Origin of the sequence: Austwickia chelonae NBRC 105200 (genome assembly GCF_000298175.1) — a bacterium.
GTDB lineage: Bacteria > Actinomycetota > Actinomycetes > Actinomycetales > Dermatophilaceae > Austwickia > Austwickia chelonae.
In genome coordinates this window covers 1-115,343 of record NZ_BAGZ01000016.1, presented here as the reverse complement: position 1 = coordinate 115,343, position 115,343 = coordinate 1, and the positions used below count along the sequence as shown (strand labels likewise).

General features: G+C 67.6%; 100 protein-coding genes, 1 tRNA gene and 1 other RNA gene (1 of these 102 running past the window's edge). 37 read left to right on the top strand and 65 right to left on the bottom strand.

The features are described 5' to 3' along the window. From AUCHE_RS11315 to AUCHE_RS11305, 3 genes are all read right to left on the bottom strand, one after another. Positions 1–562, bottom strand: the 5' end (the start) of a protein-coding gene (locus AUCHE_RS11315) for an MFS transporter (protein WP_006503441.1). 656 nt of this gene lie to the left of the window's left edge; the window shows 562 of its 1,218 coding nt (coding positions 1–562); the start codon lies at positions 560–562; its stop codon lies off the left edge, out of view. 32 nt (positions 563–594) lie between these two features. Then, entirely contained in the window at positions 595–1,605 is a 1,011-nt protein-coding gene (locus tag AUCHE_RS11310; RefSeq protein WP_006503440.1) for an alpha/beta hydrolase, read from the bottom strand. Positions 1,606–1,687: 82 nt separating this feature from the next. Continuing rightward, a complete protein-coding gene (locus AUCHE_RS11305; RefSeq protein ID WP_006503439.1) occupies positions 1,688–2,350 on the bottom strand; it encodes a DUF4352 domain-containing protein in 663 nt (220 codons plus the stop codon). A 352-nt stretch (positions 2,351–2,702) separates the two neighbouring features. Here AUCHE_RS11305 and AUCHE_RS11300 point away from each other — a divergent pair, with 352 nt between their 5' ends. Further along, positions 2,703–4,079, top strand: coding sequence for a hemolysin family protein (locus AUCHE_RS11300; RefSeq protein WP_006503438.1), 1,377 nt, complete (start codon positions 2,703–2,705; stop codon positions 4,077–4,079). Then, positions 4,076–5,155, top strand: coding sequence for a hemolysin family protein (locus AUCHE_RS11295; protein ID WP_006503437.1), 1,080 nt, complete (start codon positions 4,076–4,078; stop codon positions 5,153–5,155). The genes AUCHE_RS11300 and AUCHE_RS11295 overlap by 4 nt, the downstream gene beginning before the upstream one ends. Positions 5,156–5,223: 68 nt before the next feature. On the opposite strand, the gene AUCHE_RS11290 is transcribed toward AUCHE_RS11295, so the two are convergent. The 5 genes from AUCHE_RS11290 to AUCHE_RS11270 form a co-directional block, all read right to left on the bottom strand. Further along, positions 5,224–7,674 carry an ABC transporter permease gene (locus tag AUCHE_RS11290; RefSeq protein ID WP_006503436.1) on the bottom strand — a complete coding sequence of 817 codons (2,451 nt, stop codon included), beginning with the start codon at positions 7,672–7,674 and terminating at the stop codon, positions 5,224–5,226. A gap of 4 nt (positions 7,675–7,678) precedes the next feature. Continuing rightward, on the bottom strand, positions 7,679–8,419 hold the full coding sequence (locus tag AUCHE_RS11285) for an ABC transporter ATP-binding protein (protein ID WP_040322275.1): 741 nt from the start codon (positions 8,417–8,419) through the stop codon (positions 7,679–7,681). Between the two features lie 142 nt (positions 8,420–8,561). Then, positions 8,562–9,242 (bottom strand): response regulator transcription factor, encoded by a 681-nt coding sequence (locus tag AUCHE_RS11280; protein ID WP_006503434.1) that lies wholly within the window; start codon positions 9,240–9,242, stop codon positions 8,562–8,564. 10 nt (positions 9,243–9,252) lie between these two features. Next, positions 9,253–10,500: a DUF7134 domain-containing protein gene (locus AUCHE_RS11275; RefSeq protein WP_006503433.1), complete on the bottom strand. Its 1,248-nt coding sequence runs from the start codon at positions 10,498–10,500 to the stop codon at positions 9,253–9,255. Positions 10,501–10,558: 58 nt separating this feature from the next. Continuing rightward, complete coding sequence (locus tag AUCHE_RS11270) at positions 10,559–11,287, bottom strand: response regulator (RefSeq protein ID WP_006503432.1); 729 nt, start codon at positions 11,285–11,287, stop codon at positions 10,559–10,561. 181 nt (positions 11,288–11,468) lie between these two features. On the opposite strand from AUCHE_RS11270, the gene AUCHE_RS15815 reads away from it, so the two are divergent. Beyond that, complete coding sequence (locus AUCHE_RS15815) at positions 11,469–12,647, top strand: sensor histidine kinase (RefSeq protein WP_006503431.1); 1,179 nt, start codon at positions 11,469–11,471, stop codon at positions 12,645–12,647. A gap of 342 nt (positions 12,648–12,989) precedes the next feature. On the opposite strand, the gene AUCHE_RS11260 is transcribed toward AUCHE_RS15815, so the two are convergent. The 3 genes from AUCHE_RS11260 to AUCHE_RS11250 all read right to left on the bottom strand — a co-directional run bounded on the left by AUCHE_RS11260 (position 12,990) and on the right by AUCHE_RS11250 (position 14,634). After that, entirely contained in the window at positions 12,990–13,310 is a 321-nt protein-coding gene (locus tag AUCHE_RS11260; protein ID WP_006503430.1) for a hypothetical protein, read from the bottom strand. Positions 13,311–13,704: 394 nt separating this feature from the next. Next, a complete protein-coding gene (locus AUCHE_RS11255; protein ID WP_006503429.1) occupies positions 13,705–14,103 on the bottom strand; it encodes a hypothetical protein in 399 nt (132 codons plus the stop codon). A 213-nt stretch (positions 14,104–14,316) separates the two neighbouring features. Then, positions 14,317–14,634: a hypothetical protein gene (locus AUCHE_RS11250; protein WP_040322274.1), complete on the bottom strand. Its 318-nt coding sequence runs from the start codon at positions 14,632–14,634 to the stop codon at positions 14,317–14,319. 325 nt (positions 14,635–14,959) lie between these two features. Between AUCHE_RS11250 and AUCHE_RS11245 the strand changes: the two genes are divergently transcribed. Both AUCHE_RS11245 and AUCHE_RS11240 read left to right on the top strand, forming a co-directional pair. Beyond that, positions 14,960–15,901: a GDSL-type esterase/lipase family protein gene (locus tag AUCHE_RS11245; RefSeq protein WP_006503427.1), complete on the top strand. Its 942-nt coding sequence runs from the start codon at positions 14,960–14,962 to the stop codon at positions 15,899–15,901. Positions 15,902–15,991: 90 nt separating this feature from the next. Beyond that, positions 15,992–19,492, top strand: coding sequence for a proline dehydrogenase family protein (locus AUCHE_RS11240; RefSeq protein WP_006503426.1), 3,501 nt, complete (start codon positions 15,992–15,994; stop codon positions 19,490–19,492). A 111-nt stretch (positions 19,493–19,603) separates the two neighbouring features. Here AUCHE_RS11240 and AUCHE_RS11235 read toward each other — a convergent pair whose 3' ends face one another. From AUCHE_RS11235 to AUCHE_RS11225, 3 genes are read right to left on the bottom strand one after another with little or no spacing between them, the layout of a single operon-like run. Continuing rightward, positions 19,604–20,302 carry a VOC family protein gene (locus tag AUCHE_RS11235; protein ID WP_006503425.1) on the bottom strand — a complete coding sequence of 233 codons (699 nt, stop codon included), beginning with the start codon at positions 20,300–20,302 and terminating at the stop codon, positions 19,604–19,606. Next, complete coding sequence (locus tag AUCHE_RS11230; protein ID WP_006503424.1) at positions 20,302–20,925, bottom strand: SAM-dependent methyltransferase; 624 nt, start codon at positions 20,923–20,925, stop codon at positions 20,302–20,304. The genes AUCHE_RS11235 and AUCHE_RS11230 overlap by 1 nt, the downstream gene beginning before the upstream one ends. Continuing rightward, positions 20,918–21,988 (bottom strand): enoyl-CoA hydratase/isomerase family protein, encoded by a 1,071-nt coding sequence (locus AUCHE_RS11225; protein ID WP_006503423.1) that lies wholly within the window; start codon positions 21,986–21,988, stop codon positions 20,918–20,920. Before AUCHE_RS11225 ends, AUCHE_RS11230 begins: the two co-directional genes overlap by 8 nt. Positions 21,989–22,123: 135 nt before the next feature. Between AUCHE_RS11225 and AUCHE_RS11220 the strand changes: the two genes are divergently transcribed. Then, complete coding sequence (locus AUCHE_RS11220) at positions 22,124–22,612, top strand: ATP-binding protein (RefSeq protein WP_006503422.1); 489 nt, start codon at positions 22,124–22,126, stop codon at positions 22,610–22,612. A gap of 50 nt (positions 22,613–22,662) precedes the next feature. Then, on the top strand, positions 22,663–23,565 hold the full coding sequence (locus AUCHE_RS11215; protein ID WP_006503421.1) for a DUF5926 family protein: 903 nt from the start codon (positions 22,663–22,665) through the stop codon (positions 23,563–23,565). 28 nt (positions 23,566–23,593) lie between these two features. Here the strand turns inward: AUCHE_RS11215 and AUCHE_RS15810 are convergent, their stop codons facing one another. Further along, entirely contained in the window at positions 23,594–24,340 is a 747-nt protein-coding gene (locus AUCHE_RS15810; RefSeq protein WP_162137252.1) for a Crp/Fnr family transcriptional regulator, read from the bottom strand. Between the two features lie 173 nt (positions 24,341–24,513). Between AUCHE_RS15810 and hcp the strand changes: the two genes are divergently transcribed. The 4 genes from hcp to AUCHE_RS16710 all read left to right on the top strand — a co-directional run bounded on the left by hcp (position 24,514) and on the right by AUCHE_RS16710 (position 29,688). Further along, entirely contained in the window at positions 24,514–26,127 is a 1,614-nt protein-coding gene (hcp, locus tag AUCHE_RS11205; protein WP_006503419.1) for a hydroxylamine reductase, read from the top strand. Between the two features lie 299 nt (positions 26,128–26,426). Further along, a complete protein-coding gene (locus AUCHE_RS16720; protein ID WP_155889057.1) occupies positions 26,427–26,576 on the top strand; it encodes a hypothetical protein in 150 nt (49 codons plus the stop codon). A 1,211-nt stretch (positions 26,577–27,787) separates the two neighbouring features. Continuing rightward, positions 27,788–28,630 carry a hypothetical protein gene (locus AUCHE_RS16715; protein ID WP_143115152.1) on the top strand — a complete coding sequence of 281 codons (843 nt, stop codon included), beginning with the start codon at positions 27,788–27,790 and terminating at the stop codon, positions 28,628–28,630. Positions 28,631–28,836: 206 nt separating this feature from the next. Further along, on the top strand, positions 28,837–29,688 hold the full coding sequence (locus AUCHE_RS16710) for a hypothetical protein (RefSeq protein ID WP_006503417.1): 852 nt from the start codon (positions 28,837–28,839) through the stop codon (positions 29,686–29,688). 308 nt (positions 29,689–29,996) lie between these two features. Here the strand turns inward: AUCHE_RS16710 and AUCHE_RS11190 are convergent, their stop codons facing one another. The 3 genes from AUCHE_RS11190 to AUCHE_RS16995 form a co-directional block, all read right to left on the bottom strand. Beyond that, complete coding sequence (locus AUCHE_RS11190) at positions 29,997–30,773, bottom strand: phosphatase PAP2 family protein (protein WP_052024895.1); 777 nt, start codon at positions 30,771–30,773, stop codon at positions 29,997–29,999. After that, positions 30,770–31,870 carry a diacylglycerol/lipid kinase family protein gene (locus AUCHE_RS11185; protein ID WP_006503415.1) on the bottom strand — a complete coding sequence of 367 codons (1,101 nt, stop codon included), beginning with the start codon at positions 31,868–31,870 and terminating at the stop codon, positions 30,770–30,772. Before AUCHE_RS11185 ends, AUCHE_RS11190 begins: the two co-directional genes overlap by 4 nt. Positions 31,871–31,934: 64 nt before the next feature. Beyond that, positions 31,935–32,789, bottom strand: coding sequence for a hypothetical protein (locus tag AUCHE_RS16995; RefSeq protein ID WP_006503414.1), 855 nt, complete (start codon positions 32,787–32,789; stop codon positions 31,935–31,937). Positions 32,790–32,922: 133 nt separating this feature from the next. Here AUCHE_RS16995 and AUCHE_RS16990 point away from each other — a divergent pair, with 133 nt between their 5' ends. Then, entirely contained in the window at positions 32,923–33,771 is an 849-nt protein-coding gene (locus tag AUCHE_RS16990; RefSeq protein ID WP_006503413.1) for a siderophore-interacting protein, read from the top strand. A gap of 104 nt (positions 33,772–33,875) precedes the next feature. On the opposite strand, the gene AUCHE_RS11170 is transcribed toward AUCHE_RS16990, so the two are convergent. Next, positions 33,876–34,763 carry a matrixin family metalloprotease gene (locus tag AUCHE_RS11170; protein WP_006503412.1) on the bottom strand — a complete coding sequence of 296 codons (888 nt, stop codon included), beginning with the start codon at positions 34,761–34,763 and terminating at the stop codon, positions 33,876–33,878. A 372-nt stretch (positions 34,764–35,135) separates the two neighbouring features. Here AUCHE_RS11170 and serS point away from each other — a divergent pair, with 372 nt between their 5' ends. The 8 genes from serS to AUCHE_RS11130 all read left to right on the top strand — a co-directional run bounded on the left by serS (position 35,136) and on the right by AUCHE_RS11130 (position 42,929). Continuing rightward, complete coding sequence (gene serS / locus AUCHE_RS11165; protein ID WP_006503411.1) at positions 35,136–36,467, top strand: serine--tRNA ligase; 1,332 nt, start codon at positions 35,136–35,138, stop codon at positions 36,465–36,467. A gap of 117 nt (positions 36,468–36,584) precedes the next feature. Continuing rightward, the gene (locus tag AUCHE_RS11160; protein ID WP_006503410.1) at positions 36,585–37,580 is read left to right on the top strand and encodes a hypothetical protein; all 996 of its coding nucleotides are present in this window, start codon (positions 36,585–36,587) and stop codon (positions 37,578–37,580) included. A gap of 136 nt (positions 37,581–37,716) precedes the next feature. Next, entirely contained in the window at positions 37,717–38,673 is a 957-nt protein-coding gene (locus tag AUCHE_RS11155) for a serine hydrolase (RefSeq protein ID WP_006503409.1), read from the top strand. Positions 38,674–38,914: 241 nt separating this feature from the next. Further along, entirely contained in the window at positions 38,915–39,805 is an 891-nt protein-coding gene (locus AUCHE_RS11150) for an HAD family hydrolase (protein WP_006503408.1), read from the top strand. 278 nt (positions 39,806–40,083) lie between these two features. Then, entirely contained in the window at positions 40,084–40,347 is a 264-nt protein-coding gene (locus tag AUCHE_RS11145; protein ID WP_006503407.1) for a hypothetical protein, read from the top strand. A 146-nt stretch (positions 40,348–40,493) separates the two neighbouring features. Continuing rightward, the gene (locus tag AUCHE_RS11140) at positions 40,494–41,312 is read left to right on the top strand and encodes a TrmH family RNA methyltransferase (protein WP_006503406.1); all 819 of its coding nucleotides are present in this window, start codon (positions 40,494–40,496) and stop codon (positions 41,310–41,312) included. Between the two features lie 37 nt (positions 41,313–41,349). After that, positions 41,350–41,991, top strand: a complete 642-nt coding sequence (locus tag AUCHE_RS11135) for a VOC family protein (protein WP_006503405.1) — start codon at positions 41,350–41,352, stop codon at positions 41,989–41,991. Positions 41,992–42,209: 218 nt separating this feature from the next. After that, positions 42,210–42,929 carry a GmrSD restriction endonuclease domain-containing protein gene (locus AUCHE_RS11130; protein WP_162137251.1) on the top strand — a complete coding sequence of 240 codons (720 nt, stop codon included), beginning with the start codon at positions 42,210–42,212 and terminating at the stop codon, positions 42,927–42,929. 72 nt (positions 42,930–43,001) lie between these two features. Here AUCHE_RS11130 and AUCHE_RS11125 read toward each other — a convergent pair whose 3' ends face one another. Genes AUCHE_RS11125 through purB form a run of 3 tightly spaced genes read right to left on the bottom strand, consistent with a single transcriptional unit; the run spans position 43,002 to position 45,412 of the window. Beyond that, a complete protein-coding gene (locus AUCHE_RS11125) occupies positions 43,002–43,517 on the bottom strand; it encodes a guanyl-specific ribonuclease (protein WP_006503403.1) in 516 nt (171 codons plus the stop codon). Continuing rightward, positions 43,514–43,990 carry a barstar family protein gene (locus AUCHE_RS15805; protein ID WP_006503402.1) on the bottom strand — a complete coding sequence of 159 codons (477 nt, stop codon included), beginning with the start codon at positions 43,988–43,990 and terminating at the stop codon, positions 43,514–43,516. The genes AUCHE_RS11125 and AUCHE_RS15805 overlap by 4 nt, the downstream gene beginning before the upstream one ends. A gap of 12 nt (positions 43,991–44,002) precedes the next feature. After that, complete coding sequence (gene purB / locus AUCHE_RS11115) at positions 44,003–45,412, bottom strand: adenylosuccinate lyase (RefSeq protein WP_006503401.1); 1,410 nt, start codon at positions 45,410–45,412, stop codon at positions 44,003–44,005. Between purB and AUCHE_RS16700 the strand changes: the two genes are divergently transcribed. Beyond that, entirely contained in the window at positions 45,413–45,736 is a 324-nt protein-coding gene (locus AUCHE_RS16700; RefSeq protein ID WP_143115147.1) for a hypothetical protein, read from the top strand. A 188-nt stretch (positions 45,737–45,924) separates the two neighbouring features. Here the strand turns inward: AUCHE_RS16700 and AUCHE_RS11105 are convergent, their stop codons facing one another. Further along, positions 45,925–46,155: a hypothetical protein gene (locus AUCHE_RS11105; RefSeq protein ID WP_006503399.1), complete on the bottom strand. Its 231-nt coding sequence runs from the start codon at positions 46,153–46,155 to the stop codon at positions 45,925–45,927. Between the two features lie 196 nt (positions 46,156–46,351). Here AUCHE_RS11105 and AUCHE_RS11100 point away from each other — a divergent pair, with 196 nt between their 5' ends. After that, positions 46,352–46,912: a GNAT family N-acetyltransferase gene (locus AUCHE_RS11100; RefSeq protein WP_006503398.1), complete on the top strand. Its 561-nt coding sequence runs from the start codon at positions 46,352–46,354 to the stop codon at positions 46,910–46,912. Positions 46,913–46,951: 39 nt separating this feature from the next. Here AUCHE_RS11100 and AUCHE_RS11095 read toward each other — a convergent pair whose 3' ends face one another. The 7 genes from AUCHE_RS11095 to AUCHE_RS11065 form a co-directional block, all read right to left on the bottom strand. Beyond that, entirely contained in the window at positions 46,952–47,467 is a 516-nt protein-coding gene (locus AUCHE_RS11095) for a low molecular weight protein-tyrosine-phosphatase (protein WP_006503397.1), read from the bottom strand. Beyond that, the gene (locus AUCHE_RS16695) at positions 47,464–48,504 is read right to left on the bottom strand and encodes a DUF4282 domain-containing protein (RefSeq protein WP_143115146.1); all 1,041 of its coding nucleotides are present in this window, start codon (positions 48,502–48,504) and stop codon (positions 47,464–47,466) included. Before AUCHE_RS16695 ends, AUCHE_RS11095 begins: the two co-directional genes overlap by 4 nt. A 94-nt stretch (positions 48,505–48,598) precedes the next feature. Beyond that, the gene (locus tag AUCHE_RS11085) at positions 48,599–49,348 is read right to left on the bottom strand and encodes a nucleotidyltransferase domain-containing protein (protein WP_162137250.1); all 750 of its coding nucleotides are present in this window, start codon (positions 49,346–49,348) and stop codon (positions 48,599–48,601) included. 103 nt (positions 49,349–49,451) lie between these two features. After that, complete coding sequence (gene cydC, locus AUCHE_RS11080; protein ID WP_006503394.1) at positions 49,452–51,188, bottom strand: thiol reductant ABC exporter subunit CydC; 1,737 nt, start codon at positions 51,186–51,188, stop codon at positions 49,452–49,454. Further along, positions 51,185–52,804, bottom strand: coding sequence for a thiol reductant ABC exporter subunit CydD (gene cydD / locus AUCHE_RS11075; RefSeq protein WP_006503393.1), 1,620 nt, complete (start codon positions 52,802–52,804; stop codon positions 51,185–51,187). Before cydD ends, cydC begins: the two co-directional genes overlap by 4 nt. 173 nt (positions 52,805–52,977) lie before the next feature. Beyond that, complete coding sequence (gene cydB, locus AUCHE_RS11070; RefSeq protein ID WP_245706859.1) at positions 52,978–54,009, bottom strand: cytochrome d ubiquinol oxidase subunit II; 1,032 nt, start codon at positions 54,007–54,009, stop codon at positions 52,978–52,980. Between the two features lie 21 nt (positions 54,010–54,030). Continuing rightward, positions 54,031–55,476, bottom strand: a complete 1,446-nt coding sequence (locus AUCHE_RS11065; RefSeq protein WP_006503390.1) for a cytochrome ubiquinol oxidase subunit I — start codon at positions 55,474–55,476, stop codon at positions 54,031–54,033. Between the two features lie 567 nt (positions 55,477–56,043). Between AUCHE_RS11065 and AUCHE_RS11060 the strand changes: the two genes are divergently transcribed. Then, positions 56,044–56,700: a class I SAM-dependent methyltransferase gene (locus AUCHE_RS11060; RefSeq protein ID WP_006503389.1), complete on the top strand. Its 657-nt coding sequence runs from the start codon at positions 56,044–56,046 to the stop codon at positions 56,698–56,700. A gap of 6 nt (positions 56,701–56,706) precedes the next feature. Here the strand turns inward: AUCHE_RS11060 and AUCHE_RS17565 are convergent, their stop codons facing one another. The 9 genes from AUCHE_RS17565 to AUCHE_RS11010 form a co-directional block, all read right to left on the bottom strand. After that, positions 56,707–58,173, bottom strand: coding sequence for an FHA domain-containing protein (locus AUCHE_RS17565; RefSeq protein WP_006503388.1), 1,467 nt, complete (start codon positions 58,171–58,173; stop codon positions 56,707–56,709). Between the two features lie 104 nt (positions 58,174–58,277). Continuing rightward, positions 58,278–59,555, bottom strand: coding sequence for a VWA domain-containing protein (locus AUCHE_RS11050; RefSeq protein WP_006503387.1), 1,278 nt, complete (start codon positions 59,553–59,555; stop codon positions 58,278–58,280). Between the two features lie 3 nt (positions 59,556–59,558). Then, positions 59,559–61,106, bottom strand: coding sequence for a protein phosphatase 2C domain-containing protein (locus AUCHE_RS11045; RefSeq protein ID WP_006503386.1), 1,548 nt, complete (start codon positions 61,104–61,106; stop codon positions 59,559–59,561). Beyond that, positions 61,103–63,397 (bottom strand): serine/threonine-protein kinase, encoded by a 2,295-nt coding sequence (locus AUCHE_RS11035; RefSeq protein WP_006503385.1) that lies wholly within the window; start codon positions 63,395–63,397, stop codon positions 61,103–61,105. The genes AUCHE_RS11045 and AUCHE_RS11035 overlap by 4 nt, the downstream gene beginning before the upstream one ends. Next, positions 63,394–64,542 (bottom strand): hypothetical protein, encoded by a 1,149-nt coding sequence (locus AUCHE_RS11030; RefSeq protein WP_006503384.1) that lies wholly within the window; start codon positions 64,540–64,542, stop codon positions 63,394–63,396. The genes AUCHE_RS11035 and AUCHE_RS11030 overlap by 4 nt, the downstream gene beginning before the upstream one ends. After that, positions 64,539–65,864: a hypothetical protein gene (locus AUCHE_RS16690; protein ID WP_006503383.1), complete on the bottom strand. Its 1,326-nt coding sequence runs from the start codon at positions 65,862–65,864 to the stop codon at positions 64,539–64,541. Before AUCHE_RS16690 ends, AUCHE_RS11030 begins: the two co-directional genes overlap by 4 nt. After that, positions 65,861–67,414: an AAA family ATPase gene (locus AUCHE_RS16685; protein ID WP_006503382.1), complete on the bottom strand. Its 1,554-nt coding sequence runs from the start codon at positions 67,412–67,414 to the stop codon at positions 65,861–65,863. Before AUCHE_RS16685 ends, AUCHE_RS16690 begins: the two co-directional genes overlap by 4 nt. A gap of 21 nt (positions 67,415–67,435) precedes the next feature. Continuing rightward, positions 67,436–68,218 (bottom strand): hypothetical protein, encoded by a 783-nt coding sequence (locus AUCHE_RS17170; RefSeq protein ID WP_006503381.1) that lies wholly within the window; start codon positions 68,216–68,218, stop codon positions 67,436–67,438. An 8-nt stretch (positions 68,219–68,226) separates the two neighbouring features. Further along, positions 68,227–69,459: a toxic anion resistance protein gene (locus tag AUCHE_RS11010; protein ID WP_006503380.1), complete on the bottom strand. Its 1,233-nt coding sequence runs from the start codon at positions 69,457–69,459 to the stop codon at positions 68,227–68,229. A gap of 234 nt (positions 69,460–69,693) precedes the next feature. On the opposite strand from AUCHE_RS11010, the gene AUCHE_RS16680 reads away from it, so the two are divergent. The 6 genes from AUCHE_RS16680 to AUCHE_RS10975 all read left to right on the top strand — a co-directional run bounded on the left by AUCHE_RS16680 (position 69,694) and on the right by AUCHE_RS10975 (position 75,734). Next, the gene (locus tag AUCHE_RS16680) at positions 69,694–69,984 is read left to right on the top strand and encodes a hypothetical protein (protein ID WP_143115144.1); all 291 of its coding nucleotides are present in this window, start codon (positions 69,694–69,696) and stop codon (positions 69,982–69,984) included. Next, positions 69,981–71,213 (top strand): alpha/beta hydrolase family protein, encoded by a 1,233-nt coding sequence (locus AUCHE_RS15800; protein ID WP_006503378.1) that lies wholly within the window; start codon positions 69,981–69,983, stop codon positions 71,211–71,213. Before AUCHE_RS16680 ends, AUCHE_RS15800 begins: the two co-directional genes overlap by 4 nt. A 161-nt stretch (positions 71,214–71,374) precedes the next feature. Beyond that, positions 71,375–71,932 carry a hypothetical protein gene (locus AUCHE_RS16675; protein ID WP_143115143.1) on the top strand — a complete coding sequence of 186 codons (558 nt, stop codon included), beginning with the start codon at positions 71,375–71,377 and terminating at the stop codon, positions 71,930–71,932. A gap of 99 nt (positions 71,933–72,031) precedes the next feature. After that, positions 72,032–73,405 (top strand): AI-2E family transporter, encoded by a 1,374-nt coding sequence (locus AUCHE_RS10985; RefSeq protein ID WP_006503376.1) that lies wholly within the window; start codon positions 72,032–72,034, stop codon positions 73,403–73,405. Positions 73,406–73,516: 111 nt separating this feature from the next. After that, a complete protein-coding gene (locus tag AUCHE_RS10980) occupies positions 73,517–73,933 on the top strand; it encodes a hypothetical protein (protein ID WP_006503375.1) in 417 nt (138 codons plus the stop codon). 304 nt (positions 73,934–74,237) lie between these two features. After that, positions 74,238–75,734 carry a uracil-xanthine permease family protein gene (locus tag AUCHE_RS10975; protein ID WP_006503374.1) on the top strand — a complete coding sequence of 499 codons (1,497 nt, stop codon included), beginning with the start codon at positions 74,238–74,240 and terminating at the stop codon, positions 75,732–75,734. Here the strand turns inward: AUCHE_RS10975 and AUCHE_RS15795 are convergent. From AUCHE_RS15795 to AUCHE_RS10960, 3 genes are all read right to left on the bottom strand, one after another. Beyond that, on the bottom strand, positions 75,731–77,224 hold the full coding sequence (locus tag AUCHE_RS15795) for a polysaccharide deacetylase family protein (RefSeq protein ID WP_006503373.1): 1,494 nt from the start codon (positions 77,222–77,224) through the stop codon (positions 75,731–75,733). The genes AUCHE_RS10975 and AUCHE_RS15795 overlap by 4 nt on opposite strands. Positions 77,225–77,441: 217 nt before the next feature. Beyond that, positions 77,442–78,047 carry a CBS domain-containing protein gene (locus tag AUCHE_RS10965; protein WP_006503372.1) on the bottom strand — a complete coding sequence of 202 codons (606 nt, stop codon included), beginning with the start codon at positions 78,045–78,047 and terminating at the stop codon, positions 77,442–77,444. Positions 78,048–78,171: 124 nt separating this feature from the next. After that, on the bottom strand, positions 78,172–78,936 hold the full coding sequence (locus AUCHE_RS10960) for a helix-turn-helix transcriptional regulator (RefSeq protein WP_006503371.1): 765 nt from the start codon (positions 78,934–78,936) through the stop codon (positions 78,172–78,174). 140 nt (positions 78,937–79,076) lie between these two features. Here AUCHE_RS10960 and AUCHE_RS10955 point away from each other — a divergent pair, with 140 nt between their 5' ends. Beyond that, complete coding sequence (locus tag AUCHE_RS10955) at positions 79,077–79,439, top strand: DUF2249 domain-containing protein (RefSeq protein WP_006503370.1); 363 nt, start codon at positions 79,077–79,079, stop codon at positions 79,437–79,439. A gap of 38 nt (positions 79,440–79,477) precedes the next feature. Here the strand turns inward: AUCHE_RS10955 and AUCHE_RS10950 are convergent, their stop codons facing one another. The 3 genes from AUCHE_RS10950 to AUCHE_RS17785 are packed head-to-tail and all read right to left on the bottom strand — an operon-like array spanning position 79,478 to position 83,458. Beyond that, a complete protein-coding gene (locus tag AUCHE_RS10950; protein WP_006503369.1) occupies positions 79,478–80,101 on the bottom strand; it encodes a response regulator in 624 nt (207 codons plus the stop codon). Then, positions 80,101–81,390 carry a sensor histidine kinase gene (locus tag AUCHE_RS10945; protein ID WP_006503368.1) on the bottom strand — a complete coding sequence of 430 codons (1,290 nt, stop codon included), beginning with the start codon at positions 81,388–81,390 and terminating at the stop codon, positions 80,101–80,103. Before AUCHE_RS10945 ends, AUCHE_RS10950 begins: the two co-directional genes overlap by 1 nt. Positions 81,391–81,394: 4 nt before the next feature. Then, positions 81,395–83,458, bottom strand: coding sequence for an MMPL family transporter (locus tag AUCHE_RS17785; RefSeq protein ID WP_006503367.1), 2,064 nt, complete (start codon positions 83,456–83,458; stop codon positions 81,395–81,397). A gap of 165 nt (positions 83,459–83,623) precedes the next feature. Here AUCHE_RS17785 and AUCHE_RS10935 point away from each other — a divergent pair, with 165 nt between their 5' ends. Together AUCHE_RS10935 and AUCHE_RS10925 are read left to right on the top strand one after the other, a co-directional pair. Continuing rightward, on the top strand, positions 83,624–84,850 hold the full coding sequence (locus AUCHE_RS10935) for a LysR family transcriptional regulator (RefSeq protein ID WP_006503366.1): 1,227 nt from the start codon (positions 83,624–83,626) through the stop codon (positions 84,848–84,850). A gap of 1,006 nt (positions 84,851–85,856) precedes the next feature. Next, complete coding sequence (locus AUCHE_RS10925) at positions 85,857–87,344, top strand: alanine/glycine:cation symporter family protein (RefSeq protein ID WP_006503365.1); 1,488 nt, start codon at positions 85,857–85,859, stop codon at positions 87,342–87,344. A 107-nt stretch (positions 87,345–87,451) separates the two neighbouring features. On the opposite strand, the gene AUCHE_RS15790 is transcribed toward AUCHE_RS10925, so the two are convergent. The 15 genes from AUCHE_RS15790 to AUCHE_RS10850 form a co-directional block, all read right to left on the bottom strand. Then, positions 87,452–88,189 (bottom strand): aminotransferase class IV, encoded by a 738-nt coding sequence (locus AUCHE_RS15790; RefSeq protein ID WP_052024889.1) that lies wholly within the window; start codon positions 88,187–88,189, stop codon positions 87,452–87,454. Continuing rightward, positions 88,183–90,255 carry an aminodeoxychorismate synthase component I gene (gene pabB / locus AUCHE_RS10915; RefSeq protein WP_006503363.1) on the bottom strand — a complete coding sequence of 691 codons (2,073 nt, stop codon included), beginning with the start codon at positions 90,253–90,255 and terminating at the stop codon, positions 88,183–88,185. The genes AUCHE_RS15790 and pabB overlap by 7 nt, the downstream gene beginning before the upstream one ends. Positions 90,256–90,411: 156 nt before the next feature. After that, on the bottom strand, positions 90,412–90,804 hold the full coding sequence (rbsD, locus tag AUCHE_RS10910; RefSeq protein WP_006503362.1) for a D-ribose pyranase: 393 nt from the start codon (positions 90,802–90,804) through the stop codon (positions 90,412–90,414). Positions 90,805–90,862: 58 nt separating this feature from the next. Further along, a complete protein-coding gene (locus tag AUCHE_RS10905) occupies positions 90,863–91,882 on the bottom strand; it encodes a ribokinase (protein ID WP_245706858.1) in 1,020 nt (339 codons plus the stop codon). Next, positions 91,879–92,826: a D-ribose ABC transporter substrate-binding protein gene (locus tag AUCHE_RS10900; protein ID WP_006503360.1), complete on the bottom strand. Its 948-nt coding sequence runs from the start codon at positions 92,824–92,826 to the stop codon at positions 91,879–91,881. The genes AUCHE_RS10905 and AUCHE_RS10900 overlap by 4 nt, the downstream gene beginning before the upstream one ends. A gap of 96 nt (positions 92,827–92,922) precedes the next feature. Beyond that, positions 92,923–93,933 (bottom strand): ABC transporter permease, encoded by a 1,011-nt coding sequence (locus tag AUCHE_RS10895; RefSeq protein ID WP_006503359.1) that lies wholly within the window; start codon positions 93,931–93,933, stop codon positions 92,923–92,925. Then, on the bottom strand, positions 93,923–95,425 hold the full coding sequence (locus AUCHE_RS10890) for a sugar ABC transporter ATP-binding protein (protein ID WP_006503358.1): 1,503 nt from the start codon (positions 95,423–95,425) through the stop codon (positions 93,923–93,925). The genes AUCHE_RS10895 and AUCHE_RS10890 overlap by 11 nt, the downstream gene beginning before the upstream one ends. Next, positions 95,422–96,444, bottom strand: a complete 1,023-nt coding sequence (locus tag AUCHE_RS10885; RefSeq protein ID WP_006503357.1) for a LacI family DNA-binding transcriptional regulator — start codon at positions 96,442–96,444, stop codon at positions 95,422–95,424. The genes AUCHE_RS10890 and AUCHE_RS10885 overlap by 4 nt, the downstream gene beginning before the upstream one ends. A 229-nt stretch (positions 96,445–96,673) precedes the next feature. Further along, positions 96,674–98,083 (bottom strand): hypothetical protein, encoded by a 1,410-nt coding sequence (locus tag AUCHE_RS10880; protein ID WP_040322267.1) that lies wholly within the window; start codon positions 98,081–98,083, stop codon positions 96,674–96,676. Between the two features lie 120 nt (positions 98,084–98,203). Beyond that, positions 98,204–99,727 (bottom strand): triphosphoribosyl-dephospho-CoA synthase, encoded by a 1,524-nt coding sequence (locus tag AUCHE_RS15785; RefSeq protein ID WP_006503355.1) that lies wholly within the window; start codon positions 99,725–99,727, stop codon positions 98,204–98,206. Continuing rightward, positions 99,724–101,289, bottom strand: coding sequence for a citrate lyase subunit alpha (gene citF / locus AUCHE_RS10870; protein WP_006503354.1), 1,566 nt, complete (start codon positions 101,287–101,289; stop codon positions 99,724–99,726). Before citF ends, AUCHE_RS15785 begins: the two co-directional genes overlap by 4 nt. Positions 101,290–101,294: 5 nt before the next feature. Then, entirely contained in the window at positions 101,295–102,263 is a 969-nt protein-coding gene (locus AUCHE_RS10865) for an aldolase/citrate lyase family protein (protein ID WP_006503353.1), read from the bottom strand. Further along, positions 102,260–102,565 carry a citrate lyase acyl carrier protein gene (gene citD, locus AUCHE_RS10860; protein WP_006503352.1) on the bottom strand — a complete coding sequence of 102 codons (306 nt, stop codon included), beginning with the start codon at positions 102,563–102,565 and terminating at the stop codon, positions 102,260–102,262. Before citD ends, AUCHE_RS10865 begins: the two co-directional genes overlap by 4 nt. A 94-nt stretch (positions 102,566–102,659) precedes the next feature. Beyond that, entirely contained in the window at positions 102,660–103,817 is a 1,158-nt protein-coding gene (citC, locus tag AUCHE_RS10855) for a [citrate (pro-3S)-lyase] ligase (RefSeq protein ID WP_006503351.1), read from the bottom strand. Between the two features lie 137 nt (positions 103,818–103,954). After that, complete coding sequence (locus AUCHE_RS10850) at positions 103,955–105,403, bottom strand: purine-cytosine permease family protein (protein WP_006503350.1); 1,449 nt, start codon at positions 105,401–105,403, stop codon at positions 103,955–103,957. Between the two features lie 390 nt (positions 105,404–105,793). On the opposite strand from AUCHE_RS10850, the gene AUCHE_RS10845 reads away from it, so the two are divergent. Continuing rightward, positions 105,794–106,744, top strand: coding sequence for a PfkB family carbohydrate kinase (locus AUCHE_RS10845; protein ID WP_006503349.1), 951 nt, complete (start codon positions 105,794–105,796; stop codon positions 106,742–106,744). A gap of 37 nt (positions 106,745–106,781) precedes the next feature. On the opposite strand, the gene AUCHE_RS15780 is transcribed toward AUCHE_RS10845, so the two are convergent. Next, entirely contained in the window at positions 106,782–107,351 is a 570-nt protein-coding gene (locus tag AUCHE_RS15780) for a LytR C-terminal domain-containing protein (protein ID WP_006503348.1), read from the bottom strand. A gap of 575 nt (positions 107,352–107,926) precedes the next feature. Between AUCHE_RS15780 and AUCHE_RS15775 the strand changes: the two genes are divergently transcribed. Further along, the gene (locus AUCHE_RS15775) at positions 107,927–108,886 is read left to right on the top strand and encodes a hypothetical protein (protein WP_006503347.1); all 960 of its coding nucleotides are present in this window, start codon (positions 107,927–107,929) and stop codon (positions 108,884–108,886) included. Between the two features lie 68 nt (positions 108,887–108,954). Here the strand turns inward: AUCHE_RS15775 and AUCHE_RS10830 are convergent. Continuing rightward, a tRNA-Ser gene (locus AUCHE_RS10830) sits at positions 108,955–109,044 on the bottom strand. 158 nt (positions 109,045–109,202) lie between these two features. On the opposite strand from AUCHE_RS10830, the gene ffs reads away from it, so the two are divergent. Next, an RNA gene (gene ffs / locus AUCHE_RS16285) (signal recognition particle sRNA small type) lies at positions 109,203–109,299 on the top strand. 29 nt (positions 109,300–109,328) lie between these two features. On the opposite strand, the gene AUCHE_RS10825 is transcribed toward ffs, so the two are convergent. Both AUCHE_RS10825 and AUCHE_RS10820 read right to left on the bottom strand, forming a co-directional pair. Beyond that, on the bottom strand, positions 109,329–110,732 hold the full coding sequence (locus tag AUCHE_RS10825) for a GntP family permease (RefSeq protein ID WP_006503346.1): 1,404 nt from the start codon (positions 110,730–110,732) through the stop codon (positions 109,329–109,331). Positions 110,733–110,780: 48 nt separating this feature from the next. Continuing rightward, positions 110,781–111,296, bottom strand: coding sequence for a gluconokinase (locus AUCHE_RS10820; protein ID WP_006503345.1), 516 nt, complete (start codon positions 111,294–111,296; stop codon positions 110,781–110,783). Between the two features lie 127 nt (positions 111,297–111,423). Between AUCHE_RS10820 and AUCHE_RS10815 the strand changes: the two genes are divergently transcribed. Continuing rightward, positions 111,424–112,182: a FadR/GntR family transcriptional regulator gene (locus AUCHE_RS10815; RefSeq protein ID WP_006503344.1), complete on the top strand. Its 759-nt coding sequence runs from the start codon at positions 111,424–111,426 to the stop codon at positions 112,180–112,182. Between the two features lie 87 nt (positions 112,183–112,269). On the opposite strand, the gene AUCHE_RS15770 is transcribed toward AUCHE_RS10815, so the two are convergent. Next, complete coding sequence (locus AUCHE_RS15770) at positions 112,270–113,172, bottom strand: CPBP family intramembrane glutamic endopeptidase (RefSeq protein WP_052024888.1); 903 nt, start codon at positions 113,170–113,172, stop codon at positions 112,270–112,272. Positions 113,173–113,448: 276 nt separating this feature from the next. Between AUCHE_RS15770 and AUCHE_RS10805 the strand changes: the two genes are divergently transcribed. Continuing rightward, positions 113,449–115,343 (top strand): DNA polymerase III subunit gamma and tau (locus AUCHE_RS10805; RefSeq protein ID WP_006503342.1); only part of this gene is annotated, 1,895 nt, incomplete at its 3' end.

Genomic DNA, 115,343 nt, shown 5'->3' with positions numbered 1-115,343 from the left:
TCATCACCCCGGCGCAGAGCGCAGCCACCGACGATGTCGCGAACAAAGCCCACGACCACGAGGTCACATCCAGGGCCATCGCCGGGATCAACCGTCCGGACAACCCGCCGACCGTCGTCCCCGCCACATACAGGCCCATCACCCAGGACAGGTCATCCGCGTGGATCTCCTCACTCAGCCACGCCATCGCCGTCGCCGGAACCCCCGCCAGCAGAAGACCCTGCACCGCCCGCCCGGCGACCAACCACCAGATCGTCGGAGCCCAGGGCAGAACCAGGCCGAGCACCGCGGCCGCGATCGCCGACAGGATGATCACCCGGCCCCGGCCGAAACGCTCCGAGAGCACCGACGCCGGCAGGATCGCCGCCGCCATCACACCGGTCGTCGCACTCACCGCCAACGACGCCCGCGCCGGATCAGCCCCCAGGTCGGCGGTCAGCGCCGGCATCAACGCCTGCGTGCAGTACAACGCATTGAACGAACCCAACCCGGCACAGACCACCGCCACCACGGCCCGGGTGAACCCTGCTGACCCACGTGACAAGCCCTGGGGAAGTTCCACGAACTGCCTCCTCGACGCGGACGAACTGCAGTTCAGGAACCTACTCCCGCCCTCCCGTCCGGATTCAGGGGGGTCGCCCCGGCCTGTTCGTCCAACCAGGCCAACACGTCACGGACCACCCGGTCCCGACAGCGATCGTTCAGGATCTCGTGCCTCGCCCCTCGATACAGCTGGGAACGGACGTCCCGCACCCCCGAGTCTCGGAGGAGCTGCTTGGTCTGCAGGACGCCCCGCCAGGCATCGCCCACCGGGTCGTCGGAACCGGCGATCAGGAGGATCGGCAGCCACGGCGGCATCCCCGACACCCGTGCCCGGTCGTGCACCGGCCCGATCCCGGCCAACAGATCCGCGTAGAACTGCGTCGTGCACACGAAACCGCACCACGGATCGGCCACATAGGCGGACACCTCCCGGGACAAGGTCGAGAGCCACTCGAAACCGGTGACCTGCTCCGGAGGAAGGCCCTGCTCGAAGGGACGGTTGAACGACCCGAACAACAACCGGTCCAGGGTCGACGAGCGGGCCTGACGGCCCCGTAACGCAGCCTCGGAGCGGGCCAGCGCCAACCCGGCCCACCTGCTCGGTCCCGGGTCGCCGGCCGTGCCGCACAACACCGCCCCGGCCAGGTCGTCGCCATGGGTCTGCAGATAGGCCCGGACCACGAGACTGCCCATGCTGTGTCCGAACAGGAAGACCGGTCGTCCCGGATGGCGCGCGGACGCGGTGCGTACCACCTCGTCCAGATCGGCGAGCAGCAGTGGCCAGCCCGCCCGGTCGGCCAGATGGCCCAAGGGCCGCCCGTTGGCCACCGCGGTACGCCCGTGGCCACGCTGGTCGTAGGCATAGGTCGCGAACCCTGCCGCAGCCAGTTCCTCGGCGAAGGAGGCGTATCGGCGGCAGCGCTCCGCCATCCCGTGCACGATCACCACCACCGCACGGGACGGGTCCGTGTCCGGCGCGTCAGCCGGAGCCGCGGGTGACCAGGAACAGCCGTGCAGAGAGAGATCGTCGACGGCGGCGGCGACGAATTCGGTGCATCCCATGGGCGCAGACTAATGCGGCGCACGAGAACCGGAGGGTGCCCTGCCACCGGATATCGGACGACCGGTCACCCTCCGGCCGGAATCAGAGTTTGACGGTCACTCCTCCGGAGAACATCGAATCGTGCAATTTCACTTTCTCCAGTTTCTGCCCGGCGGGGATGTCGAACAGGAGAGGAACCTGCATCTGGTTTCCGGGGTTGATCTCCTTGATCCAATTGCTCGAGTCGAGTTTCTTCTCGAGGGCATAATCGAACATGGCCTTGGACGACGGGCTGAACTGGGTCTCGCCGATATACGCCTTCTGGTTGCTGTCACTGAATGTCTGCGGCTTGTCGCCGATATTCTTGACGGTGATGTCGATGACGCAGAACTGTCCTTGCGCTTTCGACTTCATGTACTCGGTGCCCACCGAGGTAATCCCGCAGGTGGCTTTGTTCGCGGTGAACTCGAACTTGCCGTCCCGGGCCGGAGTACCGACTGCTGCGCCTTCCGGGGCAGCCTTCGGTTGACCGGCCGGAGATTCAGCAGCCTTCTCCTGCTTCGTTGTTCCTGTGCTTCCGTTGACAGCGGTCCAGCCGATCAGCGCTGCCAGGAGGCCGAGCGGAATCAGGAAACGTTTCTTCTTGTACAACGGGACTTTCGGCGGTGGCGGCGGTGGCGGCGCCCACTGTCCTTGAGGCGGAGGCATGCCATAGGGCTGCTGTGGATAGTGCTGGTGTGGTTCACCGCCAGGTTCGTTGTTCATCGTGTCGCCCTCCTGTGGACGGCTTTCGGAATGATGAGATTTTTTGCGTGTTGACGCGGCAGGAACTCCTCCCTGCGGTACTTGCCCTATGAATTTTGCGCTTTTTGTAGAATTTTTTGGGGATGTCGGGGTTGTTTCTTGGAGAAAAGCAGGAGATCGCCCGGGCTAAGCCCGTTGAACAGGAAGAACACCCGGAGACCGGCGTCGTGGAAAACAGCGACGCATCCAGCCGGCGTTCATCGGACACACTGGTGCCCATCGGAGGTGCTGCATAAAATAGGCCTTTCACCTCATCGTCAAGATGAGCCCCGGGCGGCACATCCACCCCCGGGACCAGCCACGAAGCGGAGAAATGACCGAGCTCGCGCTCCTTCTGTTGTCCCTGATCCTCGTCGCTGCCTGTGGCCTGTTCGTGGCCGCAGAATTCGCCTTCCTGACCGTAGACCGGAACCACGTCGAAAGTCGGGCAGCCGAAGGCGACCCCGGCGCCCGTGGAGTGCTCGCCGCACTACGCACCCTCTCCACCCAGCTGTCCGGCGCACAACTCGGGATCACCATCACCAATCTCGCCATCGGATTCCTCTCCGAACCCGCGCTGGCCGCCCTCATCGCACCCGGACTGAGCCGCCTCGGACTGGACGGCGCCGGATCACGTGCCGTCTCCCTGACCCTGGCGATGCTGCTCTCCACCACCCTCACCATGGTCTTCGGGGAACTCGTCCCCAAGAACCTCGCCATCGCCCTGCCCGAACGCACCGCGCGAGCCGTACAAGCCCCCATGCGCGGATTCACCATCGCGACCAAACCGATGATCACCCTGCTCAACGGATCGGCCAACCGAGCCCTGCGACGCATGGGCATCGAACCCACCGAGGAACTCGCCAGCGCCCGCAGCCCCGAAGAACTCCACTTCCTCGTCGCCCGCTCGGCACGCGAAGGGACACTCCCCGAAGACACCGCCGAACTCGTGCAACGCAGCATCGAATTCGGCGAACGCCGCGCCAGCGACGTGATGACCCCGCGCACCCGGGTCGACTTCGTCCACATCGGAGACAGCGTCGCCGACGTCGTCGGACACGTCCACGAGACCGGACACGCCCGCTTCCCCGTCCTCGACGCCGAGACCGACCGCGTCGTCGGCGTCATCACCACCCGACAGGTACTGCGGGTACCGGCAGCCGACCGCTCCCGCGTCGCCGTCACCGACGTCATGGACACCCCGGTCCTCGTCCCCGGATCCATCGACCTGGACTCCCTCCTGGGAGACCTCCGCGACGGATCGCAGCAGATCGCCGTCGTCATCGACGAATACGGCGGCGTCGACGGCATCGTCACCCTCGAAGACCTCATCGAGGAGATCACCGGCGAACTCGAGGACGAACACGACACCCCCGTCACCGCCCGACAGACCAGACCCGGCACCTGGGAGGTCTCCGGGCTGCTCCGCCCCGACGAGGTCGAGGAGATCACCGGGGTACTCCTGCCCGAGGACGCCGAATACGAAACCCTCGCCGGGCTCATCGTCGACCGCCTCAACCGCCTCGCCGAACGAGGAGACGTCGTCGACGTCACCGGCGAGGACGAAGAACACCGCCGCTACCCGGTATCCCTGACCGTCACCGGCCTCGACGCGCTACGGGTCGACCGGGTCCGCATCGACGTGGGAGAAGCCCTGCCCGACGACGACAACACCGCCACCACCGCCCCGACCACGGACGACCGCCGATGACCAACTGGATCATGCTCCTCGTCGCCACGCTCCTCCTCCTGCTCAACGCCTTCTTCGTCGGAGCCGAATTCGCCGTGATCTCCGCACGTCGTAGCGCCATCGAACCCCAAGCCCACGCCGGATCGGCCCCCGCACGAGTCGTCCTCGGCGCCATGGAACGCGTCTCGCTCATGCTGGCCACCGCCCAACTGGGCATCACCCTGGCCTCCCTCGGACTGGGCGCCGTCGCCGAACCGGCCCTCGCCCACCTGATCGAAGCACCCTTCCTGGCACTGGGGGTCGACACCCACCTCGTCCACCCGGTGGCCTTCGTCCTCGCCCTGCTGATCGTGGTCTACCTGCACGTCGTCCTCGGCGAGATGATCCCCAAGAACATCGCCCTGGCCGGACCGGACAAGGCCGCGCTCTGGCTGGTCCCCCCACTCGTGGTCGTCACCAAGATCCTCGGCCCCTTCGTGATCGCCCTCAACGCCCTCGCCAACGGGATCCTGCGCCTCGTCCGAGTCACCCCCAAGGACGAGGTCGCCAGCGCCTTCACCCGCGAACAGGTCCAGGCCATGGTCGACGAAGCCGCCGAGGAAGGACTGCTCGACGACAAGGAGAAAGCCCTGCTGGCCGGAGCCCTGCACTTCGACGAGGACACCGTCACCGCAGCGCTCATCCCCGCAGACCGGGTCGCCAGCGCCCGCCTCGGACAGAGCTGCGCCGACATCGAGACCATCGCCGCCGACACCGGATACTCACGTCTCCCGGTGCTCTCCCCGGACGGCGCCGGCTACATCGGCTACATCCACCTGAAGGACGTCATCACCGCCGACCCGGAGTCCCTCGACAAGACCCTCGTCGCCGACGTGGTCCGCCCGCTGCCCGCCGTCGAACAGAACGCCAGCCTGCGCACCCTCCTGGAAGCGATGAAGAGCTCCCAGGTGCACATCGCCCAGGTCCGCAGCGTCGACCTCGCCCCCGACGAAACCCCCGGCCAGGTCGACCCCGACCGCGGCGAACTACGAGGGATCGTGACCCTGGAAGACGTCCTGGGACGACTCGTCGGACACATCCGCGCCGAACGAGGCTGACCCGCACCCGGACGACGAAGGGGGGGAGGACACCGACCGTGTCCTCCCCCCTCCAACAGACCGGAGACCTACTCCGCGGCCAGCGCCGCGCTCGGCGGAACCTTCGCCGCCCGCCTCCCCGGAAGGACGGAAGCCGCCCACCCGGCGAGAAGAGCCACCACCGTCACCCCCAGGAGAGTGCCCCACGGCAGATTCAACGGGACGTCCACCTTGTCACCCACCGCCGCCTGAAGCAGCGAGAACCCGTAGAAGGTCCCCAGGACCAGACCCAGGACGACCCCGACCGAGGCCAGAAGCACAGCCTCCACCCCCAACATGCGCCGGAGCTGGCGCCGGGTGATGCCCAGCGCGCGCAGCAGACCGGACTCCTGGGTGCGTTCCAGCACGGACAGACTCAAGGTGTTGCTGATCCCCACCAGGGCGATCAACACGGACACCCCCAGCATCCCGGTAGCCAACGCGAGCAGCATCTGCACCACCGTGTCGAACTGGGCGCGCAAGGCGGCCGCGCCACCGATCTGCACCGCGGGCACCCCCTTGAGGGCCTCGCTGATCCGTTCCTGGGCGACCGCGGTGTCGGTCCCGTCGGCATACCGGGCCCAGAGCACGTTCTGCGCCTTGGGGGTCAGCTGACGCAGCGTGCTCTCCGTGACGATCGCCAGGTCGCCGCTGCGGGGTCGGACTAGCGTCGTCAAGGAGACCGACCGGCCGTCCGGGCCCTTCACGGAGATGGTGGAACCGTCCTTGAAGCCGTCCTCCGACGGCAGGATGACGACCCCGTCCTTCAGGTCGGAGAACACCTCGGCAGCGCGGGAGGCCTTGCCGTTCTCCGCGGAGACCCCGAACAGTTCGCGGTCGGTGCTGGTCTCCACGCCCTTCGCGTTCTTGCCCTGGAGTTTCACCTGCGCCATGAGCGGCGAGCTCACCGTGGTGACACCGGATACGTTGCGGACCTTGTCCGCCGCGGAGGCCGGGATATTCCCCCCTGCCGAGGTGACGATGACGTCGACCGGAGTCACCTTGTCGAGTTCCTGTTCGATGATCTGCTGCGCGCTGGTGATGCTCACCGTCAACAGGGTGATCAGGGTGACCCCGACCAGGAGCGCACTGGAGGTCGCCGCGGACCGGGACGGATTCCGGCGGGCATTGTCGACCGCCAACTGCCCCGGGATCCCTCCGAAGCGGCTCGGGAGCACACCGATCAGGCCGGCCATCGCAGGCACGACGAGCGCGCCCAGCATGATCACGCCGATCAGGGAGAGCGCAGCACCCCCGCCGGCCCAGGCCGCCTCCCCGGCGGAGGCGCCTCCGGCCACCATGGCGAATCCGCCCAGGGCGAAGAGCACGCCCACGGAGATCCGGATCTTCCCGCTGCGGGACTTCTTCAACGGTTCGATCTGCGGGCGCAGGGCGGCCATCGGTGCCACCTTGGTCGCCTGACGGGCCGGGAGAACCGCGGACAGCGTCGTCACCGTCACCCCGACGAACAGCGGGACGAGCAGATCGGTCGCGGAGAAATGGATGCCGTGGAACTCGACGCCCATCTCCTGGGAGAGCAAGGACACCAGTCCGACGGCGCCGAAGCCGAGCAGGATGCCCACGAGCGAGGCCACGGTGGAGAGCGCCACGGCCTCCTTGAGCACCGACCCGAAGACCTGGCGGCGGGTGGCGCCGATGCACCGCAGCAGCGCGAGTTCCCGGATCCGCTGTGCGATCAGGATGGAGAAGGTGTTCGCGATGACGATGGAGCTGACCAGGACGGAGATCGCCGCGAAGCCCAGGAGCAGACCGGTCACGATCTTGCCCGCCGACGACAGGACCTTCATGCGTTCCTTGATCTCCTCCTGGCCGGTCCTGATCTGCAAGGAGGATGCGCCGGAGAGTTTCTTCACCTGGTCGCGGAGCGTCGCCTGGTCCACCGAGGGCGCCATGACGTAGGCGTTCTGGAAACGGTCCTTGCCGCTCCACGTGGCCAGGTCGGCGTCACTCGCGTACACGGAGGCGTAGAGCTTCTCCGCGCCCTGCCGTTCGGCGAAGATCCCGACGACGCGGACCTTGGCGGGCTGCTGGGTCTCCCCGAAGAGGGTGATCTCCTGGCCCAGTTTCACCTGGCGGCTCTTGGCCAGACTGTGGCTGACCACGACCTCACCGGTAGCGGACGGCAGACGGCCCGAGGAGAGGGTGGCGTCCTCGCCGTCGCGGGGGAGGCTGCGTCCGGTGGTGGTGCCCTCGCGGCCGTCCAGTTCCTGCTGGAGGTCGACCTCCATCTTGGCCCGGACCGAATCGACCCCGGGGACCTTCTTGAGCTGTTCGACGAAGTCCTTGGAGATGCCTGAGGTGGCCGGGTCCTCACCCGGTTTGGCGGAGACGACGACCGTCGAGTCGCCGACGTCCTTCGCCGCCACCTTGTGGAAGGACGCCTGGAAGGTGCTGCCCAGGATCAGGGCGGCCGCGACGAAGGCGACCCCCAGGACGATCGCGATGCCCGCCGATATCAGGCGGCGTGGTTGTGCGAACACGGGTTCAGGCCGTCCAGAGTCCGAGTTCGGACAGTTGTCCGTTGGTGGGCTGTTGGTGGACGTCCGAGCGGATCCGGCCGTCGGCCAGGGTGATCACCCGGTCGGTGTACGACGCGGCGTGCGCGTCGTGGGTGACCATCACGATGGTCTGTCCCAGCTCGTAGACGCTGCGGGCCAGGAACTCCAGGAGGGCGTTGCCCGATGCCGAGTCCAGGGCGCCGGTCGGTTCGTCGGCGAAGATCACCTGGGGTTGGGCGACCAGTACCCGGGCGACGGCGACCCGCTGCTGCTGCCCGCCGGACATCTGGGAAGGACGGTGGCCCAGGCGGCCGTCGATGCCCAGGACCGACACGACCTGGTCGAAGAGCTCCTGGTCGACCTTGCGGCCGGCCAGTTTGAGCGGGAGGAGGATGTTGGCGCGGGCGTCCAGGGTGGGCATCAGGTTGAACGCCTGGAAGATGAAGCCGACCCGGTCGCGGCGCAGCCGGGTCAGGTCGTCGTCGGAGAGCCCGGTGATCTCGGTGTCCCCGATCCACGACCGGCCGGACGTGGCCTCGTCGAGCCCTGCTGCCACGTGCATCAGGGTGGACTTGCCCGACCCGGAAGGACCCATGATGGCGGTGAAGGCTCCGGATTCGATCTCGACGCTGACGTGGTCGAGGGCGGTGACGGCGTTCTCCCCGGAACCGTAACGTTTCATCAGGTTCTCGGTGCGGACCGCCATCGGGCGGTGGGATATCGGCATGGTTTCTCCGTGGCGTCTGACGAGCATGGTGGTGCCCGGTCGACGCTATAGAGGACGCACCCGCCACCGGATCAACCGTGGGCGCGAACTGTGGCCTACGACTGTGGTCGTAGACGGCGGCGCCCGGAGGTGGACCGGGGGATCAACAGGCGGGTCGGACCAGCCCTGTGTCGTAGGCGAGGACGACCATCTGGACCCGGTCGCGCAGGGAGAGCTTCGCGAGGATCCGTCCGATGTGGGATTTCACGGTGGCTTCGGTGACGAAGAGGGCCGCGGAGATCTCGGCATTGGACAGGCCTCTGCCGACGGCGGTGAGCACTTCCCGTTCACGTTCGGTGAGCAGGGCGAGACGTTCGTCGGGGGAACGCATCTCCTCGACGGTGATGGGCAGGCCGGGCACGACCCTGGCGAGCAGTCGTCGGGTCGCGCTGGGGGCGACGACGGCGTCTCCGGAGTGGACGGCGCGGACCGCGGTGAGGAGTTCTTCCGGCCCGGCGTCCTTGAGGAGGAAACCGGAGGCGCCGGCCTTCAGCCCGGCGTAGACATATTCGTCGAGATCGAAGGTGGTCAGGACGAGCACTCTGACCTGCGAGGACGCGGTGATCAACCGGGTGGCTTCGACGCCGTCCATCACGGGCATCCGGATGTCCATCAGCACGATGTCGATGGACGGGGCGTTCTCGTCGGCGGACAGGACCGCGTCCACGGCTTCTCGACCGTTGCCGACCTCACCGACGATCTCCATGTCCGACTGGGCGTCCAGCACCATGCGGAAACCTGCCCGGACGAGGGCTTGGTCGTCGGCGATCAGCAGCCGAATCATGGTGTTCTCCTCATGTCCTCGTGCGTCCGTCCGTGGGGATCGTGGCGACGACCTCGAAACCGCCGCTGAGCCGGTCACGGGCCAGGATCTTCCCGCCGTATGAGGTGATCCGTTCGGTCATACCGATCAGGCCGTGTCCCTGGCCGTCGGTGTCCGCGCCGCTTTGCGATCCGAGGCCATTGTCCCGCACGGTGAGCATGACTCCTCTCTCCTGATGGCTGACGGTCACGGCGACCTCGATCTCCGGGCCGCCGTGTTTCATCGCATTGGTCAGTGCTTCCTGGATGACCCGGTAGGCGGCCATTTCGGCGCCGGCGGACAGCGGCGGGTGCGACTCGGGGTCGCCCTCGATGAGGTAGGTGGTGCTGATGCCGGCGCTGCGGAGCCGTTCGACCAGTTCCTCGACCTGGGCGAGGGTGGCCTGCGGGGTGTATTCCGTCTCGTCGTCGTCCCGGCGGAGGACGCCGACGAGACGTCTGGTCTCCGAGAGGGCTTCTCGTGCTGTCTCCGCGATGGTCCGTAAGGCGCTCACGGCCACTTCGGTCTGTTTCTCCGGGGCGGACCCGTGGCTGGCCGCATAGGTACCGCCGTCGGCTTGGACGACGATCACGGACAGGCTGTGGGCCACGACGTCGTGCATCTCCCGGGCGATGCGGGCCCGTTCATCCTGGGCGGCGAGTCTGGCGCGTTGGTCCCGTTCGCGTTCGAGGTATTCGGCTCGTTCCCGGAGTGCCTGGATGTTCTCCATCCGGTGGCGGGACAGTTCGCCCATGACCCAGAAGGTGCCGACGACGGCCATCACGGTGAGGGCGGTGATCAGCCAGATCTTGAGGTCCGACATCTCGGAGTGGTCGCCCTGGTATTCGTGGTGGAAGGCCCAGTCGTAGGTCTCGGCGGCGATGACGGGCATGGCGGCGAGGAGCCACCATCGGTAGTGGGGGCTCTTGCTGTAGGCGGCCAGGGAGTAGACGCAGGTGAGGATCAGCAGGTTGAGGATGCTGGGCCCGTTCATCACCGCCATCTGGACCAGGTGGGCGAGGATGGCGCCCATCGCCAGGAGTTCGGGGAAGCGGCGTCGCCACAACATGGGGACGAGGATCAGCGCGCACCAGAAGGGGACCCACCATCGTTCGCGGCTCGGTCCGCCCAGTTCGCTGAGGGTGCCGAGCAGGACCACCGGCGCGTACAGGGCCATCCAGCAGGCGTCGCCGGCCATCGGGTGGCGTGTCAGCCATGCGGAGAGGTCATGTCGGGTCACGGTCGGACACCTCGTGGGTCTTCGGCCGGGGGTGAGGTCTTCGCGGGGATCGTCTCGTTCACGTCCTGGGTGGGCGGGAAGTTCCCCGGACATGTCCTTCCGTCCGGCGTAGACGCGGTTGTACGAGGCCGAGTTCGCAGGCGTGGACGAGGATCTGCACCCGGCTGGAGACGCCCAGCTTCTGGGCGAGGGTGCCCAGGCGGGATTTCACTGCGGCTTCGCTGATGTACAGCTCGGCGGAGATCTCGGCATTGGACATCCCCTCGGCGAGCAGGTCGAGGGCTTCGCGTTCGCGGGGGGTGAGCATCGCGGCCGGGCTGTCGGGGGCGATCCGGGCGGGCAGGTGACGGCGGGGGTCGGGGGAGTGTCTGAGGGAGTCGACCAGTGCGGCGGTGATGGCGGGGGACAGGGCGTTGTGCCCGGCGATGACCTCGCGGATGGACCGGACGAGGAGTTCGGGTTCGCTGTCCTTCAGCAGATATCCGCTGGCTCCGGCGCACAGGGCGGGCACGATCGCTTCGGGGCCGGCGAAGGTGGTGACGGCGATGACTTTGATGCGGGGTTGTTCGGCGAGGATGCGGCGGGTGGCGTCGACGCCGTTGAGCAGCGGCATGTGCAGGTCCATGAGGACGACGTCGGGGCGTAGTTCCCGGCAGCGTTCCACGGCTTCGACGCCGTTGCGGGCATCGCCCACGACCGTCATGTCCTCGGCCTGGCCGACGAAGACCTTCAAAGCCTGCAGCATCAGCTCTTGGTCGTCGACGATGAGTACCTGAGTCGTTGTCATGTGCCTTCCTGGGGGCGAGTGCGCGGGGTCGTGACTGTTCGTCGTGGTCGTTCTGTGCGTCGGCGGACGTGTCTGCCCCATGATCTCTGCTTGTCAGCACTACCTGGCTGGACTAGCCTCCTGTGGGGTCACCGCGCGCCGCCATGGTCGGTAGTTTCCCATTGCCCTGAGGAGCCCACGGATGCGCCTACCCTTCGGTTTCGCTGGGGCACCGCGGGGTCGGTCGCACTGGACGGGCCCGGTCGTCATCGCTTTCGCCGCTCTGTCGTTCCTGGACGATACCCGTCGGGTGCTCACCGGTTCGTTGCCGTTGACCGGGCAGCTGGGAGTGATCGGTTGTTCGTTGTTGATCTCGGCGGCGATCGTCGGGGTGGTCCTGCGCTGTCATTGGTTCAATCTGTGCTGCCTGGTGGTTGCGGCCCTGGTGCACATGTCGTCCTTGGCGATGCCGATGCTGTCGGTGCCTTCTCAGACCTGTCTGACGGTGACCGGTGCGTTGGCGATCGCGGATGCGGCTTTCCGGGGTGAGCGCAATCTCGTCCTGGTGGGGGTGGCGATCTATCTTCCGTTGCGGATCATCACGGTGGTGGCGAATCCGTCGGGGACGGGGATGGTGCTCTTCGCGGAGTTCCCTGCGGTGGCGATCACGGCGGGGGTCGGCGGATATGTGGGGGCGACGGTGCGCTGTCGTTGGGCTGCTGAGGAGAAGGCGGCTTTGTTGTCGACGGCGCGACAACGGGAGCGCGCGTTGCTGGCTCGGGAACTGCATGATGTGGTGGCGCACGAGTTGACGATCATCGCGATGCAGGCTTCGGTGATGCGGTTGGCGCAGGATCAGGAGTCGGTCGAGTCGGCGCGGGATTCGATCGAGCGGACGTCTCGGGCGGCCTTGGACGAGTTGAAGCGTCTGTTGCAGGTGCTGCGGTCCAGCGAGGCGGTTTCCGAGGTGTCCTGTGCGGAGGACCTGTCTTTGCAGGAGGTCGTCGACGGGGTGGTGGAGCATCTGCGGAGGTTGGGGCATCCGGTCGAGGTCGATGTCGTGGCGGGTGAGCTGCCGCGGAGTGTGGAGTTGGCGGCGGAGCAGGTGTTGCGGGAGTCCTCGACGAATGTGTTGAAGCATTCTCCGGCGGGTTCGTCGGTCACGCTGTCGGTGCGTCGGGATGAGGGTACGTTGTCGGTGCGGGTCACCAATGACGGTTTCGGTCAGGATCCGGAGCAGGCTTTTCCGTCGACCAGGTTGGGTCTGTCGGGCTTGGAGGAGAGGCTGTCGCTGCTGGGCGGGGAGCTCACGGCCGGTCCGGAGCAGGGGCGGTGGGTGGTGGTGGCCAAGCTGCCGATCGCTCCGCCTGAAACTGCCTGATTAACAGCGATTTTCGTTCTCCTAGACTTTCGTCTAGATCCCTCGTCCAAGGCGCCGTCGAAGAGTTGAATCTCCCGCGGTTCACTGGCCGGGACAGGCGTCCTGCCTGGACACTGGTTCCGCCGGGTGACAGGGAATCCGGCGGGCGACCTTCCGGTCGTTATCAGGCCCGCGACGGGGGACGGGCACCGAACGGGCTCGGATGGCCAGAGGCTGCTCCTCCTGGCCATCCGAGCCCGTTCGAGGCATGTCGACGAAGAGATGTCCCCCGACTTCCCCCGTCGTGGATGTGGATCTTCCGTGCTGTCGAGGCGGTCGAACGCGGACTCACCGTCGCCGGTCTCAGAGTGCTTGCTCGAGACGGTCCAACCCGTTCAACTGGTTGACGATGGTGTCGATGGCCGTCATCAGACCGTATTCGATCGAGGCGTCCCCGCAGGTGGGGCAGGTCTGAGCCGTGACACCGGGGTGGGTGCTGCCGGGCAGGGCGTCCAATGCTGGAGTGGTCGCGGCCAGACAGGTGGGGCAGGTGGAGGCGGGCATGCTCTCCAGCGCGTTCACCGCGAGCTGCTGGTTCTGGGTCGTGTTCTGACGGCAGGTGGTCGCTGCGGTGCGGCGGCGGTGGGTGCTCCGGCTGAGTGTCGCGCTGGCGTTGGCGTCCATGGTGTTCCCCTGGTGTTGGTCGGTGCGTTCGTTCCTGACGCCATCCCAGTCGGCCCAGGGGTACCGCGGGTGAGCTGCGACGATGGGTCTTTAAGAAGACTTGAACTTATTTACTTTCTCGAGGCAAACACCTGGACAAGACCTGGGCTGCAGAATGCAAAGCCCCAGGTGGGAGGCTCTTTACGCCCCTCCGACGAGAGACTTGACCTTCTGTTGACCTTCCGGTGCATTCTGCGTCCCCGAGAACCGGCACCCGCCCCGGCAGCGACCCGCACCCCGGACATGATGAAGGCCCCGGAACCGACCCGGGGCCTTCATCGCACATCGGCGAGCAGCGGGGGTCACCCCCGTTCCCACCACGTGCCTCCTGACGCAGTCGCGTCGGACGCCACTCTCAAGGGGCGAACCAGACCGCGGCGTCGAGCACATCCCACCGCTCGGCCTCGTCGACCAGTTCCTCGATCGCCATCGACAGGGCGTAGTCCACCGACGGGACCTCGCAGTCCGGACACAACCGAGGCTCCACCCCGGGGAATTCCACTGCGGGACGAAGATCGGCGTCGCCCCCGCTGGGCACCAGACAGGTCGGGCACAGGTGGACCTCGGGTGCGCCGTCCTGCGCCTCGACCGCAGGGTCGACCTCGACCAGCTCCGGATCCTGGATCGACGGAAGGGACTCATGATCTCGGCACGGTGTCAGCACATCGAGCCCGGCGGGCTGCGCAGCCTCGAAGCCCACGCACTCGGGCGCAGCGACGGCTGGGATGCGGTCTGAACCTGGTGCAACGGTCATGGTCGTCCTCCTGACGTTCGGGCTGAAATCCTGGGAGACACCGTCGGCCGTTCGAGGTCCACCCGTCCTCCGCGGCGCGGAGACGGGATGCCTGAGGGTGTGAACGGCGGTGTACCGGTGACATAGGTCCCATCGCCTTCCCCGCCGCGGGACCAAGCAGTCAGCTGCGATGTTTACTAAGTCTTGAAGGTCTCTGACCAGGTCGGACGCCCGTCATTCCTCACCGAAGACCGCCGCGTCCAATGCCTCCCAGCGGCGCCAACGATCGAGGATCCCGTGGGCCTCGGCCGCCAGATCCCACTCCACGGAAGCCAGCCCGCATGTCGGGCACACCGGGCGTCCCGGAGCGGCGACCCGCTCGTCGGCCTCGGCGGTGGGATCGTTCCACCCCAGACAGGTGGGGCAGGCCCCGAGGTAGTCGCGCAAGATGTCCTCGCCTCGCATCGTCAGCTGCGCAGGGTGGTGATGCCCGCCGGAAACATCCGCCGGGCGGATCGGTGCGGCATCGGTCATGGCCTCGAAGGCGTCCATCGTCGTTCTCTCCCCATCGTGAATGTCGCCGGCGAAGTCGCCGCCGGTTCCCCTGGATGTCGCGCCCGCCTTCCCCTGACGGGCGCCGTACCCCCTATCGACCACGTGGACCCCTGTCTGAGTCATCCGTCCAAAACAGTCGAACAACACTGACGCAGAGGCGCACCGGCGAGGTGTCCCCGGTGATCGGCAGCCCGGGACGAACCGTTGGGCCGCCTGACCCCTGGCCCGGCCGATTCCCCCGTGTGTCCTTTTCGCCCCTTTCGACAGGAATGTGCTTATCGTCGAAGGACGAGCCGCCCCGTGGACGCTCAGGAGCCGCACGATGAAGACACTGAGGACACGTACGACGGCCCTCACCGTCGTCCTCTCGCTCTGCCTGGGAACTGCCGCAGCCGTGACCGGCAGCCACCTCCTCCGCAGCGACCAGGCCGATGCCATCACCCCCGCCACCGGGCCGCGCTCAGTCGGCCCCACCACGGTCACCTCCGCCTCGGGCAGCAAGGTCTCGGCGTCCACCCTCCTGTCCGGCGACGGGCGCGCACCCAGCTATGGCACCGAACAACCTCGCCCGCCCTCGACCGGTACGAACCCCCACCGACCCCCCGACGGCGACCCCGACGCCGTGATCATCCGACACCCCGAACACGACTACGGCAGCGGATTCCACAGCGACTACGGAAAATTCACCCGTGAGGTCTCGCCCGCCGAAGACTTCCGCCGCGCCGTGTCCGATCCCACCGGCTGCCTCGTCATCGGCGACTCCATCGCCACCTTCGTCATCCGCGACCTCGTCGACCACCTACGCCAGGACAACATCGGCTCCTGCGTCCACGACACCTGGCCCGGACGGGCCACCGAAGGCACCGCCAACGCACTCCTCGACCTGAAACACCGCTACGGCCTGCCCCCACGGATCATCGTCATGTCCGGGACCAACGACATCTTCAACCCGCCGCTGTTCGAACCGCAGATGGAACGGATCATCGAAGCCATCGGACCGGAACGACGCATCTTCTGGGTCAGCACCTTCGACTCCCGGCGCCCGTCCAGCCCCCGCTCCGCCGCCGACGAACGCAATACCGAATGGATCAACCAGGTCCTCACTCGACGAGCCGCCCGCACCCCCCACCTGACGATCATCCCCTGGGACGGACTCTTCCGCGGGCGGGCGGACAACGTCGACATCCTGCTCCCCGACGGCGTCCACCCCAATGCCGCCGGAGTCGAAGCCATGATCGGACTCGTCCGAGGCTCATGGTCCTGACCCCCTCTACCGCGAAAAAGATCAAGAACACTTAAATTCACCCCCTCATTCGGCGGACACGACAGGCCGACGGTCACGATACTTGCGGGCATGACGCACCCTTCCGTTTCTGTGGCCCAGTCCGGTCCGCAGGCCCTCGCGCCATATGTCGAGGAGTCTGTTGCTCTCGCGAAACGGTGGTACGCCGCCACGGAGGAAGGACAAACTCCCGCGGAGCGCGCCACCACCACCCAACTGGCCTCCCTCGTCCGCGACGAGACCGGCCTCGACCTGGCCGTCACCTTCGTCGACCGAGTCGCCCGCCCCGAAGACCCCTATGTCGCAGCCCGCGACCTCTCCCGCATCTCCCCGAAGGACGCCGCCGGATTCCTGGGCAAGGTCGACCTCGGCCTGCTCGCCATGGGCACCGTCGCCGCGCCCCTGGCACCGCCGCTGGTCGTCCCGGTCGCCCGATGGCGACTCCGCCAGATCATCGGCCACCTCGTCGTCGACGCCCGCGACCCCCAACTCGGCGAACACCTCGCAGCCCAACGAGCCCAAGGTTTCCGACAGAACATCAACCTGCTCGGCGAAGCCGTCCTCGGTGAGAACGAAGCCGCCGGACGCACCCGCCGCACCACCGACCTGCTCCGCAGGGAGGACATCGACTACGTCTCCATCAAGATCAGCTCCCTGGTCTCCCAGATCTCCACCTGGGACACCGAAGGCACCGTCGAACGCTGCATCGAACGGCTACGCCCCCTCTACCGGGTCGCCAACTCCAAGATCCCCGCCTCCTTCGTCAACCTCGACATGGAGGAGTACCGCGACCTCGACCTGACCATCGAACTGTTCACCCGACTGCTCGACGAGGACGAATTCCTCGACCTCGAAGCCGGGATCGTGCTCCAGGCCTACCTGCCCGATGCACTCCCCGCGATGGAACGGCTCATCGCCTGGTCCCGTCAACGGCGTGCCCGCGGCGGCGCACCCATCAAGATCCGCCTCGTCAAAGGCGCCAACCTGGCCATGGAACAGGTCGAAGCGCTCATCCACGGCTGGAAACAGGCCCCGTACACCACGAAGGCCGATGTGGACGCCAACTACCTGCGGTGCATCGAACGGGCACTGCGCCCGGACGTCGTCGACGCCGTCCGGCTCGGCGTCGCCAGCCACAACCTCTTCGACGTCGCCCTCGCACACCTGCTCGCCACCGACCGCGGCGTCGGACACGCCCTCGACGTCGAGATGCTCCAGGGCATGGCCCCGGCCCAGTCCCGCGCCGTGAAAGCCGACGTCGGCACCGTCCTGCTCTACACCCCCGTCGTCGCCCCCGAGGACTTCGACGTCGCCGTCAGCTACCTGATCCGGCGCCTCGAGGAGAACGCCACCGAGGAGAACTTCCTGCACGCCCTGTTCTCCGTGCCCGGCCACAACGGCGGCGAACGGCCGATGGACGACCAGGAAAGACGCTTCCGCGAATCGGTCGAACTCGCCCTGGACGTCCACACCGGCGCCCGCCGCACCCCCGAACGTCCTGAGATCACCGACGGATTCGAGAACACCCCCGACTCCGACCCCTCGCTGCCCGCGACCCGGTCATGGGCGCGAGCAGTCCTGGACGACACCCCGCCGCCACTGACCAGCCGGGTGCTGGGATCCACCGACGACGTGGCGGAGACGATCTCCCGGGCAGTGTCCGCCCAGACCGCCTGGGGTGCCCGGAGCGCCGGCGACCGGGCCGCCGTGCTGCGCGAAGCGGCCCGCCGGTTGGAGAGCCGCCGCGGTCGACTGGTCACCGTGATGGCCGCCGAAGGCGGCAAGACCGTCGCCGAAGCCGACCCGGAAGTCTCCGAAGCCATCGACTTCGCCCGTTACTACGCCGACCGGGCCCTGGACCTGGAAGCGGGAGCGGCCGTCGACGGCGCCTCCTTCACCCCGGGGAAGGTCGTCCTGGTCACCCCGCCGTGGAACTTCCCGGTGGCGATCCCGTTGGGCGGCGTACTGGCCGGGCTGGCCGCCGGATCCGCAGTGGTCATCAAACCGGCTCATCCCACGGTCGGCTGCGTGGAGGTCGGCGTCGAAGCCCTCTACGAGGCCGGCGTCCCACGGGACGCCCTGCAGGTGGTCCGCGCCGCAGACCGCGCCGTGGGCCGCACACTGATCTCCCACCCCGACGTGGAGACGGTCATCCTGACCGGATCCAGCGAGACCGGGCAGATGTTCACCTCCTGGCGGACCGAACTCCCGGCAGGACCGCGGGTCTACGGGGAGACCTCCGGGAAGAACGCCCTGGTGGTCACTCCGGCAGCTGATCTCGACCTGGCAGTGGCCGACCTGGTCCGTTCGGCCTTCGGGCACGCCGGGCAGAAATGCTCCGCCGCCTCCTTGGCGATCCTGGTGGGCTCGGTAGCGACCTCCGAACGTTTCCGCCGGCAGCTGATCGACGCGGTCTCCTCGCTGCGGGTGGGCTACCCGCAGGACCTGAGCACCACGATGGGACCGGTCATCGAACCGCCCGAGGGCAAACTGCTGCGCGCGCTGACCACCTTGGAACCGGGTGAAAGCTGGCTGGTGGAGCCTCGCCGCCTGGACGACAGCGGACGCCTGTGGTCGCCCGGTCTGAAAGAAGGGGTGCGTCCGGGGTCCTTCTTCCACCTGACCGAGGTCTTCGGTCCGGTGCTGGGCCTGATGACGGCCCGCGATCTCGACGAGGCCATCGAGCTGCAGAATGCGACCTCCTTCGGTCTGACCGGTGGGTTGCACAGCCTCGACGAGAAGGAGATCGACCGGTGGACCGAGCGGGTCGACGTGGGCAACGCCTATGTCAACCGGCATATCACCGGCGCGATCGTCCGCCGACAGAGCTTCGGCGGGTGGAAGCAGTCGGTGATGGGGCCGGGCGCCAAGGCCGGCGGACCCAACTATGTCGCCCAGTTGGGCACCTGGCATCCCACCGGTACCCCGCAACGGTTGGCCGATCCGAGCCTGGCGGTGCGCACTCGGACCCACAGTCTGCTTCCTCTGCTGACCGAGCGGGCCGATCGCACCTGGTTGCGGGCGGCGATCGGTTCGGACGCCTACGCCGTGGAGACCGAGTTCGGGCGGGAGGTCGACGACTCGGCGCTGGTGGTCGAGACCAATGTCTTCCGTTACCGGCCCTACCCGCTGGTGTGGGTACGGACGACCCCCGGATGCAAGGTCGTGGAACTGTTGCGCGTGGTCCTCGGGGGTATCGCCATCGGCACCCGGGTGCGGATCAGTTTCGACCCGCAGACCTCCTCGGCGTTGAAAGCCCTGGACGGCAAGGACGTCGAGACGAGTGCGGCGCTGCGGGTGTTGAACGAGTACGTGGACCGGGCCGAGACGGACGCGCAGTTCCGGGCGCGGGTCGCGGACGGCCGGGTCGAGGGCCGGGTGCGTCTGATCGGTGAGGCCCCGGATCTGGTGCGTGATCTTTCCGGCGAACAGGTCACCTTGTTCACCGGTCCGGTGTTGGCCACGGGTCGACGCGAACTGCTGGTGATGCTGCGCGAGCAGGCGATCAGCCGCACCATGCACCGGTTCGGGCACGTGCCGGGGACGAAGGCCGGAGGCAATCCGGTCGGATGACCGAGGTGACGCGGGCGTCGGTGGCTCCGGGCCGTCGGCGCCCGCGTCCTTGCCCTGCCTCTGCCGGGCGGGCCGTCGGAGGGGGAGCGGGTCGCCGTCGAGGGGCGGAGCTCACTCGTCGTCCGGGCGGACCACCAGTTCGGTCTCCTCGATGAAGAACTCGTTGCCGCAGGGGTCGGTGAGCAGGATTTCGCCGTCGCGGGCGACGGGCATGCGGGTGGCGCCGCGGGAGAAGAGGGCGCCGAGGTCGTGGGTGGCCAGCCGCGGCCGTAACTTGCGGGAGGACACTGGGCAGGGGACTTCCTGGCGGGCGTACACGATCGACTGGAAGGGCGCCCCCGGGACGGGCTCCACCCAGGCGTAGTCGCCGTCCTCGGAGGCGTGGTACCCCGTGCCGAGCACGTCCCCCCACCATTGGGCGGCGACCACCGGGTCGGGGGTGTCCATCACCAGGTCGATGATGTGATGACTCGACCCGGGCTCCTGCGGGAAGGCGCAGATCTCCGCCTCCTCGGGGCCGCGCAACACCACCCACGGGAAGGAGGAGGCATCGACGACCTCCGCACCGAGATCCAGGAAGGTATTGATCTGCCGGGTGGAGACATCCACGTGCACACAGCATTCGGTGGCCTCAGGGCCCACCGGGCGGATCCACAGCGCATCCCAGGCGTGATCCCCGGACAGACGCACCGCGCCGTCCTCGGTGGCCCGGGAGGACATCCCCAGGACGGAGGCCCAGAACCTCCCCACGACGGCCACGTCATGGGCGTCCAACCACAGGTCGAGGAAACGCGCGACCGGCCCGGACATCAACGACCGACCTGTTCCGGCAGCGACCTGGACCAGACGGCCACGAGGAATTCCTCATCGGTGTGGGTGACGACCCGGGACCAACCTCGACCCGTCAACGCCTCACCGAGCTCACGGTGCGCCTGCACGCCCGGCACCTGGTAGGCCTCGTCCTGCGGCCACCAGTGCACTCCGACGACATCCCCGTCCGGTGCGGCGACCCGGTCGACCATGTCGTAGGTGGCCCGCCGGTCGTCCCCGTCCAGGTAGTAGAGGACCTCGGAGAGCACGATCAGGTCCGGCGCCCTCTCGAACCCAGGACACTCGGGCAGGACGGAGACCCCGCAACCGACCCGTGGCATGTCCTCCGTACGGGCCGCGGCCAATGCGGCGGCGACCGGCGAGGCGTCGGTGGCACTCACCTGCTCGCACCGGTCGGCCAGCCGGGCCGCCAGATGACCGGTGCCACAGCCGGCGTCCCACGCCTGCCGGTAACGGGCACGCCGCAGACAGGCCAGGACGACATCGATCTTGCGCTGCTCGTACCAGCTGCTACCGACCTCCCACGGGTCGGAGTCGCCGGTGTACAGGGCGTCGAAGTCGAGACGGTCGACCGGTGCCACCGCCGTCGACCGGTCATTCATCTCGGGGCCTCTCACCGTGGAGGACCTGCTGCACATGTGCCGGGTCGACGTCGCTCACATGAGTATCCTGCCAGCGCGGACGACGATCCTTGTCGACCAACTGGGCGCGCACACCTTCGTGGAAGTCCGGTTCGTGCACGATCGCACGGGCGATGGCCAGATCGGACTCGAGCACCTCGTCGATCCCGGACATGCCCTCGGCCTGCCGCACGGAAGCCAAGGCGAGAGCGACCGCGAAGGGCGAACGCTCGACGATCGTCCCCGCCGCGGCCCGGGCAGCTTCGTCGTCGTGGCCGGCCAACCGCTCGAGCACCGCAACCGGGTCGTCCCCCGCATAACACTCGTCCACCCACCCCCGCCCATCGACCAGCGCACTCGCCGGGGCGACATCGCCCAGTTCGGCCGGCGAAGGCTCCTCCCCGGCCGCATAGGCCGCCAGGACGGCAGGGAAGTCGGCGGCGGCGACGACCGCATCGGCCAACCCCAGCCGCACCGCGTCGGCACCGCGCACCGTACACCCGGTCATCGCCAGATGGGCGCCCAACTGCCCCGGGCACCGGGCCAGGAGATGACGGGCACCCACATCGGGGAAGAAACCGATGATGGTCTCCGGCATGGCGATCCGCGATTCAGGGTCGACCAGCCGAACATTGCCCTGACAGGCCAGACCGACACCACCACCCATCGTGACGCCTTCGATCAGCGACACGAACGGCTTCGGGAAATGCGCGATCAGCCGATTCACCTCGTACTCGACCGCGAAGAAATCCACCGCCTCGACAGCGGCGTCACCCCCGGCGAGCACCCCGGCACGGACGGCGACCACGTCACCCCCGGCGCACAGACCGCGCTCGCCGGCACCGGTGAGCGCCACCGCCCGTATCCGCTCGTCCTGGGCCCAGGCGGTGAGCTGGGCGCGCATCGAGCGGACCATGTCCACGGTGAGGGAGTTGATGGCGCGGGGCCGGTCCAGGACGACCAGCCCGAGGTGGCCCTGCCTCCCGTAGGCCATGTGCGGGCTGGGGAGTTCTCCGGGGTGCAGTTGCCACGAGGCGAGATCCATGACACCAGCCTAGGCCTGGCGATCGGTGCGGGGGCGGGCCGCCGCCCCCGGTGAACCGGCGTGCATCGTCCGGGTGCCTTCGCTAGCGTGAGGACAGATGGTACGAACAGGTCAAGGATGATCAGGAGGTTCACGGTGAGCGACGAACCCGGAGCAGTGGCTGTCGAAACAGACCCGGATGCGGACGAGGGCACGACGTCGGGAGGCCTGCAGACCGAGGGGCAACGCAGCGTCCGCATCGTGCACGGTGTGGAGTCGGTCCCCCAGATCCGTCAGATCCTGCACGAGGACCTGACCGCCCGCGGCGTCGACGTCGAGATCATCGGCGAGGTCGAGACGGTCGCCTCCGAGCTGGTCGCCAACGCGGTCAAACATGCCAAACCCTTGGGCGACGGGTGCGTGCGCATCCGCTGGAAGGTCAAGGGGGGCACCGTCGAGGTGGAGGTCAGCGACGGCGGCGCCGCCACCACGATCCGCCCGGTCCCGCCCTCGCCGTGGGCGAACAGCGGGCGCGGGTTGAGGATCGTCCGCAGCCTCGCCCACGAATGGGGGGTGCAGGACGACAAGAACGGACGCACGGTGTGGGCCTCCCTGGGCGGGCCTTCCCGCCGGCGTCGACTCTGACCCGGACGGACGGACCCGGACGGACGCCCCGGGCTGGTTAGGCTGTCCGCATGGGCAAGGCATCGCGGAAGAAACGTCAGGAAGCCGAGAGAAACGGTCGGGCGGTGAAGGCCGCCCCGGCCCCGTACGTGGCCAGGCCTTTCGCCGGGTTGCCCGGGGAAGCCGACTGGGTGGCCCTGCGGGAGATCGTCCCCTCGGCCACTGCGACCGTCGCGCTCGCGGCGGGTGCGCCGGGCGTCCCGGACGGTGCGCCCCGGCAGGTGACCGTGTGCACGATCCTTCCGATGGCCTGTCCGGCGTTGCGGCGCACCGACGGTGAGGTCTTCCTGGCTCTGCAGACGGTGAACGCCAGCGGGGATGCTTCGCGTGACCTGGCGCAGGCGTTGCTGGCTGCGGTGGCGTCGGAGCCGGGCAGTGCGGTGGAGAATCTCCCGTCGGCGACGGCGGACACTCCGCGCCTGCAGGATCTGTTGGACCTGTCCGTGCCTTTCGAGGTCACGGTGCGGGACGACTTCGACTTCTGGGTGGCGCCGGATGCGGATCTCCCGGCGGACGGGCGGGCCTCTCTCGCCGAGGCGAAGGAGGCGATCATCCCGACCCGTCGTCTGTCCGGGGTCGACGCGGCCTATTGGTGCCGGGTCGGGGAGCGCACGCACATCCGTTGGTTGTTGACCTATGACGAGGACGCGGCGACGAATGCCTTGGCTCGTCTGCATGCGCGGGGTGCGGATCTGTTGGGTGAGGGCACCCGCCTGCTGGGTGCTTTCCGCGCGGGTGGGCTGCTCTGTCCGGTGTGGGATCTGGATCCTTCGTTGGACGCCTCGGCCTATGAGGGGCCGATGGAGCGGTTGGCCGGGGATCTCGCCCGGGCGTTGGCGGAGGACGGCCCGTTGTCCGTGGAGGAGCGTCGGGCGAAGAACGGCTTGTTGAGCAGGCAGTTGACCTTGCGTTGAGGTTGTCGCCCGGGGACGCGGGGCGGTGTCAGTGGCCGGCGGCGTCGTGGAGCGCGGCCAGGTCGTGCAGGACGATCTGGCGTCCTCGGGTGGTGATCAGCCCGTCGGAGACCATCCGGCTCATCTCGCGGATCATCGAGGCCCGTGAGGCCACCAGGATGTCGGCCATCTCCTGGCGGGTCACCGTGAGCTGGATCTTCCCGTCGCGTCCTCGGGGTTGTTGGAGGAGGTAGGCGGAGATCTTGCCGCGCAGGCTGGGCGCGGTGATCACCCCGATGCGGGTGTGCAGGTGGCGGGCACGTCCGGCGAGTATGCGGGTGAGATTCTGCAGGAGTCTCAGCCGGGCGAGGTCGCCGGGGGCCCGGGTGGCGGCTTCGTCGGTGAGCAGGGCGGCGGGGTCGATGAGCAGGGCGCGGGCTGCTTCGGCGACGTGGATGTCGGCCGGCCAGCGGGGGGTGGGGAGGCAGGCGGTGACGGCTCCGCAGACCTTCCCGGGGGTGATCACGTCGAGGATCTGGGTGCGTCCGTCGGCGTGGTGGTGGGTGACGTCGATCCGTCCGGCGAGCAGCACGAAGAAATGGTGTTGAGGGTTTCCTTCGTAGGCGGGGATGCTTCCGGTCGGCCAGGCGGTGATCCGGGCGTAGCCGTCGTCGAGCATCTGTGCGAGGTCTTGGGGGTGTAGCCCGGTGGAGAGTCGTGAGGTCAGGAAGACCGACCTGTCGGCGAGGGTCATGTGCGGGCTGCGGTGACCTGTGCGGGGCGTCATGGGCGTCATCGGGTCTCCCGGCCACATCGAGGCCTGAATTCCTGTAAATTAACGAAGAGTGTTGCCGCGGCAACAGACAATCTGTATGTCGAAAGCATAGCGTCGCTGGTGACACTGCCCATATATGGGTCACAAAGTGCGTGGCGCCCCGCAACGCCCGCCATCATTAAAAGGAAGAAGCCATGGCGACCGACTTGACCAGCATGTTCTGCTACCAGTGCGAACAGACCGCCCACGGCACCGGATGCGTCACCAAAGGCATCTGTGGGAAGAGCCCCGCAGCGGCCGAGGCCCAGGACGAACTCACCTATGAGACCCTCCGTCTGGCTGCCGCGATCGCCGAACGGGAAGGCGGGGCCGACTCCGCCACCGAGGACGAGATCGTGCTGATCATGGAGGCCCTGTTCACCACGATCACCAATGTCAGCTTCGGGCCGGAGGCCTCCGCCGGTTTCGCCGCCCGCGTCGACAGCGCCCGCCGCTCCTTCGACCCCTGCCCGGAGCGCACCCTGCCCGCGCTGGCCGACCACCGTGCCATCTTCGGGGAGGGCGGAGTCGAGGGGTCCTGCCGGAGCCTGCTCATCCTCGGCCTGCGCGGCATGGCCGCCTACGCCCATCACGCGTACGTCCTGGGTTACCGCGACGGCAAGGTCGACCGGTGGCTCGTCCACGGGCTCGCCGAGGCCGCCGGCCACCACGACGTCGAGGGGTGGCTCGGGCTCCTCCATGATTTCGGCCTGGCCAACTTCGCCTGCATGGAGCTGCTCGACCGGGCGAACACCGCCAGCTATGGCACCCCGGAGCCCACCAGCGTCACGATGGACGTCGAGCCCGGCCCCTTCGTCGTGGTCACCGGGCACGACCTGCACGACATGAAGATGCTCCTGGAGCAGTGCCAGGAGGCCGGGGTCGACGTGTACACCCACGGCGAGATGCTCCCCGGTCACGCCTACCCGGAGTTGAAGAAGTACTCCGTCCTGAAGGGCAATTTCGGCACCGCCTGGCAGAACCAGCAGAAGGAGTTCAAGAATGTCCCCGGGGCTTTCCTGTTCACCACGAACTGCTTGATGCCGCCCCGCTGGACCTACCAGTCGAATATCTTCACGACCTCGGTCGTCGAGTACCCCGGTGTCGCTCATATCCCCGCGGACGAGAACGGGTGGAAGGACTTCTCCCCGGTCATCGCCCGGGCGAAGGAGCTCGGCGGTTGGTCCGAGCGTCACCACTTCAGCGGCATCAACGGTGGGTCCACTCTCACCACCGGTTTCGGGCACGGGGCGGTGCTGGCTGCTGCGGACCAGGTCGTCGCGGCCATCAAGGACGGGGCGCTCAAGCACATCTATCTCGTCGGCGGGTGCGACGGTCGTGAGCCGGGGCGTGACTACTACACCCACCTGGTGGAGCAGACTCCGGCGGACAGTCTGGTGCTGACCCTGGCCTGCGGGAAGTACCGTTTCAACGACCTCGACCTGGGCAACATCGGGCCGTTCCCGCGGATCATGGACATGGGGCAGTGCAATGACGCCTATTCCGCGGTGAAGGTGGCGTCGGCGCTGGCCGAGGTGTTCGAGTGCAGCATCAACGACCTGCCGTTGACCTTGATGCTCTCCTGGTACGAGCAGAAGGCGGTCTGTGTGCTGCTGTCGCTGCTCTCCTTGGGCGTGAAGAACATCTACCTGGGTCCGACGCTGCCTGCTTTCGTGTCCCCGGAGGTCTTCGAGGTCCTGGTCTCCTCCTTCGGGCTGCGCGGGACGACCACGCCCGAGCAGGATCTGGCTGCGGTGGCGGGGAGCTGACGTCGGCTGTTCGACGGTGCGTACGACGGTGGCCGTCCCCTTGTCGGGGCGGTCACCGTCGGCTATGTGGCAGGTTTTAGGGCAGGAATTCAACCTGTAACCCGCTGTGCAGGTCGAAGCATCCCTCCGTTTCTTCGCCTCCCTCTACCAAAACCCACTCGATGTCGACTATCTGTTACGTAAATTCGGATTGGAGAAGAAACGGAAACCCCCCTTTCCGACGCTGTCCGGCGGATAGAAAAAGTCGACTGGCCATCGCCCGGGCCCTGGTAGGGAACCCTGGCCTGGAGGAGAATCAGGTGCTTTCCGAGTGTGATCCGACCCTCCAGGACGCGTGCTTCCTGCTGGCCGCTCGTTTCACCTCGGTGGAGGTCGCCGGCGGATCGTCCGGCCTGATCTTCGTCGCTCTGGCTGCCCGTTTCTTCAGGTGGGCGTCGAGCAACCGATGACCCTGATCTGCTCGTGGCTCCGGGGCCGGGCCACGATCTCTTTCATTGTCGGCTCGATCTGCCAGTCGACATACATGGTGGTGTGCACCGGACAGGGCGATCAATGTGCTGCAGATGGTTGGTTTCGGGGGTCTCGCTGTTGATTGCTCTTCTGACGGTGTGTGCGAGCAGCTCTTGGGCCATGGATCACCTCGGGCGTGGGTGCAAAAGGTAATTTTCACCCCATAAAGGCGTTCACATATACTATTTTGCTAGATCCAATATGATCCTGTTAGTGTGCATCCTGCTGCGGCAGAAGAAGATTGGGTTTCCAGCTCGTCTGAGATGCAGCAGCTACCTACAGCCTGAGCGTCTCGGGGAGAGTCACGTGTGCACAAAAAAACTAACGCTGGGATTCACTGCGGTCGCAGCTGCGAGCCTTGCGCTAATTTCAGGAGGAGCGCACGCCTATTCGCCTGTATCTGAAGGTGCGCGTTTGGCGTCAAATGCTCAAGGTGATGTCATGCCAAAAATGATGTGTTCTATTATCTTCCTTCGGGGCGCCTGAATCGTATCGTTGATGGAAATAATCAAAGTATTACGAGGTTGAAACCCGGGGATAAGCTGCCTATTTGCGCTTTGATATCAGGCAGGGAGAGTGGATGGGAACTGGTTGTCTCCGACGTCATCGAGGAAGATGTTGCTCATCTCAGTCAAGCGTGGGGAAGGCTGGACCGAGCATCAGACAAGGTGCCGACAGCGCAAATTCTTCCGCGCGGTTATGTCGTCGATGATTTCAGGATGCCCGTCGACTTGCCAGGAAGCTAACGACCTACACCTGGCCGTATCGCGGGCACATGCATGGTGGCGCATAACCGCGCAGCCCAGTAGCAAGAAGTGACCTAGGCCAACTGCTAAGTCAGTGAGGACGCCAGCGCATGAGGCGTCCAGATTGCTACTGCCCCCGCAGAACACTGATCACCAGGTCCTGCTTTGCGCTTCTCACCCACTTCAAGAGAATTCCCTATCTACGGGCAGAAAAGCCCCTTCTTCTTCATCGGGATTTTCATGTGAAAAAGAAAGAGAAGGTATGCCACCTCCCAGGTGGATAGGTGTAAGCGCCCCCAAATCGCCCCGGCCGAGAAAGTGAGGCTTGATTTACTCATATATAAATGGAAAGTAATCAAACCTAAGTCGATTCTACTGTTTTTTTGCAATTTCTGGAGTGTGAGATGCAAATTCTGCTTGCGACGGCCGCCATCGCTGCCCTTGGCGCAGTCATTCCCGCTAGTCCGCATGTTGTTCAGGGCGAGCAAGGGGTTGGATCACCCCCGGCGCCTGCATGGACTTCGACGATGCAAGAAGGGTACTCGTGGGTAGGGCCTGGGTCTACTATTGTCGGGACTTCTTGTCATTTGAGCCCTGTCTTTAAAGATAAAGAAACAAGCGATTTCATCTATTATCTCGGCCCTTCCTGCCTAAAGAAGTCGGATGGAAATTCGGCAAATAAAGGGGATAGATTTCCTGTCGAAACCCTGCGTTCTTACACAGAAAGCGGGTGGGATCTAGAGATTGTGAAGAAGTTTGAGGGTGATGTGGCCCATTTGAGTCAAGGGTGGGGCAAGTTAGTTCCATCCAATAAGCCCGGTCAAACTAGAGCGCAAGTGCTCCAGAGCGGTTATATCGCTGATCCTGATGGTAAGAAGGTTTGGCCTATCACCGGGACTAAAGATCCGAGTGTAGGACTCAAGGTTGTTCGAGGATGGAAAGGAAAATGGTATGAAGGCTCTGTGGACAAAGTAAATAATTTAGGTGAAGGGCCTATGGACTTGACCGGCACATTCTCTTTCGCAAGAGAGAGTCCGGGATACCTGAATCACGGAGAAGCCGTCATGGAGGGCAATTCACTCGTGGGTGTGGGGGTGGGGCAGGTGAGGGATAAATATGGCCTTGCCATGAAGGTCGAGAGCATAGGTCTTGGATTTGAGCCGCCAAATGGAATTTCTCTGGTCCTTGGGAAAGAAGATTACTTGGCTGCGGAAGGTATCGTCCCGGATCGTCCGATGGGCGAGTAAATCGTAGTCAGCCCATTTGTTGCGCTGTTAGCGGTCACAATATTTTGGCTTTCAAGCGACCTATCCATTGGCTGAGCCGCATCATCATGCGTCTGCCTTGCTTCCTGCTTTTATCCAGGCGATCAAACGACCCAATCGAGATCGAATACCTCTTCCCCCTAGAAAGCGGTAGTTGCCGTCTCGTCACTCTCGAAGGATTCTTTTCCGTGTTGAATAAAAAGAAGATTGCGATCTTCGCACTGGTCGCAGGATACGTGTTCCTTCCCCAGTCCGCTCTTGCAGCCCAGCCGAAAGTTGACGAAGGTGTCGCACCCAAATGGATATCCACTATCGACAAGGCAAAGCAAGAATGGATCGGGACTGGGTCATCTGTCCAAGTTAATGGAGAGTATGAGCCGTGCATCCTAGGTCCTGCGTTTAAAAAGGAAAATGGGGATGTTCTGTATTATTTGGGATCAAACTGTAGCCAAAGGGTTAAGGTTGGCGAGAAGCTCCCAATCTTAACTAGGAATAAATATGTAAACAGCGGCTGGAGCTTCAGTGTCGATTATGTTTTCCAGAATGACCCTGCGCATTTGGGTCAGGTGTGGGGTAAGTTGGAAAGAACTGGGCAAACCAATGCTCAGGTCTTGAAAACTGGGTATATCGCTGGTCATAACGGCACGACAGTTTGGCCGGTGCTGGGAACTCGAAAACCCGAGGTTGGCCTGAAGGTCGTTCGAGACGGTAACGCTAGATGGTATCAGTCAGAGGTTAAGGAGATTTTTAAGAAGGAGACTCCCCAGAGTTTGAGTGAATTTCTCCATTCCTTCTCTGTCGACGCCCCTGAGCATGGAGCGCCTGTCTCCGGAGAATCCCTTATGTATGGAAACTATCTTGTAGGGGTCGGTTCGGGAGCAAGTAGAAATTATCGGGAAGGCCGCCTGGGTTTGAGCCTGGAAGGTGTGGAACTTGGCTTCAAGCCGGCCTTGGACCTGAAGCTCATCACGGCCGAGAACTGTGACGGCACTGATAACTGCTACCTGGAAGGGTATGGCATCACTCCTCGTCGGAACTGAAAAATTCCGATGTGAACTTTTTGCCAGGACGAAAGGGGTGATCCACGAGGGAAGTAACTGCTGTTATGCCTTGGGAATCTGTGACAGATTCTGTCGGCGATATCTGCTTGATGCGAGGGAGCGCACGTTGTGAAGTAGCCCTGGACCAATCCACTACTTGACAATCAGAGGCCTTCGCGTCGCACGAGCACGACCCGCTGACCCACGTCTCACCTCGGCGGAGGTCGCCGAGAGGTCGTCCGATCTGTTCTCTTCGCCGTTACGACGGCGAAGAGAAAGAGACCGACCTTACGGCTTGACCTGCTGCGTCAGATCGTCCGCTGTGGAGCTGGACGGTGACGCAGTCCTACCCAGGCCGCCAGGGTGAGACCACCGGCCAGGAGAAGACCCGCGAGCACATCACTGGGGAAATGGACCCCCAGATAGAGCCGGTTCAACGCTGTGGCCGCACAGAAGAGCACCGCCACGACGACGACGCTCCCCCGGATCCACTGCGGACGTCCGGAAAGCAGCGGCCACACCAGCACCAGCACGGTGCAGAACATCAACGTCGCGTGGAAGACATGCCCGGAGGGGAAGGAGAAACCGGGAGCCCAATGGGCGATCCCGGAGAAATCCGGCCGAGGACGGGCCACGATCTCCTTCACCGTCGGCCCGACCTGCGAACCGACATACATGGTGGCGCACGCCCACAGGGTGCGATGCCGGTAACTGCTCCGCCACGCCCACACCAGGGCCGGCGCGCTCAACAGATAGACATTCGTCGGAGCCGAGATGTCCTTCCACAACAGCAAGAGCAGGATCATCGGCCGGTTGCCGCGGGAGACATCAGTAGCGGCGCGGACGACGTCTTCGTCCCAGGAGACCATCGGCGTCCAATCGAGGACGACAGCGACCGCGATCACCGCCGCCGGGAGACAGGTCCCGCAGGCGACGACGACAGCGATCAGGAGACGGTGAGGGACCGTCCTGGCCAGTTCGGTCCATTCCTGCCGTCTCCGCTGCCGGACGCCCGGCCCAGGTCGGTCGTCATCGGACCGCTCCGTCTCTGCGGGTAGGGGCGCAGGAGGCGGTGAACCACTCATGTAGGACTCCCGGTCGTGGTGCGGATGAGGAGCGCGTGCTGGCGTACCGCCACCGTCAACACCAGCCCGGGGCCGATGGGGTCGCCGTCCAACTGGACTTCCTGGGGGTGGTCGAGGGTGATGGACATGGTCGTGCATCGGCGGTGTTCGACCATCGGATGCCCTTTGCGCTGCTTCGTCAGCAGCCGCACACCGACACCGGCCCAACCGACGAGACCTTTGGGGGAGAGGACCACCGCGTCGAGGGCGCCGTCGTCCACCTCCGCGTCGGGAAGGAGCTCCACACCGCCCTGCAACCGCCCGCAGTTCCCGATGATCACCGACCGGACCCGTCGGTGGCTGCTCTCCTCCTCGTCGAAGACGAGGGTGGCGGCGAACCGGTGCCCGCCGAGATTCTTCGCGCCGGAGACGAGATAGGCGGCCCACCCGACATGCGCCTTGAGATCCTCGGGAGCCTGGGCCACGACATCGGCGTCGAAGCCCACCCCGGCCATCACCAGGAAATAGTGGTCCTGGGGTTCGGTCTGAGCGTCCTCGGGGATGTCGATGTTGACGACTCCGACGTCGATGGCCCGATTCTCACCGGTGAGGGCCACCCGTAGTGCTGCAGAGAGATTGTCGAGAGGCAGGGCGAGATTGCGGGCCAGGAGATTGCCCGTGCCACCGGGGAGCACACCCAAGGGGGTGTCCGATCCGATCAGCCCGGCAGCGACCGCCCGGACGGTCCCGTCGCCGCCGAGCGCGCAGACCAGGTCGACCTCGCGGGCGAGAGCCTCGCGGGTCTGCCCGGTGCCGGTGTCCTCCTTCGAAGTCTCGTAGAAGAGCGGCAGTGCCCAGCCTTCCTCCTGGCAGACCCGGCTGATAGTGGCTCTGACCTTTGCCGGCTCAGTGAACTTCGACGGGTTGATCACGACGGCCGCGATCGGTCGGGCGCCTTTCTCCCCGGCCTCGTCCTCGGCGGAGTCCGGGTGCGACAGGGCCCTGCCGGCCTGTCTACGCTGGGTGAGGAGCACTCCCGCGGAGAAGAAGAGCGCCGCAACGACGATCAGGCCGATGAGCAGAGCGATGAGCTGCGTCGACCAGCCGAGTTCGTTCACGCCACGACGATACTGGCGCAGGAGGTTTCAGACGACTCAGCCGGGGTCGGACGTCATACGAATATCAGGGTGTGTCGTCGTCGACGGCATCGGAACGAACGCTCTCCGTCCGGGAGGCGGATCCGAGATCGACGGTCGGAGGGGCGCACCAGGCGGCGGCGACGGTGGCTCCGAGCAGGGCCAATGCGAGCTCCTGGAGACGTTCGGTCGGCTGGCCGGTGGTCATCCCGTGCGCGGAGAGGACGGCACAGGCCAAGGTGACGCCCAGGACGAGGAGATCGGTCGTTCCGGCCGGGAGCCCCTGCGTGGACGGGGCCTCGGCACGCGCTGCCTGGTCGACGCTGTCGAGGACCGCGGAGACCAGACCGATGCCGAGCAGACCTACGGCCAGGGCCGACCCGGTGGCCGGTCCGGAGGCGCCGCGGGCCAGGGGGAGCGCCGCCAGCAGGGCGACGGAGCCGAGCACGGCGGACAGCAGCAGGGCACGCCGAGCGGTGAGCGCGGTGACGGCGACCGGGGCGACCCGGGTGATGGCGAACCAGCCGGCCAGGGCGGCGACGGAGCCGAGGACCGCGGGCAGTGGCGTCCCGGATCGGACGGCGAGTACGAGCAGTGCTGCGCCTGCGGAGGTGAGGGCGATTCGGGCCGGGAGGAACACGGGCCGACGAGGGATGTCGAGCAGGCCGGGCCGTCGTCCGCTGCGGGGCGGGTCGGTGTCGCGGCGGTGGGGCAGCGGTCGTAGCCGCGGTGCGGCCCAGAGCGCGAGCACGGCCGGCAGACCGAACAGGAGCGCGGGGAGCGCTCCGCGGGCATGCCACAGGTGGAGGAGCGGTAGGGCGAAGCAGACGGTGCCCAGGTGGAACAGGAGCGGACGGCCGAGGTACGAGGAGGCGGGCGACGCGCTGTCGAGGGCGGGCACGGTGGCCTTTCACGGGTGCGGCAGAATCACGGGTACGTCTGGCGGGTCAGGCCGTACCCGCCACTCATGCCCTCAGTATCTTTACCTTAAAGGTAAGCCTTGCCTTAGTGATGTTCAACCGGAAGGAGCCGGGATGCCGACCACCTCCGAGCGGATCCTGCGGGGTCTCGTCGACACCTGTTCCAAGGTGGCCATGAGCGCTCCGATCAGGCGGGAGAACAGCCCCCATCTGGTCCTCGAGGTCGGTGCGATCACCGACGTGGCACCGGCCGTCCGCAGGATCACCCTGAGCGGGCCCGCGCTGAACGGGTTCTCCCCGGTCGCTCCGGACGAGTTCGCCGGCTTCTTCCTGCCCCGCGGGGAAAGCCTCTCGCTGCCCCCGTCCGACGTCTTCGACATCCGCAAGGCCGTCCGGGAGATGCCCGAACAGACCCGCCCCGAACTGCGGTGGTACACGATACGGGCTTACCGGCCCGAGGTCCTGGAACTCGACCTCGAGGTGCTGCTCTACGGGGAACCCCACGGCCCCGGACGGACATGGGCCGCCACCGTGCAGGTCGGGGACCAGGTCGGAGTACGCCTGTCCGGCGGTGGCTACCGCCCACCTCGTCCCGACGAGCCGCAGATCCTGATCGCGGACGAGAGCTCGCTGCCCGCGCTCTGCGCGATCGGGGAGAGCCTGACGGGCCTGCCCGAGGCCGAATCGGTGCAGGCCTATGTAGAGATCCCCGACGACGACTACGCCGCACCGATGCCGACGATGCCCTTCCCGGTGGAGATCCACCGGCGAGGGATCCGGGTGCCCGGCGCGGCGATCGAACCCGTCCTGGCGACGACGCCGTTGAGCGGCTTCCGCAGCGCGTGGATCTGCGGTGAAGGCACGATGGTCAGGAAGACCCGCCGGATGTTACGGAATGCGGGGATGGACCGTCGCCACATCTTCTACTGCGGCTACTGGACCCGGGGGCACGCCCGACCCTGACCTGTGTCGGTCGTCGCCCCGGGCGGCCCGGCGGACGCGGACGGGGCCGGACCTGTCGGTCCGACCCCGTCGTCGAGCATTCCCTGGTGAGTGGGGAGGCTCGGTCAGCTGCCGTAGAGCTCCTGGATACCGGTGACATCGGTCCTCGTCATGGACAGGTCGCTCGAGGTGCCATTGCACTGCGGGTAGTGCATGATCGACGACGAGTCGTACGGGGTCAGCGGACGCCAGTTGTCGTCCTCGAAGCAGGTCCTGGCCTCGGGGCGGGTGTGCTCGTGGCGCAGACCCAGCACGTGGCCGAGCTCGTGGGCCATGACGTTCGCGGCCGGTGCGCGTCCTCCGAAGATGGAGGAGGTGTTCACCAGGATGTTGCGCGAGTACTTGGGTGAGCTCGGGAAGAAGGCCCGGGCGATGTAAGGCGCGCTGTAACTGGCGGGCTCCACCGAGAAGGTGACCTTGTAGTTCCGGGTGTTGCAGGAGCCGTCCTGATCCGAGACGTACCGGAAGTTGATGGCTCCGGAGGCCTGCTCCCACTGTGCCGTACCGGCGCGCATGGCTTCCACGATGCGGGAGTGGTTGGACCCGAACCGGGTGCTGACGCAGTAGGTCAGGTTGCCGACCTGGGACGAGGTCCAGACGTCGTCCTCGCCGTTGACCTGGTTGACGATGAGCTTCTGCCCTGACTTGGTGGGGCTCTTGCCCACCAACATGTTGTAGAAGGCTCGCAGCTCCGTGCGGGTGCGGATGGCCTCGTCACCGTTGACGATCCACTGACCGTCGATGTCGCGGTAGGTCGAGGCCTCGAACTTCTCGAAGCTGGACATCCGTTCGCTCGCGCTGCTGGCGGGGGCAGCGGCGGGGGAGGACGCGGATGCCGTGATGTTCGGTGCGACCACGCAGAGGGCGGTGACGGCGACGCTGGCGGTGGCGAGAGCAAGAGTCTTCTTGGGGATTCGGGGAGCCAAGGGGATCTTCTCCTTCGTGTGTGCCATCCCGTCGGGGTTATGGGGTGGCTGCTGAGAACGCTAAAGGTTGCTTGAGGTAGAGATCGCCCAAGGATCCGTATGTTTTTCGCCAAGAATGGTCAAGCAGCGCGGCCGTAATGAACGCTTCTTCACTATTTTGACCTGCACTTTTACTATTTACTGAGATATTTTCTGGGATACAAGTTTTCCCTGTTCTCTAAAATGGCTCTGCAATTCTCTTGCATCTATACGTCGAACTTGGAAGCCCGCACAGGGCCGTCCCGGAGCCCGGCACCCGGAAGCCCCGCACCCTCCCCGGAGGGGGCCGGACACCGAAACGACGAGACCGCCTCGCAATTCGTTCGCAGCCGACTTGCCCTCGCCGATACCCTGAGTTATGTGATCGACATCAAACTGCTGCGTGAGAATCCCGACGTCGTGCGCCGGTCCCAGATCGCCCGCGGAGAAGACCCCAGGATCGTCGACGCGGTCCTCGAAGCGGACAAGCAGCGACGGGAGTCCCTCGCCGAGTTCGAACAACGTCGATCCGAGCAGAAGAGCACCAGCAAAGACGTCGGCGCCGCCATGGGACGACTCCAAGCGGCCAAGAAGGCCGGCGCCGCCGCCGAGGAGATCGCCACCCTCGAGAACGAGGCCAACACCGCCCGAAGGTTCGCCGGCGATCTCTCGGCCCGGGTCAAACAACTCGAGGCCGACGCCGCCGAAGCGGACACCCAACTGGGCACCCTCCTGCGCCGCATCGGCAATGTCATCATCGACGGCGTACCCGCCGGCGGCGAAGACGACTTCGTCCTGAGAGAGGAATGCGGGACACCCCGCGACTTCACCGGCGAAGGCTTCGAACCCCAGGACCACCTCACCGTCCTCGAAGGACTCGGCGCCCTCGACATGGCCCGAGGCGTCAAGGTCGCCGAATCACGCTTCTACTACCTCGTCGGCCAGGGCGCACGCCTGGAGAACGCCCTGATGAACCTGGCGCTGGACACCGCCTACGAGAACGGCTTCACCCAGTTGACCGTCCCCACCCTGGTCAACCCCGCCACCATGGCCGGCGCCGGATTCCTCGACGCGCACGAGGACGAGGTCTACCGACTCAAGGCCGACGACCTCTTCCTGACCGGCACCTCCGAGGTCGCCCTGGCCGGATTCCACTCCGGGGAGATCATCGACCTGAGCGACGGGCCGAAACGGTACATCGCCCAGTCGACCTGCTACCGCAGGGAAGCCGGCAGCTACGGCAAGGACACCCGCGGAGTGATCCGCGTCCACCAGTTCCAGAAGGCCGAGATGTTCGTCTACTGCCGCCCGGAGGACGCCGAGGAGGAACACGCCCGCCTCCTCACCTGGGAGAAGCAGATGCTCGACCTCATGGAGATCCCCTACCGGGTGATCGACGTCGCCGCCGGTGACCTCGGCGGACCCGCGGCCCGCAAGTACGACTGCGAAGGCTGGGTCCCCAGCCAGGGCAAATACCGCGAGCTCACCTCCACCTCGAACTGCACCACCTTCCAGGCACGGAGGCTGGGCATCCGGGAGAAACGGGACGGCCGCACCGAGATCGTCGCCACGCTCAACGGAACCCTGGCCACGTCGCCGCGTTGGCTCGTCGCGCTCGTGGAGAACCACCAACAGGCCGACGGCTCCGTCGTGGTCCCCCAGGCGCTGCGCCGCTATCTGGGCGTCGACGTCCTCACCCCGGGAAGCCGCTGAGCCCGGCGTCCGGGCCCCGGCAGCGACCGACCCGGACGCCGACTCGTCGCAGACTCTGCGCAGCCGACCCGAAACCCCTCCTCACCTGCGGAAGACGAGCACACCTAGGCTGTGACCATGGATGAACGACACGTCCGAGCAGTGCTCCGCCGTGCCGTCACACAACGACGACGTCTGACCGTCGCCGGAGCGATCCCCCTGATCGGAGCGGCCCTGACCGCTGCCGTCTACGGCGGGAACCTCCTGCTCGGCGGCGACCCCTCCGCGGTCGACCTGGCCCTGTGGCCGACGGTCACCGCGACCGCCGCAGCCACCTGCGCAGGGATGTGGCGCAGCGGCCGGGCCCCGGTGGACCTGGACGCCCCGTTGACCCGCTGCGTGGTGGTGCGCCCCCCACGTGCCGGGCAGCGAGGGCTGCGGGTGCGCCGCCCCGACGGCGCGATCCTCGAAATCCCCCTGACCGTCGCCAAGGGATCGACCTCCCTGCGGGCCGGCGACGACCTGTGGGCCGTCTCCTGCCAGGACGGGCAGCCGTTCGCGGCCCTGCGCTGGGACCAGGCCCTGGGATCGGGGCTGTTCGTCCGCGGCCTGCGCCGCGCCAGGATGGTGTTGCCACCCAGCGCCTCTCCGCAGGACGGCGTGCCGATGGTGCGCGGCCGGGAGGTCGTGGGTGCCGGGGGCGGGATCGGGCTGCGTCGACCGTTGGCGATCGCCCCGTTGACCCCGGCCCAGGAATGGATCCCCCCGGAGGCGATCGACGAGACCCAGGCTCGAGCCCTGCTCGACCGGGAACGACGTTCTCCGTTGGCGGCGCCGGACATCCCACCGGACGCGCCCCTGGGGCTGGTCCGGGTTCTCACCGCCCGGCGCACCGCCTCCTCGTCCACGAAGGGTGAGGTCTGGGTGCAACGTCCCGGCGGGGACGAGTTCGGGTGGAAGGCCCGCACCGATGCCTGGCCGGGGGCCGACACCACGGCCTGGGCCACCCGGGTCGCCGACGGGCTGTACGTCTACCTGGTCGCGGTGACCTCCACCGGCGACGTCGTATTGGTGCGCCCGTTGTCGACGGCGGTGCCGCTGCATCCTTTCGAACGGGCCCAGACGGGCCGCTGACCCCGCGGCCGCCGACACAGGCCGGGCGACTCCTGCACGGTAGGCGCGTTCATGCACCTTTGTTCGGCCCCGGTTATCCGTCGACCGCTCAACTCGCTTCCTCTGCTGTCGAGTGATGAGGGGAAGGGGGTGGGCGATGAGCAGAACGGCTCAGTTGTGGTGTGCGGCCCTGGTGACCTGGGGGCTCGCGGCGGTACTCGGCGTATTCGCGGCCGTTTTCGTCCCGGAGCTCTTTCCGACCAGCGGGCCTTTCGCCGCGCCGTTGTCCGCTCAGGCCGCTCAGGCCCCTGCCGCGTCGCCCACGCCGAAGGTTCCACCCGGCGCCGGTGGACCGGCTGCTTCCGGAGCCGCCCGGGCGGACGTCTCTCCGGGAGCACGCCAACGAGCCGCGGACGCTGCCGTGCTCCGGGCGACCGGCCAGGGATGGCGCAGCGGGATCGCGGTGGTTGACCTGGCGACCGGGCAGACCACCTTGGCCGGGGACGCCCGCGGATACTTCCGCGCCGAGTCGACGATGAAACTCTTCCTGGCGACCCGGCTGCTCGTCGAGGACCGACTCACCGGCCCGACGGAGGACGCGGCCCGTCGGATGGTGGCGCTCTCCGACGACCAGGCCGCGAACACCCTGTACGCCGCAGGCGGCGGTGACGCCCTGATCACCTGGATCGCCGGCCGCTACGCGATCCCGGATCTGGGTGTTCCGCCGGTGCAGGGGCCCGGCCAGTGGGGAAGCACCTTGGTGACCCCGCGCGGCATGGCGGCCTTCCTCCAGGCCGTGCACCAGGACGGAAAGGTCCGTCCCTGGTTGGTCGACGCGATGACCGACATGTCGACCTTGGCGGCGGACGGCACCAACCAGGTCTTCGGGCTGCGGGCGGTGGACCCCACTGCCGTGGTGAAGCAGGGATGGGGAGGAGGAGACAGCCCCGGGACCGTCACCGGGACCCCCACCGTGGGCTATGTCGACCGAGGCCGGTACGCGGTGGCGATCATGACCACGCGGATGCCCGGCACCTCGGTGGAAGCGGCACAGGAAGTGGTCTCCGCGCAGGCCAGGATCCTGATGCCGGACGGGCGGATGCCTCGTCCGTGAGATGCACCCGGGAGCGACGTCCGCCCTCGCCGACGGTGGAGGAGCGGCCCGCCGGGGAGAATTCGCCGGGAGTCCATCTCTACGTCATGACGAACCTTCCTGATCCGTGGGACGTTTCTTCCGGTAGAAAACATGACGAAGACCAGCCCGGCGGCAGGAATGATGCGAGCCTGTCGAGACGCCGCCCGTAGGGATACGGATGTCGGCACGGAGAAGGAAGCCGGGCACGAGGAGGTATGTGATGAAGATCGACCGTATGACCACCGCCGGCCCCGGACGGCTCCCTTTCCCGGAGCGTCTGCCGACCTCCGAAGGGCGGCATCTGGTGGCGATCGACCTGGACGGCACCACCCTGCACCATGACGGTTCCTTGTCCCAGGACGTGATCGACGCCGTCGCCGAGGCGCAGGAAGCCGGCCACGACATCGTGGTCGCGACCGGGCGTTCCCTGATCGCGACAGTGCCGGTGGCTACCGCTCTGGGCTTGGTGGACAACTACCTGGTCTGCAGCAACGGCGCGGTCACCGCTGCCCTGGACGCCGATGAGCCCGGAGGTGCCCGGCTGTTGGACGTGCGGACCTTCGACCCCGGGCCGGCCCTGTCGGTCCTGCGGGATGCCTGGCCGGACGCCCAGATGGCGGTGGAGGAGGTCGGCCGCGGCTTCAAGGTCAGCGGGGACTTCGAGGGCACCGACGATCTGGAGGGGCGGATCCGAGTGGTCGACTGGGCCGAGTTGGTGTCGACCCCGACCACGCGGGTGACCTTTCGCAGTGCGACCGGCACCTCCGAGGACTTCCTGGAGCTGGTGGAACGGATCGGCTTGCACGGCGTGAACTACGCGGTGGGTTTCACCGCCTGGCTGGACATCGCGCCCGAAGGGGTCAGCAAGGCCTCAGGCCTGGAGCGGATCGCCCGGGAGCTGGGCAGCGACCCGATGCGGACGGTCGCGGTGGGGGACCAGCGCAACGACCTGGAGATGCTGCAGTGGGCGGCGTGCGGTGTCGCGATGGGCAATGCACCTCCGGAGGTGCAGGCCGTCGCCGATCTGGTGACCGCCCATGTCGACGAGGACGGACTGGCCGTGGTGCTGCGGGCATTGCCCCCCGGGCAGGTCGAAGAACGCTGCGCCTGACATGCCGTTCCCCCGCAATTTTTATTGCCCGGGGCGCTTTGTTTAAACGCACGTCTGTATGTCCTTTTCTGGTCGGATAAATCTTTACGATCGTTCGACCAGAACGGTCGATCATGGATGGGGTGCATCGCGAGCTGCGCAAATGCTCCGGATGGGCGCTTCGTCGATTTTCTCCCCGGGAAAGCTTCACCGCGCTGTAGCCGCGTCGATGATGAGGGTGTCGCCCGCAAGGGATGTTCATTAAAAACTCTCCGAAAGTATCTCCCGAAAGGAGGATCGTGCTTATTTCCGCGGATACCAAGAATGCTGATGGTGAACAGCGCGCAGCAGCCGACCCCGTATTCTCCAGCCATCTGCGCATCGCTGATTTCGCCGCTGATCTTTCTCACCGAATCCTGACGGAGACGCAACTCGGTGACACGGGCCCCGACGACGAATACCTCCTCGGTTACGCGCGGGCCATGTCCGACATCTCCGAAGCGTTGATGTCCGGCGATCTCCAGCACGGGGGATTCTTCTTCCCCGACGGGGACGACGGATGAGGACTCGGGAGGCCGACCGACATCGCCCACGAGAAAGATCCACGAACGCCGGGGCGGGCATCTGACCAAGATGCCCGCCCCGTGCCTGTGCCCAGGGCCCGGGCGGGATGCAGGGGGCCGGCCGGAGATGACAAGCTGAGGGGGCCATGGCAGATCTCATCATCACCAGTCCCGCGAATCCCCGGGTCAAGTCGCTGACCGCGCTACGTCGCCGCCGGGTGCGCGACGCCCAGGGGGTCACCCTGTTGGAAGGCGTCGACGAGACCGCGCTCGCCCTCGACGCCGGCGCCCGGCCTGCCGGGCTCTATCTGTGCCCGGAATTGATGGCCGACCCCGGGCGGGGAGAAGCTTTGGCGGAGAGCGTCTCCGGCCATGGCGGGGAGGTCGTCCGCTTGTCCCGTCAGGTGTTCGAGAAGGTCGCCTACCGGGAGGGGCCGGACGGTGTGCTCGCCGTGGTCGCCTCGCCGGCGAAGGCCTTGGCCGATCTGGAGCTCCCTGCGGACCCTTTTCTGTTGGTCAGCCAGGGGGTGGAGAAACCGGGGAATCTGGGGGCGATGCTGCGGACGGCCGATGCGGCCGGGGTGTCCGCGGTGGTCGCTGCGGATCCGGCGACCGACTGGGGGAATCCGAATGTGGTCCGGGGCAGCAAGGGGACCTTGTTCTCCGTGCCGGTCGCCTCGGCGAGTACCCGGGAGACGCTGGACTGGGTGGCGGAGCGGGGGATCGCTCTGGTGGCCACCACTCCGGACACCGATCTCTTCCACACCGACGTCGACTACACCGGCCCGGTGGCGGTGGCCGTCGGCACGGAGAAAACCGGTCTGGACGATGCTGTCCTGGCGGCGGCGACGTACAAGGTGCGTATTCCGATGGCCGGCCGGGCCGATTCTCTGAATGTCGCCACCGCGGCCGCAATTGTGTTGTACGAAGCGGTTCGTCAACGGCGTTCGATGCACACTTCGTGATTCTTCCCGGCATTCTCGGGTGTGCCACCATGGCCGTATGCGAGTCGATCACGTCTCTTATGCCGCCGAAAAGGACGGGGTGCGGGCGACCGCCGATCGCCTGGCCGAACAACTCGGTGTCCGTGCCGTCAACGGTGGGGTCCATCCGTCGTTCGGTACCCGCAATGTCATCCTGCCGATGGCTCACGAACGGTATGTCGAAGTGGTGGAGCCCTTGGAACATCCGGCCACTGACAAGGCTCCGTTCGGCAAGGCCGTCAAACAGGCCTGCCTGGCCGGGGGAGGGTGGTTGGGCTGGGTGGTGCGGGTCGAGGACCTGTCCGCCGTGGAGCAGCGGCTCGGCCGTGACGGGGTGCCCGGCCATCGGGTCTTCCCGGACGGACGGCGGCTCTCCTGGCGACAGATCGGCATCAACGGCCTGTTAAACGACCCCCAGTTGCCTTTCTTCGTGGAGTTCGACAACCCCGAACTGCATCCTTCCCGTGCGGTGGACATCGAACCGCAGGTGAACATCTGCGGGATGACGATCGCCGGGGACCCCGGCCGGGTGCACGATTGGTTGTCCCTGCCTGCCGAGCGCACGTCGAGCGTCATCGACTTCTCCTTCATCGCCCCGCACGGGAATGCCGGCTTGTTGTCGGTGGCCTTCGAGACCCCGCAGGGACGGGTGGAGATCTGACCTGGAGGGATCCGCCCTTCCCCGCTTGCTGCGGTGGGGTGGGGCCGGCCGGTCTGTTCCGACGGTCTGGCTTGGTGAGAACGGACACTTCGGCCACCTCGAACGGGTAGGGTTCAACTCTGTTCGTCGACGTGTGCTCATGTCCTGCCATCAGATTGTCCATGGTTCGTGTGTGTCGTCAGGGGCTGCGGCGACGAGATCCACGGACGGCCGGCAGGATGAAGAGGTTCACTCAGGTGGCGGGGTTGGGATTCAAGAAAATAGGGGCGATGGCGGTCGCTGTCGTCGTCGTGGCGTTGGTGATCTTCTGGTTCGTCCGGACCAACAGCGGCGCCAGACCGTTGTCGAACGAACGCCAGCACGGGCTGCGGGTCGTCCAGAGCCGCGAGAAGGTCAAGGGATACGAACGGGACTGCGGTTCGGGCAAGGGCTGCGTCTTCGGTAAGGCCTGGACCGACGATCACCCGGGCACCGGTGGCAAGAACGGCTGCTCCACCCGGGACGACGTCCTCGCGCTCAGCGGGACCAAGGTCGTCAAGGACGGAAAATGCACCGTCTCCAAGGCCGAGATCGTCGATGCGTACAGCGGCGACAAGATCGCCTTCGAACGGGGACAACGTCCCACGAAGATCGACATCGACCACATCTACCCGCTCTCCCGCGCATGGGACATGGGCGCCAGCCAGTGGCCGGAACAGCGTCGCGTGCAGTTCGCGAATGACATCGACCGTAATCTCGTGGCCGCCGGGGCCTCGGCCAACCGGGAGAAGGGCGACAAGGGACTGGCCGAATGGTTGCCCTCGAATGCCAAGTACCGCAAGGACTACGTCTGCCAGTACGCCCAGGTCACCGACGCCTACGACCTGATGATCACCAAGGACGAAGCCAAGATCGTCGGCCAGCACTGCCCGGACTGGAAGAACTGGAAGAAGAAGTAACGGACACCTGATCAGCCTGCTCTACGACCAGACGGGGGCCTGTCACCAGCGGTGACAGGCCCCCGTCTCGGATCAGGGCGAGGTGATCTTGCAGAACGAGTCGTAATGATCGCCGGTGTAGTACCAGTCCGGCGGATTCTTCTGCGGGTCACCACCGGTGACGATCCGACGGGCGCCACGGTTGGGGGCACCCGGCGTCGGGACGGTGTACTCCCGGTAGTACCCGCTGTCCTTCTGCGGGAGACGTTTCTCGGCATTGCGGAAGGTGACCCCGTCGTTGCGCGGATGCTGGAAAGGCCCACCGGCTCGGATGGACGCGATGATCTGCTTCGTCTCCGAGGGGAGCTTCTGCGGATCGCAGGCCGCGATACTCCCCGCCGCGGCGCCACCGGAGCCGCCTTTCGCGGAGCCACCGGTCGATTTCGCCGAGGTGCTGCGCCCGCTGGAGGCCACCGGCGCCGACTTGCCGCTCTGACCCTTCATGACGGAACGCCCGATGATCAGGACCGCCAACAGGATCAGCAGCACCATGGCCGCCAGGAGGACTTTCTTCGATTTCAAGCGGTTCAACAGTTCGTCCTGATTCACAGCACCGGTCCCTTATCGTGTGGCACATCAAGCAGCAACGGGGCGAGATCGTATCCTTCGACGAAGGCCACCGTCTCGAAAGCGAACTCGTTCGGTGCCAGTTCGAGACACGCCAGGGTCAGGATCTGCCGCACCTGTTCCCAGGTCTGCGGGTCACCTCCGATGAACCGCTCTGCCGCCCGCCACAGCAGCACCACCCCGTTCCGTCCCGGCCACAGATCGGGCAGGTCACGGAGAGCATCCAGCAGGGCGTCGAGATTGTGGTCGGCCGCCCCGGGCAGACGCAGCGCTGCCGCCAACGCCGGCAGTGCTTGCTCCCGTTGCACCACATCGGTGCCGTCCAGCTCGCACACCAGGTATCCGGCGGAGGCCAGCGCCTCGGTGATCTCGGGCCGGCCGGGGTGATCGGTCAGGATCACCCCGCGTCCGGTCACCCCGGGCACCACCTCCGAGACGGCGGGGGGCGTGGTCATCGGTGGCCTCGCTCAGCCGAGATGGTCGCGGACCAACTGCGGGGCAAGCCCGACGTATCCTGCCGGCGTCAGCCCGGACAGCCGCTCCTCGACCTCGGCCGGCAGCCCGAGACCCTTCACGAAGGCGACCAGTTCGTCCTGACCGACCCGCTTGCCCCGGGTCAGCTCCTTGAGGCGCTCGTACGGATTCTCCATGCCGGGGACGCCCTGGGCCGACAGGGCGCGCATCGCCGACTGGATCGGTTCGCCGAGGACCTCCCAGTTGGCGTCGAGATCCCGGACCATCTGCTCCGGTACGGCGTCGAGACCGGCCAGGCCGCGACCGACATTGTCCAGCGCCAGCAGCGCGTGACCCATCGCCGAACCGATATTGCGTTGCATCGAGGAGTCGGTCAGGTCGCGTTGCAGCCGGGAGTTCACCAGGGTTCCGGCGAGCACGTCCAGGAGCGCGTTGGACACCTCGAGGTTGGCCTCGGCGTTCTCGAAGCGGATCGGGTTGACCTTGTGCGGCATCGTGCTGGAGCCGACGGTGCCCTGGCCGCGCACCTGCGCGAAATAGCCCATCGAGATGTATGTCCAGGTGTCGGTGCACAGGTTGTGCAGGATCCGGTTGAATCGCGCGATGTCGGCGTATAGCTCGGCCTGCCAGTCGTGTGATTCGATCTGGGTGGTCAACGGGTTCCAGGTCAGGCCGAGGACGTCGGCGACGAACGACCGGGAGATCTCCGGCCAGTCCACGCCGGGCGCAGCGGCGAGATGGGCGCCGAAGGTGCCGGTGGCCCCGTTGAGCTTGCCCAGGTACTCCTGCCCGTCGACGCGGCGCAGCTGGCGGCGCAGCCGGTGGGCGAAGACGGCGAACTCCTTGCCGAGCGTGGTCGGGGTGGCGGGCTGCCCGTGGGTGTGGGCCAGCATCGGCACGTCGGACAGGTCGTGTGCCATCTGGGCGATCTGGTCGACCAGGGCGGTGGCTCGGGGGGCCCATACCTGGTCGACGGCACCTTTGACCATCAGGGCGTAGGACAGGTTGTTGATGTCCTCGCTGGTGCAGCAGAAGTGGATGAGTTCGGCCAGGCCAGGTTCGCCGGGGGCGATCTCGACGAGCCTTCTCTTCAGGAAGTACTCCACGGCCTTGACGTCGTGCACGGTTTCCCGTTCGATCTCGGCCAATTCGGCGACCTGCTCCGGCCCGAAGTCGGTGACGACGGCACGTAACGCTGCTTGTTCGTCCTCGGTGAAGGAACGCACTCCTTGCAGGATGCCGTGATTCGTCACATGGATCAGCCATTCGACCTCGACATGGACGCGTTCACGGTTCAGAGCGGCCTCGGAGAGGTGGTCGACCAGGGGGGCGACTGCGGCACGGTAGCGCCCGTCGAGCGCGGACAAGGCGATGGCGGGAGAAGCATCGGCAAGGGAACCCATATGCCCATCCTCGCAGAGCACGGCAAGGTCGTCGGTCGCCCGGCGGTGACGGCCCCCCTGGGCGCTGACCGCCGTCAGGGGAGGGCCCTCGCCGGGAACACGGGGGTAACTGCCGTGAAGGAGAACCGTCGTTCAGGGACGGGTGGATTCCTCGAGCTCTTTGTCTCCCTTGACCTTGATGGCGACAGCTGCGGAGAAAAACAACAGTGCGAGAGTGAAAAATTCCATCCGATAAGGGGAGATGAAAATGATGGCGGAGATGACAATGAAAATCTTGGAAAGCAGGGTGTACTTAACTCCGAGTACCTTCATTTTCCATCCTGAGTGGGGTGACGCGCTGGTTGCCTGCGCGGAAGTCAGGCCGAGGTGAATTCCTCGCGTATTTTGCGTGTTTCGCGATGTTAACACGGGCTTCTGTCGTTTCCTGCGGCGAGGAAGATATGTGACATATGGCCGTTATGTGTGCGGGATATGTGCACGGCGCCATGCGGCTCGCGTCGATTCCGATGCCGTCATCGCGGGTGGTGGTGTGTCCGCCTGCCGGGGAATCGGTGCGCCAGGGCGTGGCTGATGCTGTCGCCCACGGCCATCATCAGATAGACGGCCGGCCAGGAACACAGGAAGAGCACGAGGGCTGACCAGAGCCCCCGTCCGTTGAAGGCGGCGTAGAAGGTCAGGAAGCTGACCCCTACGGCGATGAGGGCCGAAGTGATGATCCGGTCGCCGACCTTGCGTGAACTCATTCCGCTGCTCCCTTCCGAATGACCCATGTGGGGCGCGTTCCGGCATGTCGAGAACATTCAGGATGTCACCGATCCTTATCGGTCCACGATACTCCCTTTGCAGAAGAAATGTTGTGACAACTCTCACCGGGGAGGGATGTCCGCCGTCGAAAAATCCCTTCGCCGACAAAGATGCCGGGCGATAAAGTGTTCTTTCATGAAAGCGCAGCGAAAATTCGACGCCCTCGACCTCCGGGACGGAGAAAAACGCCTCCGGGCGCTAGACGAGGACGACGTCGAGGCCGTGCACCGCGCCTGCCAGGACCCGGAGATGCACCGGTGGCTCACCCGCCTGCCCGACCCGTACACCCTCGAGCACGCCCACGACTATGTCCACGAGTTCTCCCGAGAACTCGAGAAGAGCGGTGCCGGTATCGCCCTGGCGATCGAACACGAAGGTCAATTCGCCGGCACCATCGCCCTGGCCGAAACGGACTGGGAAAATTCCCAGACCAAGATCGGTTACTGGGTCGTCCCCTGGAGACGAGGACACGGACTCGCCGCATGGGCCAGCTCGGTCCTCGGCACCTGGGCCTTGCTCGACCAAGGGATCGAACGGGTCGTCCTCAGAGCTGCCACAGGAAATCTCGCCTCACAGCGGGCAGCGGAGAAAGCCGGATATATCGCCGAAGGCATCGAACGTTCCAGCGTCGCGACGCCCGGGGGACGAGGCGACATGAAGGTCTACTCCCTCATCCGGAGCGACCTCGAGAACTGACCGGCGACATCGGCGCAGCAGGAACCCCGGTAAGACGGCTCAGGCCGCCAACAACTCCGACACATGGGCGACCACACCCCGCGAAGCCGAGACGACCTCCGCGAGCACCCGGTCGAAACCGTCCTGGCCGCCGTAATACGGGTCGTCGATCTCCAACGTGCCGGCCGCGACTGCCGCCGGATCGAACTCCCGGAACAACCGGATGTCCACGTCGCCGTCCGGGCCGACCCGATAACCCTGCTGATCCGCCCACCGACGCAGAGTCCGCAGATGGCCTTCATCGGCCACCACCACCAGATCGTGCTCCGCCAGCCACGCCACGTCGTACTCCCGAGCTCGATGCGCGCTACCGTCGAAACCAGCTCCGGCCAAGGTCGACACCGCACGAGGATCCGCGCCCTCACCGACATGCCACGGCCCCGTGCCCGCCGAATCCACCACGACCAGATCGGACAAGCCGGCCTGCGCGAACGACTCCCGCAACACCACCTCACCCATCGGTGAACGGCAGATATTGCCCGAACAGATCACACACACCCGATAAGGCACCGTCACGAGGACTTACCGTCCTCGGCTCGCTTGTCCGCCAAATCCGCCACGTTGACGCACAACTCCAAGAAGATCCGAGTCATCGCGATCGCGATCAACGAACGGACCACCGACGTCAGGAAACCGAAGAAGACCGCAGCATCATTACGGGCATAACCAGGCGCGGTGAAAGACGAAGCCAACCCGGTGATCACCGAGAACAACGACCAGGCCACCACCAACCAGAAGAGAATCGGAGCCAACGCCCGGGTCGCCCGCGCCACGAAGGTGAAATCGAGCATCGCAGCCAGACCCAACGACCGCGGATCCGACGGACGATCGCTCCGGGACTGAGGCTGCTGCTGGCCCGACCAGGACCGGGACGCCTGCGGGTCGCTCTGCGGCGCAGAAGCCGCAGAACCATACGACGGTGCGCCAGGCCCACCTGCCGACGGAGCCCCATACGGGGAGAACTGCGCCGACTCCGAAGCCGGCGCCGCCGGCGCACCCCCGTAAGGCTGCCCGTACGGACTCGGCGTCGACCACGACGACTCAGCCGGAGCAGCGCCATAACCCGGCGACCCCCCCGGCGAGGCCACACCGAAACCACCAGGCGCCATCGGCGCACCCGGCGCAGACGACGGAGCCGGCGCGCCCTGACCGTAAGGCACCCCCGGCGAGGGGACCTGCATCGTCGCCGGCGCACTCGACGACGGAGCCGACGACCACTGCGGCGTCGACAGATCCGCGGAAGACGCCGCAGGCGAGGACGAGCCCGGCGCCGGCGCGGACCCACCCTGACCCGTCAACCGGATCGGACCGGAATCGCTGTGCCCGGGCGTACCCCACCCTCCGGAATAGACCTGGTCGTAACTCGCCTGTGGCTGTTGCGACCAGGCAGGATGCACCGGAGCGGAGGACGACCCGGCCGCCGGCACGGCCGGGGAAGCACCGGAGCCAGGAGCAGCCGCCCCCGTCACCTCGGGAATGCTCTTCGTCGCGGGTGTCGTCTGCGGTGCTGCGCCGTCGGTACGGCTGCCTTCACCGATGGTGTCCTTGTTCATGGACGCTGCCTCCCCTGCCGAATGATCGATGTCCACTGTGGCATATCGCGGTGCTTGCGCCAGGACCCGCCCGAAATAAGAAAACCAGGCCGGATCAGATACGCAGGAGCGACACCGCCCGAGAATCGCCGTCGAGAACGCCACCGAAACCCAGAGCACGCAACGGCGGTTCCATAGCGGCGAACAGTTCTCGCTGAGCCGCAGGAGAACCGTCACGGCGCAGCGCCTCGACAATACCCAGGACCCACTCCGACTTCCAGGCCGGCGTGGTCAACGGATGATGCTCCAATTCCCATGCCAGATAACGATTCGTCGGGCGCGGACGTCCCTGGAGAGCGAACATCAACCGCAGGGCCCACGGCAGATTCTCCACCGCATCCAAACGGGCCGCAGCCAATTCACCCGTCCTGAATTCGTACAACGACCGCATGGCATAAGTCAGATAAGGCGTCAAAGCGAAATCGACGGCATCAGCCTGCTCCACCGACGACAACGTCCCCCACGCCCGAAGATCCGCACCGAGCGCACCACCACTACGGTCGGTGACCAAGCGCCCCCGAGCGATCCGATACCGATCCCACCAACGCGACGGATCGGACGGGACCCGACGCAACCACTGCGCATCGTGCACCTGGAGATCCAAACCACCCTGACGCAACGGCTGCCACGAATCGTCCCGCTCGGACAACAGGACATGAAGGTCCACATCGCATCCGGAAGAAGCCAGACCATGGGCGTACGACCCGGTGAGCAACACGCCCACGACATTCGGGTCCCGCTCCACCCGGTCGACCAGACCGGACAGCTCCTCCTGATACGGCAGGTTCGTGATCCACGTGCGCATGCCCCCGATCATGACAACACCGGTGCGCCCATCCGCCACGAGGCCACCCCGTGGCGGTGTGATCTGCGACAACATCGGCCGACCACCTCCCGGAGGACGACGATCACCGCGGACCGGACACCGGCGGAGGAGTACGGACCACCTCCAGGTCCACGACCACATCCCCCTCCTCGACACCCTCGGCCCGATGCGAGACCAAGACCACCGTCCGGCCCGTCGACGCCTCCCGCAGATCCCGCATCACCGCGACAGCCGTCGGATGGTCCACATGAGCCACTGGCTCGTCCAACAGGAGCACCGGACGCCGCGAGAGCAGAGCCCGAGCGATCCCCAGCCGAGCCCGCTCACCCCCAGACACCCCCTGACCGTCCACACCCAACCTGGTGTCCAAACCATCGGGCAGCCCCTCGTACCACGGGCCCAGACCCGCCAACCGCAGACTCTGCTCGATGTCCCCGTCGGCACATCCCGGACGGGCGAACCGGATGTTCTCCCGCAGATTCGACGCGAAGACATGAGCCTCGTCGTCCACCACCGCGATCCGGGAGCGGGCCTCCGCCAGGGACAACCGGGACACCTCGGTGCCGTCCACCCGGTAGACGCCACTCGTCGGATCCAGATGACGGGCCAGCACCGCCAGGAAAGTCGACTTGCCGCTGCCATTCGGCCCGACGACAGCGACCCGCGACCCCGGCACGATGTCCGTGCTCAACGCCGACAACGCCGGACGCTCACCATCCCAACTGGCCGTCACCCGATCGGTCGACAACCGCGGCGGCCGACCCGGCTCCTCCCGCACCGGCACACCCTCCGAGGCCGCCGACGCCCCCGAGGTCGACGCCGGCCCGGTCTCCGCCTCCGACGACCCCGCACCCTCGGAATCCCGAACCGCCGGAACCTGGTTCACCAGAGCGTCCAACCGGCTACGAGCACTCTGCGCCCGAGCCAGAGCACCGACCGCATCCGGCACCCCGGAGACGACCTCACCCAGAGCCACCGGCGTCAACACCAGAAAAGCAGCCAACGGCGTACGCAACCCCAGATGGGTCCACGGAGCGACCAGAGCCACCATCGCCACGGTATGGACCACCGTCACCAACGGCATCGCCGCCACCCCGAACGCCCGCCCCCTGGCCTGCCGACGCAGAGCCGCGGACAGCGAAGCCTGAGCGGAACCCAACCACGACAGAGCCTGCGCTTGCGCTCCGATGGCAGCCAACTCGGTACCCTGCGCGGCGATCACCGTGCTCACCCGGCTCACCTCGGCGCGCGCCGCCACCACTTCCTGATGGGCACGCTTCTCCATCCGATAGTTCACCCCGCCGACCAACAGGGCCCAGACCAAGGCGGACAAGGTCACCAGAGCTGCGGAGAAGAGGATCACCGCATTGGCCATGGCGGCCAACACCCCGGACACGACCAGAGCCACCAAGGGCACCACGACCCGCACCTGCGCGTAGGCGATGTCGTCCAGGTCGTCGACCGCACCGGCGAGCACCTCGCCCCGGCTCCGACGTCCCAGCCGTGCCGGCGTCAACGGGATGAGCCGCCCGTAGACCCGGGCCCGCTCCTCGGCCAGGAAGGACAGTGCCGCGTCATGGCTGCGGATGCGCTCGACATAACGCAAGGCAGGCCGGGCGATCCCGAACGCCCGGACCAACACGATCGCCGCCAACAAGGTCAGGATCTGCGGCTGGTAGGACGCCGCCACGATCAACCACCCCGACGTCGCCGTCAGCGCGACGCCACAGGTCAGAGCGAGTCCACCGACGAAAGCGGCCGGAAGGACACCCGGCACCGGACGGAATCGGCGGGCACTCGGGGAAGGAACCGGGCTCATGCTGCTCCCCCTAGGACGAGGTGGTGGTCGGCCCGGGCGAGCAGGCCGTCGCGATGGGTGACCGTGACCACGGTCCTGGTCGTGGAAAGACCGACGATCAACTCGTCGACGAGCTCCTCCGACGCCGCGTCCAGATGCGCGGTGGGTTCGTCGAGCAGCAGCAGCTGCGGGTCGGCGAGCACCGCCCGAGCCAGGGCCAGTCGGGCACGCTGCCCGGCGGACAGCCCGAATCCGTCGTCACCGATCCGCGTGTTCAACCCCTCGGGGAGCGTCCGGACCATCGACGCCAGGCCGACATCGGCCAACACCTTGCGCAGATGGCCGTCGGAGAGCATCTGTCCGTCCACGTGGTCGGTCCCCCACAGGAGGTTCTCCCGCAGGGTGCCGTCGGTCAGGAAGGGCCGCTGGGTGACCAGGTGGGCCGGTCCCGCGTCGACACTGCCGCTGTCGGGGGCGCGCAATCCGGCGATGAGTTCGAGCAGCGTGGTCTTTCCCGCCCCGGAGAGCCCGGTGACGACGGTCAGGCCCGGGCCGGGCAGTTCGGCGTCGAGCCCGACGATGACCGGGTCACCGTCGGCCCGGTAGGCGTAGCCGACCCCGGTCAGTCGGACGCCCCGGGGTGCCGACGCGCTGGCCCCGGCGGGTTCGGGAGACCCACCCGCGGCGGACTCGGAGGTCGGGGTGCTCTCTATCTGGGCGTACACCTGCTCCAGCGCGGCGGCCCCGTCGGCCGCGTTGTGGAACTCGGCGCCCACCCGTCGGATCGGCCAGTAGGCCTCCGGGGCGAGGAGGATCAACGGCATCGCGAGGGACAGCTGCATGTCGCCGTGGGCCAGCTGGATGCCCACCCACACCGCGACGATGGCCACCGAGATGGTGGCGAGCAGCTCCAGCGCGGCCGAGCTGAGGAAGGCCAGCTTCAAGGTGGCCACCGTCGCCCTGCGGTGGTCGTGGCTGACCTGGCGGATGGTTTCCTGCTGACGTTCGGCCCGCCCGTAGGAGACCAAGGTCGGCAGGCCGCGCATCACGTCGAGGAAATGACCGGACAACCGGGTCAGGGTGCGCCAACGACGGTTGGTGGCCTCGGCGGTGGTCGCGCCGATCAGGGCGGCGAACAAAGGCAGCAGGGGGACGGTGAGGACGGGGATCAGCCCGGTCGGCACGTCCAGGATCAACATCGCCAGGATCGCGGCCGGCGGGAGGACCACGGCATTGGCCAGGGTCGGCAGATAACGGGCCACATAGGGTTCGATGCTCGTCGACCCCTGGGTGGCCAGGGTCAGCAGTCGGGGGCCGTCGGTGCGTCCGGTGGCTCCGCGGGCGAGGAAGCGTTCCGACAACAGGTGGCGTACCGCGGTGGACACGGTCGTCCCGGTGCGGGCGGCGATGCTTTCGGCCGCGCCGGCTGCCACGGCACGGATGACGAAGGCGACGACGGTCCACAGCGCGGCGGTGTGCCAGTCGCGTCCGTCGACCAGGGCGACGACGAGGGCGGAGATCGCGAAGGCCTGGCCGATGGCGGCTGCGCCCTGCAGGGCTCCGCAGGCGAAGAGGCCCACGATCCCGGCGCGGCAGTCGGGCACGAGGCTCAGCAGTCGTGGGTCGAAGGGCTTCACGGCGTTCAGTTCACCAGATTTCTTCGGGAACAGCTCGTTACCGTCCGGTCAACGGCATGACGGGGGAGGGACACGGAACGAGGGGATGACGGGGGCGGGACGAAGGACGCCGGGTCGGCTCGGCTGAGTCGACCCGGCGTCCGGTGTCACGGGTTCCTACGGGCTCCGGTGGATCAGTAGTGCGCCGCGGCGGGGATGTGCTTGGTCGTCAGCCGGCGACGGAACACCCAGTACGTCCACGCCTGGTAGGCGAGCACGATCGGCACGAAGATCACGGCGGCGCCGGTCATGATCTGCAGGGTGTACTCGGAGCTGGCCGAGTTGGCCACGGTGAGCCCGGTCTGCCCGGGGATGCTGTTGGGCATCACGTCGGGGAAGAGCGCGAGGAACAGGCTGGCCACGGCCAGGGCCGTGCAGAGGAAGGTGCCGGTGAAGGCCCAGCCGTCCCGCTTCATCTTGACCGCGCCGAGGGCGGCGACCAGGCAGAGCGCGGCGGCGCCGGCAGCGGCCCAGGAGAGGGCGTCGCCGGTCTTCGCATTGGCGATGCCCAGGAAGGTCACGGCCAGGACCGCGGTGACCAGACCGGACTTCAGGGCGAAGGCGCGGGCTTCGTGGCGGATGTCTCCGTCGGTCTTCAAGGCGATGAACAGGGCGCCGTGGGTGAGGAAGAGCGCCACGGTGGTCAGTCCGCCGAGGATGCCGAAGGGGTTCAACAGGGTGAAGAGGTTGCCGGTGTACTCCAGCGTCTTCGGGTTCAGCGGGACACCGGCCACGATGTTGGCGAAGGCCACTCCCCACAGGAGCGCGGGGATGAAGGAACCGGCGATGATGCAGTAGTCCCAGTTCTTCCGCCAGGCGGCGGTGTCTCCCTTGCCGCGGTACTCCAGGCCCATGGCTCGGATGATCAGGCCGACGAGGATGAGCAGCAGCGGCAGGTAGAAACCGGAGAACAGGGTGGCGTACCAGTGGGGGAAGGCCGCGAAGGTGGCTCCACCTGCGGTGAGCAGCCACACCTCGTTGCCGTCCCAGTGGGGGCCGATGGTGGTCAGCATGAGTCGCCGACGGCGTTCGGTCTCCTCGGCGTCACCCTTCGGGTCCTTGTGCAGGATCCCGATGAGCATGCCGACGCCCATGTCGAAACCTTCGAGACAGAAGTAGCCGATCCACAGGACGGCGATCAGCAGGAACCACAGGTTCTGGAGCATCGAGTAGTCCATGTCAGCCTCTCAGTACGCGTAGGCGAGGGGAGCGTCGTCGTCCTCGCGGTCGGACTTCTGTCCGGGGTCGGGGATCGCCTCGGCGCCCATGCGGACGTACTTGAGGAAGAGCTTGATCTCGACGACGGCCAGAGCGGCGTACAGGACGGTGTAGACGACCATGGAGATGAGGACCTCGACCGCGGTCACCCGGGGGGAGACGGCGTTCTCGACGGTCATCAGTTCGTGGACGATCCAGGGCTGACGGCCGATCTCGGTGAAGATCCAGCCGAAGCTGTTGGCGAAGACCGGCGTGAACGGCAGGATGATCGCCGCCCAGAGCCACCACTTGCGGGCGAGCTGCTGCTCGGCCTCCTTCTTGCGGGTGACCCACAGGACCAGCAGCGAGATGAAGGTGCCGAGGAAACCGAGCCCCATCATCAGGCGGAAGGTCCAGTACGTGCCGGGGATGTTGGGCGTGTACATCTGCATCTTGCTCTGGGTGAACTTGCCGTCGCTGAACTTCTGGGCGGCCTCACGCTGGAGCGGGTTGATCCCCTTGACCTCGGCGTTGAAGTCGCCGTGGCCCAGGAAGGAGAGCAAGCCGGGGATCTCGATGATGTGGGTGGCCTTCGACCCGTCCAGGGCGCCGACGGAGAGCACCGAGAAGGGGGCGTGCGAGGTGTTCTCGTAGAGGGCTTCGGCCGCGGCCATCTTCATGGGCTGGACCTCGGTCATGACCTTGCCCTGGAGGTCGCCGGAGATCATCACACCGAGTGAGGCGACCAGGGTCACGACGGCACCCACGCGGGTGGCCTTGCGGTACATGGGGGCGTTGTCACCCACGTCGGGGCGGCGCAGGTGCCACAGGGCGACGGCGAGGACCATGGCGCCACCGGTCATGTAGGCCGCGAAGATCACGTGGGGGAAGGTCACCAGCTGCACCTTGTTGGTGAGCACGGCGACGAAGTCGGTGAGTTCGGCGCGGTTGGTGGCCTCGTTGAAGCGGTAGCCGACAGGGTTCTGCATGAAGGAGTTGGCGGCGAGGATGAAGAAAGCACTCATGACGGTGCCGATGTGGACCAGCCACATGGTCATGGCGTGCAGTTTTTCCGGAATCCGTCCCCATCCGAAGATCCACAGACCGAGGAAGGTGGATTCGAGGAAGAAGGTGAGCAGGGCCTCGAAGGCCAGCGGTGCGCCGAAGATGTCGCCGACGAATCGGGAGTAGTCGGACCAGTTCATTCCGAACTGGAATTCCTGGACGATACCGGTGACGAGACCGAGTGCGAAGTTGATGACGAAGAGTTTTCCGAAGAACTTCGTCAGCTTGTACATCTGCGGGTTGTGGGAGCGGACCCAGGCGGTGTGGAATCCGGCCACCAGAGCAGACATACCGATGGTGATGGGTACGAACAGAAAGTGATAGACCGTGGTGATGGCGAACTGCCATCGTGCGAGGTCGAGCGCGTCCATGGCTCTCCTGTCGGTCGGTCGTCGAACCTGCGGATGCGGGGGCATCCGTCCCTGTGAAGGTTCGGCGGGGACGTCAAAAAAGGACGGCGGGCGACCGTCCTGACCATATGGTCAGTGTTAGCCCTACGGGCTTATCGGGACCAATGTCCCACTTCTTGGTTATGTCAAATCACAAAATGATCACAATCTCATTGTGTGTGTTACCCTCCGCCGCAAACTAACGTGCGTTGCACGATACGTGGTGCCTCACCTATTGCGCTAACCCGTCCTGCCGACAAAAGGACGAGCGACTCACTCGCCCGGAAAAGGAACTCCACCTTCATCGCCGAACCGAGAGGTGGACAACATCCGCGACATGGTTTCCCCGCCCCTTCAGAAACCGGGAGCAAGCGCAGAAGTCATGACACCCGACAAAAGCCGAACCACCCCCACGCCGCCGCTTCCCTGGCCGAAGACGCCCAACTCCGACAGACTTCGGACCAGAAGGAAGGATGGGTACGAGGAAACGCGGCCTTCGCGGACCACCCGGGCCGCAGGACGGACGACGGAACGGAAGGACGACGGGACATGAAAGCGACCGACTGGGACGAGAAGTACAGCCGAGGACGACTCTGGTCGACGGAGGCCAACCGCTGGGTCGTCAACGAGCTCTCCGGAATGCCCCCCGGCAAAGCCGTCGACGTCGCCTGCGGCGAAGGACGCAACAGCCTCTGGCTGGCCGACCAGGGATGGTCGGTCGTCGCCGTCGACTTCTCCCAGGTCGCCCTCGACCGAGGACAGGAGAGCCAGCTCCAGGCCCGCGCACAAGGACGCGAACTCGACATCGACTGGGTGAACGCCGACATCACCGCGGACGGCGGCTTCCGCGGACGCTACGACCTCGCCCTGGTCTCCTACGTCCACCTGGAACCCTACGAACGCACTCCGCTGCTCCGCGCCGCGGCGAGCACCCTCGCCCCCGGCGGACTCCTCCTGGTCGTCGCGCACGACAGCTCGAACCTCGAAGAAGGGTACGGCGGCCCCGACGACCCGGCGCTGCTCTACACCGCGCGGGACGTCGCCGAGGACCTGCAGGACATGGTCGGCTCCGGCGCGCTCGTCGTGGAACGCGCCGACCGGGTGGCGCGGGAGGTCGAGACCGACGACGGCCCCCGCATCGCCTGGGACGCCCTCTTCCGGGCCCGACGACCCGACACCACCAAAGGCGAATTCAGCTTCGCCTGAGAAGAATCAGCCGATACGGGCGGCCGCCGCATGATCTACAGCGGTCGCCCGACGGACGACCAGCCGGGTCCACGCACCGACGTAGATCCGGTCGTCATGGCTGATCTCGACCCGCTGACCGGCCGGGATGGGTTCCTCCGGCAACGGGCCGCTGGCCTGGCCGACATAGGTGCCATTGCTGGACCCCAGGTCCTCCACCCACCAACGCGTGCCATCGGTGGTGAACTCGGCATGACGCCGGCTGACCCCGGAATCGGAGCCGCACTCGATGTCCGGTGAGATGCCACGGCTGGCCGAGTAACGCCCCACCAGAGCCCGATCAGGAACCTGGACGACCTCGGGCAGACCCGGCGACGGGCAGGACTCGTCGCTCTCCTGGACCTCGTACCAGGACGAGTCGACCCAGATCTCCACCACCCACTCGGAGACCACCGGGCGGCGACGGGCCTCCGGCGGCGCCTCCTCCGGACCCGCGATGATCGTGATCGGAGTGGTGTCCGGCAGCTCCTCCTCAACCTGCTCCTCCGGCTCCGGGCGTTGGATCACCGAACGACGCCGAGGCGGTAGGGCCTCGCCCGCGTCCGCCCGCGAAGACATCTCCGGACGGGAAGGTGCCATGCGGCGCTCAGGAGCGGCAGTCTCACCGGTCTGCTCCTCCGGCTCCGGGCGTTGGATCACCGAACGACGCCGAGGCGGTGGGGCCTCGCCTGCGTCCGCCCGCGAAGACATCTCCGGACGGGAAGGTGCCATGCGGCGCTCAGGAGCGGCAGTCTCACCGGTCTGCTCCTCCGGCTCCGGACGTTGGATCACCGAACGGTGCCGAGCCGAAGACGCATTCCGCTCCGCTCGCTCCGACGACGACGGCGGGAACGCCCATCCCGGAGCGGCCTCGGCAGAGATCCGCCGCTCCACCGGGCTCTCCCGAGGCGGCACGTCCTCCTCGGCCCCTGCCGCCGGAACCATCCGGCCCGGAGCCGCCGACCTGCGCGGATTCTCCACCTGTTCCTCCACACCCTCGTCGGCGAGATCCGACTCCGGACGTTCATGACGCGCCGGACGCTCCATCCGCCCGCCCCGGCCAGCCTGGGCAGACCTGATCTGCTCGTGGATCGACGGCCTGCGCTCCGGAACCTCCGCCGCGGCCTCCTCGGCGTTCGGCTCCGGCCGTTCGATCACCGAGGACCGCTCCGGACGCATCATCCGCGCCGGCGGCTCCTCCGGCTCACGCTGCTCCGCACGCCCCCCCGGTGGAGGACCGAAAGCCCGCTCCACCCGGGTGTCCACCACCGCGAGATCCTCCCGCAACGGACGCGGCAGAGCCCCCGTCGTGAAGTCGTAACCGCAGTGTTCACAGAACAGATAGGTCGGGCTCCCCGCCTCCTCGCAATGTGGACACACCCGGACCTCGGCGGCAGGCTGAGCGCCCTCGCCCGGCGGGCGCGCCCACGAAGGGATGTCCTTCGCGGAAGACATCGGTGCGCCGCACACATCGCAATAATCCGTCGACCGGCTCACATGACCCTGGGGGCATGTCGCACTCATCGCCGGAACCCTCGCCGGTCAGGCACTACAAATCCTCACTTCTTCACCCTCGTCGTCTTGGTGGACGCCGTGTCCAACGCCATCTCGTCGAGCCTGTCGACATCGCGACGCAACCGGATACGTCCCGTCGCAGCGTCGTCGATGTCGACCACCCGCTGCAACCTGCTCGTCGCCGCGGCGTCACCGGTCTGCGCGGCCAACTGCACCGCACGTCCCAGCTTCGCCGTCGCTGTGAAATCGTCGCCGACGGCCTTCGCCGCCAGCCCCTGCTGAATGGCCGTCGCCAGCTCTGCCTGGCCAGTGAAATGAGCGACCTCCGGGCTGATCTGAGTCGTCAACCCGGCATCACCCGACCACTTGGCCTTCACCAGACCCTGCGCGACCATCTGACCACCGACCATCAGCTGCACCCGGGAGGCCAGCTGTTCTTGGCCGATAGCCTTCGGTGATAGACGTACCGCCACATGGTAGTCACGAGTCTCGTCCCCCCACGCACCAGTCGGATAGGCGCCGGTGAGCGGATTGATCTCGCGACGCCGTGCCGTGAGGTCCTCCAAGGTCGGAGAGACCTGACGGACGAAAAGCACCTGAGCGCCCTGCGGAGCCCAGACGTTCAACGTGACCTCGGCCACGCCTCGCCCCATCGACGCCCGCATCAACGACTCGAACTCCATCGCCATGTCCTCACGGCGCGGGATCAGATCGACCGTCCCCATCAGGGCCTGCGAGATCCGACGCACCTCGTCGACCTGCCAAGCAGCGCCCAACCCCCGGCAATCACACTGGAAACGGCCACGCACCGCGTCGATCGCCCTGGTCAACTGCTCCGGAGCCTCGTGCTGGTTCTCCCCGTCGGTCAACAGGATCACATGGCGTTGCGCCAACGAAGGAACCGTGTCGAACAGCTGCGCCGCCGCCGACAACCACGTCCCCATGGCCGTGCCCCCGTCGGCCCGCAACTGCTCCAGACTCTTCTTCGCCGCCTGTCGGGTCTGCGGGCACATCTTCACCATCGCCGCCGAATAACCGTCCGGGTAGCACAGGCGTGCCTGATGATTCCCCGCGACGATGGCGAACCACACCCCGTCCAGGATCTGGTCCAGCGCCGCCGACGCCGCATACCGGGCCGCCGCGACCCCCGCCTCCTCCATCGAACGCGACGTGTCCACCACGATGATCTCGCCGGCATCACCCGACCCGGACTGCCCTGCACCCCCGGCCCCCGCACAGGAGACCGTCACGATGGCGTGCACATCGGAACCGCCCTCGGGCAAGAACTCGTTCTGGAAGACGGACGCGCTGAAATCAGCCATCCCTTAACCCCTCTCGGTGTTCGTCCGCGACTGCGAGAGTATGCCTCGTCCTTCCAGCGAATGCCGCCCAGGACGACTCACCGGCATCACGATCGTCGGCGCCAACCCCATGTCCTCGACCTCAGGGGAGGCCGACGGCTCCGGGAGATCCTCCTCCCACGAAGACGACTCGGACTGCCCCGGCGCCGGCACCAGACGAGCCAGGGCTACCGTGATGTTGTCACTACCACCGCACCCGTTCGCCCAGGCCACAAGCCCGTGGGCCAAAGCCAGGGCCGTCGGGGTCCCCGGGTCGTCCGCGCCCCGCGAACCGGCCGTCCCCTCGATGACCCGCCCCGCCTCGGCCGCCCGCATCGCCTCCCGATGGACCACCGCCTGCAGCTCCGCCGGCTCCGACGCGTAATTCCACAACCCGTCCGAACAGAGCAACAACCAACCGGGGACCCGCACCTGCAAAGGCGTCAACGCCGGAACCTGATCCGGGCTGTCCTCACCCAACCAGCGGGTGATCGTGTGCGCATAAGGCCCCGCCTCGGCCTGAGCCCGCGGCACCCCGGAACGGATCTGCTCGGCAGCCCACGAATCGTCCGTGGTCAGCACCTCGGCCGGATCCCTGTCCGGGATCCAGTACGCACGCGAGTCACCCACGCTGCCGACCACGACCGTTTCGCCCTCGACCGACGCCGCCACCAAGGTGCACGACGGGCCGCCCTCCCCCTCCGAGAGGAAAGGCTCCGACATCCGGGCCACCGCCTTGGCCGCCGCAGCCCCGGCCTCCTCGACCCGCCGCCCCAGCTCACCGACCGGTCCACCGGGCATCTCCTCGGCGCAGTACTCCCAGCCGTCCGTCAACACCTGCACCGCGGCCTCCGCCGCATCCAGACTGGCCTCGGCCGAATGCGGCGCCGTCGACACCCCGTCACAGACCACCAACGAAGCCCGCGGACCGTACGGGCTACTGGTCCCGTGAAGCGCCAGGGCGTCCTCATTGCCGCGATGCCGGATACCCCGGTCGCAGACCCCCGCCAACCACGGCGTCACATCGATCTCGAAATGATGGCGCGGATCGACGGCCTTCGCCCCGCAGTTCTCGCAATAACCGTCCGGACTGTACGAGCCGTGGCACTCCCGGCACAGACCCGACGTCCCGCCACGAGCCTGCTCGGCAGAAGAAGCGATACCACCCAGGACGAGCATGTCGCCCTCGGCGGACACCTCGGCCGGCTGCTCCTCGGGGACCGCCCGTTCCTCGGGAACCGCCCGCTCCTCCTCCGCCGGCGTCTCGACCTGCGGCGACCACGACAACCCCTCCGGCTCCTCCGGCGGCACCCAGGAAGACATCGGCAGCGGCTCGGTCGCCGGAGTCCTCGGCGCGGCATGACGCGGCGGAGGCACCGGCATCGTCGGGATCTCGTCGTCCAGGAAATGCGGCTCCCGATCAGGGAACGGACCCGATGACGCCGCCCGCGCCGGCGGTATGACACCCGACTCGGGCGGCATGAACGCCTCGAACGGGTGGGAGTGTTCCGGTCGTCCGGGAGTAGAAGTCATCGCAGGCTCCAAGGTCGAATGGAATTCGCTCGGTCGACGAGCGCGATCCGGGTCTTTTCGTCCGGGGTGAACTGGGCCAGATCCCGCAGATTACGTTCCAGGGCCCGGCGAAGATCCACCACCTTGGCAGGCACTCCGTCGATCTGCACATCCGGTTGGGCCCCCGAACGGCGCACGATCTCCAAGGCCATCTCCAATACGTCGATACGGAAGGTCGTCAGCTCCACCCGGTCGGGCGCAGCCAGGACCATCGTGTCCATCGCCTCCGACAACGAGTGCACACCCTGCTCACCGGCCCGGGCCAACATCTGCGCCCGCAACCACAACGCCCGCGGATGCGCACGGTTACTCGCCGGAACCTGCTCCAGCACAGTGATCGCGCCACGCAGATCGTCCGAACCGGCCCGCATCCGGGCCAGACCGAAGGCCGACACCGGGACATAGGCCGAATCGGTCCGCAGACAGGTCAGATAGGCCGATTCCGCGCTCGAGTCCTGACCGTCGAGCTCGGCGGCCAGAGCGCCGGCCAGCACCGGGGCCAGCTCACCGGGAACCTGAGCGGCCACCGACCCGAAAGCGGCCCGCGCCTGCGCGAGCTCGTGCCGGGACAGGGCGTCCAACCCGATCAGCCACACCGCGCGCCAATCCCACGGATCCGCGGCCAACAACATGTCGGTGGCCCGCGCCACCAGATCATGACGCTGACCCCGGATCCCGGTACGAGCCTGCTCCAGGAGCACCTCGGAGGACATCGTCGGTGCCTTCGCCAACTGTTCGTACCGGGTCACCGGCTCCTGGGACTGCACCGTCTGCAACCACCCCGTCATCGGGTCGTCCCCGTCGGGCAGCAGGGCAGGCAGCTCCCACCAGGCGAAATTCTCGTTCTGGGTGACCGGGGCCTCGAAGAAGAGCGAAGCATGCGTCTGCGACGCCGCCGGTGAGCCCCGCCGGTCGCGGACGACCCGCCGCAGCACCCCGTCGAGCTGCACCCGCAACTCCTCCACCGAGGTGAACCGGTCGTCCGGATCCAAGGCGCACGCCTTCGCGACCAACTGGTAGAACGCCGGATAGTCCACGAAGGCCGGGACCTGCTGCATCGGTGGCAACGACGTGGCATAGGTCGTCTGATAGCCGCGGAATTCCGTGGTCAGCACGGTCAACGTCCGTCCGATGGTGTAAATGTCCGAAGCCACCGACGGACCGGTCTGGGCGATCTCCGGGGCCTGGTACCCGATCGTGCCGTAGATCGGCGAGTCCAGGTCGTCGATCCGACGCACACCACCCATGTCGATCAGACGCACCTCGTCGCCGGTCTGGATCAGATTGTCCGGCTTGAAGTCGCAGTACAACAGGTTCCGGTCGTGCAGGTACTGGAAGGCCGGCAGGATCTCCAGGACGTACGCCAACGCCTGTTCCACCGGAAAAGGGTCGTATCTGCCCGCCGAGGACATCCGCTGCTTCAACAGCTCCTTCAAGCTGGTCCCACCCACGTACTCCATGACGATGTACCCGGCATCGTCATGGGTGACGAAGTTGTAGATCTCGACGATCAACGGATGGCTGACCGCAGCCAGGAACTCCTGCTCCGCGATCGCCGCAGCCAGGGCATCAGGGTCGCCCGCGTTCAACAGGCCCTTCAACACAACCCAGCGGTCGGAGACATTTCGGTCCCGCGCCAGGTAGATCCAGCCCAGACCGCCGTGTGCCAGGCAACCCTCCACCTCGTACTGACCGGCGACCAGGTCGCCGCGACTCAACTTCGGTCGGAAACTGAACGGTCGACGACACTGCGGGCAGAAACCTTCCTCCCGGCCCGGGCGTCCGCTGTGGGCCCGGCCGACCGGTGCCCCGCAATAGGAACAGTTCCGTTTCTCCTCGGGGATCATCGGCGAGGCCAGGACCGCTGCCGCCGGATCGGACACCGGGACACTGGGCACCGTCGTCAAACCCGCACCCAGCGACGACGCCCGTGAGCGCATCGTCGTCCCGAACCGGCGGGTGGCCTTCGTCCCCCGCGCCGAACCGATCAGGATCGACCCGCCCCAGGTCGTCGAGGTCCCCGGAGCCGCCGCGGCCGGCGGCGGAGTGGCCACCGCGACCGAGGTGCCGGTCGGTGACGCCGGAGCCGCGGTCTCCGTTCCCGTCGACGGCGCCGGAGGAGCGGCCGCCGACGACGCGGGAGGTGTCGCAGAACTGCCCACCGGGAATTCCGAGCGCTGCTGCGGCGCACCGCAGAAATCGCAGTAACCGTCGACATATGTTCCTGTGCAACCGGATTCAGTGCACCTCACCGGCGTGGCTCCCCCCGGCCGGACGTCGGGGCCGCTGCCGCGACGTGCGCCTCACAGGCCACCACCAAGGACGCCAACCTGACCAACTCCACCGGCAAGGCCTGCGCCACCTCCTCCGCCCGATCCTGCAGATGACAGGCATCCTCCGCCATCGGACCCTCCGGCCAGGAAGCCACCTCCTGCCGACAGGCCGACAACCGCGACAAGAGCGCATCCCGCCGCTCCAAAGCCCCTGCATAGGAACGCTGGCACTGCTCCAGAGCCCGGCTCACCAACTCCAGACGGGACAGATATCCCTTCACGTCCTCCGGCCTGGTCGGCGGGTCACCCAAAGCCTGCGGATCGGGCACCGCCAACCGGGGCGCCGGAGCCACCTGAGACACACAGGCCACGGCGAGCCGCTGCACAGCCTCACTGCGCGAAGCCAACTCGTCACGCACCTGAGCGGCACGAGTCAGGTCGTGCTTCATCTCCGTGCGTCGGGCCGCACCCACGATCAGATCCCGCTCGGCCAACGCGGCATCCGACTCCAGAGCAGGCAACAGGCCGCCGACATCCGCTCCTCGACGGGCCCGGTCGCAGACCTCCGTCGTCCGTTCCAACAAGGCGTCGTAGACCGCCTGCACACCTGGACGGGCCGCGACCGGGACCAACCCGATCTGGTCGCGGATACGTTCGACCGACGCCCGCAAGGAACGCAGCCGATTGTCGACATCAGGTTCGGAACCCTCAAGGCGCAGACGACCCCGCAACGAGGACGCCAGAGAATCGGACAACCGGCAGGCCTCCGGCAAGGAGACCGACAACGCCGACCCCGAGGACGACGACATGTCCAGACTTCCCCAGATCAGCGTGGTCAACCGACGACGGTCCTGCTCCAACAACCGACCGGAGTCCCACGAACCCGTCAACAGGTCGTGCCGATCGGACACGGCCTTCCACAACGTCATCGACAGCAGGACGTCACCGGTGTGGGCATCCCGCTCGGCAACGTGCATCGACGCCTCGTCCAAGGCGTCCAACTCACCCCGACGACGCTCGATCCACTCCCCGAGCTGCTTGATGTACGACATGAGTTCCTGCGGTTCGACATCCTCGCCCAGACCACCGGGGGCATGAGGGGCGACAGCGAACTGAGTTTTCATCGATACTCCCCGAGACGACGCCCGATACCGGACCATGCGATGGCACCCGCGGCCAAGGACACTCCGAACAAGCCGAAACCGAACAGGGCATTCGGGCGAGGATTGGTCTTCCCCGCCTCCCAGGACAAGGTCGCCACCCGACCCCCGAAGGCCTGAGCCGCGTCGATCCGCCGCTGCACCAACCGGTGCCGATCCGTGCCCGACGACAACTGATCCGCGCTGAGCGCATCCTGGGTGAAAGCAGCCCACGCCGACCCGGCCTGGTTCCGCCACTCCATCGGCACCTGACCCACCGCGGACTGGCCCTTCGTGATCTGATCACCGGCCGCCTGCTTCGCCGAAGACCCGCCGCCGGACAACAGGACCGAAGCCTCCGCCCGCACCGACGACGCCGCGGCCTCCTTGACCTCGGCGAGCCGGTCGACCGCCTCCGAAGTGCCGACCCCGGACAGGGACTGCATCCCCCCGGCCATCACCACCCCCGTCAACAACACCGCACCGACCAAGCCCGGATTGACCACCCGGCGGGTCTTCCGGGACAACCAGACCGAGACACCCAACAGCACGAACAGGCCGGCCGACCCCGCGATCAACACATGCCCCGTCCCGTCCGCCGCCCGCGCCGCCGGAACCCGCTTCAACGCATTGGTCGCCTCCACGAACGGAGTGTCCGGCGCCTTCAACGACGACCCGGCCCCCTGCCCGCCGCGCTGCGACCACGCCGTCTCCACGTCATGATGACGTTTCACCAGCTGCTTGTTCACCGCATACAACTCCGAGGCCCGGTCCGGGTACAACAGGGCAGCCCGCCCGACCTGCTCGCTGACATCCTTGAAGGCCTCCGTCGCCGGCTCGAGCGAACCCCCGCCCGGAGCCGCGGCGACCGCCGCCCGCGCCTCGTAGAGCGCGATCCCATGACGCAGATCCGCGTACGTCTGGGTCGGCGAGGACACCGGAGCCCCCGCCGCTCCGGCGATGTCGACCATGCCGACCAGGCCGGGCAGGATGCAGGCCGCCGTCGCCAACACCCCCGCGATCCGCAACTGCGCCGGAGACGACGAGGTGTCGAACCAACGCTTCCGCCGCGGACGGGCCTCGACCTGCTGACCCGCCGACACTCTCGACGGATCGGCCTGCGACCCGGAGGACTGCTGCTGCGGCGCCGGAACCAGCTCCGTCGACCCCTCGACGGCGACCGGGCCGTGACCGACCGGGACACTCGAGGACACCGGGACACTGGCCTGCCCCGGACTCGGCCGGGTCACCCAGTGCGGCTGCCCGGGACGTACCGGGGGAAGGTGCGGAGAAGGGGGCACGCTCATCCGAGTTCTCCTTGGCCTGACCTCACACGATTCGCGCCGCCCACCAGCGGGGGAAGGTCGTCGTCGGGGCGGTCCTCCAGATCTGATCGCTCCAGGGTACGCAGCTCGGCCAGGGTCGGCTCCGCGATGTCGCGCAAACGCCAGGCATGGCGTCCGATCGCCGCTTCCAAGGTATTCCGGGCGAAACGTCCGTTGCCGAAACCGCTCCCCCGGGGCTCGGCCGCCAGGATCTCCCGGAAACGCGACACCGCCTGGTCGGTCAGGTCGTAATCGTTCCGGCCGGCCAGGTCACCCAGGATGCCGACGATCTCGTCGTCGTCATAGTCGGCGAAGGTGATCGTCGTCCGGAAACGACTGGACAACCCCGGATTCGACGCGATGAACTCCGCCATCGGGTCGGGATAACCCGCCACGATCACGACCAGGTCGTCCCGGTGGTCCTCCATCTCCTTCACCAGGGTGTCCACGGCCTCCTGCGCATACTGGTCGCCCTTGAGCGTGTAGGCCTCGTCGATGAAGAGCACCCCGCCCAACGCCGACTCCACCACCGCCGTCGTCTTCTGCGCGGTCTGCCCCAGATACCCGGCGACCAGCTCGGAACGGTCCACCTCCACCAGCTGCCCGGTGCTGAGCAGACCCATCGCCCGGTAGATGCCCCCCACCAGACGGGCCACCGTCGTCTTCCCGGTGCCAGGATTACCGACGAACACCAGGTGACGGGTCAACGGCGCCGAACGCAGACCCGCCCGCTCCCGCTTGGCCTCCACCGCCAACAAGGCGACCTGCCGATGGACCTCGCGCTTCACCGCTGCCAATCCGATCAGCGCGTCCAACTCGCCCAGCAGCTCGTCCAACGACCGCTCCGGATGCTCCTCCTGCGCCTCGACCGGACGATCCCCACCGGCCGCTTCCGGCGACGGGGACACCACCGAGGACCCGACGACATCCTCACCCGCCGGCGTCGACGGCACCGCCGGCACCGACGGCACCGGAAGAGAGACACCCGGAACCCGCCCCATCGCCGCCAACTGCTCCTGCACCCGACGGGCATCGGCCAACACCCGATCGTGCAAGGCCGACCCCCCGCCGGGAAAGACCGGCGGGAAACCTCCCGCGAAACCCTCGGACAGGACGTCCGCCGTCGCCGAACCCTGGGCGGCCCGCAACCGCTCCACCCGCTCCGCCGCCACGACCGGGGCCCCCTCCACCGCGCTCGCGGCCTCCGCCACCCGGGTCAAGGCACGCAGATAGACGGCGGCCGCCGCCGGATCCTGACCGGCCAGCCGGGACACCGTCGGCGTGGCACCGGACAGGAACCGGCGCCCCCGGGGAGCCTGTTCGAAGAAGACGCCCACCGGCATCCCGACCTGGGCCGCCCACGAGTGCGGGGCCCGGCTCGGCCCACCGGTCTCCACGACCGCCGCGCTCACGGCCAGGGCTTCGGCGCGGACCTGGTCCTCGGTGATCCCGGCGTCGCCACCCACCTTCACGAGGCGGTCGATGGCGTCAGCCAGGGTGCCGTCCGACGTGGGATGCGCCGGGTCGGTCATGGTGTTCTCCTTGTGTCCCGGTCAGGACCACGACGGTGGCGCCAACCTGGGTGGTTCATCGGTGTCTGAGCCCCTCGACGAGGGATAGGCCCTGGGAGCGGGCTGCTCCGGAGGCCATCGTCGGGGTGCCATCTGGCGGGGCGGAGCAGGTGCCTGTCGGGGCGGAGCCTCTTCGGCAACCGGACGCGGCCCGGCCTCCACGGCGTGCTCTCCCACATATGGCTCCCGCTCGTTCTGCGGGGACGGCGCGCTCGAATCTACGGCCATTTCGGGCATCTGCGGGACGGCCAGCTCGCCTCGCGTGTCCAGGGAGCCGCCGGACGAGCCGTGACCGAACTTCTCCGCGAGGAAACGACCGTGTGCGACCAGCGCGGTCGCATCGTCCCGACAGACGGCGTCGAAGACCTGGTCCATGGTGACCGCCAACAGGTCCAGCTGGTCGACCAACACCATCAACGAGGTTCGTCCGGCGTCGACCGGCCGTGAGTCGGCGAAACGTCTGGGCAGGCGCAGATAGCCGTTCAACGCTTCGGGCAGGTAGTCGGTGGCGGTGGCCACGACCGAGTAGGCGTCGCTGCTCCCACGGATCTGGTCGAGTCGAGGAATGGTGTCGTGCACCACTCCGAGGACGCGCTCGACCCTGGCCGTCACACAGCTGGGCACCGCGTCCCCGGACACCATCGCCGCGACCCGGTCCAAGGAGGCGTACAGGTCGTCCCGGGTGGGCGCCGCCGGCATCGTCTCCTCGGGCTCGGCGGCCTCGGGGCCGCCACCGAACTTGGACAAGAAATTTCCGAAAGCCATCGTCGACCTCAGCGGTGGTTCGGGCCGCTGATGTCCAGGGCCCCCTGACCGACACGTCGGTCATGTTGACGAACCCGTTCCAGGTAGGAATGGGACTTGGCGACCTCGGTCTCCAGGACTCCGATGGTGCTGGCCATCGAGTCCAGGGCTTCGAGGCGGAAGGTGTCGATGGCGTCCATCGTCTGGTAGATGTTCGCGAAGGACGCCTGCAACTGGGGCAGCCCGATGGTCGCCGATGCCGCCTGCTCCTGGATGCGTACCGAGTTGTCACGCAGCATGACCGATGTCGACTCGATCAGGTTGCTGGTGGTCTGGTTCAACGCGGAGATCTGCTCCAGCACGACCTGCTGGTTGTTCAACGCCTGAGCCACGATGACCGCGGTCCGCAGCGCCGAGACGGTGGTCGTCGCGGCGCGGTCGACGCCCTTGATCAGCTCAAGGTTGTTCTTGATGATGATGTCGATGGCCAGGTAGTTCTGGATCGACACGGCCAGCTGGGTGAGCAGGTCCTGGTGTTTCTGCCGGACGTAGAAGAGCACATCCTGCCGTAGGGCCTTGGCCTTCTCCGGGTCGGTGGCGTCGAGTTCGGACGCCTGGGCGGACAGTTTCGCGTCGAGCCGTTCGGCGATGTACACGTACTGGTTGAGCCGCCCCATCATGGTCCACAGCTGCTGCTTCTCCAGATTGAGCGCCGCATTGTCCCGGGCCAGTTCGTCCTGGCCGCTGCGCAGGGCGTGCAGGATGCCTTCGAGATGGGACTGCGCCGACTCGTATTTACGGAAGTAGTCGGTCAGCTTGTTCCCGAAGGGGATCATGCCGAACACCTTCTTGGCGCCCTTGGCCTGCCCGGGATCGAGGTCTTCCACGGTACGCCGCAGGTCGAGGAGGGTCTGTCCCACCTTCGAGTCCTGGGAGACGCCGCCTTCCTTGAGCGCTCGCACCGGCGACTGCAGCAGCCGGTTGGAGGTCTCGGCGGCCTCGCGGATGTCACGGTCCCCCATCGTGCGGATCTCGGAGGCCTTGGCTTCGAACTCGGGTGACTTGCCCGGGGTCGCGGCCAGTGCCTTCATGAAGCTGTCGACCTTCTGGTCGAGCTGCGGTGCGACCGCGGGGTCGACGGCCGGGGCCATTTTCGGTGCAGCGGTGGTCGCCACGACGGTTGGCGGAGCAGGCGCCTCTAGGACGAGCGCTGGTTCGGGTGTCGCGGACATGCCGGGTGGCGGCTGCAATGGCTGAGTCATATGGTCTCCATCCTCCTCGTGCATCCGGGCGGGCTATGACGCCGCCCCCCGATGACCCGGACGTCCTGCCCATTCAATCCGTTCCCCGGGCCATGGTCCACCGACATCCACATCCTCGGCGATCCCGGCCCGGGGTGGGACCGCCTGTGGACGGCGGGCGGGCAGGCCGACCGGCCCCGTCAGGATGATCCGGCCCGGTTCCGGGCGGTTCAGGACGACCTGGGTGGAGGCGGCGTGACGACATCTTCCGGTGCGGTGGTGGCCGAGCTGGTGCAGCAGGCGATCCGACACGCCTTCGAGGAGATCCGGTCGGCGGGTGTCCGGGTGGAGGACCTCACGCAGGAGGTCGACCGTGCCCGTCGTCTCCTGGAGTCTGCCATGACGCGGGTGCACTGGCGGTCGGCGGCGGGGGAGGGCTGTCGTCGGGAGGCCGAGGAGATCCAGCGCGACCTGTCCCGGGTCGTCGACGAATGTGCGCAGGCCGTCGAGTTCCTGCGTTCCTTCGAAGCGAGACACGGACGATGAGCGATGTGGAGATCCACGGTGGGATCGACGTCGACGTCGACGACCTGTACGCCTTCGCCGCGACCTGCCGGGAGGTCTCCTCGACGTTGACCTCCGCGTTGACCGGTCTGGTGCAGGCGCAGACCAGGGTGCTCGCGGCGTCGGCGACGTTGACGGCCGCGGTACCGGGCGGCCCGTTGCACACGCTGGCCACGATGTCGGTGGCCCCGTCGAAGCTCCTGTCCGCGGCGGCTCGTGTGTCCTCGTTGGGTGTCCGGGTCACTCGTGCGGCCGAGGCCTATTCGGAGGAAGAGGCGGGACTGGCCGGGATGATGGCGGGGCTGGCCGCCGTCGGTTCCTTCTTCGTCCCGGCGGGTCCTGCGGGTCCTTACCGGTCCGCGGATCCGACCTCCTGGCAGGAGGAGGGGTTGATCAGGCCGTTGTCGCGGATCTGGTGGGACCGTCGCCGGGCGGAGGTCGGCCCGGTCGAGGACCTCGGCGGGGGTGCCGTTCCGGCCGGTACCGCCGATCTGGTCTCCCTGCTCGACGGGCGGTGGTCGGAGAAGGCGGTGAACGAGCCACCGGCCGGTCGGATCGATGTGACGAGGGTGACGACGGTGGATCAGCAGGGGCGGGCGGAGGACTCCTATGTGGTCGCCTTGTCGGGCACGTCGAGTTGGGCGTTGGCTCCGTTCCATCTGTTCTCGAAGGATGTGCGCGGGGTGAAGCCGAATCTGCAACTCGTCTCGGGTGATCGGACGGCCGAGGTAGCGGCGTTGCCGTCGGCTCTGGCGAGGGCCGGGGTTCCTGCGGGGGCGAGGGTCGCGCTGGTCGGGCACAGTCAGGGCGGGATGACCGCTTATGCCGCGGCCGGTGATCCGACGATGCGGTCGACCTATGACATCAGCCATGTGGTGACTGCGGGTTCACCGGTGGGGACGATGCCTGCTCCCAAGGGGATGCGGGTGCTCTCGTTGGAGAACCGGGGCGATCCGGTCCCCGGGTTGGAGGGGAGGACGAACCCGGACGGCGCCTTACGGACCACGGTCCGGTTCACCGGGACGAGGTCGGGGGTGGACGGGCACGGTGTCGACCAGTATGTGAGCGGGGCGTCCAGGGTCGACGCATCGACGGATCATCGCCTGCGCGCCTTCACCGATTCCTTGCGGGAGAAGGGATTCGTCAACCGGCCGGACAGCAGGGCCACCGCCCGGCTGACCAGGGTGGAATTACGTCTGGGCGGTGGATGAGTTCGACGGGAGAGCTTGCGCGAGAGCTCTCTTCAGCTGGGCTTCGCGTCCGGTGGGGAGAAGGCCGTCCCGGTGCCGGGATTCCTCGTCGAGTGGGATTCGGCGACGTGGACATGACATGCTGGGGCCTCCCCCTGAGCCCGTACACAGGAGCCCTGCATATGCCGTCGAGGAGTTCTCAGAAGGTCGTCCGTTCCCGCGCGCCGCGTCTGGTCTGGACGACGGCGCTGCTGACCGCGGTGTGTCTGGCCGGCGCTTCCTGCTCGTCCGGCGACTCCTCGTCCTCGACGAACACCTCGGCACCGAAGCTGGCGGCCGGCGACGCGCAGAGCACCCCGCCCACCGGGTCCGGCGCCTCGATCGGCGGGATCAACCCGACGACGCCGCCTCCGATCACGGCAACCGGTGCATCGCAGACGAAGGTGGCCTGCCGGGAGATCCACCCGACGGTCACCGAGGCGATCGCCGCCTGGAACAGCGCCAACTCCAAGAACGACGCCGCCGCCCTGAAGAAGGCGGCGGACGGTCTGGTCGAGGCGGCCCAGGGATCCGACGAGTCAGCCAAGAGCAGCGGTGACGACCAGATGGTCCAGTTGACCTCCGCGGTGAGCGCGCAGCTCAAGAAGATCAGCGCCGACTTCAAGGCCGAGAAGGACGTGAACGGTGCGCCGCTGAAGGCGGCCGCCGATGCCCTGTGGAAGCACTGCCAGGGAGCCTGAGCGTCGACTCCACCCGGTAGATCGTCCGCTTGACGGGAAGAAGCGGACTCATCGCCCATTCCGGCTGTCATCCCCGTCCACTGGACGTAACGTGAGGCCGTGGATGTCGGGGAGATGGCGGACAGAGTTCGTGGCGTACGGTGGCCCTCTTTCCTGCGGCGTCGCGAGGAAGCGGCGCCGCCTGAACCGGAGACGTCCCACCCGGATTCCGAGGGGGCCCTGCGCGCGGCCTCGTTGATCGCCTGGCGATTGTTGATCCTGGCCGCTTTCCTCTACGTCCTGATCCTGCTGCTGAACAAGATCAGCCTGGTCACGATCACCATCACGGTGGCGGTGATGATCAGCGCCGTCCTGCGTCCGCTCGTCGACCTGGCGGTGCGGTGCCATCTGCCCCGGTGGTTCGCCGCTCCGGTCGTCTTCCTGCTCGGGGTGGGTCTGCTCGGCGTGGCCATGTGGTTCGTGGCCACTCAGATCACCAACAACCTGGACAGCATGGCCCTGCGGTTGAACGATGCCGGCCAGGCGATCCTGTCCTGGCTGCAGTACGGCCCGGCGCACATGTCGCCCGAGCAGTTCAACCAGCTGTCGAAGCAGTTGACCGACCAGCTGTCGAATGCCCGCGGTGATATCGCCTCAGGGGCCTTGGCCACGGCGAACAGCGTGATGACCTTCCTGACCGGGTCGATCCTGTGCCTGTTCGCCGTGCTCTTCCTCCTGCTCGACGACGGCCAGATCTGGCGGTGGGTCGTCGGCTTGTTCCCGGCGCGGGAGCACGAACGGGTGCAGGTCGGGGGTGCGGCCGCCTGGCGCACCCTGGTGGCCTACATGCGCAGCACCATCATCCTGGCGTTGATCAACGCCCTGACGATGGTGCCCGTGATGATGTTCGCGCAGATGGACCTGGTCGTCCCGTTGGCGGTCATGCTCTTCCTGGGCTCGTTGATCCCGATGATCGGGATGCTGTTGGCCGGGGCGGTGCTCATGCTGATGGCTCTGGTGCTCAAGGGCGCGGTCACCGCGCTGGCCATGGGGATCGCGCTCTTCCTGGTGATCCAGTTGGAGGGGAATCTGCTGAATCCGTACATCCTCGGGAAGGCGGTGCAGATCCATCCGTTGGCGATCCTGGCGACGGTGACCGGCGGCGCGATGGTGGGCGGCGCTTTCGGTGCCTTCGTCGCGGTCCCCCTGGTCGCCATCGTGAACAACGTGGTGAAGGCGGTGTCGGCCCTGCCGGTTCCGGAACCGGCCTCGGTGTCGGTCGGGGTCCACGTCGACGTGTCCGCTGATGTCGGGGACGGCCCGGGCGGGTCGACGGTGGCGCCGGGGGTCGCTGAGAGATCGATCGCCGACCCGCACGATGTCGACCCGGAGGTGGGGCGGGGGCCGGTGGACGTGCGGACACGGGCGGGCGCGGGGAGCGACCCGCAGCCGGGGACGGTAGACGGCCCGCCCGCCGGTGAGGCGACCCGCTGAGCGCGGAAGCGGAAGTCGGTTGCACCAACTGCGGCTCAAAGCTTTAGCCGGCTTCCGTGGTGCCGATGGGGGGTGCGACTTCTTCCCCAGGAGGCTTGAAAGGAGCCCGCCATGACCTCGCACGGTCTGTCTCCCCTTCTGCGGGCGGCCTCGGCAGCGATCGGCGCACCGATCATGGGGGATCTGCGCTGGCTGTATGCCGGTCCGCGTGATCTCGATGCCTTGTCCGTCTCGGACCGAGAGCTCATCGGCGTGGTCACCGGGGAGGCCTTCCCCGACAGGGTGGAAGGGCTGGGAGTGCGGGTGAGTTTCTTCACCTTGCAGCTGGCCCTCGACCGGCTGTCCGGGGTGCTGCCGGAGGGGCAGGAGGTCAGCATCGACTACATGGAGAAGGTCTACACCGCTTACGAGGAGAACTGCCCGGAGGGTAATCCCTACTCCGGTGACCTCCTCGATCTGGCCCTGGCCTATCTCGTGGGCCGCGACCTGGCCCGTCAGGACGAGTCCCCGGGCACGCTGGTCGGCTGAAAGCGCCCGTGTCACCGCGGTGACCCTCCGCCCCGAGAGCTGGGCCGATCTCGGATCGGCAGGGGCGGGGCAGGTCCCGGTGGCACCTTCGACACGTCGGCGGGGTCGGGTGTTCTCTCGGGGGGATCACCCGGCACCGCCGATCGTTCGTCCGCCCCGTCCCGGTGCTCGCGGCGGGGTCTTGACCGTCCGCTCCGGGTCTCCCGACGGGGTACGAGGACGCCGGGCAGGTACCGGACAAAACCTCCATTAGGCTTGGTCCGGTCGGGACACCCTCGGCCGTTCGTACGGCCTGGAGGGACCTATGGCATTGGGTTGGACACTGCACGGGGACGGGCGGACCATCGGTCCGGACGACATCGTCGGGCCCGGTGAACGGCTCACCTGGGGGCGCACCGTCGGTCTGGGCATGCAACATGTGGTGGCCATGTTCGGGGCCACCTTCGTCTTCCCGGTGGTGATGGGCCTCAATCCCCAGCTGGCCATCATGATGAGCGGCTTCGCGACCCTGTGTTTCCTGGTGGCCTTGAAGGGGAGGGTGCCCAGCTACCTGGGTTCGTCGGCCAGTTTTGTCGGGGGAGCCGTGGCCGTCCACCAGCTCGGTGGCACTCCGCAGCAGGTCTCCGGGGCGGTGTTGGTCGCCGGGGTGGTCCTGGCCCTGATCGGGTTGTTCATCCATGTCGCCGGGGCTTCCGCGCTGACGAGGGTGCTGCCTCCGGTCGTCACCGGCGCCGTGGTCATGCTGATCGGGTTCAACCTGGCTCCTGTCGTGGCCAAGGTCTACTGGCCGCAGGACCAGGGGGTGGCCTTCGTCGTGATGGTGGCGGTCATCGCGATGAGCGTGGGTCTACGCGGTTTCCTCGGCCGGGTGTCCATCGCCCTGGCCCTGCTCTTCGGATATCTGTTGTCGGCGGTGCTCGACCGGGTCGTCGGCCCGGTCACCGCGTTCAACCCGGTGTCGAAGGTGGTCGACACCCATCCCCGGGTCGACTGGTCCGCGGTCGCCGACGCCCCGTGGTGGGGTTTCCCGCCGGCTACGGACGCCGCCGCAGGCGTGGTCGGTTGGCATCTGCCGCAGTTCTCCCTGACGTACGTGCTCATCGTGCTGCCTGCCGTGATCGCCCTGGTCGCGGAGAACGTCGGCCATGTGAAGGCCGTCGCCGAGATGACCGGGCAGGACCTCGACGACGTGATGGGCAAGGCGATCGCCACCGACGGTCTGACCTCGGTGGTCGCCACTGCGGTGGGTGGGGCACCGACGACCACCTATGCGGAGAACATCGGGGTGATGGCGGCCACTCGGATCTATTCGACCGCGGCCTACCTGGTGGCGGCGTTGACGGCGATCGCTTTCGGGTTCAGCCCGAAGTTCGGGGCGATCGTCTCGGCGACGCCGGGGGGTGTGCTCGGCGGGATCACCGTGGTGCTCTACGGGATGATCGGCCTGCTCGGCGCGAAGATCTGGAAGGAGAACCACGTCGACTTCTCCACCCCGCTGAACCTGGTTCCGGTCGCGGCGGGCATCATCATCGCCATCGGGGACGTGAACCTGTCCGTCGGCCCGGTCGACCTGGGCGGTCTTCACCTCGGCCAGTTCACCCTCACCGGTATCGCCCTGGGCACTCTCGTGACCGTCGGGTCCTACCATCTGGCGCGGGCGGTGGCTCCGGCCGACATGATCGCCCGGGCCGACGGAGCCGGGATGATCGTCACCCGCCCCGGCCTGGACGAGGTGGAGGAACTGGAGAAGGTGCGGGGCCACCGTCAGCCGGCGACCCCGCACCCTCGATCCGGCGACTAGCGGATATTGCTGCGGGAGAAGTACGCCTTGCCCGGTGCGGGCGTGCCGAGCAGCTGCTCCACGGTCACCAGGGTGAATCCGCGGGCCTTCAACCCCTCGATGATCTTCGGGACGGCTTCGCTGGTGCTCGGCCGGGTGTCATGCATCAGGATGATGCTTCCCGGCTTCGCCCCGTCCAGGGCGCGTTTGGTGGTGGTGGCGACACTGCGGTTCTTCCAGTCCTCGGTGTCGACATCCCACATCATGATCGGATACCCCAGGGAACGGGTCGTCGGGTTGTACGAACCGTACGGGGGCCGCATCGTGGTCGGCTTCTTGCCCAGCAGCGGGGTGAGGGCGTCCTCGGCCCGTTTGAGCTCATTGCGCTGCTGGTCAGGGGAGAGCAGGGCGAGATTGCGGTGGCTCCAGGTGTGGTTGCCGACCGACATCCCCAAGGAGACGGCGCGGCGCACGGTCTGCGGGGCCCGGGGGACGCTCTGCCCCAGCATGTAGAAGGTCGCCGGGACATTCGCCGAGGACAGGGAGTCGAGGATCTTCTCGGTCTCCGGGCTGGGTCCGTCGTCGAAGGTCAAGGCCACGCACTTCGCCGTGGCGCAGTCGACCTGGGGGTAGCTCTTCGTCGTCGAGGGTGACGGGGACGGTGAGGGCGAGTTGGGTTTCTCGGCCGGTTTGCTCTGGTCGGCGCTGTTCACTCGGGCGTAGGTCGACGGACGTCCGGCGGCGTCGCGGATCGTGCGGCCCTTGTCGCTGAGCAGTTTCTCCGCCTTGTCGCGCGGGATCGTGATCGGCTCGGTCTCCTCCTCCAGAGAGGCCGACGGCTCCAGCCCCGGGGTCATCACCAGGTCGCCGTTCTTGGCGAACCAGATGTCTCCCAGCATCTGTTCCGGGGTGGTCTTTCCTGCGGTCGACTTCTCCCCGGTCTTCTTGAGGTGTTCGGAGGCCAGTTTCGTCGCTTCCTTACGACCTTCGTCGGTCAACAGCTCCGGCGAGGTCCAGACCTGCCCGGAGGCGGCGTCGGCGTACCAGATCCGATGTGACACGGCGGTGTCGGTCTCGGTGACATCCTGTGACTGGGCGCGCACCCCCAGCAAGGTCCCGTCGGCGAGGACGGGTACCGCGAATCCGGACAGTTCGGCGGGGGAATCCGGCCGGGCCGGTTTGTCGGCCAGGAACTTCTTGGAACGCTGGGAAGCCCACTCGGACAGGGTCTCGTTGAGTTTGTTCGCCCCGGGGATCTCAGGCCAGAGCAGGAAGACCGGAGCGGAAGGGTCGTTGTTCGACAGTTCCTTGGTGGTCGCTCCGGGAATGTTCAAGGAGTCCGGACCCACAGACCATTCGATCTTCTCCGTGGCGACCGGAACTGCTGCGGCTCTTTTTCCGTCCGGGGTGTCCGTGGACGAGCCGGCGAGTGCGCACCCACTTGCAGTGAGAACGGTGACCAAGGAGAGGGCACAGGTTCGGCGAGCGAGGGAAGCACGGCGTTGAAACATGAGGGGGACCTTATCGCCCGGCCGGCCACGGCGAAGACGAGCCCCCGAGGAGGTGATCACCGTTGTGTGATCGGTCGGGGAGTGTGCGATGTGACAGGAAAAGATGAGTCATCGCGCAGGAAAGATCGAAAGAAGTGCCAATCTCCTTGACAGACCGCCTTGTTCAGGCGAAGGCCCGTTCGGCTCCGGACAAGGGGTCGAACGGGCCTCCGAAGGATCAGCCCTCCGCCGGGCCGTCCAGGATGACGTGCACCCGACGCACACCCAACACCGACCGGGCGATGGCCACCGCGACATCACGCTCCACGGCGCTTCCCGCGCCCCGGACCTCCACGACACCGTGCTCCACGGTGATCTTCCAGTGGTCCTGACCGTAGTCGTGGAAAGCCGACACCAGTTCGTCCAACAGGTCCTCGTCGGACCGCCACAGTGCGCGCACCACGTCGCTGCGGCTCACCACACCGACCAGGTCGCCGTCCCGCACCACCGGGAGGCTCTTGAACGAGGTGTGCGTGAACAGGTCGATCAGATCGGAGACGTCGGCGCCTTCCGTGGTCGTCCGCGGGTCGGCGGTCATGATCTCCCCGACCGTCTTCGGCAAGGGCTCGCTCTCCGCCAGCGGGGTCGCATGGGCCCGCGCGTCCGGCTCCACCGCCCGACGCAGGATGTCGATCTCGGAGAGCACCCCGACCACCTTGTTGTCCGAACCGACCACCGGTACCGCGGTGATACGACGTTCGGCGAGGAGCTGGAGCGCCTCGTTGAGGTCAGCCTCGGCGTGGATGCTGAAAGCCGGGGCGGTCATGATCTCGCGGACGAGCATCGGTGCGAACTCCTCGATAGAAAGGGCAACTTCCGCGGACAGTCTCTCAGGACGACGGACCGGCCGGTCCGGACGACCGTCCATCCGACCGTACCCATCTCAGATAGAGGGCAATCCCGCAGGCTCAGGACCGGGGCGTCCACGAACGACGTACTGGTTCCGGACGAGGCGGAGTCGGCGGACCCGCCGACGGATCCGGCGGGAACTCGATCAGGCAGCACCCCGGCAGCGCGAACGGGGTGAGCCGCATCGCCTGCCCGACCGGGACACCGTGCGCCTCGTAGATGCCGGCCAGGACCCCCTGATGCAAGCCGCAGACCACCTCCTGATGAGCGCGAGCCGCGTTCAACAACGGGCACTGCCGCAGACGTATCGTCCCGTCGGGGGCGTCCACCGGTGCATGGCCGTCCCGCACCAGCGCCGCCCGCGCCGCCCGCTCCGCAGCCACCGGACCCGGTGCCACCGGACTCGTCGACACGCGGCCCTGCCGGACCCCCGCGTCGAAGGCCCACCCCTTCGGGTCCTCCTCGGTGGCCTCCACATGGGCCGCCATCGTCGTCGCCAACAGGCTGTACTCCCGGACCTGCGGACGCTGGGCGTCCAACGGCTCGGCCCGATACAGGATCGCCGGTCGACCGCGACCCCGGGCCGGGCCGGTCTCCCGATGGGCCAGACCCGCCTGCACCAGGGCGTCCAGATGTTCACGCACCGTATTGGGATGCTGGCCGCACAGCCTGGACAGCCGGGCCACCGACACCGGCCGGGAGCAGGCCCCCAACTGTTCCAGGACGTGCGCGCGGGGGCCGGACAACCGGGTGACCGGGTCGACCTTCGGGTTGGCCGGGCGCGGCCCCAAGGGCGCGTCCGACGGGGACAGGTGCCCTCTCACCGTGGGCTCCCTTGCTCGTCAGCGGGTGTCGTGCGGTTCAGAGGAGACGGGAAAAACACGGAGCCGACCCTTCTGACGGCACGGGTACGATCGCCGTACGGCGTAATGTCGTCGTGGTCACAGATTGAAGGGATATCACGATGTCCGATCCTGCTGCCAACGCACATCCGGCCGATGTCGCGGGCGCGCACGGCGGGGGCGGTTGCGGCAGCGAATCCCCTGGCTGCGACGGTCAGGGCGGTTGTGGCAGCGGGGGCGGCTGTGGCGGACATCTCACCTATGTGCCCGAGCTGGACGCACGGACCCTCGACCCGATGATCCGACAGTCGGCGATCTTCGGGGTCCTCGTGGGGCTGCCGCCCGAGGAGGCCGTCACCGTGGTCACCGACCAGGATCCGGCCCCGATCGCGGAACTGCTGGAGGAACGACTCCCCGGCGAGTACACGGTGACCACCGAGACCACCGAGGACGACTCCTACCGGGTGACCTTCGCCCGGATCTGACCGGTCGGCCGAGCCGCCCCGGCCGGGACGTCGACGGGTCAGTCGAGCAGCCCGCGCTCCCTGGCCACCGTGACCGCCGCCGTACGGTTGTCCACCCCGAGCTTGTCGAAGACATGCACCAGGTGGGTCTTCACCGTCGCCTCGGAGATGAACAGGGACCGGGCGATGGCCCGGTTGGCTTTGCCGTCGGCCACCGCCCGCAACACGTGGAGTTCTCGTTCGCTCAACATGCCCTGCGGCCGACGCAGCGCCGTGACCAGTCGTTCGGCCACCCCGGGGGCCAGCACGGTCTCCCCGCGGGCGGCGGCCTCCACCGCGGAGACGATGGCTTCGGGCGGGGCATCCTTCAACAGGTAACCGGCGGCGCCGGCCTCGACCGCGCGCAGGATGTCCGTATCGGTGTCATAGGTGGTCAGGATCAGGACCGCCGGGGCCTCCGGCGTCGAGACCAGCCGACCCGTCGTGGTCGCCCCGTCCATGCCGGCGCCCAGGCGCAGGTCCATCAGGACGACATCGGGCCGGACCCGAGGCACCAGCGACAATGCCTCCTCCCCGGACGCGGCCTGCCCGACGACCTCCACCCGTGGGTCCGCGCCGAGGAGAGCGGCCAGTCCTGCCCGGACCACCGGGTGGTCGTCGACCAGGAACACCCGTACCGTCATCACCGATCTTCCTTCCGGAGCTGTTGCGGATCCGTCGCCACCGGCAAGGGGATCATCGCGGACAGCGCCGTCCCCTCGCCGGGTTCGGTCTCGACGACCAGGGTGCCGCCGACGTCGGCCAACCGTTCACGCATGGCGCGCAGCCCGAAACCCGAGCCGTCGGGGCGGCGGTTCTCCACCGCCTGTCGATGGGCTTCCTCCGGGGCGAAACCGATCCCGTCGTCGACCACGTCGAGCCCGGTCGACCCGGGAAGATAACTCAGGGTCACCGCGACCCTGCCCGCCCGGGCGTGCTGACGCACATTGGCCAAGGCCCCCTGGGCGAAGCGGAGCAGCGCGATCTCGTGGCTCGCCGGGATGACCTGCGTCGTCCCGTCGACAGTGAATCCGGCCTCGACCCCGCACTGCTCCTGGAAACGGGTGACCAGACGGTCCAGCGCCGCCGGCAGCGGGGCCTCCTCCAGCGGCGCCGGGGCGAGGGCGTGGACGACCCGTCGGGCCTCGTCGAGATTTTCCACGGCGACGGCCTCGATCCGGGCGAGCAGATCCCGCTGCCGATCGGTTGCCGGCGCAGGAGACTCACCCAGCCCGGCCCTGCTCAACAGGATGATCGAGGAGAAACCCTGGGCGAGGGTGTCGTGGATGTCCCGGGCGAGGCGGGCCCGCTCGGCCAGGGCGCCGGCCCGGCGTTGGGCCTGGGCGAGTTCGTCGTGCGCGCTGACCAGGTCTTCCTGCGTGGAGATCAGGTCGGCCAGCAGCCGACGCCTCTCCTCCGACTCGGCGATCACCCGTTGATATCCGACGGCGACGCCTACCGCGACGAGAGCACCGATGACCGGTCCGAGGACCTGGCCGGGGCCGGCGGGCGCTCCGGGCTGGGCGGCGAGCACCGCCGTCATGATCACGGCCACGGCGGACAACGCCCACCGCCGGGGAAGGACGTGCATGGCGAGCAGGTAGAGGGCGAAAGCCACCCAGGAGAACTCCCGGGAAGCAGCCACCAGCCCCGCCCATCCGGTGACCAGGACGGTGAACCAGGCGGGGACCCACCACCACGGGATCGGGCCGGTACGGGCCCGGCGGCTCAACGGCACACCGAGCACGTACCAGCCGGTCATGGCGAGCGCTGCGACGACCACCCATCCGGGGCGGGCGTCGTGGAGGGCGCTGCGCACCACCGCCACACCCATCAGCAGGGCGAAGAGGGCGTGCTGACCGGCAACGAGAGCTTTCGCCGCGCCGGTCCGGCCGTGCCCGTCCGCGCCGGCGTCCTGCTTCACCCCGTCCATGAATTCACGCTAGCCGTCCGGGCCGCCACATGGCGTCACCGACCAGGGCGAACAGGGCGGGGACGACGACGGTGCGGACGAAGAGGGTGTCGATCAGTACACCCAGCCCTACGACGAGCCCCAACTGGCCGAGGACGACCAGGGGCAGCACCCCGAGCGCGGCGAAGACCGCAGCCAGGACCAGCCCGGCGCTGGTGATGACCACTCCGGTCGCGGACACCGCCCGTACCGTCCCTTCCACGGTGCCCTGGGTGGCGGCCTCGTGACGGATGCGGTGGGCCAGGAAGATCGTGTAGTCGATGCCGAGCGCCACCAGGAAGAGGAAGGCCAACAGCGGCAGGTGGGCGTCCAGCGCGGGGAAGGCGAACAGGTGGGTGCCCACGAAGGTGCCGGCACCGATGGCGGCCAGTGCGCTGAGCACGTTGACCAGGGTCAGCAGCACCGGCGCGACCAGTGATTTCAGCAGCACGGCCAGGACGACGAAGGCGACCAGGAGGATGAGCGGGGCGACGAGGAGCAGGTCGCTGCGGCCGGTGTCACGGGAGTCGAGTTCGGTGGCGGTGGGGCCGCCGACCAGGGCTTCGGCGGTCGGGATGGTTCGTGAGCTCTCCCGGAGCGCGCGCACGGTGGTGAAGGCCTCCTCGGTGTCGGGGGCGGCGGTGCCGACGACGGACAGCCGGACGAGGCGACCGTCGGTGGAGGTCCCGGTGGGGGTGACCCGGATGACGCCGGGGACACGCTTCAGGGCTTCGCCGAGGGGGCCTGCTGCGTCGGCGCGGGCGATCACGGTGTGCGGTTGCGATTCCCCGGCGGGGAAGTGGGCGCCCAGGGTGGCCAGTCCGTCGGCGGATTCGGAGGTGACCCGGAACTTCTCGGCCTGGGTGAGTCCGATCCGGGTGCCGATGGTGCCGGTGGTGAGGACGGCGAGGACGGCCAGGGAGGTGAGCAGGACGGCGAGCGGTCTGCGGACCACTGCGGCTGCGGTCTTCTCGAAGAGGCCGGGTCGGGGTGCCGCGGGGGAGCTCTCGAGGTTTTCCGGTCGGGGGACGAGCGGCCAGAAAGCTGCCCGGCCGACGACGGCCAGCGCGGGTGGCAGGGCGAAGAGCACGGCGGGCAGGGCGATGGCGAGTCCGACGGCGGAGGCCATTCCGAGTCCGCGTGTGGCGGGCAGGCTGGCCATGGCCAGGCAGAGCAGGGCGAGGACGACGGTCACATTGCTGGCGACGATGGCGCCGACGCTGGCCCGCCAGGCCGTGGTCAGGGCTTCCCGGTGGTTCTCGTTGCGGCGCAGTTCTTCCCGGTATCGGGAGATCAGCAGGAGGGCGTAGTTGGTGCCGGCACCGAAGACGAGTACGGACAGGATGCCGGCGTCGAACTGCCAGCCGAAGTGGTCACCCAGGCGGGCGGCTGCTCCGGCGGCGGCCTGGTCGGCCAGTCCGACGACGGTCAACGGCAGCAGGAGGAGTACCGGCGAGCGGTAGGTGAGCAGCAGGAGGAGTGCGACGACCCCGATGGTGACCATGAGGAGGCGCAGGTCGGCTCCGGCGAAGGCTCCGGCGATATCGGCGCCGAAGGCGGGGCCGCCGGTGATCTGGACCTGGAGGCCTTGGGGGGTGGCAGCGCGGGCGTCCTGCCGGAGTCGTTCGACGCTCTCCCGCATGGCGGTGTTGTTCGCGGCCCGGTCCACGGGGACCAGGACGATGGCGGCCCGGCCGTCCTGGCTGGGGATGGGGCCGCGGGCCGGATGTCCGGCGCTGCGGGCGAGTGCTTCGACCAGTCGGGCGCTGTCGGCCCGGTCGGACGGGGTGAGCTGGGCGGCGTCGACGCGGGTGGTGACGGCGATGACGGTGGCGAGATTCGCGTCGGCGAACTGTTCGCGGAGGGCGTCGACCTGGGCGGATTCGGCGGTGGCCGGGACCTGTCGGGCCGGGGTGCCATTGGTGCTGCCGCGGAGGGCGCCGACGAGTCCGGTCAGGGCGAGGAGGGCGATGAGCATCGAGATCCAGGCGCCTCGACGGGTCAGGGTGGGGTGGACGAGGGGCGGGCGCGGGTCGGGTGCGGATGGCATGTTTTCCTCGCTGGACGGGCCGGGGTGGGTGACCTGTCCAGCACACCTTCTCGGCGGGGCGGGCACATCGCCCGCGTGGTGCTGCGGGGGTCCATCGTTCGATGGATGCGGGGGGCTTGCCTCCGGGGCTGAGGTCTGCTCTCCGGCGGAGGATAAGCTTTTCTGATGCTCGATCCGGTGAAATTACGTACGCTCGTCGACATCGCGGCGCTGGGCAGTATCGCGGCTGCGGCCAAGGAGTCGGGGATCACCGCGTCGGCGGCGTCACAGCACATCACGGCCCTGGAGGAACGGCTGGGGACGCCTCTGTTGGAACGACTTCCCCGGTCGACCCGGCTCACGGCGGCGGGTGCGGCGTTGGCTCGGGCGGCGCTGCCGATCCTGGACGGCCTGGACGATGCGATCCGCCTGGTCGACGACATCGCCGGCACCCGGGCGGGGAGGATCCGGCTGGGCACCTTCGCCTCGGCGGCGAACAGTCTGGTGTTGCCGGCGGTGGGGGCCTATCTCGAGGAACATCCGGGGGCCACCGTCGACATCACGGAGGTCGAGCCGGGGGACATCGTCGGCGCGGTGCTGCACGGTGGGGTCGACCTGGCGGTCACGCACCGTTATGCCTTCGCCCCGGACTATCCCACGGCGGGATTGTCCCGTTCGGAGTTGTTGCGTGATCCTCTGCTCCTGGCCGTCCCGGATGCGCACCGGTTGGCCGGGGCCAACCGGTGCGCGGTGGCCGACACGGTGGGCGAGTCCTGGGTGGCGCCGCGTCCTCGGGAGGGTTTCCAGGCGGTGCTGACCCATCTGGGGAGTCGGGCCCGGTTCTCTCCGGACGTCCGCCACCGGGCGGACAGTTACGAGCTCACCCGGGAGCTGGTGGCCTCGGGGCTGGGGGTCAGTCTGATCCCGCGGTTGGCGGCGGTGGTGACGCCGGGGGTGACCTATGTGGAGTTGTCGGACGAGGACCTGTACCGGCAGGTCGATCTGATCCGTCGTCGCGCGGATTCCGATCCGTCGCTGTCGGATCTGGTGGCGGCGATCATCCGGCGGGCGCAGGGGGTGTGGCGGAGGGGCCGCGATGAGGGGGGCTCGTCTGCCCGCGGGGTGTGGGCAGGGGGTGGTTCAGAACGGGGTGGGCATGTGGTTCCGGCGTGGATGTGCTGTTCGGGTGGCATGTTGGCGGGGAAAGGCCACCAGGGCTCCTGGACGTCCGTCCAATGGAATATACTTATGCGAATAGACTTGATAAAGAAGAGGATTCGCAGCGTCGATGACGACTGCATAGCCCTGGGAGAGGTGAAGCTCGGTGACCCGCCACAAGAAGGAGATGCCACCTGTGCCGGACTCGGCAGCCAGGTGTCCCACCAGGTAGACGCCGTTGATGCGGATACGTGAGTCCGCCGCCTGGTAGTGCGCAGCGGTCTCCCAGTCGTCGTCGACATCGGTGGCATTGCCGCGGATCTGCTCGCGCAGATACTGGGCCTGGTCGCGGCCGCGCATCGCACTGGCCACCCCGAAGGCGATCGACAGGCCGAAGACCACTGCGACGACCCCGAGGGCGATCAGGGCTTCCGGCCCGATCAGCGCCGCCACCGCGGTGATTCCCAGGGCCACCCAGGCCAGGGCGATCCCGCGCCACGGGGTGAGGATCGTGGCCATGCATCCGCCATGGCGGTAGGTGTACACCTGGCCGAAATAGGTCAGCAGCAGCCAGAAGCCCAGCCCAGGAAGCTCGGCCAGCGGCCTCGGACCGAGGAAGCTGCGCCCGTTGATGTCATAACGGCGGGTCGCACCGAACGCCCGGGCCATGCGCAGGGCGTATGCGGCACGTCTCCCCAGGGCCCACCAGGGCAGTGGCTCGACGGGTGCGTTCGCACCCGGGCGGCGATGTGGTTCAGCCACGGAGAATCGTTCCCCCATACGGACGGCGACATGACCGGGCCATGTTAGTAGTGACTTCCTCTCGGTGTGGCCCGAGTCTCCTCCCTTCTCACCGCATCTGTCGACCGGATCGGCACCGGCCGCGGTCGTCGTATTTTTCCGGGGCGAGTTCGACGGGTCCATATACCTATGTCGGGAACAACTGATGTCCGACGGTGGGTGAGGGATCGGAGAACGGGATATCGGGAATCTGTGATTCACAAGTGTTAGCACCAATAACTCAATGAGTCCAGGTGTGCCCTTGCGCAGGTCGATATTTCCCCCAGAGATCACCCCCGAAATTTTTTCTGGTTTGTACACCTCGGGGCGAGAAACGTAGATCCCTTCCAATTCAGCTTTTTTGGCCCCCGCGGCGACTTTAAAGAGGTCGGGGCGGTGCTTGCAGTGGTCAGCATCATCCATCGTGAGCCTTAGGCTTCCCCCTACCCCTTAAATTTCGATCGAACCTCGGAGGTGCCCCATGCAAGCCGTGGTTGACTTCCTCAACGAGTGGCTCACCTGGCTCCTCGTCGTGGTCCTGCCGTGCGCAGGCATCTACTTCACCATCGTCACTCGCGGTGTGCAGTTCCGACACCTGGGCAACATGTGGCGCATCATCTTCTCCAGCCGCGGCAACGCCGGAAGCGGAGGGATCAGCTCCTTCCAGGCCTTCGCGATGAGCCTGGCCAGCCGGGTGGGCACCGGGAATATCGTGGGCGTCGCCATCGCCCTGACCCTGGGCGGGCCGGGCGCCATCTTCTGGATGTGGGTGATGGCCCTCCTCGGCATGGCCACCGCCTGCGTCGAAGCCACCCTCGCCCAGTTGTTCAAGGTCCCCCACGGCGACGGCACCTTCCGGGGCGGGCCGGCCTACTACATCCAGCGCGGCCTGAAATCCCGGGCCGCAGGCACCGTCTTCGCCTCCATCTTCATCTTCACCTTCGGGTTCAGCTTCAACGGCGTGCAAGCCAACACGATCGCCGACGTCACCTCCTCCACCTGGGGGATCGACAAGCTCACCGTCGCCGTATGCCTGACCGTGCTCACCGCGGTGATCATCTTCGGCGGCATCAAACAGGTCGCGAAGGTCACCGAATGGCTGGCCCCGATGATGGCCCTGGTCTACGTGCTCCTCGCCGTGGCGGTCCTGGTCGTCCGCATCACCGACGTTCCCGGTGCCATCGGCGCCATCGTCGCCGGAGCCTTCGGCTTCGACCAGGCCCTCTACGGCACCATGGGAGGCATCGTCGCCGCCATGCTCAACGGCGTGAAGCGCGGCATGTTCTCCAACGAAGCAGGCATGGGCTCGGCGCCCAATGCTGCCGCCACCGCGACCACCAGCCACCCCGTCCACCAGGGGCTCATCCAGTCGGCCGGCGTCTTCGTCGACACCGTGATCGTCTGCACCGCGACCGCACTGATGATCATCCTGGCCGGCCCCTCGGTCTACACCCCCGGAGTCACCCAGAAATCCTCCGCGGCGACACTCACCCAAGCCGCAGTGGCCTCCGAACTGGGCACCTGGGTCGCCCCGGTGATGGCGGTGCTGATCTTCGTCTTCGCCTTCTCCACGATCCTGGGCAACTACGCCTACACCGAGATCAACCAGGACTATGTCGGCGGCGGCCGATGGGGCAATGTCGCCGTACGCATCCTCGTGGTCAGCGCCACCTTCTGGGGCGCCATGCAGAACCTCGGCGTCGTCTGGGACCTGGCCGATGTCGCCATGTCGATCATGGCCGTCATCAACCTGACCGCACTCTTCCTGCTCGGCAAGTACGCCGCCGGCGCCCTGAAGGACTTCGAGGGCCAGGACGGTCCGCTGATGCAGCGGGTCTTCGACCTCGACAAGAACCCCCACGTCCCGGACAACATCCCCGGCGAGGTCTGGCACAGCCACCACGCCCAGGAGGTCGCGAACTCCCCGCACGCCGCGACCGAAGCCCCGACCACCGACGGCCGCCCCTGACCGGAACGGCCCCGCGGAGAGCCCCGCCCCACCACCAGGGCGGGGCTCTCCGCATTCCGGTGAGAACCCGGAACCGCCCCGTCCCCCCCGTCGGCGGACCGCCGCCGTCACCCGGGCAGCGCGGGCCATCCCGCCCACAGCGCAGCCGACAACTCCCGGAAGCGCGCCGAGAACACCGGGCCGTCGCCGACCACGTCCCCGCCCGGATCGACCCCACCGATCCGGCCCGGCACCAACAATCGGACCTGATCCAACGAGTTCACCACCCAGGTCTCGTGATCAGGCAGACGCTCCGCGGCCAGCCGTCCACCACGAACCGGGATCCCCCGCTGCCGACACAGGTCGAGCAACCGCCCCTCCGTCACCGAAGGCAGCCTGGACACGCCCTCGTCCCGGACGCACAAGGTCGCACCCTCCCACCACACGACAGCCGTATAAGCACCCTCGACCACGGTGCCATCCGGCGCGAGAATCAACGCCTCCTGAGCGCCGACAGCCTCGGCCCGAGCCCGCAACCCCGCCAGGAGATCCAGGTCGGGGCCTTTCGTCCCCGGCTGGGAACGCAGATCACCCGGCGGCGCGCACCAGAAGGTCGCCGTCGGTGGACGCACCGGAGCAGGGCGGAGAACCTGGCCGAACTCCCCAGTTCCCGTGTCGAACTGGATGCGAGGGAAAAGATCCCCGCGTCGAGGGATCTGCGCCAAGAACCCGGACCACGCCGTCTCCACCGCCGCCACCCCCAGCCCCGGCGCATGCCGGACACAGGACGAGACGAAACGCTCCCGATGCGCCGCCAACCCGGCGGCACACCCCTCGACCACCCGCCACGACTCGACGATCAACACCGGTCCTCCTCCACCGGAGTGCCCGTCAACCCGGTCAACGGACGGGCCTTCACCACGATCTCCTCGTACTCCTCCACCGGATCGGACAAGGCCGTCACCGCGCCCCCCACCCCGTAACGAATCTCCTCCCCGACCACCGTCGCCGTCCGGATCGCGATGGACAGATCGACCTGACCGGACAACGAGAAATAGCCGATCGCCCCCGAATAGACCCCACGCGGCGCCCCCTCCAACGCATCGATCAACGCCATCGTGCGCACCTTCGGCGCCCCCGTCATCGACCCCCCGGGGAAGGCCGCCCGCACCACCTCGACCCGGTCGGTCCCCGGTGCGACCCGACTGCACACCGTGCTGACCATCTGATGCACCGTCGCATAGGTCCGCAACCCGAAGAGCTCGCTCACCCGGGTGGTCCCCGGCACCGCCGTCCGCGTCAGATCGTGCCGGACCAGATCGACGACCATCAGATTCTCCGCGCGATCCTTCACACTCTCCCCGAGCTCCCGGAGCAGGTCACCATCCTCCTGCACCGTCGCACCCCGCGGACGAGTGCCCTTGATCGGCATGGAAACCACCGTGCCCTCCCCGTCGACCCGGAGGAAACACTCCGGCGACGTACTCAGCACATCCACCCCCGGCAACCGCAGAAAAGCCCCGTACGGGGCAGGATTGTCCGCCCGCAGACGCCCGTACATCACCCGGGGATCCCGCCCGGCCAACGCAGTGGTCAGCATCGTCGTCAGACAGATCTCCGAGGACTGCCCGTCGGCGATCAACTCCCGACAACGCTCGACCAAAGCCAGATACTCGGCCCGGGACACCCGCGGACGCACCACCGCCCCCGCCGGACCACAGAGCTCACCCCCGAGACCACCCGCCGACGCGCCCACCGGAACCGGCCCCGTCAACCGTGCCTCCACCTCGTCCAGCCAGGACTCCTGCTCGGCAGCACAGCCCCCGTGCGACCAGGCCCCCAGATACCACAGACCGGTGTGATGGTCGACGGCCACGAAACGGTCGGCGAAGATCATCGCCGCCTCCGGATGGCCGTCGGACGTCCGCAGCCCCCCACCGCACTCGGCCTTCGTCTCATACCCCAGATAGCCGACCCACCCCCCGACGAACGGGAAAGGCACCGGCGGAGCGGCCCACCGTTCCCGCGAAGCCAGATCCTGCGACAACAGATCCAGGAAACCCCCGACGAACACCCGCTCCCCGCCCCGCCCGGTGACCCGCACCCGACCCCCGCCCAGGTCGTGGACCGCCACCGAGGACAACGGACCGGAAGCATCACCCAGGAAGGACCACCTCGCCTCCCCGACGTTCACCCCGGCAGCCGCGCTCGAACTGTCCAACCAGAAGGACACCGATGCCTCGGCGAAGAGCGCCCGGTACACCGCCGCCGGATCGGCCTCCACCGGCACCACCCGATACGTGAAATCCACCTGGCGCCAAGGACGATGCCCGCGATTCCACTCCTGCGCCGCAGCCAGGAAATTCCGCACGAGGAGCGCACCCACCTCGGTACCCACCGACTCCGGATGGAACTGCACCCCCCACCAGGGCGCCAGTCGATGACGCACGCCCTGCACCCCGCCGTCCGGGCCCCACGCCGTCGCCTCCAGCAGATCGGGCAGGTCGACGATCTCCAACGAGTGATAACGGGTCGCCGCGAACGGCCCGGTCAGCCCGGCGAACAGGCCCCGGCCGTCATGAGCGACCTCCACGATCAGCCCATGAGCGGGCTCCGGGGAGCGCCCCACCGTCCCCCCGGCCGCGACCGCCATCGTCTGATGCCCCAGACAGACCCCCAACACCGGCAGCGGCGCACCCTCCAGGACGTCCAGGCAGATGCCCACGTCCTCGGCGACATGCGGACTCCCCGGCCCCGGCGAGAGCACCACGGCGTCGTACCGGTCCAGGACGGACAACACCGCACGGTCACGATTGGTGACCACATCGACCCGGCAACCCGCAGCGCGGAACAGGTCGACCAGGTTGTACGTGAACGAATCATCGTTGTCGACGACCAGGACGGACGACGCCGAAGACGGGACGGACAGCACGGACCGGACTCCTTCACCCAGGGAACACCCCAGGCTACGGCGCCCCGGACACCGACCGCCCCCGACCACGCGATGCCGTGCCCGACAGGGAATCGGACACGGCACCCGAGGAAGACCTCACCGCGACGCGGGAACCGAGCGGTGAAGGTCTCCGGTTCAGAAAGGGACCCCGCACTCCAGCAGGACATTCGCATAAGGGGTACGTTCACCCGTCCGTACCGCGAAAGCCGCGCTGTTCAGTCCCTTCTTGAACTGCTCATGGGTCACCTCGTGACGTTCACCCATCCGGTCGGCGGACTGGGTGAACCAGTCGGCCGCCGCAGAACCCTCGGACTCCGAGGCGACGGTGTGGGACTGCACGACGATCTCGTCGAGCAGCGCATCGAGCACCACCTGAAAGCCCAGATGCCCGCGACCCAACGCGAGATCCACCACGGGCAGGTCCCGGGGGAGAGGCAGACCGCAGTCGGCCACGACCACCCGGTCGGTGTGTCCGAGCAACCCGATCAACCGGGAGAGCTCAGCGTGCTGGATACCGTCGCGTCTCATCGCGACCCCTTTCACTTCGTCATCGTTGTCCGCCACGGCGGCCCGCCTCGTCCCGAGGTCAGGCCCCCGCCGGAGTGTTCGTCGCCACGGCCCCGTCCCGCCGATCCCAACCGGGATAGGAGTCCTGGGCCCCCTCACGGGTGACGGCCCCGGCAGCGAACTCCGTCGCCGCCGCCGCAGCCGTCGACGCCTCGTCCCCGGCGGCCAGCCGAGCCACGAAAGCACCCACGAAGGCATCACCGGCACCCGTCGTGTCGACCACGTCGACCTTCGGGGCCGGTACGTTCACCGGTGTGTCCTGCGGGCCGTCGGCCCGGTGGAGCAGGGCGCCACGACCGCCCAGGGTCATCACCACCGAGGAGACCCCGGCCGCGACCAGGGCGGTGACGATCTCCTCGGGGGAGACCTCCGCGTCGCCCAGCTCCAGTCCGAGCAGCTCGGCGGCACCCCGCCCCTCGTGCTCGTTGACGATCAACGGATCGGCTGTGCGCAGGACGTCCGCGGGGAAGGGGACCACGGGGGCCAGGTTCACCACGGTGCGGACCCGCGCGGCATGGGCGCGACGCACCGCCTCGGCCGCCGTCGACACCGGGATCTCCCCCTGGACCACCAGGATGTCGCCCGGTTCCAGGGAGTCCACCGCCGTCAGGTCGGCTTCGTCGACCGAATGATTGGCGCCGGGAACGACGATGATCGAGTTCTCGCCGTCCGCGGACACCGTGATCAAGGCCAACCCGGTCGGCCCGGGGACCCGTCGCACCGCAGCGGTCTCGCACCCGCTGCGGTGCAGTCCGCCCAAGGCCACTTCGGCATGGGCGTCGTCACCGACCGCGCCGACCATCGAGACCCGGGCCCCGGCCAGAGCCGCGGCGACCGCCTGATTCGCGCCCTTGCCGCCCGGCCGGCTCTCGCCGCCCCGTCCCAGGACGGTCTCCCCGGGTGCGGGATGACGGTCGACCCGGGCGAACAGGTCGACATTCAGCGAGCCGAGGACGAGGACGCGTCCGCATCGCCCGTCCTGCTCACCGTCTCCGTCCGTGCCGGGCAGGACCGACACCGTGCTCGTCGAAGGACTCACTTGAGGAATTCGTCCACATTCGAGGTCTCCACGGTCTTCACCGGGACGGGGACGGACTTGTCGACCTTCTCGCCCTTGGCGAGCTTCATCGCCAACTCGATCGCCTTCTCCCCGAGCAGTTTGGGCTGTTGGGCCACGGTCGCGGCCATCGTCCCGGCCTTCACGGCCTTCAGCCCGTCGGCGGTGCCGTCGAATCCGACGACCTTCACCGCCGAACCGGCCTTCTCGCCGAGTGCCTGGATGGCGCCCAGGGCCATCTCGTCGTTCTCGGTGAAGATGCCGACGATGTTCGGGTTGCTCTGCAGCAGGTTCGTGGTGACATTCAGGCCCTGTGTGCGGTCGAAGTTCGCCGGCTGCTTGGAGACGACCTTGATGTTCGGGAAGGCTTTGATGCCTTCCTCGAAGCCCTGCCCGCGGTCGCGGCTGGCGGAGGTCCCGGCGACCCCTTGCAGTACGAGGATCTCGCCCTTCTCGCCCACGGCCTTGGCGAGTGCTTCGGCGGCCTGCTTGCCCCCGGCGACATTGTCGCTGCTCACCAGGCTGTTCACCTCGGCGCCGTTGACCCCGCGGTCGGCGGCGACCACCGGGATCTTCGCGTTGATCACCGGTTTGACCGCTGCACCGGCGGCATCGGAGTCCACCGGGTTGATGATGACCGCCGCGGGTTTCTTGGTGACCGTGTCGGACATCTGGTTGGCCTGGGTGGCGGCGTCGTTCTGGGCGTCGACGACGTTCAGGGTCGCTCCGGCCTTCTTCGCCGCTTCCTGGGCGCCGTCGCGGACGTCCACGAAGAAAGGATTGTTCAGCGTGGACAGCGCGAAGGTGATGTTCTTCCCGTCCTTGCCTCCGGCGCTGGGTGATTCACGGTTGCAAGCGGTCATCGTGAGGGTCATCGACCCGATGAGGACGGTGACGGCGACGGTGCGGCGGGTGGTGAGCTTCATGGGGTATTTCTCCAGGGGTTACTCGTCGTTGAGCGATAGGTGGTGGTGCAGTGTGCAGTGTGACCGGAGAGTGTGGGGTCGTGCAGGGTTTTCCGGTCAACGTTTCTGACGGATGACGTCGATCAACACCGCCAGGGCGATGACCAACCCGATGACGACCTGCTGCCAGAAGGCCGTGACATTGAGCAGGTTCAGACCGTTACGGATCACGGCCAGGATCAGCGCTCCGACCAGGGTTCCACTGGCCTTGCCGGTGCCTCCGGAGAGACTGGCTCCGCCGATGACGACGGCGGCGATGGCGTCCAGTTCGTATCCGCTGGCGGCCTGCGGCTGGGCGGAGGCCAACCGGCCGGCCAGTACGAGACCGGCGATCCCGGCGAACAGGCCGGACAGGGCGTAGACGACCGCCGTCAACCGGGCGACCGGCAGGCCCGCCAGGCGAGCGGCTTCGGCATTACCCCCCACCGCGAACAAGGACAGGCCGAAGACGGTGCGTCGCAGGACGATCGAGGTGATGACCGCGGCGACGACCAGGACGATCACCGGGACCGGGACCGGGCCGACGCTCGCGCCGAGCACATTCACCGCGTCCGGCATCTCGATGGGCCGCCCGCCGGAGATCACCAGGGTGAGTCCCCGCGCGATGGACAGCATGGCCAAGGTCGCGATGAAGGCCGGCAATTTCGCGTAGGCCACGGCCAGCCCGCAGATCGACCCGGCGAGCAGACCGACGGCAGGTCCGACGACCAGCGCCATCCAGCCGGGGAGCCCCGCCGAGGCGACCGCCCACCCGGCGGTGACCGCCGAGAGCGCAGCCACCGAACCGACCGACAGGTCGATCCCGGCGGTGATGATCACGAAGGTCAGTCCGAAGGCCAGGACGGCCACGACCGCCGCCTGGACACCGACGTTCAACAGGTTCTGGGCGGTCAGGAAGGCCGGGGTGGCGATGAACATCGCCAGACAGACCGCGAAGAGACCGACCAGGGCGCCGTTGTCGGACAGGAAGGCACCGATCCGTGCCCGCGGTGAGGCGGCCCCGGTGGAGGGGCGAGGCGGTTCCGGCGGTGCGGCGGTGCCGGTGGTTGCGCTGGTCTCAGTAGACACGGGTGGACTCGACCTCCTTGACGGCCAGGGACATGACCGCGTCCTGCGTCGCTTCGGCAGCGGGCAGTTCGCCGACCAGGCGGCCGCGGGCCATGACGAGGACGCGGTCGCTCATGCTGATGACTTCGGGGAGCTCGCTGGAGGCGAGCAGGACGGCGCCACCGTTGTCGGTGACCCGGTTGATCAGTTCGTAGATCTCGACCTTGGCGCCGACGTCGACGCCGCGGGTGGGTTCGTCCAGGAGGAGCACCCGGGAGTCGGCCATCAGCCAGCGGCCGAAGACGACCTTCTGCTGGTTGCCGCCGGAGAGGCTGGCGACGTGCTGGTTCATCCCGGCGCGGCGCAGTCGCAGGGCGTCGGCGATGCCCAGGGCCCGGTCGGCCTGCCCGGAGAGGTCGGCCAGGGGGCCTCGGGCGCTGGAGCGCAGGGTGGCATATCCGAGGTTGTCGGTGATGGAGGCGCCCAGGACCAGGCCGGAGGTCTTGCGGTCCTCGGGGACCAGTCCGACCCCCGCGTGGACGGCGGCGGCGACATCGTGTCGGGGTAGGGGGCGTCCGGCGACGGTGACCTGGCCGGAGTCGTAGCGGTCGGCCCCGGCGATGGCGCGGAGGACCTCGGTGCGACCGGCGCCCATGAGTCCGGCGAGTCCGACGACCTCACCGGCGTGCACGGTCAACGAGATGTGTTCGAACAGGCCTGCACTGTTGAGGTCGGTGACCTGGAGGAGGGCGTCGCCGGGTGTGGCGGGGCGTCGGGGGTAGAGGGCGTCGATGCTGCGGCCGACCATGAGTCGGACCAGTTCGGCTTCGTCGGTGCTCCCGGCGACGGTGTCGACGTAGGTTCCGTCGCGCAGGACGGTGATCCGGTCGCCGATCTCGGCGATCTCGTCGAGGTGGTGGCTGATGAACACCATGGCCACTCCGGCTTGGCGCAGTTCGCGCACGATGTCGAAGAGGACGTCGGTTTCTTTGCGGGTGAGTGCGGCGGTGGGTTCGTCCAGGATGAGGATGCGGGCGTTCTGGCTGAGTGCCCGGGCGATCTCGACGAGTTGTTGTCGGGCGATGCCGAGGGTGCCGGCGGGGCGGTCGACGTCGACGTCGAGGCCGACCCGGTCGAGGGCTGCTCTGGCGAGGCGGCGCATCTCGGCGCGGTCGACGAATCCGTGGCGGCGCGGGGTGCGTCCCAGGGTGATGTTCTCGGCGACGGAGAGGGTGGGGACCAGGTTGAGTTCCTGGTGGATGGTGGCGATGCCGAATTGTTCGGAGGTGGCCGTGTCGGGGATGCGGACGACCTTGCCGTCGAGGACGATCTCGCCTTCGCTGGGTTCGTGGACTCCGGCGATCATCTTGATGAGGGTGGATTTTCCTGCGCCGTTCTCGCCGAGCAGGACGTGGACTTCTCCGGCGCGGAGTATGAGGTCGACTCCGTGGAGGGCGCGCACATGGCCGAAGGTTTTCCCGACTCCGCGTAGTTCGAGGACGCAGCCGCTCACCGGATTTCTCCTGTCGGGGCCGGGTGGGTGGTGTTCTTCTCCCCGCAGGAGGTGCGGGGGATGAGGTGCATGGGGACGACGACCGATTCGACGGTGTGGCCGTCGGCCTGGGCCTGGAGGAGTTCGACGGCGACTTCGCCGAGGCGGCTGACGTCCTGGGCGATGACGGTGATGGCCGGGTCGACCAGGGAGAACCAGGGGATGTCGTCGACGCAGGCCAGTGCCATGTCGTCGCCGATGCCGATGCCTTCCTGGCGGAGCACCATGATGGCGCCCAGGCCCATGAGGTTGTCGGCGGCGACGATGGCGTCGAGGTCTCCGCCGGCGAGGAGTTGGGCGGTGGCGGTCAGGCCGCTCTCGAGTTGGAAGTCGCCTTCGGCGATCCGGTTGGTGGGGAGTTCGATGCCGTGTTCGGCGAGTCGTCCGCGGAGGGCGTCGAGGCGTTCGCGGCCGGTGGAGGTGGTCTGGGGTCCGGCGACGACGCCGATGCGGCGTCGGCCGAGGGAGACGACGTGGTCGACGAGTGCGGTCATGCCGCCGTGGTTGTCGCTGGTGACGGTGGGGACGCCGGGGATGCCGGGGTCGCGGTCGACCAGGACGGTGGGGACGGAGGCTGCGGTGCGGACGAGGGTCTCGCTGGCTGCGCCTTGAGGGACGGCGATGATGCCGTCGACGTGGTGGCCGGTGAGGACGTTGAGATAGCGGTCCTGTTGGCCGGCTTGTTCGTCGGCGCTGCCCATCATGACGGCGAGTCCGCGTTGGGCGGCGGCTTTGTCGACGTGGTAGGCGAGGTCGGTGAAGAAGGGGTTGCGGACGTCGGGGACGAGTAGTCCGAGGGTGCGGGTGCGTTGGGTGCGTAGTCCGCGGGCGAGGTTGTTGACCTGGTAGTCGAGTTTCCGGGCGGCTTCGACGACACGTTCGCGGGTGTCGGTGGAAACGGGGCCGGAGTGGGTGAGTGCGCGGGACGCGGTGGCCGAGGAGACGCCGGCTTCGCGGGCGACGTCGCGGAGTGTGGCCATGTACTGCACCTCCTTGTGCATGGGGCTCCGGGCTGGGCGCGGTGGGCTGTTCTCTCCGGGTGCGTCGGGGACGCGGTCGGGTGAACAGACATAGTGGAATCGTTTCCACTGAAATCGATTCCACATCTTGCCGGGCCGTAGCAGCCATCGTCAAGGGACCTTCGATGCGGCTTAGGTCACACACCAGGACGTCCGACTGCGGCCCGTTCAGGTAGTCTGCCCGACTTCCTTACTGTCCGTTGGCGCTACGACTGATTCGCCGGGCAATTCGCAACGCGAGTTCCCGATCGTGCGCGAAAATATAGGACAAAGCCCGCGCTGTGCCCTGCTCCTCCACCGGCCTCGCCACCAAGACCTGACCCTCCCCGGGGAAAAGAGTCACGAAAACCCAGTCCTGGGCCAAGGAGTCGCCGGGATCCGTCCGACCCCAGATCATCCCCTCCGCAGGCGCCTCCGTCAGATCAAGCGCCACCGTCGTGACCGCAGCCCCCGAACGCAACATCGCCTCGATCGCCGTCGACGCCCGCTCCGGCATCCCCATGATCGTCGGCATCGACAGATAGGCGTCGGCGTAGTCGCCGACCGCACACACCCGATGATGCAGCTCCAGAGCCAGATCCAGGGCCTGCTCCACCGTGACCGTCCGCGGCGCGTACTGCTTCGCTGCCACCTCGTACGCGCTCAGCCCCTCGTCGGCCCGACGCAACTCCGGCCGGTCCGACAGATGATCCAGACCCGACAGACTCTCCCGCTCGTAGAAGGGGCCACTGAGCCAGTTCGCCCCACAGGTGATCGCCGCCCACTCGTCGACCGCCGTCGACACCCCGGAGACCAACACCTGAGGACGTCCGGCTGCCGCCCGCAGCCGCAACAGTCGAGGCATCCGGTCGCGGTACTCCAGAGGACTGGCGCTGTCGTACACGAGGACGTCAGGGGCCAGCTCCCGGACGACCTCCTCCTCCGAGAGCTCCTCCGGCAGGACGACCCCCGGCAGGGAACCCACCGGATCCACCGGCACGACGAGATCCCGGCGCGGATCAGTGCCCGGCTCGCCGCCCTCGGGGAAATCGTCCCCGGCCCGTGCCTCCTCGGCCGGACCGTCCTCGGCCAGCGCGGACAAGCCCGACAGCCCGACCCTGACCTGACGGTCGCGGACCCGTTGCACCGCCGCCCGGGCCACGTCCAGGTCGAAATCGGGATAACCGATGTCGAAACGCAGGAAGGACCCCGTCGGCAGGATCCGCAGGATGTCGTCGTAGAAACCCTCCGCCGTGGCCTGCAACGGCAGGTTGAACGTCAACGCCGGGATCTCATGACCGGTGGCGCAGGCGTGCTCGATGACCTGCGCCAGATGGCTCATCCGGGCCTGGAACAGCGGATGCAGGTCCGCGGAGGTCAGGATCTCGCCCCGCAACAACCTGGTCTCCTGCGCCGAACAGGCCGCCGGATGACCGATCAACCAGGCGACGACATCCCGGCTCATCGCCCGCACGACCGGGCGTAGATCGCTCGCCGTCGGATGCTCTCGGAACTCCTCGACCAGCTCCTCCAGGGAACGGGAGGGAAGGGTGTACGCAGCCGGGCCGTGCTCCTTGATCGGAGGATGACGCACACGTTCGAGCCAGCGGAGCCGGGCCATCGTTCCTCCCCTCCCCATCGTGACTGCCCTCCTCGACTGTACGGCGTGAACTACCTTGATGGGCAAGGAAATATATGAATTTCACGGGACAAATGACCCCGCCCTGGGATGACCGGACGATCACCGGGACGAGCCACCGGGACGACCGGGCGCCACCTCGTCCAACCGGGCCAGGAAAAGAGTCACCCCCAACAGGTCCGCCACCCCGCCCGGGGAGAGACCCGCAGCGATCAGCTCGTCGTCCAAGGCCCACATCGCAGCCTCGTACCCGACCGCCCACACCCCGCCGTCCGCCAACAACCCCCGCGCCCGCGCCCGCACCAGATCCACCGCACCCGGCCCGCCACGCGCCACCAGATTGGTGTCCTCGTTGCGGGCCATCAGCTCCAGCAGAGCCTGACCCGCAGCCGCCGCCGGATCACCGCAGGACCGCAACACCCGCGCATACGCCGGGAGCGCATACCCCCGTACCGTCGCGAAACCCCCCGCGGCCTCCCCACGGGCACCGAGCATCCCGTGCTCGGCCCGCGCGACCAACCCGTGCGTGAGCGGCACACCGCCCGCGACATCGGCCAAGGTCGGTTCCGCCGTCGCCGCGACCAGCGCACACACCGCGTCCACCGTCACCGGTCGACCGGCCGCCACCGACCAGCCGACTGCGGCACAGAGCAACCCGAACGCGAAGATCGCCCCCCGATGGGTGTTCACCCCACCGGTGGCCGCCGCCATCTGCTCCTCCGCCCACAGACCCGCCTCCCGCAGTCGCGGCAGGGCAGCAGGCAGCTCCTCACCCCGCCGGGCCTGTTCCACGCCGATCCGCTCGCAACGGGCCAACCCCGGCGCGAGCGCCGCCGCGCTGGCCTCGAACAGCGGGACGTCCATGTCCTGGTGGGCGCCGGTATTCCGCAGGTCCACCAGCCCCGGTTTGGGCGTGTGATGGACCTCGGCCAACAGACAGTCATGAGCCAGCGCGGCCGCCGGCGTCAGCTGCCCTCCCCGCGTCACCTGCCACCGTCCGACCACCCGACGAGCCGCGGCCAACACCTGCGGCAGACCGTGACGGCGCGACCGGGCGCACCCGGCGGCCGCGCACCCGCAGACCAGACAACGCCGAAGCGGAAGACCACGGTCGGCCCGGGAGAGCGGGAAAGGAACGATCCCCGGCCGGTCACCGGGACCGGTGCCGGGGGACCCGCTGTCCGAGCGGGCGACCACGACATCCAGATCCCACAGTCGACCCACCGGATGGTGATCCTCCAGCGCGGAGACCACCTCCTTGACCTGTGGCCCCGGGGCCAACACGGCCCACAGCGCCTCCGGACCGGTGCGGGCCCCGGTCGAGCCCGCGACGTCGTGGACCGGCCACCCCTGTTCGGCGCACGTCTCCTCCACGACCCGGACGGCCTCGTCGAACACCGGCCGCACCCACGGCAGCTCCTTCACCGGCCCGGGGACCACCACGGACAGCGAGAGCACACAGGACGCCGACGCACTCCCGTCACCGCCCGTCCCTGCGCGCCGGGCGTCCACCCCGGCCACGGACGCCGCAGCGGCCAACAACCGGGACTGAGCGGCCGCCCGGGAATCCCGGGCGGCCAACATCTCGGCCAGGTCGACCTCCTCGGCCGGCCGGGCAGCGGTCACCGGCGCGCCGAGGCGTGCACCTGCCGGACCACGTCGATCACCGAACCGTCCCGGTAGCGGATCAACCCGACCACCTTCTCGTCGAACTCGATCGGACGGGGTTCACCGGTGATCGACAGGGAACGTTCGTGCAGCTCCTCGATCGTGTACACCGGGAGCCGGGCGGCCCGCAGCCGTTCGGCGATCTCCGGGCGGGCCGGATTCACCGCGATGCCGTGGTCGGTCACCAGGACGCCCACATTCGACCCCGGGGTGACGACCGTGGTGACCCGACGGACGACCGTGGGGATACGGGAGCGGATCAGCGGGGCCACGATGATCGACAGATGAGAGCCGGCGGCGGTGTCGCTGTGCCCGCCGGAGGCGCCCATCATCAGCCCGTCGGAACCGGTGATCACGTTCACGTTGAAGTCGAGGTCGACCTCCAGGGCGGACAGGATGACGACGTCCATCTCGTCGACCGAAGCACCCTTGGAGGTCAAGGAGGCGTACTGGTTCGTGGAGATCTCGTGGTGCATCGGGTTCTCCCGCAGGGAGCGCGCCGCCTCGGAGTCGAAGCTCTGCGTGTCCAGGATCGCCCGGATCAGCCCCTTCTCGTGCAGGTCGACCATGGCCCCGGTGATCCCGCCCAGGGCGAAACCGGCGGTGATGCCCTTACGGCGCATCTTCGTCTCCAGGAAACGGGCCGTGGCGGTGGCCGAACCGCCCGACCCGGTCTGGATGGAGAAACCGTCGTTGAAGAAACCGCTGTGTTCGATGACATCGGCGCTCATCCGGCTGATCAGCAGTTCACGCGGGTTGGAGGTGATCCGGGCCGCGCCCACCGAGATCTTGCTCGGATCGCCGACCTCGTCGACCTGCACGATCAGGTCGACCTGGTCCTGATGGATCGACGCCGGCAGGTGCGGATATTCGACGATCTCCTCGGTGAGCAGGACCACCTGGTCGGCGTAGCGGGCGTCGACCATGGCGTAGCCCAGGCTGCCGCAGGAGCTGCGCCCGGAGGTGCCATTGGCATTGCCCATGGAGTCGCACCGGCTGACGCCGAGGAAGGCCACGTCGATGTGCAGTTCACCGGACTGGATGAGATTGACCCGTCCGCCGTGGGAGTGGATGTGGATCGGTGCGTCCAGCAGCCCGCCGGAGATCTCCCGGGCCAGTTGTCCGCGCATCCCGGAGGTGTAGATCCGGCTGATGACTCCCGAGCGGATGAATTCGACCAGCCCGGCGTGGCAGTTGTTCAACGAGCTGGACGCCAGGGTCAGATCTCGCAGTCCCATCTCGGCGAGGGTGCGTACGACCTGCAGGATCGTCTTGTCGCCCTCCCGGAAGTGGTGGTGGAAGGAGATCGTCATGCCGTTCTCCAGGCCGGTCCGGCGGACGGCCTCGGGCAGCGAGTCGACGAGTTTGCGGGTGCGTTTGGCCTTCGGGTCGGACAGGTGCGGGGCTGCCGCGTCGAAGGTCGTGAAGGGGCGCAGGCCCTGGAGTGCGGGATGTTCCCGGCCGGTGACGCGGTGGAGATTGTCCGGGTGTGCGTCGACCGTGTGGATGTTGTCGTTCATGACCTTCAGGCCCCCTCTTGCTGCCGTACACCCGACGCGTCGGCGTACTGGACGGTTCTGCGTGCGGCTGCCACGATCGGGGCGTCGATCATCTTGCCGTTCAGGGAGACGACGCCCAGCCCTTGGGCCTCGGCGCGGGCTGCGGCCTCGATGACGAGACGGGCGTGGTCGAGTTCCCGCTGGGTGGGGGCGTACGCATTGTGCAGCAGGTCGATCTGTCGGGGGTTGATCAACGATTTGCCGTCGAATCCGAGCCGTTTGATCAGTTCGACCTCGGCGAGGAATCCTTCTTCGTCGGACAGGTCGGACCAGACGACGTCATAGGCTCCGATGCCGGCGACCCTGGCGGCGTGCAGTACCGCGCAGCGGGCGTAGAACAGCTCGGTGCCGTCGCCGCGGGTCGTCTGCATGTCGATGACGTAGTCGAAACCGGCCAGGGCGATGGAGTCCATCCGGGGGCTGGCGGTGGCGATGGACACCGCGTTGACCACGCCTGATGCCGATTCGATGGCGGCCATCAGCCGGGTCGATCCGACCGGGCGTCCGCAGTCGGCCTCGATGGCCGCGACTTTTTCCTCCAGTTCGACGATGTCCTCGGCGCATTCGGTCTTGGGCAGGCGCACGATCTTCGCCCCGGCGCGGACGACCGCTTCCAGGTCGAGCAGCCCGTAGGGGGTGTCCAGGGGGTTGATGCGGACCACGGTCTCCATCGCCCGGTACACCGGGTGGGAGAGGGCGTGGAAGACCATCAGCCGGGCGGAGTCCTTCTCCCGCAGGGCGACTCCGTCCTCCAGGTCGAACATGATCGCGTCGGGGGCGAAGACGTAGGCGGTGGAGAGCATCGCGGCATTGCTGCCGGGGAGGAAGAGCATCGACCGGTGGGGTTTGTCGGTGCGGATGGTGCGACGTCCGGAGTGGGGGGCCGTGCCCGCGGTGTAGGCGTGATGCTCACCGTGGTGGCCCGAGGCGTTCACAGTCGGCTCCAGTCGACGTCCTCCGGGGCACCGGACCCGCGGAGGCACGCGGCTTGGACCCGGGCCCGGATGGTGCAGTCCAGGGCACCCTTGTCCTCGACGACGATGCGCCCGGACTCGACGCCCAGGCGGGTGAGCGTGTCGTCCACCACCTCCCGGATCGCATCACCGAACTGGGCCATCACATTGGAGATCACCAGTACTTCCAAGGTGGCCTCGGTGTCTTTCCCGGCCGGGGCCACCCGGACGATCACGTCGCTGGACTCCAAGGTCCCGGCGACGGCCTCGCGGTCGATGCGCATCGTTCCTCTCCTGCCTGACTGCATGGGTGACGGTGGGTGCCGGGTCTGGCCGGCCCGGTGTCCACGGACGGGACGCCTGGTGGGGGCCGCGCGTTCAGCCGACTCCTTGGCGGTCGAAGGCTCGGGCGAGCGCGGCCAGTGCGGTCTCGTGGACCTCGGCCCGTCCGGCGGTCCTGTTGGTGATCTCGGTGGCCCGGTAACGGTCGGCCGGGGTTCCGTAGCGTTCCACGATGAAGGCATATGTCGTCGGGGGGACCAGGTCGTGCAGGCCGTCGAGGTCGCCGTTGAGGATGCGGCGGCGCACCTCGGTCGCGGAGATGGCTTCGCCGTCGTGGCCGCGGCGGGGGATCTCGACGACGTCGACCGGGGGGTGGTCGTCCTTCTCGCGTTCGAGCCAGTAGTGCATGTCGGCGTTGTACCGCCGGGTCACCTGGCAGAAGGGTTCGGTGCCGACGTACCGGTGGGTGATGCCCAGGGCGGGGGCGATGTGTTCCCGGAAGATCCGCAGGTCGACGGCGGTCGCGGCCATGTCGATGATGCCGGTGTCCTTGATGAAGTACGTCGGGAAGGTGGCCTTGCTGACGAGGTATTCCGAGCCGGGGTGGACGTGGATGCGGTCGCGTTCGGGCAGGAGGGCGACTCCTGCACGGACGAGGGCGAGCCGGTTGCGGTAGGAGAAGAAGCTGGCGTCCTCGCTGACGACGAAGACGTGGAGGTAGTCGCAGTCGGCGGCAGCCTGTTGGAGGAGGTACTGGTGCCCCAGGGTGAAGGGGTTGCAGTTGACCACGCAGGCGCCGACGCGGGGTTGTTCCCGCCGGTAGAAGCTGAGTTCCTCGGTCCATTTGCTGATCCCGAAGGGGGAGTTCTCCATCAGGACGACCGTGTCGGGGACCTGGACGACGGTGTGGAAGCCGCAGCCGAGGAAGGCCTGTTCGTTGGCCGGTTTGGTGTAGAGGAAGAGGTGGCTGACCCCGCGGTCCAGGGCGGCGTAGGTCAGTTCGGTGACCAGGTGTTCCAGGACGCCGACGCCGTGGTAGCGGTCGCGTACGGCGACACATTTGATGACATTCCCGGAGAGGCCGCCGCAGGCGATGATCTCCTCGTGGCTGCGGGCGACGCAGAAGATGTCGACGCTGGGGTCGTGGTCCAGGCCTCTGTCGGCCAGGAGATCCCGGATGTGGGCCATCGCGCCCGGCTGCAATGTCGGTACGACGGTGTCATAGGTGATGTCGTCGAGGTCCGTCTCGTCCACGGGAGCGCTTCTTCGGCGTTGGTCTCGTCAGCTGGGATGCGGCGGCTCGGGGTCGCCGTGTTGTTCACCCGTAATGGGGGGTGTCTGGCTACTCCATGGTCTCAGCCTAGGCCGAGGGGACGCCCATCGGGCGGGGTTTAGCTCTGCCGGGCGTGGCTACGCCAGGACCCGCTGACCCGCCGACCAGGCGAACAGAGTTGGTGCGCCAGGAAACTGCCGATAAATCCGATGCTCATCGCGATGAGGACCCCTGCCCCGGAACGGGCGAGGTGCCCCTCGGTGCCGCCACACCACGGCAGAAGGAAACCCAGAACGGGCAGAACGGGATTGGTGACCAGGCCCCACCCGGCCACCGAGCCGAGCACCATGAGCGCCACCGGCCCCGGACGGTGCCGCCGCACCCCCTCCCGCGTCCCGTCCTCCGGGTACCGTCCGTGCCGTTGGGCGAAATCGGCCAGGAAGACCCCGATCCAGGCCGCCAAGGGCACCCCCAGCGCCAACAGGAAGGCCTGGAAGACCGCCAGGAAGCCCGGCGCGAACCAGACCATGTAGGCCGAACCCACCGCCATCAGCACCCCGTCCACCCCCACGGCCTGCCACCTCTGCAAGGGCAGACCCAGGTTCAGCAGCGTCAGCCCCGAGGAGTAGATGTCCAGGATCGCCCCGGAGACCAGGCCCAGCAGGGCCACCGCGGCGAAGGGCAGCACGTACCAGGTGGGCAGGGCCTCGGTGAGGGCGCCGACGGGGTCCGAGGCGATGTGCCCGGCGAGTCCCCCGTCGGACGCGCACAGGAGGAGCCCGGTCATCGCCAACGCCAGGATCGGCAGGGCACCACCGGCGACGGTCGCGGAGACCACCTTCACCCCGGAGACCCGGCGGGGCAGATAGCGGGAATAGTCTGCGGCACAACTCGACCAGCTCAGTCCGAAGCTGGTCAGGCAGAAGACGAACAACCCGATCATCGCGCTCGCGGAGGCCTCCGGTCGTTGCAGGACGCTCTCGGGGTGGATGTGGTCGGCGACGAGGAACAGGTATCCGGCGGTCAGGACGGCGGTGGCCCAGGTGATCACGGGTTGTATCCGCATGATCGACGAGAATCCGCGGATCCCGGAGACCATCACCATGACCACCATCGTCACGAAGGTCACGGTCATGGCCACCGAGCCGTCGCCGGCGCCGAGCCGGCGGGCGACGGTGCGGGCCATGAGGGTGCCCAGGGAGATCAGGACGATCTCCCAGCCGATCAGTGACAGATAGGCCACTGCGGTGGGGACGAGGTTCCCGCAGGGGCCGAAGGCCGATCTGGACAGGGTCATCGTCGGTGCTGAGCCGCGTTGACCGGCCAGTGAGATCACGCCGACGAGCAGGAAGGAGGCGATCACGCCGAGGGAGACGACCAGGACGGACTGGCACAGGGAGCCACCGAAGGTGGACAGCCAGGCTCCGTAGCTCAGGCCCAGGACGGAGATATTGGCGGCGAACCAGGGGAAGAAGAGGTCGCTCGCCCTGCCGTGTCGCTCGTTCTCGGCGATCACGTTGATGCCATTGGTCTCCACCCCGGACCGTGCGCCTCTGTCGGACGTCACCGCGCTCCTCTTCTTCGTCCCGCGATCGTGAGGAAGGCGTCCAGCAGGGCCGAGGTGTCCGTCCTCGGATCCGTACCGGCCGGTGGAGGTCTTCTGATTCCACTGTGCCCGAGAAGTGCCCAGGAGGGGAGGGGACGCGCAGCAGGTGCGGTGAACTCTTTGCGCGACCGGGGCCGGGTGTCCGTGGTGTCCGTCGATCGGTGGACTTCGGGGGACACGGCGGCCCTCCCTCTTGACATATGCCTGTACATGGGGCAAACGTGACCAACAGGTAAAGGTGAATATTGCTGAACCCCAATATTTTCGGGGGACTTCCGTGTAGGTCGACCTGGTCGGGCCGTCTCGGGGTCCCCTGATCGTGGTGTGCGGTTCTCGACAGAAGGGAGTGTGATGAAGACCAGACCACGGCGCCTCGTCGTCGCCGGGAGCGTCATCGTCGACGTCATCATGCCGGTGCCCCAGCTGCCTTCTCGGGGCGGTGATGTCATGGCCAGTAGTGCCACGGCCCAGGCCGGTGGGGGATTCAACGTCCTGGCGGCGGCGGCCCGGCTCGGTCTGTCCGGTGCTCTCGCCGGGCGGCTGGGCACCGGCCCGTTCGCCGGGATCGTCGCTGCGGCCCTGATCGAGGAGGGGGTCACCGAGCTGATCCCTCGGGTCGTCGGTGAGCAGGGCTTCTGCGTGGGCATGGTCGAACCGGACGGGGAGCGCACCTTCGTGACCTCGGCCGGGGTCGAGTCGGAGTTGACCCGTGAGGAACTGTCCCTGGTCACGGTCCGCCCGGACGATGTCGTCTTCGTCTCCGGGTACGACCTGACCTATCCGGGTTCTGGACCGGCACTGGCCGGCTGGCTGGCCGAGGACGTCGGGGACGCGCTGGTCGTCATCGACCCGGGGCCTCTGGTCGCGGAGATCCCCGAGGAGGTCGCGGACGCGGCTTTCGGCCGGGCGGATGTGCTCTCGTTGAACACCCGTGAGTTCGCCCTGCTCAGTGGCGAGTTGTCCCCGGTGGCTGATCCGAAGGACATCCGGGGGGCCTCCGCCGTCCTCGACCTGGTGCGTCCCGATGGCTTCCTGGTGTTGCGGGACGGCCCGCGGGGGAGCCATCTGATCCGGCCCGACCGGGAGAGTATCCACTTCCCGGCGCCGGTGATCGCGGATGTGGTCGACACGACCGGGGCGGGTGATGCGCACACCGGGGCTCTTCTCGCCGAGCTCGCGCAGGGCAAGAGCGTGGAGGAGGCCGTCCGGGTGGCGACGGTGGCGGCGGCCTTGTCGGTGCGTCAGCCGATCTCGGCGGCCGGTCCGACCCGGGAGGAGCTGGAGGACGTGCTGGCGGCCTGACCGGGGTGCGCTCTGGCCGGGGCGTCGTCCGACCGGGTCAGCAGCCTCCGCTGCTCGGGCCGGGGCTGATGGAGGTGTACTTCTCGCCCAGGGCGATGTCGACGGTGTCATCGGTGCGGTCGTCCTGCACCTTCACCGCGCCGGTCACCCGGCTCACCAGGAAATCGGCCTTGGCCGCTCCGGAGGGGCCGAAACGGATCTCCGCGGAGTCCTCGACCTTCTTGTTCTTCGGGTCGTTCGACACCTTCCCCACCGTGAAGCCCTGGTCTTTCAAGGTCTTGGCGGCCGTGCCGGCCAGTCCGGGACGTTTGGTCGCGTTGAAGATGTTCACCGTGACCTTCTTCGGCGTCATCGGGGTGCAGGACGGGGACGACGGCGGCGCGGAGGACGGTGCCGGTGCTTCGGAGGGTTGGGAGGGCGCGGAGGCCTTCGAGGTGGGTGCGGCCGGCTGGGCCACGCTCTGGGAAGGGAACCACCCGTGGATGTAGGAGAAGGCGGTGAGGAAGGCGATGAGGAGGACGGACCCCAGCGCGGCCAGGGCGATGATCGAACGGCGGCGCTGGCTGGTGGATGCGCTCGGGTATCCGCGTCCGTCGAGGTCGGTCACGATCTCCTCCTAGTTCCCCCCTTGAATCAATCCTGCCCCGATGCAGATCTCCATCCTCGCCCATCGTCATTCCTCGGCGTGCCGGAGACCGGCGGGTCGCTCTCCGGGTGGGGAGTGCAGATGGTTGCCGAAGGTCGTCAGGGAACGGAACGGGGGTGGTGACGCTTCACTGCGTAGGGTTCGCCGGGCACGAGGGGTGCGGTCGCGCACGGCGAGATGTGCCGGTGAGCCGTCCGCGGTCCGTCGGGGGTCGTGGGACCCGTCGTCGGGGCGTCAGGGGCCGATATGCCGGTTCGGTCACCGTCTTTTCGTGAGAAAACAGGGGTGACTTACCGGGTTCGACTTTTCTCACCGACATCTAGGACGAATTTCCTGCGCGGTACGTGCCCGGAATCGACAACGATTCGTCACGAGTTCGTGAACGGAATGCTGCGGGGGCTGCCTCGCCACACCTTCTCCGACGTTGATCGTACCGCCGGGTAAGTCATTGACCAATTTCTCGATTTTCGTCGGTGGTGAACACTTCTCGTGGCCGGAAAAGTGGAAGGGGAAGAGGCTCGGCCGATGGGTTCCGTATGAGCGCGCTGTCCCCTCCCGGCCGCGATGTCCTGGCCGTGACCGTGGGCGTCGGTGGCGTCCGGGCCCGACGTACCGGCACCACCGATGCCGCGGACTCCTTCGTCGAGGTCCCCGATGCGTCCGTCGACCCCGGTGGACCGGCCGATGCGGCTGCGCTCGTCGCCGCCGTCGCCGGCCTCACCGCACGGGGCGGACACCCTCCGGAGGCGGTCAGTTGGGCGGTGCATCCGGGGTGGCGGGGTGGACCGGCGGCCGACCTGCTGGCCGCGGTGCGGGCGGTGGGTGCGGACCGCGCGGTCGTCGTCGACGAGGGATATGCCGCCCATGTCGGCGCTTTCGGTGGTGTCCTGCCGGGGATCTGTCTGAGTCTGGGGGCCACGGCCTCCGCCCTGGTCACGGATCTGGGTGATCGTTGGCATCTCCTCGACGGATGGCCGGTTCCGTTGGGCGGTCGGGGGTCGGGGGCGTGGATCGGCGCCCAGGGGCTTGCTGCGGCTCTTCGTCATCGCGACGGGGTGCCGGACGGGTCCGGGCGTCTGCTCGCCGCGGCTCGGGCGGAGTTCGGTGACGAGCAGGGGTGGCCTGCTCTGCTGGCCGAGCAGGGAGACGTGGTGCTCACCCGTTTTGCGCCGGTGGTCTGCGAGGTCGCGGTGGAGGACGCGCTCGCCCGGGCTGTCGTCACTGCTGCCGGCGAGTGCCTGGCCGATCTGGTCGTTTCGGCGCGGGCGATCCTGCCGGACGGCCCGGTGGTCGCGGTGGGTGGTCTGCTCTATCTGGACGGGGTGCGGGTGGCTCTGGCTTCTGCCCTGGGGCGGCGGCGGCTCTTCGTGATGCCGGCGCTCGGCGGTGCGCTGGAGGGGGCTCGGCTGGTGGGGGAGCACCTGCTCGCCGGGGGTGTTCTGGCGCATCGTCCGCCGTATGTGGTGCTCGGTGAGCAGGGCCGGCTGCCGTCCTGAACGGCGGGTGAAAAGGCCGGGGAAAAGCCGAGGGCTCCGGATCGTGGACGATCTCGGAGCCCTGAGACTGGCGGAGGATGCGGGATTTGAACCCGCGAGGGGTTTCATCCCCAACACGATTTCCAATCGTGCGCACTAGGCCACTATGCGAATCCTCCGTGGACGAGCGTACCCGACCTGCCCGCAGGAACCCAATCCGGCTGCCCGAAGTCGGGATCGCTGCCCGTCGGCGCAGGTCTCCCCCTGCGCCGACCGCGGAGGAAGACGTGGGACGGGCCGGGATTCGAATCGCACCGTCCGCTGGACTACAGTGGGGGCAGGCCCCCCGCGTGGTGGTACCTCACCGAACTCCCCCAGGGCAGGAATGCAGCAAGGGTAAGTGAGCTCTTCCAGGTACGCGGGGGGTCCTTTCATGCCCGCAGCCGTCCTGCGCCGCTCGGCCTCACATCACCAGCGAGAGCAGCATCACGACGGCCAGGCCGGACACCGAGATGATCGTCTCCATCAACGACCAGGTCTTGATGTTCTGACCGACGTCCAAGCCGAAGTACTCCTTCACCAGCCAGAAGCCGGCGTCGTTGACATGGCTGAAGAAGACCGACCCGGCGCCGATCGCGAGCACCAGCAGCGCGGTCTCGTTCCCGGTCATCGCGGTGGCGACCGGGGCCATCACCCCGGCGGCGGTGATCGTCGCGACGGTGGCCGAACCGGTGGCCAGGCGGATGAAGACCGCCACGACCCAGGCCAACAGCAGGGGCGAGAAACTCGAACCCTGGATCCACTGCGCGAGCATCGTGCCGATGCCGGTGTCGACCAGCACCTGCTTGAAACCGCCACCGGCCGCCACGATCAACAGGATCCCGGCGATCGGGCCGAGCGAGTCACCGATCGTCCGGCCGAGTGCCGAGCCGTCCATGCCGGATCCGCGGCCCAAGGTCCACATGGACACCAGCACGGTCAACAGCAGGGCGATGAGCGGGGCGCCGACGAAGTCCAGGGCCTGGCGGGCCATGTCGCCCTTGGCCAGGAAGATGTCCGCCAAGGACTTGCCCATCATCAGCACGACCGGCAGGAGCACGGTGATCAGGGTCGCCGCGAAACCGGGACGGCGGACCTCCTGCGTGGCCTCCTCGCTGTCGGGGGAGGCACTCGCCGGACCGAGGAAGAGATCCGGGGCACCGACCGGGACCCATTTCGCGGCGAAGGAGGCGAAGACCGGGCCGGACAGGGCGATCACCGGGATCGACACCAGCACGCCCAATCCGAGGGTGAGCCCCAGGTTCGCCTTGAGGGCGTCCACGGCCACCAGCGGGCCCGGGTGCGGGGGCACGAAGCCGTGCATCGCGGAGAGCCCGGCGAGGGCGGGGATGCCGATCTTCATCAAGGGCAGCCCGGAGCGGCGGGTCACCAGCAGGATCACCGGGATCAGCAGGACCAGGCCGATCTCGAAGAACATCGGCAGGCCGATCACGGCGCCGACCAACCCCATGGCCCAGGGCAGCGCGGCCGGGCTGGCCCGGTCGACGATGGTGTCCACCAGCTGGTCGGCGCCGCCGGAGTCGGCGAGCAGCTTGCCGATCATGGCGCCCAGGGCGATCAGCAGGCCGACGCCGGCGACGGTGGAGCCGACACCCTTCGTGAAGCTGTCGGTGGTGGCCTGCATCGAGAGTCCGCCGACGAGCCCGACCAGCAAGGAGCCGAGGGTCAGGCTGAGGAAGGGGTGCAGTTTGTACTTCGTGATCAAGATGACGAGGAGGGCGATGCCGACGAGGGCCGCGGCCACGAGTTGGCCTGCTGGTGCCGTCGCTTTCGCGGCATCAGCCGCGACGACGGTGAACGATGACATGTTGGGGTGCTCCTGAACTGACGGTAGAGGGATATGGGGGAGGGATTCTCAGCTGCGTGCCGGAGCCTGTACTGCGGCGTGGGCTGCAGCGACGAGATCGTCCACGCTCAACGCCAGATCGAGGGTGATGCCGTGTTCGTCGGCCGACAGCGGTTCCAGGGTCGCGTACTGCGAGTCGATGAGAGAGGCGGGCATGAAGTGGTCGGTGCGGGCGCACACCCGTTCGGTGACGACCTGGGGGTCTCCGGCCAGGTGGACCAGGAAGATCCCGGGGGCCTGGGCGCGGAGCATGTCGCGGTAGATGTGTTTGAGCGCCGAGCAGGTGACGACGGCTCCGGCGCGGTGGTGCTCGGCGAGCCAGATGCCGATCGCGGCGAGCCAGGGCGCGCGGTCGGTGTCGTCGAGTGCGTGTCCGGCGGCCATCTTGTCGATATTCGCCGGGGGGTGGAATTCGTCGGCGTCGGCGAACGGGACAGCGAGTCGTTCGGCCAGTTCCTGGCCGACGGTGCTCTTCCCTGACCCGCATACACCCATGACGACGACGAGAGGGGCGTCGTTGCCCATATGGCCTCCTTGGTCAACCTTGACCGCTAGCGCGCTGTCGATGCCCCCTGAGGATGCGGCAAAAGTATGATCTTTGACAACTATGTGTCTCAATCAGATGTCGACGGATCGTCGATATGCTCTTCCCATGCTTCCCGTCACGCCACCGGGCGCAGGTGTCGGCTTGCACGAGTGGGTGCTAGGGCATCTGGGTGCGGCAGTCGCGGCCGGGGAGATCCCGGAGGGCACGATCTTACGGATCGAGGAACTCGAGGCCCGATACGAGGTCTCCCGCACGGTTGCCCGGGAAGCCGTCAAAGTGCTGGAGTCGATGTCCCTCCTGGAGAGCCGCCGACGGGTCGGGATCCGTGTCCTCCCGCGCGCCCGGTGGAATGTCTACGATCCTCGTCTGATCCGGTGGCGCCTGGACGGCCCGGGACGGATGGACCAGCTGATGTCCATCAGCCAGTTACGTCGTGGGCTCGAACCTCTCGCGGCCCGCCTGGCCGCTCTCCATGCCACCGAGGAACAAGCCAGGGCCCTGTCCTCGGCCGCGGCCGGCATGGCGATGACCGCCCGGATCCCCGACCTGCTGGCCTATCTCGAGTACGACATCCTCTTCCACGAGACCCTGCTCCAGGCATCGGGCAACGAGATGCTCGTCGCCCTGGCCCCTGTCGTCCGGGAAGTGCTCGCCGGGCGGACCCACCACCATCTGATGCCCGAGCATCCGGAGAACGAGGCGGTGCGCCTGCACGGTCGGATCGCCACGGCGGTGGCCAACGGCGATGCGGACACCGCGGAGTCCGCGATGCGCACCGTCGTCGACGAGGCCCAGACCGCGATGGTCCAGATCGCGGCGGACGAGGACGCCGGGTCGGTCGACGGCCGCGCCCGATGCCTCTGACGTCCTGCGCCGGGGTGGCGTACACCCCGCGACACAGGACGGTCGCCGCTGAGGGTGGCCAGACAGCCGCCCGAGATCTGGGAGTTGTTATTCCGCAGCGGTAGGGGCGGTGGGCAGCTGCTGTTCGGTCCCGGTCTGCCGCCCGCGATAGAACAACCAGACGGCGACGGACAGCCCGATGAACAGCACGGTGGTGAGCAGGCTGGCCTCGGGGCCGAAGGCGCCACCGGTCAGCAGGTCGTGGCCGCTCTCCATGGACACCTTGAACGGAGCCTTGCCGATGAAATCGTGCCCGGAGACCGTCATCCCGAAGAAGCCACCCTGGAACCAGTTCCAGGTGATGTGGAATCCGATCGCCATGTAGAGGTTCTTCGTGGTCCAGGTGAAGACGGAGAAGAGGACCCCCGCCAGGACGACGTTCGTGATGCCGAGCAGACTGATGTTGTCATTGGTGAGATGGATCGCGCCGAACAGCAAGGAGGACAGTGTGATGACCAAGGCCAACGGCATCACCTTGGCCAGGGTGTGCTGGACGGTGCCGCGGACCCAGACCTCTTCCTCGTAGCCGACCGAGATGAAGTAGGGGATGAGCGTCAGCGTGGTGATCTGCGGGGCGACCGTCGTGACCTTCGCTACGCCGAGCACCACCAGGATGCCGACGAGCAGGGACATCGCGCCGGCTCCCAGGACTAGGCCGACGGCCATGTGCTGCAGGCGGTGGAGCACGCCGGGCAGGCCGGGGCCGCGCTTCTCCGGCGGGTTCCGGCGCCGGTAGGCGTACACCAGCGCCAGCCCGGTGAGCAGATTAGCCGCCGTGTCACTCAGCTGGTTCATCGCGTGGTCGTAGGTGCTGGCACGCATGTTGTTGACGCCGAAGAGTGACATCACATGGGTGCCGATGAGGATCTCCCCGACGCTGGTCATGACCAGATAGACGGCCAGATAGATGCCCAGGTCTTTCAGGCACTTCCATCGTGGATTCTTACTCATGGGCATCTCACTCTTCTGCCGCTGGGGCCATCACACGTGTCGCTGCGAGGCCTGAAGGAATATCGATGGGGCTCACCCTATGTCGGCACCTCAGCGCGAAATCAGGAGATGCCTGGAACAACAAAGGTCTCCAAAGACATACGATCAAGATTTTTCGGTCTTCCGCACCGACACAGGCCACATCCCCCACACCGCTCGGCACATCCGCCCCGGGCATTGACCGCAGGCACGCCGCACAGAAGTGAGCCCGACGCCCCCGACGGATAAGGTCGCATCGTGAGCACCGCCCTGTACCGCCGTTACCGGCCCCAGACCTTCGCCGATGTCATCGGACAGGAACATGTCACCGAACCCCTCATGCAGGCCCTACGGACAGGGCGCACCGGACACGCCTACCTGTTCAGCGGGCCGCGCGGCTGCGGAAAGACCACCAGCGCGCGCATCCTCGCCCGCTGCCTGAACTGCGAACAGGGCCCGACCCCCACCCCGTGCGGAAGCTGCCCCTCCTGCATCGCCCTGTCGGCCGGCGGGCCGGGATCCGTCGACGTCATCGAGATCGACGCCGCCAGCCACGGAGGCGTCGACGACGCCCGCGACCTGCGCGAACGAGCCGCGTACGGCCCGGCCCAATCCCGGTACAAGGTGTACATCATCGACGAGGCCCACATGGTCACCCCGCAGGGCTTCAACGCCCTGCTGAAGATCGTCGAAGAACCACCCGCCCACGTGAAATTCGTCTTCGCGACCACCGAACCCGAAAAAGTCATCGGCACGATCCGCAGCCGGACCCACCACTACCCCTTCCGACTGGTGCCCCCCGCCCGGCTGACCACCTACCTGGAACAGCTGTGCGCCCTGGAGAAGGTGCCCGTCGAACCCGGAGTGCTCTCCTTCGTGGTGCGCGCCGGCGGCGGATCCGTCCGCGACTCGCTGTCCGTGCTCGACCAGCTCATCGCCGGCTCGGCAGACAGCGGCCTCACCTACGCCGGAGCCGCAGCACTCCTGGGATTCACCGAGGTGGAACTCCTGGACGCCGTGGTGGAAGCCTTCGCCGCCCAGGACGGCGGCGCCGTCTTCCGACAGATCGACAAAGTGGTGGAGACCGGACAGGACCCGCGACGCTTCGTCGAGGACCTGCTGGAACGCTTCCGCGACCTGATCATCGTCGCCGCCAGCACCGAAGGCGCCGACGCCGTCCTCCGAGGCCTCCCCGAGGACCAGATGCACCGGCTGCGCCAACAAGCAGTCTCCTTCGGCGCCGCAGAACTCTCCCGATGCGCCGACCTGGTGAACACCGGCCTGACCCAGATGAACGGGGTCACCTCGCCCCGTCTCCAACTGGAACTGATCTGCGCGCGCCTCCTCCTGCCCGCCGTCTCCGGCGCCGAAGGACATGGCGCACGACTGGACCGGCTGGAACGACGGTTGGACGCCGCCGGGCCCCTGCCGTCCGCGCCGGTCGGCGATATCCCGACATCCGGGGGCTCCGCTGTCCCGGCTCCGGGCGGGGACATCCCGGCGGAGGAACGGCCGCTGCCCCCCGCCGTCTCGGGTGCCCGAGGACGGGAAGCGCTGCGACGTGCCCGGGCCGCGGTACGCGAGGCGGACGGGACGGCCACTGCCGCCGGGAACGACCGGCCCGCCCCGGAGTCCGTTGCCCCCGAGCCGGCAGTTCGGGAGGAGGCACCTCCGGCCCGTCCCCGTCCGGAGGCCCCCCGCCCGGAGCCGACCCGCCCGGAAGCGCACCGTCCGGAACCGGCCGGTCCACCGACGGGCGCATCCCCTGCAGCCGATCGGGCCCCCGGCACAGACCGGCCCGATGTCGACGCCCTGCGACGCAGCTGGCCCGACGTGCTCGCCGCGATCCTGCCCCTGCGCAAGGCGACCTGGTTCCTCCTGGCCGAACACGCCCAGGTGATGGAGGCCGACGGTGAGCGCGTCGTCCTCGGATTCGCCAACCCCGGCCTGGTCCGAGCCTTCCACCAGGGCGGACACGCCGACGTGGTCGGCCAGGCCGTCCACCAGACCCTGGGCCTGCGGGCACGGGTCGAAGGAACCACCCTGCCGCCCTCCGGACCGGACGGACACCCCGGCCACGGCGGTGGCGGGCCGGGCCCCCGGAACGGGCCCGGAACCGGTGACCCGGGCGGCCCCGACCCGGCCGCACCCCG

What these genes read in the sequence shown, in the direction of transcription:
- AUCHE_RS11310 (WP_006503440.1), bottom strand. Translation starts at nt 1,605, where the DNA reads ATGGGATGCACCGAATTCGTCGCCGCCGCCGTCGACGATCTCTCTCTG.
- AUCHE_RS11305 (WP_006503439.1), bottom strand. Translation starts at nt 2,350, where the DNA reads ATGAACAACGAACCTGGCGGTGAACCACACCAGCACTATCCACAGCAG.
- AUCHE_RS11300 (WP_006503438.1), top strand. Translation starts at nt 2,703, where the DNA reads ATGACCGAGCTCGCGCTCCTTCTGTTGTCCCTGATCCTCGTCGCTGCC.
- AUCHE_RS11295 (WP_006503437.1), top strand. Translation starts at nt 4,076, where the DNA reads ATGACCAACTGGATCATGCTCCTCGTCGCCACGCTCCTCCTCCTGCTC.
- AUCHE_RS11285 (WP_040322275.1), bottom strand. Translation starts at nt 8,419, where the DNA reads ATGCCGATATCCCACCGCCCGATGGCGGTCCGCACCGAGAACCTGATG.
- AUCHE_RS11280 (WP_006503434.1), bottom strand. Translation starts at nt 9,242, where the DNA reads ATGATTCGGCTGCTGATCGCCGACGACCAAGCCCTCGTCCGGGCAGGT.
- AUCHE_RS11270 (WP_006503432.1), bottom strand. Translation starts at nt 11,287, where the DNA reads ATGACAACGACTCAGGTACTCATCGTCGACGACCAAGAGCTGATGCTG.
- AUCHE_RS15815 (WP_006503431.1), top strand. Translation starts at nt 11,469, where the DNA reads ATGCGCCTACCCTTCGGTTTCGCTGGGGCACCGCGGGGTCGGTCGCAC.
- AUCHE_RS11260 (WP_006503430.1), bottom strand. Translation starts at nt 13,310, where the DNA reads ATGGACGCCAACGCCAGCGCGACACTCAGCCGGAGCACCCACCGCCGC.
- AUCHE_RS11255 (WP_006503429.1), bottom strand. Translation starts at nt 14,103, where the DNA reads ATGACCGTTGCACCAGGTTCAGACCGCATCCCAGCCGTCGCTGCGCCC.
- AUCHE_RS11250 (WP_040322274.1), bottom strand. Translation starts at nt 14,634, where the DNA reads ATGGACGCCTTCGAGGCCATGACCGATGCCGCACCGATCCGCCCGGCG.
- AUCHE_RS11245 (WP_006503427.1), top strand. Translation starts at nt 14,960, where the DNA reads ATGAAGACACTGAGGACACGTACGACGGCCCTCACCGTCGTCCTCTCG.
- AUCHE_RS11240 (WP_006503426.1), top strand. Translation starts at nt 15,992, where the DNA reads ATGACGCACCCTTCCGTTTCTGTGGCCCAGTCCGGTCCGCAGGCCCTC.
- AUCHE_RS11235 (WP_006503425.1), bottom strand. Translation starts at nt 20,302, where the DNA reads ATGTCCGGGCCGGTCGCGCGTTTCCTCGACCTGTGGTTGGACGCCCAT.
- AUCHE_RS11230 (WP_006503424.1), bottom strand. Translation starts at nt 20,925, where the DNA reads ATGAATGACCGGTCGACGGCGGTGGCACCGGTCGACCGTCTCGACTTC.
- AUCHE_RS11225 (WP_006503423.1), bottom strand. Translation starts at nt 21,988, where the DNA reads ATGGATCTCGCCTCGTGGCAACTGCACCCCGGAGAACTCCCCAGCCCG.
- AUCHE_RS11215 (WP_006503421.1), top strand. Translation starts at nt 22,663, where the DNA reads ATGGGCAAGGCATCGCGGAAGAAACGTCAGGAAGCCGAGAGAAACGGT.
- AUCHE_RS15810 (WP_162137252.1), bottom strand. Translation starts at nt 24,340, where the DNA reads ATGACGCCCATGACGCCCCGCACAGGTCACCGCAGCCCGCACATGACC.
- hcp (WP_006503419.1), top strand. Translation starts at nt 24,514, where the DNA reads ATGGCGACCGACTTGACCAGCATGTTCTGCTACCAGTGCGAACAGACC.
- AUCHE_RS16715 (WP_143115152.1), top strand. Translation starts at nt 27,788, where the DNA reads ATGCAAATTCTGCTTGCGACGGCCGCCATCGCTGCCCTTGGCGCAGTC.
- AUCHE_RS11190 (WP_052024895.1), bottom strand. Translation starts at nt 30,773, where the DNA reads ATGAGTGGTTCACCGCCTCCTGCGCCCCTACCCGCAGAGACGGAGCGG.
- AUCHE_RS16990 (WP_006503413.1), top strand. Translation starts at nt 32,923, where the DNA reads ATGCCGACCACCTCCGAGCGGATCCTGCGGGGTCTCGTCGACACCTGT.
- AUCHE_RS11170 (WP_006503412.1), bottom strand. Translation starts at nt 34,763, where the DNA reads ATGGCACACACGAAGGAGAAGATCCCCTTGGCTCCCCGAATCCCCAAG.
- AUCHE_RS11160 (WP_006503410.1), top strand. Translation starts at nt 36,585, where the DNA reads ATGGATGAACGACACGTCCGAGCAGTGCTCCGCCGTGCCGTCACACAA.
- AUCHE_RS11155 (WP_006503409.1), top strand. Translation starts at nt 37,717, where the DNA reads ATGAGCAGAACGGCTCAGTTGTGGTGTGCGGCCCTGGTGACCTGGGGG.
- AUCHE_RS11150 (WP_006503408.1), top strand. Translation starts at nt 38,915, where the DNA reads ATGAAGATCGACCGTATGACCACCGCCGGCCCCGGACGGCTCCCTTTC.
- AUCHE_RS11140 (WP_006503406.1), top strand. Translation starts at nt 40,494, where the DNA reads ATGGCAGATCTCATCATCACCAGTCCCGCGAATCCCCGGGTCAAGTCG.
- AUCHE_RS11135 (WP_006503405.1), top strand. Translation starts at nt 41,350, where the DNA reads ATGCGAGTCGATCACGTCTCTTATGCCGCCGAAAAGGACGGGGTGCGG.
- AUCHE_RS11130 (WP_162137251.1), top strand. Translation starts at nt 42,210, where the DNA reads ATGAAGAGGTTCACTCAGGTGGCGGGGTTGGGATTCAAGAAAATAGGG.
- AUCHE_RS15805 (WP_006503402.1), bottom strand. Translation starts at nt 43,990, where the DNA reads ATGACCACGCCCCCCGCCGTCTCGGAGGTGGTGCCCGGGGTGACCGGA.
- purB (WP_006503401.1), bottom strand. Translation starts at nt 45,412, where the DNA reads ATGGGTTCCCTTGCCGATGCTTCTCCCGCCATCGCCTTGTCCGCGCTC.
- AUCHE_RS16700 (WP_143115147.1), top strand. Translation starts at nt 45,413, where the DNA reads ATGCCCATCCTCGCAGAGCACGGCAAGGTCGTCGGTCGCCCGGCGGTG.
- AUCHE_RS11105 (WP_006503399.1), bottom strand. Translation starts at nt 46,155, where the DNA reads ATGAGTTCACGCAAGGTCGGCGACCGGATCATCACTTCGGCCCTCATC.
- AUCHE_RS11100 (WP_006503398.1), top strand. Translation starts at nt 46,352, where the DNA reads ATGAAAGCGCAGCGAAAATTCGACGCCCTCGACCTCCGGGACGGAGAA.
- AUCHE_RS16695 (WP_143115146.1), bottom strand. Translation starts at nt 48,504, where the DNA reads ATGAACAAGGACACCATCGGTGAAGGCAGCCGTACCGACGGCGCAGCA.
- AUCHE_RS11085 (WP_162137250.1), bottom strand. Translation starts at nt 49,348, where the DNA reads ATGCGCACGTGGATCACGAACCTGCCGTATCAGGAGGAGCTGTCCGGT.
- cydC (WP_006503394.1), bottom strand. Translation starts at nt 51,188, where the DNA reads ATGAGCCCGGTTCCTTCCCCGAGTGCCCGCCGATTCCGTCCGGTGCCG.
- cydB (WP_245706859.1), bottom strand. Translation starts at nt 54,009, where the DNA reads ATGCTCCAGAACCTGTGGTTCCTGCTGATCGCCGTCCTGTGGATCGGC.
- AUCHE_RS11065 (WP_006503390.1), bottom strand. Translation starts at nt 55,476, where the DNA reads ATGGACGCGCTCGACCTCGCACGATGGCAGTTCGCCATCACCACGGTC.
- AUCHE_RS11060 (WP_006503389.1), top strand. Translation starts at nt 56,044, where the DNA reads ATGAAAGCGACCGACTGGGACGAGAAGTACAGCCGAGGACGACTCTGG.
- AUCHE_RS17565 (WP_006503388.1), bottom strand. Translation starts at nt 58,173, where the DNA reads ATGTCTTCCGCGAAGGACATCCCTTCGTGGGCGCGCCCGCCGGGCGAG.
- AUCHE_RS11050 (WP_006503387.1), bottom strand. Translation starts at nt 59,555, where the DNA reads ATGGCTGATTTCAGCGCGTCCGTCTTCCAGAACGAGTTCTTGCCCGAG.
- AUCHE_RS11045 (WP_006503386.1), bottom strand. Translation starts at nt 61,106, where the DNA reads ATGACTTCTACTCCCGGACGACCGGAACACTCCCACCCGTTCGAGGCG.
- AUCHE_RS11030 (WP_006503384.1), bottom strand. Translation starts at nt 64,542, where the DNA reads ATGAAAACTCAGTTCGCTGTCGCCCCTCATGCCCCCGGTGGTCTGGGC.
- AUCHE_RS16690 (WP_006503383.1), bottom strand. Translation starts at nt 65,864, where the DNA reads ATGAGCGTGCCCCCTTCTCCGCACCTTCCCCCGGTACGTCCCGGGCAG.
- AUCHE_RS16685 (WP_006503382.1), bottom strand. Translation starts at nt 67,414, where the DNA reads ATGACCGACCCGGCGCATCCCACGTCGGACGGCACCCTGGCTGACGCC.
- AUCHE_RS17170 (WP_006503381.1), bottom strand. Translation starts at nt 68,218, where the DNA reads ATGGCTTTCGGAAATTTCTTGTCCAAGTTCGGTGGCGGCCCCGAGGCC.
- AUCHE_RS11010 (WP_006503380.1), bottom strand. Translation starts at nt 69,459, where the DNA reads ATGACTCAGCCATTGCAGCCGCCACCCGGCATGTCCGCGACACCCGAA.
- AUCHE_RS15800 (WP_006503378.1), top strand. Translation starts at nt 69,981, where the DNA reads ATGAGCGATGTGGAGATCCACGGTGGGATCGACGTCGACGTCGACGAC.
- AUCHE_RS16675 (WP_143115143.1), top strand. Translation starts at nt 71,375, where the DNA reads ATGCCGTCGAGGAGTTCTCAGAAGGTCGTCCGTTCCCGCGCGCCGCGT.
- AUCHE_RS10980 (WP_006503375.1), top strand. Translation starts at nt 73,517, where the DNA reads ATGACCTCGCACGGTCTGTCTCCCCTTCTGCGGGCGGCCTCGGCAGCG.
- AUCHE_RS10975 (WP_006503374.1), top strand. Translation starts at nt 74,238, where the DNA reads ATGGCATTGGGTTGGACACTGCACGGGGACGGGCGGACCATCGGTCCG.
- AUCHE_RS15795 (WP_006503373.1), bottom strand. Translation starts at nt 77,224, where the DNA reads ATGTTTCAACGCCGTGCTTCCCTCGCTCGCCGAACCTGTGCCCTCTCC.
- AUCHE_RS10965 (WP_006503372.1), bottom strand. Translation starts at nt 78,047, where the DNA reads ATGCTCGTCCGCGAGATCATGACCGCCCCGGCTTTCAGCATCCACGCC.
- AUCHE_RS10955 (WP_006503370.1), top strand. Translation starts at nt 79,077, where the DNA reads ATGTCCGATCCTGCTGCCAACGCACATCCGGCCGATGTCGCGGGCGCG.
- AUCHE_RS10950 (WP_006503369.1), bottom strand. Translation starts at nt 80,101, where the DNA reads ATGACGGTACGGGTGTTCCTGGTCGACGACCACCCGGTGGTCCGGGCA.
- AUCHE_RS10945 (WP_006503368.1), bottom strand. Translation starts at nt 81,390, where the DNA reads ATGGACGGGGTGAAGCAGGACGCCGGCGCGGACGGGCACGGCCGGACC.
- AUCHE_RS17785 (WP_006503367.1), bottom strand. Translation starts at nt 83,458, where the DNA reads ATGCCATCCGCACCCGACCCGCGCCCGCCCCTCGTCCACCCCACCCTG.
- AUCHE_RS10935 (WP_006503366.1), top strand. Translation starts at nt 83,624, where the DNA reads ATGCTCGATCCGGTGAAATTACGTACGCTCGTCGACATCGCGGCGCTG.
- AUCHE_RS10925 (WP_006503365.1), top strand. Translation starts at nt 85,857, where the DNA reads ATGCAAGCCGTGGTTGACTTCCTCAACGAGTGGCTCACCTGGCTCCTC.
- rbsD (WP_006503362.1), bottom strand. Translation starts at nt 90,804, where the DNA reads ATGAGACGCGACGGTATCCAGCACGCTGAGCTCTCCCGGTTGATCGGG.
- AUCHE_RS10900 (WP_006503360.1), bottom strand. Translation starts at nt 92,826, where the DNA reads ATGAAGCTCACCACCCGCCGCACCGTCGCCGTCACCGTCCTCATCGGG.
- AUCHE_RS10885 (WP_006503357.1), bottom strand. Translation starts at nt 96,444, where the DNA reads ATGGCCACACTCCGCGACGTCGCCCGCGAAGCCGGCGTCTCCTCGGCC.
- AUCHE_RS10880 (WP_040322267.1), bottom strand. Translation starts at nt 98,083, where the DNA reads ATGGCCCGGCTCCGCTGGCTCGAACGTGTGCGTCATCCTCCGATCAAG.
- citF (WP_006503354.1), bottom strand. Translation starts at nt 101,289, where the DNA reads ATGAACGACAACATCCACACGGTCGACGCACACCCGGACAATCTCCAC.
- citD (WP_006503352.1), bottom strand. Translation starts at nt 102,565, where the DNA reads ATGCGCATCGACCGCGAGGCCGTCGCCGGGACCTTGGAGTCCAGCGAC.
- AUCHE_RS10845 (WP_006503349.1), top strand. Translation starts at nt 105,794, where the DNA reads ATGAAGACCAGACCACGGCGCCTCGTCGTCGCCGGGAGCGTCATCGTC.
- AUCHE_RS15775 (WP_006503347.1), top strand. Translation starts at nt 107,927, where the DNA reads ATGAGCGCGCTGTCCCCTCCCGGCCGCGATGTCCTGGCCGTGACCGTG.
- AUCHE_RS10825 (WP_006503346.1), bottom strand. Translation starts at nt 110,732, where the DNA reads ATGTCATCGTTCACCGTCGTCGCGGCTGATGCCGCGAAAGCGACGGCA.
- AUCHE_RS10820 (WP_006503345.1), bottom strand. Translation starts at nt 111,296, where the DNA reads ATGGGCAACGACGCCCCTCTCGTCGTCGTCATGGGTGTATGCGGGTCA.
- AUCHE_RS10815 (WP_006503344.1), top strand. Translation starts at nt 111,424, where the DNA reads ATGCTTCCCGTCACGCCACCGGGCGCAGGTGTCGGCTTGCACGAGTGG.
- AUCHE_RS15770 (WP_052024888.1), bottom strand. Translation starts at nt 113,172, where the DNA reads ATGAGTAAGAATCCACGATGGAAGTGCCTGAAAGACCTGGGCATCTAT.